Source organism: Devosia sp., assembly GCF_036563435.1.
Taxonomy (GTDB): domain Bacteria; phylum Pseudomonadota; class Alphaproteobacteria; order Rhizobiales; family Devosiaceae; genus Devosia.
On the sequence record NZ_DATCMJ010000014.1, the window covers coordinates 330,320 to 441,248 of the forward strand.

The following is a 110,929-nucleotide window of genomic DNA, read 5'->3' on the forward strand; positions in this document are numbered from 1 at the left end:
CCAGACCCAGATCGGGAAGGCAACAAACAGCGCCGGAACCACAAACAGGGGCGGCACGGCAAGGCCCGCAAGCGCACCGGCGGCCACCAGCAGGTGGAAGCGCCGCCAGCCATGGCTCAGCATGGCGGTTTCAGCCAGCCAGGTCACGTCAGCATTCGGGGCGAATCAAAACCATGCCGCAAGCTGGCGCCCGGGGCGGGGTGCGTCAAGGCAATGGGGCGCTTGTGATCCGCCCCGGACGAGGGTGCCGGGCACTCGACACCAGGCGGAGCGGGCGCTAGAGCGGAGGCATGACCATAACCCTTGCCATCGACACCGCTGCCCCACGCCTGCAACTCGGACTGTTGATGGCAAACGGCCAGGTCGATGTCTCCGTGGACGAAATCGCCACCGGTCATGCCGAACTGATCTTCGGGCGGATCGCCGCCCTGCTCTCCCGCAATGGCCTGGCCTATGCCGACCTGCAGCGCGTGGTCACCACAACCGGCCCTGGCTCCTTCACCGGCTTGCGCATTGGGCTCTCCGCCGCCCGCGGCATTGGCCTTGCGCGCAATATCCCCGTTGTCGGCCTCTCCAGCCTCGTCGCCCTCTCCCTATCCGCCCAGGGTCCGGCAACCGTGCTGCTCGATGCAAGGCGCGGCGAAGCCTACCTCCAGACCTTTTCAGGCCCGGGAGCGGCACTGGAGCCAGGCGCGCTTTTGCCGATGGAAACGGCACGCGCATCCATTCTGCCGGGCTCGACCCTGCTCGAGTCGCCCTTTGTCGATATCGCGCTGGTGACCCGGCATGGCGCCCGGCGCGATCCTGCAGACAATCCGCCTGAGCCCAACTATATCCGCGATGCCGACGCCAAGCCGCAAACTGCTGCGCGCATCGAAAGGCTCGGGTCATGATCAAGCTCTGGATGGCGCCGGCCGGCTTGCATATCGAGCCCGGCCGGGTGTTGGACGCCAAGGAACTGGCGCGCATCCATGCGCTTGGCTTCTACCGCGGCTGGCCCGCGAGCGAGTTTGAGACCTTTCTTGCCGATCGCGACACCCCCATCTACGTCGCCTGCGACGCCAAGCGGCGCATTGCCGGCTTCGCGCTGATCCGCGTCGTCGCCGACGAGGCCGAATTGCTGACCATTGCCGTTGACCCTAAATGGCGGGGCAAGGGATTGGGAACGGCGCTGCTCAAGGCCGTGTTCGAGGACTTGCTCGCCACCCCGGCGCGGCGCATGTTCCTCGAGGTCAGCGAGGACAACGCGGCTGCCATCAAGCTCTATGGGCGCGAGGGCTTTGAGACGATTTCGACCCGCAAGGGCTACTACGCCAAGCCCGACGGCTCTCAGGCCACGGCGCTTGTGATGGCGCGTGATCTTGATTAACTGGGTTTTTCCGCAGCGTCAGGAGTGGGGCAGGTGAGCAAGAACCATACGGACCCGACCCTGGAAGAGGCTTGCGTTGCCAAGGGCATGCGCATGACCGACCAGCGCCGCGTCATCGCCCAGGTCATCGAAGCGGCCAGTGACCATCCCGATGTCGAAGAACTCTATCGCCGCGCCTCGGCGGTCGATGAGCGCATTTCGTTATCAACCGTGTATCGCACGGTTAACCTTTTCGAAGAGGCTGGACTCGTCACCAAGCACGATTTCAAGGACGGCCGCGCCCGCTTTGAACTGATCCCGGACGAACACCACGACCACCTGATCGACATCCGCTCCGGCACGGTGATCGAATTCCGCAACGAGGAAATCGAGGCCATTCAGGAGGTTATTGCCAAGCGGCTCGGCTATCGCCTGGTGGATCACCGCCTCGAACTCTATGCCGTTCCGATCGAGGCCACCGACCGGTCCAAGAAATAGCCTAGGACAGCTTGTCGCCATCGAGCCGCGCCTTGAGGCGCGCAATGATATCGGCCGCTTTCAGCATCATGGCCATGTCGACATCGCCGTCGCTGGCATTGTTTTCGACATCCGCCCAAACAGGGATGGCAAGCTCATGCGTCTGCTGCTGCCCGCCCAGCGTTTCTGAAAGAACGGCACGGACGTGGCCCGTCATCCGCCCGGCAAGGCGCGGATGCGCCTGCTTGTCGCTGACGCTGATATCGATTAGCTGCAAACTCATTCTGGCCCCTATGGAGCCCCCGGCCAAAGGCTAGTCCGGCATGGTTGCCGAGGCGTTAACAAGCGCCCCGGGCACGGGTTCTCCACAAGCGCCAATGATTTGGCCGCAAGAGAGTTCCAGAAGAAGCTAAACTTTTACGCGGTGCTCCACCCGGCCGGCATCGCCGAAGATCGCCAGGTAGCGCGCGATTTCTTCCGGTGTCCCCGTGGCCTTGGCAGGGTTGTCGGAAAGCTTGACCGCCGGGCGCCCATCGGCCTCGCTGACCTTGGCGACGATGGAGATGGGGTCAAGACCCGGATTGGCGCCTTCGGGCGCACAGCCTTCGAAGTCATTGGTGAGGTTGGTGCCCCAGCCAAAGGCCATGCGCACCTTGCCGTCGAAATGGAGATAGGCCTCTTCGATCATGTCGACGTCGAGCCCGTCCGAAAAGATCAGGAGCTTTTCGCGCGGGTCGCGGCCGCGTTGCTTCCACCAGGCGATGATGCGCTCGCCGCCCTCGATGGCCGGCGCCGAGTCGGGACGAAAGCCGGTCCAGTCCGCCACCCAATCGGGTGCCGCCCGCAGGAAGCTGTCGGTGCCGAAGGCATCGGGCAGGACGATCTTGAGATTGCCGCCGTAATAGCTCTCCCAATCCTGCAGCACCTGGTAGGGCGCGGCGCGCAAGGCATCGTCGGTCTTGGCCAAGGCCGCCAGCACCATGGGCAATTCATGGGCATTGGTGCCCAGGGCCTCGAGGTCGTTGTCCATCGCCAGCTTGACATTGCTGGTGCCGGTAAAGGCTTCCCCGATGCCCTCCTTGAGCGCCTCGACGCACCAGCGCTGCCAGAGGAAACTGTGGCGCCGCCGCGTGCCGAAGTCGGAAATCTTGAGATCGGGCAGCTTCTGCAGCCGCTCCACCTTGTCCCACATCTTGGTCTTGGCGCGGGCATAGAGAACGTCGAGCGTGAAGGGGCCGTAATCCTTCATGGCAGCCCGGCTGCGCAACTCGTTGATGATGGCGAGGGCCGGAATTTCCCACATCGTGGTTTCGAGCCAGAGCCCGGGGAATTCCAGCACGAACTGTCCGTCGCGCTTTTCGAGGCGGTAGTCGGGCAGGTGGAAATCTTCCAGCCACTTGAGAAAGGCCGGTTCGAAGATCTGCTTGCTGCCGTAGAAGCTGTTACCGGCCAGCCAGATCATTTCCTTCTTGGTGAAGCGGAGCGTGCGCACATGGTCGAGCTGCGCCCGCAGCTCCTCGATGTCGATCTCCTCGGCCAGCTTGACCGACTTGGTGCGGTTGATCAGCGAGAAGGTCGCATTGACCCGGGGATAAAGGCCCCAGATCATCTGAAGCATCAAAAGCTTGTAGAAGTCGGTGTCCAGCAGGCTCCGCACGATCGGGTCGAGCTTCCAGGTGTGGTTATACACCCGCCGGGCAATATCGGTATAAGTCGCCATCGAGCTCCCCTCTTCGCGGCAAGCGTTCTACTCTTCGACAGCCGCGATGGAAAGGCGGCGCGGACCGATCTGGTTCGGTTGCCGTGTCTTACGCGCGCGCCAGCTGGAACTGCTCGAAGCGGCCAAGCGCCTCCTCGACGGCGATACTGCCCCTGGCGCCAGCCTCCTCCAATGCTGTCCACTGCTGGACCAGCAGCTTTCCCGCCTGCCGGTCGGTCTTGAGGTCGAGGACGGCAACGATCCGGTCGCCCATGAGAACGGGAAGGGCAAAGTAGCCGAAACGGCGCTTGGCCGCAGGGATATAAGCTTCGAACACATGCTCGTAGCCGAAGAACAGCTTGAGGCGCTTGCGCTGGATGATCAGCGGATCGAAGGGCGAAAGGATGTGGGCGAGCCCCGGTGCTTCGCCCCGCTCGGCCTTGAGGGTTTCGGGCTCGGCCCAATGCGGCACCGCTTCGGCGCCCTCGATGCTGACCGGCACCAGGCGCTTGCGCCGGACGCGGCTTTCGATCAGCGCCTTCACCTCCCCCTTGCTCGGCGCATCGAGGTGGCAGATGGAGTCGAGGCTGACCACGCCTTGGGCGCGCAATGCCCGGTCGAGCTTGTATTCAACGATCTGGCGGGGGGTGGCGGGCTTGGGCATGGCGCCGAAATGCCGGCCCATGAGATCATAGGTCTTGACCATGCCCTGCCGCGCACTGATCGTCACCAAACCTTGGTAGAACATCATCTCGAGCACACGTTTGCTCGGCTTGCGGCTGGCCCAAGGATGGTTCTTGTCCACCAGCTCGTCGTCGCCGATGTCGCGGATGGAAAGCGGCCCCTCGCTCTTGAGCCGCTTGAGCATCTTGCTCACTTCTTCCGGTGTCACCGAGCCGAACCAGCGGCTTGGCGTCTCCCGATACTGCTTCATGGCGGGGAGGAAAAACCGCAGGTCGGCACGCGCTACGTAGCTCAGCGCGTGCGTCCAATATTCGAAGATCGATTTGTCGGTGGCCTGCGCCTGGCTCAGGTCGGCGCGCCGATAGTCCGGTATGCGCGACCACAGAATATGATGGTGGCAGCGCTCGATGACGTTGATCGTATCGATCTGCACATAGCCAAGGTGCGCGATCGCCGCCACGGCCGCCGCTGCGCCGCTGCCGAATGGCGCAGGGCTATCCAGCCTCTGCGCCCGGATCCAGATGTGGCGGGCGTTTTGCTGGCTGATGCTGATGGGTGCTTTGGGCAAGGAAGGGTCCGAATCTGGAGCCGCGGCAGCATGGGCAGCACCTGCGGCAGCGTCAATCGGGCTTGGGCAGACGGAACCAGCCGCCCTCGATCAGGCTGCGGTCGCCATGGCGGGTCAACCGGCTTCGCAGCTGATCCAGTTCGGCCTCGCCAAGGTCGCCGCTGCCGGTGATCTGCACCCATGCGTCGAGGTAGTCCTGAGGTGCATAGACGTGGCCGAAACCGATGGGAGAGGTCTGCGCCAGGGCCATGTCCAGCGCCAGCTGGAGAAAAGTCACTACCGGATACCAGTCGAGCAAGGGCGATATGCCCTCGGCCCGTGATCCGTTCAGCCACGGTGGCTCCTGATAGAGTACGGAGGGCTCGAAGAACACGATGGGATCGGTCGGATATTGGAGAAAGAGGGTCCGCAGCGGCCCCCACGCTTTGCGGTTGGCCACCATGTCGCCATGGCCGTTGGAAAAACGGACCACCGTGCCATCGCCGATCTCGGGCCGCCACCAGGGCGAGGCCGGATCGCGGCTTTCGGTGACGCTCCGCCAGGTGGCGCTGGCAAAGGGCGTGCCCACGAACAGCGCCCCCTGGAACGGATCGGCCAGGATGTCATAGGGTGAGCTCGAAGCGGCCGAGCTATAGGCGCCCAGGCTTAGGCCATGAAGGTAGAGTTGCGGCCGCTGGTCATGCGGCATGCTGGTCCAGCGCTCATAGACCGTCTGGAACAGCGCCCGCCCCGTCTCCACCCCCACATTGGGCTCCGACACCAGCGACAGCCAGCTGGTCAGGTAAGAATACTGCACGGCAACGCTGGCCACGTCGCCGCCATGCAGGAACTCCAGCGTATCGATGGCGGCCGGCTCAACCCAGCCGGTGCCCACCGGCATGACCAGGACGAGGACGGAGCGCTCGAAGGCGCCGACGCGGTCCATCTCGGCCAAGGCCAAGGCAGCGCGGTCGGCGGCGGTCTCGGCGGAGCGGAGCCCGACATAGACCCGCAGCGGCTCCATTGCAGGCCGCCCGGTCATTTCGGCGATTTCGGCAGCAGTCGGGCCGGACTGCACATAGATGCGGGCATCGAGGCCGATCGTGTCCCAATCGATCAACGATGCCGCACTGCCCGAGCGCCAGGGATCGATCGGCGCCTCCTCGTAGCTGCCGGCCAGGCGATCCAGGTTGCCGTAGAAGCGGTCGGCGGCAAACAGCAGCCCGCGCGCCACCACGCCTTCGGCAATGGTGGAGGCCAGGATGCCCACCGCAAGAATGGCGCCCACGAAGGCCACGCGGCGCGGGATGATCCGCCGCAGCCAGGCCGAGACCACGAGGACGCCGCGGACGATCAGCGTGCCCAGGCCGATCAGGATGCTTGCCGGCAACACCGCAATGGCCGCAACAAACCAGGGCTGCCGCGCTTCCACGGGCGGGGCGCCCATGCCCACGCGAATGGAATTTTGCCATCCCGTCGAAAACCACAAAAAGGCCACGGCCATGACGAGGCAGGCCAGCACTGTGAGGCGACCGATCCATTTGGCAAGGTTCGGATTGGGCCAGGCAAGTTCGAGGTAATCCCATAGCCACTCGAGAAAGACGCCAATGCCATAGCCGGCCGCAAAGGCGCAGCCGCACAAGATGCCTTGCGTCGTGAAATGGCGTGGGATCAGCGACGGCGTCAGCGAAAGGGCAAAGAACAACAGGCCAAGGAGCCACCCGCCGGTCGACAGGCGATCGAGCTGGCGCCAGACCAGGGTGTGAAGCGGGGTGCGCGCGGTCATCGGAGCATGGAGCTTGCCAGCATCATCGCGGCCCAGATGGCCCCTCCCGCAATGGCCAGGCCGACAAGCGAAATAAGTGCCCCCAGAAGCACGCCCAAGCCGTCGTGATTGATGCGCGAGACGCAGATCACCGCAATGCCCGTATTGGGCACGGCATTGATGAAGGGGATGGGCAGCACCATGGGCAGGCTGACCAAAAGGATAAAGATTGCGGTCGGCAACTGCATATGCGGGCCGGCCAGCACCTGCAGGCGCGGCCGCGACACCTTGCCAATCAGCGACGCAAACCACTGCATCTGCCGCAGCATCCGATCAAGGAGCCGGCGGGACAGGACGCGCCGCCCGATCCAGCCGCCCAGGCGCAAGGGCCGGCCGATGAGCGTGGCGATGGTGACGCTGATTATGGTGAGCGCAATGGTTCCGCCATAGCCCGGTGGACCGGGGATCATGTTGAGCACGCTGAGGACCAGGATCACCAGCGGATAGGAGGCGGCACCCAAAAGGGCAACCAGTCCTCCTGCAGTCATGCCCTCGCTCTGGCGCACGGCGTGCCCGATCGCTTCTATGCTGGATTCAACGGGTGTCACTGGACCTTGGAACTGCGGCAAGTCGGTTCAGGGACCCTAGCGGCCTTTTGCCGGAACACAAGCGGCGTCCATGGTTTGGCTTGAGTTAACCCTGCAGGGTGAAGGGGAACGCTGGGCGAAGGCAGGGGTTGGTTCGGGGTAAAGGAGATCACTCATGACCAAGCATCTTCCTCCCATTCCGCCACAGAATCGCAGCACCAAGGGACCGGGCGATACGGCATCTCTCGACCCAAACGCGGCCAATACCGGCGCCGTCCATGGCGGCGAGCGCAACCTGGCGCAGCAGGGCCGTCAGGGCAATTCCAAGCAGAATACGACCCACCAGGGCTACCAGCAGGATAGGTGATCCATGTCGACCTCAGACAAGACCGAAGCGAGCAATCGCCATCATGGCGGTCCGGGAAGCAGCCACCAGCGGCCTGATCTTCCCGATCCCACGCAAGGGCGCGGTCCTGAACCCGGCCAACCGACCAATGGGCGGCAGTCCGATGTTTCGGGCGGCGGCGGGGTGCGCGACAGCCACCACACGCACAATGCGCGCGACAAGGGCGGCAACAGCTAGCACCGTGATAGCATGATGTGAGCATATCGGCGTCACCGGCGAGCCAAAGTGCTAATGCCGGGGCGCTCCGGAAGCTGCCAAGATCAACGACGCAGAAGAGGAATTGGTGGAGCCAAGCGGGATCGAACCGCTGACCTCTTGCATGCCATGCAAGCGCTCTCCCAGCTGAGCTATGGCCCCATTCCATTGGGTGGTTCGGCGGGCTACCCGTCCGAAGCGAGGCGGAACCTATTGGATGATTCCGCGTGGCGCAAGTGCCTAAATGACACTTTTTCGTCTGTCCGGCTGAATGCTTCAGCCGGACAGAAGTTCAAGCAAAATCAACGATCTTCGTCGCCGCCGACATCGAAGCCGAGCTCGTCGTCCTCGTCTTCGTCCTCTTCGAGGAACACATCTGCCTCGTCGTCGCCGAGGTCTTCATCGACTTCGACATCCTCGACATCTGGAATGTCTTCGTCGTCACCGGCCTCTTCGGCGTCGGCATCTTCGAGCGACACGATCTCGGGTGCCGCTGCATCCTCGACCTCGTCTTCGATCTCCTCTTCGTCATCCTCGGCATCCGCCTTGCGGGCCGTCGCCGGGGAAGGCTTACCGGCCAGCACCTGCTCGAAATAGGAGCGCGGATAGCTCTTGCCGGTATAGGGCGAGACGATGGGGTCCTGGTTCAGGTCGTAGAACTTCTTGCCCGTCTCTGGATCGGTACGTTTGGTGCCGCGTTCGGAACTGGCCATCGATGTTCCTCGTAAGGTTTTGTGGGGCTTTGCGCACCCCGGTTCGGTCAGTCGGGTTATGGACAAACCCGGCCCCTGTCAAACCGAAAATGTGGAGAGCCGCCTCCCGGTTGCCTGCCGCCATGGCATTGCGGCCGAAGGCCGTGCTACAGCGGCTCCCATGATGGAGCAGCCTGCGGCAGATACCCCTTCCGATCCCGTGCCATTGGCAAGCAGCGGCGCCGCGCCGCTCACGGGTCGCTTCCCCACGCCGGGGGACAAGGCCACGTCGCATCGTGCCCTTGCCATTGCTGCATTGACCGTTGGACAAACAACCATCGAAGGTCTGCTCGAAGCCGAGGATGTCGCGGCCACCATTGCAGCACTGCGCCAGCTCGGCGTACGCATCGAATCGGAAGGTGCGCGCTGTGAAGTCCACGGCCTGGGTGTGCTTGGCTTGTTGCCGCCCCAGGCGCCACTTCATCTCGGCAATTCCGGTACGGGCCTGCGCCTGTTGCTCGGCATGCTTGCCCCATACGACTTTCCTGTCACCTTCGATGGCGGACCAACCCTGGCGCGGCGCCCGCTCCGCCCCCTGATCGACGCCTTGGCGCCAATCGGCTTTGCCAGCGAGGAAACGCAGGACGGCCATTTACCGGTGACACGGTGCGGACCGGCCTTGCCCCGCCCGTTTCATCACGTCATGGCCGCGTCCTCCGACCAGATCAAGGGCGCGCTGCTGCTGGCAGCGGCCCAGATCGCCGGCACCAGCACCATTGTGGAGCCGGTTGCCACCAGCGATGCGACGGAACGTCTGCTGGCCGACTTCGGCGCTGCCATTTCGACAGTGCCAGACGAGCGGGGTGGCAGCACGATCACCATCTCCGGCCTGGCCGAATTGCGCCCACACCACGTTATTGTGCCTGGGGACCCGTCCTCTGCCGGCTATGCTATTGTCGGTGCGCTGACCGTTCCCGGCTCCGACCTTGTGGTCGAGAATGTGCTGATCAACCCCAGCCGCACCGGGCTCATCGATACGCTGCTGCACATGGGCGGCGATATCCAGTTTACCAACCAGCGCGAGATCGGCGGTGAACCGGTTGCGGACCTCAGGGTCCGCTCCTCCCGGCTCAAGGGCATCCACGTCGGTGCCGAACACGCGGCCGCCATGCTTGACGACATCCCGGTCCTGGCCATGGCCGCCGCCTACGCCCATGGCGCGACCGTGGTCGAGGGGTTGGCCGATCTGCGGTTGCAGGAATGCGATCGCCTGGCGGCAACGGCGGCAGGCCTGGCGGCAAACCGGGTTACGGTGGCCGAAGGTGACACGACGCTCACCATCGGTGGCGGCGAGGGACGGGTGGACGGCGGCGGCCTGGTGCAGAGCCGCTCGGACCACCGCATCGCCATGAGCTTCCTCGTGCTGGGGCTGGCCAGCAAACAGCGCGTGACGGTAGATGACACCCGCCCCATTGCTGCAAGCTTCCCCGGCTTTGTTGCGGGAATGACGGCGGCCGGTGCACGCTTTGAAACGGTAAAGGCAAAACGATTATGATCATCGCCGTGGACGGTCCGGCAGCTTCGGGCAAGGGAACGCTGGCATCAGGCCTGGCCCGTCACTACAACTTGCCCTATCTCGATACCGGGCTGCTTTATCGCGCTGTGGGTCGTGCCGTTGAGGCCTACGAGGATCATCCAGAATTCGAGCAGCGCGCCATTGCTGCCGCGCAGTTGCTCGACGAGAGTGATCTCGAGCCCGAATTCCTCCAGTCCGCTAAGATCGGCGGCCTTGCCAGCAAGGTAGCGGTGATCGGGCCGGTGCGCTCGGCCCTTTTCGACTACCAGCGGGAATTTGCCACCCAGGACGGGGGCGCCGTGCTCGACGGGCGCGACATCGGCACCAAGATTGCGCCCGAAGCAGATGTGAAGCTCTTCATCCAGGCCGACAGCAAAGCCCGCATGGAGCGCCGGGCGCGCCAGTTCGAGGCGCGGGGGCAGGTGGTTGACCGCTATGCACTTTATCACCAGATAGAAGAGCGGGATGCGCGCGATATGCTCAATCCCCATGGCGGCTTCTATAAAGCGGACGACGCGCACTTGCTCGACACCACGCTTCTCGATATAGAGGCCGCACTCCGCGCAGCCATCGCGATCGTCGATGGGACCATGGCAGGCAAGGCAGGGCTCTGAGAGCTCAAATCCAACCTTGACTGCCCCGGCCCCGGCGTTCAACGGCGAGGCCAGCGGCAAAATATCCAAATCAACGTTTCGATCGGGCGCTCGCGCGCCGGCATTTCCGTTTGGGAAGTGGCGGGTTTCCGGTCTTCAACCTCAAGCCCCCGGTGCAACGGAGAAGATATTTGGCACAGCAAACTGTGACGAAAGAAGACTTTGAATCGCTGTTGATGGACAGCTTCGTTGATAACGAGCCCTTGGAAGGCGCCGTCGTCAAGGGCACCGTCGTTGCGATCGAAAAGGATCTCGCGATCATCGACGTCGGTCTCAAGACCGAAGGCCGCATCGCGCTCAAGGAATTCGGCCAGGCCGGCCGTGACGGCACCATCCAGGTCGGCTCGATCGTTGAGGTCTATGTTGACCGCGTCGAAAACGCCGCTGGCGAAGCCGTTCTGTCGCGCGAGAAGGCTCGCCGCGAAGAGAGCTGGGTCAAGCTCGAAGAAATGTACAACAACAATGAGCGCGTTGAAGGCACCATCTTCAACCAGGTCAAGGGTGGTTTCACCGTCGACCTCGAAGGCGCCATTGCCTTCCTGCCGCGCTCGCAGGTGGACATCCGCCCGATCCGCGATATCGCACCGCTCATGAACGTGCTGCAGCCGTTCCAGATTCTCAAGATGGACAAGCGTCGCGGCAATATCGTCGTGTCGCGCCGTGCCATCCTCGAAGAGTCGCGTGCCGAACAGCGTTCGGAAATCGTCCAGCAGCTCGAAGAAGGCCAGGTTGTCGACGGCGTGGTCAAGAACATCACCGACTACGGTGCGTTCGTTGATCTCGGCGGCATCGACGGTCTGCTCCACGTCACCGACATTGCTTGGCGCCGCGTCAACCATCCGTCGGAAGTGCTCACGATCGGCGAGACCATCAAGGTCCAGATCGTTCGCATCAATCACGAGTCGCACCGCATCTCGCTCGGCATGAAGCAGCTGCAGGCCGATCCGTGGGATGGCATCGAAGCCAAGTACCCGATCGAAGCCAAGTTCACCGGCCGCGTCACCAACATCACCGACTACGGTGCATTCGTTGAGCTCGAGCCCGGCATCGAAGGCCTGATCCACGTCTCGGAAATGAGCTGGACCAAGAAGAACGTGCACCCCGGCAAGATCGTCTCGACCTCCCAGGAAGTCGAAGTGGTCGTGCTCGAAGTCGATCCCGACAAGCGCCGCATTTCGCTCGGTCTCAAGCAGACCCTGGCGAATCCGTGGGAATCGTTTGCCGAGAAGTTCCCGGTCGGCTCCACTATCGAAGGCGAAGTCAAGAACAAGACCGAATTCGGCCTGTTCATCGGCCTCGACGGCGATGTGGACGGCATGGTTCACCTCTCCGACCTCGACTGGCAGAAGTCGGGCGAAGTGGCCCTTGAAGACTACAACCGCGGTGACATGGTTACGGCCAAGGTCCTCGACGTTGACGTCGAAAAGGAACGCATCTCGCTGGGCATCAAGCAGCTGGCGACCGGCGAAACCACTTCGTCTGCTTCGGGCGACGCTGGCGATGCCGGCGGCATCCGCAAGGGTGGCGTCGTGACCGGCACGGTTATCGAAGTCAACGATGGGGGCATCGAAGTCCGCATCGCCGACACCGAGATGACGGCCTTCATCCGCCGCGCCGATCTGTCGCGTGACCGCAACGACCAGCGTCCCGAGCGCTTCAGCAAGGGCGAAAAGGTCGACGCACGTGTGACCCAGTACGATCGCAAGACCTCGCGCATCCAGCTCTCGATCAAGGCGCTGGAAATCGCCGAGGAAAAGGAAGCTGTTGCCAACTACGGTTCGTCCGACTCGGGCGCATCGCTGGGCGACATCCTGGGCGCAGCGCTCAAGGACCGCGAAACCAAGTAATAGGTGACGCCAAACTAGTCTGGCCCGCGCCTTGGTGGCGCGGGCCTTTTGCCGTCCAAGAACCACATGAGAAAAACCATGCACTGGCGGGCCATGACCACGCTTGACCTGCCGGCGGTCGAGACGATCGCTGCTGCCGTGCACCCGGCTTTTCCCGAAGATCTGGCGGTATTCGTCGAACGCCTTGCGCTCTACCCAGAGGGGGCACGGTTCCTCGAAATGAACGGCCAGCCGGCAGGTTACGCGGTCGCCCATCCATGGCGCGACGGCACATTGCCCAACCTCAATGCCCTCCTTGGTGCTCTGCCGGAGGCCGCAGACACGTTCTACCTCCACGACCTTGCCTTGGTGAACGGGGCGCGCGGCACCGGGGCGGCGGCCATGATCGTGGGCGAAATGCTGCGCCATGCACGACTTGCCGGTTTCGGCCAGATGAGTCTTGTGGCGGTGAACGGCTCGCTTCCCTTCTGGTACAAGCACGGCTTTCGGGCCGTCGTCGCACCGGCACTGGCCGACAAACTCGAAAGCTACGAGCCGGCCGCGAGGCTGATGTCGCGCAGCCTCGGTTAGGTACGAGATGCTTGACGGCTTCGGCCAGCGCTGGGGATAAGCAACGCGTCCCAGCGAGGCCGCCATGACCGACCAGAATGCCAATCCCGTTTCGCCGCATGACCGCATTGCTGCCGAGCGCTATCGCCGTTCGCGCGGGCTCTGGCGCGTGGCCGCCTTTGTCGCCCTGGCGCTGGCCATTGTTTTCGCGCTGGGTCGCTTTGCCCTGCCGGAAACTGTGGGAGACCATATCGCGCGTGTGGTGATCGATGGCACCATTGCCTCCGACCCGGACCGGCTGGAAATGCTGGCGGACCTCGCCGAAGACGAAACCGTCAAGGCCGTCATCATCGCCATCAATTCGCCCGGAGGCACGACGGCGGGCGGCGAGGAGCTCTACGAGGCGCTGGGCCAGCTGCGCGCCGCCAAGCCGACTGTGGCGGTGATCAAGGAAGTGGGGGCCTCTGCCGCCTATATGACGGCCATTGCAACCGACCACATCTTTGCCCGACGCCTCTCCATCGTGGGCTCCATCGGCGTGCTCTACCAGCATGTGAACGCCGGCAAGCTGTTGGACACGATCGGTGTCGATCTCGACAAGGTCGCGTCGGGCCCGCTCAAGGCCGAGCCTGACTTCGACGAGCCGCTCGAGGGTGCGCCGCGCGCCTCCATTGCCGCCCTGGTCGACGATAGTTTCCAGTGGTTCGTCGATGTCGTTGCCGAACGCCGGAGCCTCGATCGGCCGGCAGCCTTGGCCCTGGCCGACGGCCGCATTCTCAGCGGTCGCGTAGCACTGGAAGCAGGTCTGATCGACGCCATCGGCGGCGAGCGCGAGGCACTGGATTGGCTGGCACAGGAGCATGGGTTGGCGGCCGATCTCGAGGTAGCCACCGTCTGGCCCGAGCCCGAGCAGGGCTTCAGCCTCCTCGACGTGCTGCTGGGTGGCCAGGCGCGGGCCATGCTCGGCCTGCCCGAGGGCCCTATCACGCTTGACGGGCTGGTTTCGCTTTGGCAGGTTGGCGCCCACTCCTGATCGGGGGAGCTGGGTGTGCCGCAACTGGAGCCGGGGATGATCAAGTCGGAACTCGTCGAGAAACTCGCGGCGGAAAATCCGCATCTGTTCCAGCGTGATATCGAAAATATCGTCAACGCCATCCTCGACGAGATCGGGGAAGCCATGGCCCGCGGTGACCGTGTCGAACTGCGCGGTTTCGGCGCCTTTTCGGTCAAGAACCGCCCGGCGCGTGTCGGACGGAACCCGCGGACGGGCGAGCAGGTTGATGTCGGCGAGAAGTATGTGCCGCAGTTCAAGGCCGGCAAGGAAATTCGCGAGCGGCTCAACCGCTCGTAACGGAGCAAGGGCTCCATAGGCGCTGGACACATGATCAACAAAATCATCGGTTGGCTGGTGCTGGTGCCGCTGTGCCTGGGGCTGATCCTTTTCGCGCTGGCCAATCGGCATTTCGTCGCGGTCAACTTCAATCCCTTTACCGCATCCGACGCGGTGGCAACGCCGGGTTATGGCGTGCCGCTCTTTGTCGTGCTGTTCACCGTTTTGCTGATCGGGGTGCTTCTGGGCGGCATCGCCACCTGGTTCTCGCAGGCGCGGCATCGCCGCGGCGAAAAGCATTGGCGCCGCGAAGCCTTTCAGCTCAACAAGGAGCTGGAAGCCCTCCGCCGCAACCAGAGCCAGGTCGCCTCTGGTTCGCAAGGCGAAGTCGACGACCTGCTGGAGCTGCGCTGAGCCATCGAAATGGTTGAACCAGTCACGATCAAGATCTGCGGGATCAAGACCCTCGAGCTGCTCGATGTCGCCATTGACGCTGGCGCCGACATGGTGGGCTTTGTCCATTTCATGCGGTCGCCACGTCATGTCAGCATCGAAGATGTCGCGACGCTGATTTCCGCAGCGCGCGGCCGCGTCGAAACCTGCGTCCTGCTGGTTAATCCCGACAATAGCTGCGTTGCCGAAGTGGCGGCGCTGGGGCCGGACTTCATTCAGCTCCATGGACCGGAATCGCCGCATCGGGTGGAAACCATCCGTGCCGAGGCTGGTGTGGAAATCATCAAGGCTGTGCCCATCGGCTCGGCCGAGGATGTGGCGCATGTCCAGTCCTTTGCCGAAGTCGCCGACCGCATCCTGCTCGACGCCAAGCCGCCCAAGGGGGCCGATCGCCCCGGCGGTCTCGGCGATACCTTCGACTGGAACCTGCTCAAGGGACTCGATCCTTCCATTCCCTTCATGCTGTCGGGCGGGCTGACGCCGCAGACGGTGGCCGAAGCCATCCGGACGGTGCGGCCATTCGGCGTCGACGTCTCTTCGGGCGTGGAGACGGCACCGGGCGTCAAGGACAAGCGGCTGATCGAAGCCTTCATCCGCAATGCCAGGGTTGCCGGTTAGCAGTTGCCTTCGACCCTGCGCCCATCCTATTGAAACCTGACGCTGGAGCCGGGTGGACTTCGCCTGTCTCCTGCGGCCGATGAGGTCCTCCCCCTGGGCTTCGTGAGAGGACAAACCATGGATACCACCGGCATCAACTCCCTGCGCAATGGTCCCGACGAGGAGGGGCGCTTTGGCATCTATGGAGGCCGTTTCGTTGCCGAAACCCTGATGCCCCTGGTGCTCGATCTCGAGCGAGAATATCGCGCTGCTAAGCTTGATCCGGCCTATCTCGGTGAACTGAAGACGCTGGCGACCCACTATACCGGCCGCCCAAGTCCACTCTACTTTGCCGAACGGCTGACCCAGCACCTGGGTGGGGCCAAGGTATGGTTCAAGCGCGAAGAGCTCAACCATACCGGCTCGCACAAGATCAACAATTGCCTGGGGCAGATCCTCCTCGCCAAGCGCATGGGCAAGACGCGCGTGATCGCCGAGACCGGGGCGGGCCAGCACGGCGTCGCCACGGCGACCGTTTGCGCCAAGTTCGACCTGCCTTGCACCATCTTCATGGGCGCAACCGACGTGGAACGGCAAAAGCCGAACGTCCTTCGCATGAAGATGCTGGGGGCCGAAGTGCGGCCGGTCACCGCCGGGGCCGGCACGCTCAAGGATGCCATGAACGAGGCGCTGCGTGACTGGGTCACCAACGTGGATTCGACCTATTACCTGATCGGCACGGCCGCGGGTCCGCATCCCTATCCGGAAATGGTGCGCGACTTCCAATCGGTGATCGGCACCGAATTGCGCGAACAGTTTCTCCAAAGCGAGGGAAAGCTTCCGGACGCCGTGGTCGCCTGTGTGGGCGGCGGCTCCAACGCCATCGGCACCTTCCATGCCTTCCTCGATGACCCTGACGTGGCCATCTATGGTGCCGAGGCAGGTGGGCACGGTATCGACACCGAAAACGGCCACGCCGCGTCGATGACGGGCGGGCGGCCGGGCGTCTTGCACGGCAATCGCACCTATTTGCTGCAGGATCGCGATGGACAGATTCTCGAGGGTCACTCCATCTCTGCCGGCCTCGACTATCCCGGCGTCGGCCCTGAACACGCCTTTCTCCACGACAGCAAGCGCGTGACCTATGCGCCCATCACCGACCAGGAGGCGCTGGAGGCCTTCCAGCTCTGCACCCGCATGGAAGGCATCATCCCGGCCCTTGAATCCGCCCATGGCCTGGCGCAGCTGGTGAAGGTCGCGCCCACCATGGGCAAGGACCAGTCGATCGTGCTGTGCCTGTCCGGGCGCGGCGACAAGGACGTGGAAAGCGTCGGCAACTATCTGGGACTGCTCTAGACCATGTCGCGTATTGAAAAGCGTTTCGCCGAGCTCAAGGCTGCTGGTCGTCCGGCTCTCGTCACTTATGTCATGGCGGGCGATCCCGATCTCGCCACCAGCCAGGCGATCCTCGAGACCCTGCCGCAGGCGGGGTCCGACATCATCGAGTTCGGCATGCCTTTTTCCGATCCAATGGCCGACGGTGTCGCCATTCAGCTCGGAGCGCAGCGTGCACTCGCCGGGGGCATGACGCTGCGCGGCGTGCTCGGCATGGTGGAGGATTTCCGCCGCAAGGACGAGACCACTCCCATCGTGCTGATGGGCTACTACAATCCCATCTATATCTTCGGCGTGGACAAGTTCATCGCTGCCGCCAAGGATGCGGGTGTCGACGGGCTGATTGTCGTCGACCTGCCGCCCGAGGAAGATGATGAACTCTGCATTCCGGCGCTGGCCGCTGGCATCAACTTCATTCGCCTGACCACACCCACCACCGATGACCGGCGGCTGCCGGCCGTGCTCAAGAATACCTCCGGCTTCGTGTACTACGTCTCGATGACCGGCGTCACCGGCGCTGCCATCAAGTCGCGAGGGGCGGTGGGCGAGGCAGTCGAGCGCATCAAGTCCCACACCGACCTGCCGGTGGCGGTGGGCTTCGGCATCAAGACCGCCGAGGACGCTGCAGATATTGGCCGCCATGCGGATGGCATCGTGGTGGGAACCGTTTTGGTCGATGCCATCGCCAAGACGCTTGTCGACAACAAACCGACTGAGCGCACGGTTGCCGCCGTGCGCGAACTGGTGGCCGACCTTGCTGGTGGGGTACGACGCGCGCGGGCATAACTGCCCCGCGTCCCTTTGCCCAAGCGGTTGGGCCTGATAAGAATTGCCACAATTGACCACTAGGTGACGCTCAGTCCCCTCGCGAGGCTCGCTATGAACTGGATCGATAACTTCGTCCGCCCCAAAATTCGCTCGTTCCTCAACACGAAGCGCGAAACGCCCGAGAACCTTTGGGTCAAGGATCCGGAATCGGGCGAGATGGTGTTCTATCGCGATCTCGAAGCCAACCAGTGGGTGGTGCCCAATTCGGGCTACCACATGAAGATCAAGCCGGTCGACCGTTTGAAGTCCTTTCTGGACGAAGGCGAATATGAATTGGTGCCAGTGCCGCCGGTGGCCGTGGATCCGCTCAAGTTCCGTGACCAGAAGCGCTACCCCGACCGCCTGCGCGAAAACCGTGCCAAGACCGGCTTCGATGATTCCGTGATCGTTGCCACCGGCAAGCTCTATGCGCGCGACATCACCGTTGCCATTCAGGACTTCGACTTCATGGGCGGCTCGCTCGGCATGGCTGCAGGGCAGGGCATCATCACCGGCCTCGAGACGGCCGCCAACCGCAAGACGCCTTTCGTGCTGTTTGTCGCCTCGGGCGGCGCGCGCATGCAGGAGGGGGTCCTCAGCCTCATGCAGATGCCACGCACCACTGTCGCGGTGCTGCGCCTGCGGGAGGCCGGCCTGCCCTTCTTCGTCGTGCTGACCAATCCCACGACCGGCGGCGTCACGGCGTCCTACGCTATGCTGGGTGATGTGCATCTGGCAGAACCCGGTGCGCAGATCGGCTTTGCCGGCGCACGCGTCATCGAGCAGACCATCCGCGAGAAGCTTCCCAAGGGCTTCCAGCGCTCTGAATATCTCTATGAGCATGGAATGGTCGACATGGTCGTGCACCGCCACAACTTGCGCTCCACCATTGGCTCGCTTGCCACAATCCTGACCAAGGCCGAGCCTTCGGATGTGCTGACCAGCACCGCTCCGGCCATCGCCGCGCGGGCAAGCCTGCGGGATGCGGCGGTGGCGGCCGAAGGCGACGACTCCGACGATCTGGTTTCGCCGCCCGCCGCCGTGCATGCCGAGTAGCGTCTTTACGCGCATTTAAGGACAGCTCGCCTAAATTTGCGGCAGTTGCAGGTGGCCGGTGATTCCGGCTGCCCTGCTGTGTCGAGGTGAGCCCCATGTTCAAGTTTTCCATGCCGATCGCCCGCAAGCTGCCCCTGGCTTTGCTCGGTTCGGCCTTGCTGGTCAGTGTCGGTGTGGGGCTGGGAAGCTACTTCATCGGCAGCCAGGCGCTTCGTAGCGCCGCCGAAACCAACCTGATGACCATGGCCAGCGAACGGGCCGCCGCTGTCTCGACCTATCTCAAGGCAGTGGAGGACGACCTTGTCGCCACGTCCCGTTCCGAAGCCACCGTGCAGGCGTTGCGCGACTTCGGCGGCGCCTGGCTGAGCTTCAAGGTCGACCCCACGGCCGAAGTGCGTAAGCTCTATGTCGACGACAATCCCGACAAGACCGATCTTGCCGCGCTGGCGACGCTGGGCACGACTGGCACCTATGACGTGACACATACCCGCTTCCATCCGGGTTATCGCGCGCAGATCGGGGCGCGGGGCTATCGCGATCTCTACCTTTTCGACCTCAAGGGCTTCATGGTCTATTCGGTCAACAAGGCCGAGGACTTCGGCACGAGCTTTGCCGAAGGCGGGCCTCTAGCGACATCGAGCTTGGGTGAGGTTTTCCGGCAGGCCGTGGCCATCGAAAACCCTGACGATATTGTCTTTGCCGACTTCGCCGCATATGCCGGCGCAGGCGGATTGCCAGCGAGCTTCTTTGCCAAACCGGTTTTCAATGCACAGGGCCGCAAGGTCGGCGTCCTCGCCATCCAGCTGCCGTCCGAACGGCTCGATGCGGTGGTGGGCAACCGCACCGGCCTCGGCGAAACCGGCGAAGTGCTGGTTGTCGGGCCAGACGGGCTCCTGCGCACTGACTCGACCTTCACGGCGGACAATGATGCTCTCCTGACGAGCTTTGCCGGCCCCATGCTGGATGCTGCCCTGGCCGGCACGGCGGCCAAGGGGGAAACCACCCAATATCGCGCAACCGACATGCTGGTGGCGGCTGCGCCGATTACCACCCGCGGCCAGAATTGGGCGGCCGTGACGGTGATGAGCACCGACGAGATACTCGCGCCCGTCGTCAACATGCGCAACATGATGCTGGTGATCGGAACGGTGCTTCTGGGTGTCGTCGGCGCGCTGGGCCTGCTGATCTCGCGCTCCATCACCAAGCCAATCACGCGCCTCACCGGCACCATGGAGGCGCTGGCGCAGGGCGACCTTGATGTCGACGTGCGCGGCGCCGACCGCAGTGACGAAGTGGGCGCCATGGCCCGGGCCGTGGAAGTATTCCGCGAAAACGCCCAGCGCATTGCGCAGATGACCGAGGCCGAAGCGGCACAGGTTCTGGCCAACCAGGCGGAACGCAGCCGCATGATGGAATCGCTGCAGCGCGCCTTTGGCGACGTGGTTGATGCCGCTATCGCCGGCGACTTCAGCCGCCGCGTCGATGCCCACTTCCCTGACGCCGAGCTCAATGCGCTGGCCCATTCGGTCAACTCCCTAGTCGAGACGGTGGACCGCGGCCTCTCCGAAACTGGTTCGGTTCTGGCGGCGCTCGCCGATACCAACCTGACGCAGCGGGTGCGGGGCGAGTATGAAGGTGCTTTCGCCCGGCTCAAAGACGACACCAACGCCGTGGCTGAAAAGCTCAACGAGATCGTGGGGCAGCTCCGCTCGACCTCGGGTGCGCTCAAGACGGCGACCGGTGAGATCCTCTCGGGCGCCAATGACCTATCCGAACGCACCACGCGGCAGGCGGCAACCATCGAGGAGACCTCGGCGGTGATGGAGAAGTTGGCCAATACCGTGCTCGACAATGCCCGCAAGGCCGAGGTCGCCAGCGCCCAGGCCAAGTCGGTCTCGGTAGCTGCGGAACAAGGCGGCCAGGTCATGGCCGAGGCAACCGACGCCATGGACCGGATCACCGCGTCCTCGGGCAAGATTTCCAACATCATCGGCCTGATCGACGACATCGCTTTCCAGACCAATCTTCTTGCGCTCAACGCCTCGGTGGAAGCGGCGCGTGCTGGCGATGCCGGCAAGGGCTTTGCCGTGGTCGCGGTGGAAGTGCGGCGCCTGGCGCAATCGGCAGCCAGTGCATCGGCGGACGTCAAGGTGCTGATCGAGCAGTCGGCCAACGAGGTCAAGGGCGGCAGCAAGCTCGTAGCCGAAGCCGCGTCCAAGCTGACCGGCATGCTCGATGCCATCCGCGAGAACACCGCGGCTCTCGAAGCGATTTCGCGGGATAGCCGCGCCCAAGCCAGCGGCATCGACGAGGTCAATGTCGCCGTGCGGCAGATGGACGAGATGACCCAGCACAATGCCGCGCTGGTGGAAGAAACTAATGCCGCCATCGAACAGACCGAGGCGCAGGCCAGCGAACTCGACCGCATCGTGGAGATCTTCACCATCGACGCCGCGCCTACGAAAATCTCGGCCTCCAAGCCGGCGGCGGCGCCGGCGCAGGGTGTGCGCGGCATGCAGGACAAGCTAAAGTCCGTGGCCGTGACATATCTGCGGCGCGGCAACACGGCGGCGGCCGTGGACAAGGATTGGGAAGAGTTTTGACCGTTTCCACCACCGTCACCTCGGGCTTGACCCGAGGGCACTTCACTTCATTCGAGCCTCGGCAAGTATAGAGCCCTCGGGTCGAGCCCGAGGGTGACGGGCGGCGGATGGGTGGACCATTGAAGCCTGCGCCCTTCGGCGCTAACTCAGTGGCTTCTCCTGACCGGACCGAGCCATGTCGCGCACCGATGCCATTCTCGAGCGGCTGTCGCAGCTGCATCCCAAGCTGATCGATCTCAGTCTCGATCGCATGCTGCCGCTCCTTGATCAGCTGGGCAACCCGCACGATCATCTGCCGCCGGTGATCCATGTCGCCGGCACCAATGCCAAGGGTTCGACTATTGCCTATCTGCGCGCCTTTCTCGAGGCGGCGGGGAAGCGGGTGCATGTCTATAATTCCCCGCATCTGGTGCGCTTCAACGAGCGCATAAGGCTGGCCGGCAAGCTTGTGGGCACGCGGCGGCTGAACGCGGCCCTGGAGCGGGTCGAACAGGCCAATGCGGGCCGGCCGATCACCTTTTTCGAGATCACCACTGTCACTGCCTTCCTCCTGTTCGCTGAAACGGCAGCCGATTACCTCCTGCTCGAAACCGGGATGGGCGGCACCTATGACACCACCAATGTGGTCAAGCACCCGCTCGGTACCATCATCACCCCCATCGACCTCGACCATCAGGCCTTTCTCGGCAATACCGTGGCCGAGATTGCCGTCAGCAAGGCCGGCATCTTCAAGCGCGGCAGCAAGGCCGTGGTCGGCTTGCAGCGCGATAAAGCCCGCCCGGTGCTGGAGCGTGCTGCACGCAAGCTTGGTATAGCACCGCTGTGGCAGGGGGAGGATTTCCACGGCGCCAGCCAGGATGGGCGGCTGGTCTACCAGGACGAGAACGGCTTGCTTGACCTGCCGCCGCCGGCGCTCTTGGGCGTGCACCAGTTCGACAATGCAGCGCTTGCCATTGCGGCCGCGCGGCACTTCGGCCTGCCTGTAAATGAGGAGGCGATCGCACGCGGCCTGCGCCATGTCAGCTGGCCGGCGCGGATGACGCGGCTGCAGACCGGCCCGCTCCGCGACCTCCTGGAGCCGGGGGCTGAACTCTGGCTGGACGGCATCCACAATGCCCATGGGGCTGCCGCCGTGGCAGCGACCCTGCGGGAGCTCGACCGCGCGCGTCCGGCGCCGCTGGTGCTGATCCTGGGCATGATGAACACACGGGCGCCGGCCGATGTGCTGGCGCCCTTTTTCGGCATGGCGGAACAGGTGTTCACCGTCACCATTCCCGGCGAGAGCAATGCCCACAAGGCCGATTTCATTGCCGCCGAGGCGAGGAAGGTTGGTTTCAAGGCGCGACCGATGCGGTCGGTGGCGGCGGCGCTCAAGGCTGCGGCGGGAATCGTGGATGTGCGGGTGCTGATCTGTGGCTCGCTCTATCTGGCGGGGGATGTGCTGGCGCGGAACCGGACCTTGCCTGAGTGACGAAATCCCCACCTAACCTCCCCCTGGTAGGGGGAGGGACCGACCGGAGGGTGTGGGACGGTGGTGCCGCAAGCACGATCTGCTCCTCCCCCTTCAGGAGGAGGTTGGGTGGGGGCTAGTATCTCCCCTGTTCGCTCCCCACGAAGGGGTCGACCGGGCTGGTGCCTGAAAAGGGCTGGCGGCCCATGAGGCATTCGAGCACGGCGGCCTGCATGGCTTCGCTCGAGCCATAGGCGTTGACTAAGGCAGGGACGCGCGGGGCGTCGTGGAGGTAGTAGGGGTAGCCCAAGGAGAGCATCAGCACCGGCATGTCGTGCCAGAAGCGCTGCATGGCGCCAAAGACCGAGCCGGTAAGCTTGTGCCAGTCAAGGAAGATGCGGCTGCGCGTCAGCAGCGTTTCCTCGGCAAAAAGGTAGAGCACGAGGTCGAAGTCGCGCGGATTGATGTCCATGCCAGGAGCAAAGACCGTGACCTCGAAGCCTTCGCGCGCCAGGTGGTCCGGCAGGCTCAACGGCAGGGGATGCGGCACGAAGGGCAGGATGACGCCACCCGAATAGACGAGAACGCTCTTGGTCTTGTCTGGCGAAAGGGGCAGGATGTTACGCACGTCCTTGACCAGGGTGGGCACGCGGGCGCTGACCTGCCGCGCCACCAGTTCACTTTCCTGGCTGGCAACGAGCCGAGCTGCGGCGTCGAGGCTTGGCTCCGGCCGGTCCTTGTGGAGGCCGAGCGCTGCCTTGAGGGCCAGCACACGCGTCACGGCGTCGTCCACCCGCTGCTGCGACAGGCGTCCGTCGGCCACGGCCTTGACCAGGCGCATCAGGTCGCCATTGGGATCGTCGCTAAAGAGGATGACGTCGCAGCCGGATATGATGATCTCGGGCAGCACCTCGTCGCGCGTGCCCCAGTCGTTGAGCCCGGCCATGGGCGTGGCATCGGAAACGATGAGCCCATTGAAGCCCAGCTCGCGCCGCAGCAGATCCTGGTTGAGGATGCGGCTGATGGAGGCGGGGCGATAGGCCTCGGCGCCGGCATCAGGATCAAGCGCCAGCGCGAAGGCCGGCAGCGCGATATGGGCGGACATGACGCTGAGGACGCCGCTGGCAATGGCCTTGCGGTAGAGGCGGCCGAAGGTTGATTCCCACTCCGCCATGGAGAGGGGATTGACGGTGGTGACGAGGTGCTGGTCCCGGTCGTCATAGCCTTCGCCGGGCCAGTGCTTGACCGTGGCGGCGACGCCATTGTCCTGGAACGCGGCGATCTGCGCCATGGCATGGCGCTCCACCTTGTCGATGTCGCTGCCATAGGAACGGGTGCCCACGATGGCCGAGCGCCAGGCGATGTTGAGGTCGATGACGGGAGTGAAGCTCCAGTTGAGGCCCACGGCAGCCGCTTCGCGCGCCATGATGGTGGAGATGGCCGTGGTGGCCTCCACGTCATCGACGGCGGCGAGGCCGAGCGGATTGGGCACGCTGGTGCCAAAGGGCAGGCTCATGCGGCTGCCTTCAAGATCGGCACTGATCAGCAGCGGGATGGCACTGAGGGTCGCGATGTCGCGCACGAGGTTGATCTCGGTGAAGAGATCGTCGGAATAGACGCGGGTAATGCCGCCAGGGCGGAAGCTGCGCACCGTTTCCGCCGTCTCTTCCGGAGTGCCGCGCGCCAGGAGCACAAAAAGCTGCGCCAGCTTGTCGCGCGGGCTGAGGGCATCGCGGGTCTCCCCGACCCAGGCAATTGCCGCGTCATCGAGGTGGAAGGGGGCGGCGGAAAGGTCGATCTGTGCCAAAAGGCGTCCTCCGAAACGTTTCTTGTTTTGGCTCTTGTAGCAAAGCTGTGGCGCAATTGCAGCCAAGGGCGTGCCAAAGCGCCGGCGGCCGCGGCCACCGGTTGGAACAACGAAGCGGACCCCGAGGCTGCAACCGCCTCTGAGTTTGTTTGTAGTGAGACGGCAGCCGCCTCGGGGTCACCGATTTTACGTCGGATCACGGGACTCGCGCCGCCCCAACGCTCGCGGGGTCAGCGGCCCATGTCTCGGCGCGAGCAAGGCCACGATCTTGCCCCCCTCGTTCGGCGTCTCCCTGGCTGCTGGTCGCTGCACCACCGCTCGCATTCCGGGTCGATGGGGGGAGTATGCGCCGGGGTGGAGGGGGCGGGGATAAGTTTGTGACGAGGAACCCGCAACGCCTCAGTCGACACCCTCCCCCTTGCGGGGAGGGATCAAGGGTGGGGGAGGTTTAGCCACAATATGGGGGCTCTCAACACCGCCTCCCATCCTCCCCCGTCAAAGGGGAGGTGCCGCGCAATGGGTGAGGTGAGATAGTGCCCTAAACAAAACACCGCCGGAGCGTCCGGCGGTGTTGAATTCCTGAGCCTACTTGACGTCTAGGCGGCGTGGCCTTCAAGCCATTTGGTGAGGCCGGCCTTGGGAGTGCCTGCGCCGATCTTCATGTCGGCGGCTTCGCCGCCCTTGAACAGGATCATGGTCGGGATCGAGCGAACGCCATACTTGACCGTGGTCGAGGGGTTCTCGTCGATGTTGAGCTTGACGATCTTGACCTTGCCGGCCAGTTCGCTCGAGAGCTCGTCGAGCACAGGTGCGATCGCGCGGCATGGCCCGCACCACTCTGCCCAGAAGTCCACGAGGACTGGCTCTTTGGAGTTGAGGACTTCCTCGCCGAAGTTGGCGTCGGAAACGTGAGTCGTCATGTTTGATTGCCTTTGGGTTGAAAGCGGCGGTCTCTGTGCGCCTAAAGCTGGGGAGAGTCCAGCCCAGGGGCAAGTTCCCTCACCGCATGGTGAAGCCCCTTGTCGCTGCCGCCAGCAGGTCAGGCGGGAGAAACATCAATGATTCCAGTTGTGTCCATAAGATCGCCGCACGCACGGCCTGTCCCGGGAAAAGCTGACCTGCAACCAATGCATATAATCCCAGCTGGGTTAGATAGTTCCCGGCGACACCCCCCGGTTCGGCGGGCACTGCGGCGTCGGACTTGTAGTCGACCACCGTTACCCCTGCTTCGTCAACCACCATGCGATCCATGCGGCCGCTTAGCGTTATCGGCACGCCATCGCGTTCGGCCGGCAGGCGGAACAGCACTTCCGGGCGGCTGTTGGCGCCAAAAAAGGGCGATAGTTCCGGCCGTTCGAGAATGGAGATCGCTTTCTTGCCGAGCCGCTCGTACTGGTCCTCATGGCCGGGGAGGAGCGCTGCGAGGGCCTTGGGCACGACGGTGGGCCAGAGGCGCCGTTCCACCCGGCCCAGATGCTGCAGCAGGGCATGGAGCGCAATGCCCTCGCGCCGCGCCGCATCGGCTTCCCGCAGCTGCTCGGCCAGGCTGTCGAGCGCGAGCAGCGGCATGACGGGGCGGCTGGCATGGGAGGGCGACACCACCTCGCGGGTGAGGGGGCGCGGCGCCGGCGGGAGGGTCAGGGGGTTACGCAAAGCCGTGGCGTGCTCCCGGCCGTTCCGCATCACCGGCGCCGCCGGGACGCGCTCGCGCGGGTAGATCAGCGCCATTTCGCTGCCGTTGTCGTCGATCCGGCTTTCCGCCAGGGGGCGGAGCGTGGTCTCGATCGCCTCGTACCAGCTGCCGGCCAGCTGCGTGCTGCGGTCGGTGCCCGGGGTGAGGGCGCCAGTGACATAGAGCTCGTCCTCGGCGCGGGTCATGCCGACATAAAGCCGCCGCCAGTATTCGGCGCTGAGATTGCCGTCGATCTCCTGCTTGTGCGGCAGGGTCTCGCCGACATGCCACTTGGTGCCCGGCGCATGCATCAGGAGCGGACCGGGATGCTCGGTGAGGACATAGACCGGCTTGCCGATCTGCTGGGCGATCGGTTTCTTGCTGGCATCGGCCAGGATGACGATGGGCGCTTCGAGCCCCTTGGCGCCGTGGACGGTCATGACCCGCACGCCGGACCCCGATTCGGCGAGCTCCCGCTTGACCGATACCGAGCGCTGCCGCAGCTCGACCACGAAGCCCTGGAGCGACGGCTGCGGCCGCTGTTCGTGATCGAGCGCCAGCGACAGCAATTCGGCAAAAACATCGTCGACCTCTTCGCCAAGGCGCGCATGGAAGCGCCGGAGCCCGCCCTCGGCATAGAGCACCTGCGCGAGGAATTCGAACGGCCGCTCGAAATCCAGCGCTCCATGCCAGCGGGTCAGCCGGTCGGCCGCCTCGCGGCAGGAGGGCGTGACGCAGCCAAGGAGCGCCTGCCACAGCGTTTCGCCCGGGGCGCGCGGCTGCGCCAGGGTGAACAGGTCGTCTTCGCTGATGTCAAACAGCGGCGAGCGCAGGAGTGCGGCCAACTGGAGGTCGTCGGCGGTGTTGAGGAGGACATCGCAGAGGGCGAGGAGGTCCATCACTGCGATATGGCCGGTGACGTCGAGCCGGTCGGCGCCGGGCGTGGGCAGGTTGTGGAGGCGGAGGGCACGGATGATTTCGCTGAACAGCGGCCCGCGTGTCTGCACCAGGATCAGGACGTCGTCGGCCGTGACGGCGCGGCCGCGGCCGGTCAGCGGCCGAGCCTGGTCGACCCAGGAGCGGATTTCGCCGGCAATGCGCATGGCCACCTGGCGCTGGGCGGTCTGCTCGGTTTCGAGCGCGGTGGTGGGCCAATCGCCGCCGGGCGGCACGCCCGCCGCCTGCTGCACCGGCGGCCACAGCGTCACGCTGCCGCCCGTCATGGTGCGGGCGGTGTTGTGAAGGACCTTGTCCTCTTCCATCAGCGCCGCGCGGATATGCTCGGCATCGCTGACGAGGTCCACCGCGGCAAGGATTTCGGGCAGGGTGCGGAAGCTGGTGTGGAGCGGCAGGCGGGTGAAGGGCTTGCCGACATTGGCCGCCAGCCGCTGGTAGTCGCGGCCGGTTTCCCCGAAGAGGCGCGGCTCGGCGCCCTGGAAGGAATAGATCGACTGCTTCTGGTCGCCCACGGCAAAGAGCGAACGCGGCCGTTCCACCGCACCCGCACCGCTGAAGAATTCCTCGGTGATGGCGCGGACCACCCGCCACTGCTCGCCGTTGGTGTCCTGCGATTCATCGACCAGGATGTGGTCGATGCCCGCGTCGAGCTTGTAGCGCACCCAGTCGGCACTTTCGGCCTCGAACAGCGTCGCCAGGCGCGACACAAGGTCGTCGAAATCAAGGAGCGAGCGCCGGCGCTTGCTGGTTTCGTAGCGCCCGGCAATGGCCGCGACGATGTCGAGCACCGCCTCGCTGCGCGCCACCATCTGGGCGGCGCGGCGCTCGGCGGCGAGGCCTGCAAGGCGCTCCGCTTCGGCGAGGAGCTGCTCGGCCAGCGCCGGATCGGCGCTGGTGATGGCCTTGACCGGAAACCTGAAGGGGACCGTGTCATCGGCCGTGAGGAAGGCGCGCATCCAGCCCTGCGGCGCGGGTGCGGCAGGATCGAGGGCCGACAGCTTGTCCTCAAGGCTCCGGTTGCCGCCCCTGGGCGGGCAGATGGCGAAGAGGCGCGTGAGCTCGGCGGGACCGACGAGGCGTTCGGCAAGGATGGCGTCGTCGAGTTCGGCCAGCGACCGCGTCACGCCCAGGAGGCGGCGGAGGTTTCGCTTGCTCGCCGCCTGGTCGGCGAGGACGGCCTTGAGCTTGCGCCCATCGCCCAGAGCCGCCTCGATGGCGTCGCGGATCTGGCTGTCGCTCAGCGTCTCGAACAGGGTTTCGACCGCGCCCTCGACGCCGAGGCCCTCGGCCAGCACCGCTTCGCGGGCGGTCAGCAGCATCTGGAGCTGCTCCTCGTCCTCGATTACCGAAAAATCGAAGGGCACCCGCGCCTCGAGCGGGAATCGATGCAGCACCGATTCGCAAAAGGCGTGGATGGTGACGATCTTGAGCCCGCCGGGGGTCTCGAGGGCACGGGCGAAAAGCGTGCGGGCGCGCTCGTGCATTTCAGGAGCAAGGTGGCCGCCTTCGAGCTCGCGCAGCACCTCGTCTAGCTTCTCGGCCTCCATCACCGCCCACTTGGCCAGGGCATCGGCGACGCGGCGGCGCATTTCGGCGGCAGCGGCCTTGGTATAGGTCAGGCAGAGGATGGATTCCGGCCGCACCCCCGCCAGGAGGAGCCGCAGCACCCTTCGGGTGAGCACATAGGTCTTGCCCGAGCCGGCATTGGCCGAAACCCAGATCGACCAGCCCGGATGGGCGGCGCGCGCCTGGTTGTCGGCCGTGTCGAAGGGGACCTGGAGCTTGCCGCGTTCGCCGCTCATGGCTCGCCCTCTTCGCCATCGGACACCGTCCATTCCGCCACCCGCGCCAGGTGGTCATAGGCGCCGGCAAAGCGCTGGCCCTTGAGCGGCAGGAGCCGCGACGGCATGGCCACGGCGCCGTTGAACAGGAAGTGAACCACATGCCCCTGCATGCGGCGCGACAGCTCGTCGGCCGCCGCCATCAGGTCGAAGCCGTCGGCGGGGACGAAGTCCTTGGGCACGAAGGCGTCCGGACCCAGGCCGATCTTGATATAGGTCAGCCGCGACGTGTCGGCGGGAGCGATGCCCTGGAGCGCCCCGGCCCGGCCCATCTGCGCTTCGAGCAGCAGCTGCGGCACCTCGAAGGCCTGCATGGCGCCCTTGCTCGGCACCGTGCCGGTCTTGAAATCGATCATTTCGAGCGTCCCGTCGGCCATTTCGTCGACGCGGTCGGCACGGCCGGTGAGGATGAAGTCTTCGGCGAGCTTGAGGGTCCAGCGCCCGCTGATCTCGGCATGGCGCTTCCGGACGAGCGGATTGCGCCCGCGCTCATAGAGGAGGAACTGTTCCGCCGCGGTGGTGAAGCGGCGCAGCCAGATGTCGCGCCGGTCGGCGATACCGGCGAGGCCGGCAAATTTCCCGGTGGCGATGGCCTGCAATTGCGCCAAGGCATCGGGCGCCATGAAGTCGTGGTTGTCGATCACGAATTGGGCAAAGATGTCGTGCGTGATGGTGCCGCGTTCACGGGCATCGGGGGCGAGGCCCAGCGGGTCGAGCGGGCGCAGGCCCAGGACGTGGCGGGCATAAAGGTCGTAGGGCGACCGCATCAGCGTTTCGATCTCGGTGATCGAGAGGCGCCGCGGACGGAGCGCGGCCGGAGGCGAAGGCAGCGGTCGCGTCGCGGGCGTGACTGCCGTCACGGCATCGATGCGGCGGGCCTGATCCAGCCACGCCCGTCCCTTGTCCCGCCAGCGCCGGGCTGCTTCGCCGCCGGCAAAAGCGTCCAGCCGCTGCACCAGCCGCGAGGCAATGGCCGGACTGGCGCCGACGCGGTCGGCATAACTGACGATCACGTCCCCATTGCCCATAGCCTGGGCAAAGTCATGCGCTGCCTGCCCCTGCCGCCGTTCGGGCGGCTCCAGCCCGGCCGCCAACCGCATGCCCCGGCTGAGCCAGGGGCCCGGGTCGGCGGCCTCGGGCCACTTGTCTTCGTTGAGCCCGGCCAGGATCAGGAGGTCAGGATTTTGCAGCCGCGCCTCCAGCTGACCCCAGATGGCGATATCGTCGCGCCGCAGGCCATGGGTGCGCACCTGAACGCCCAGCATCAAGGCCGCCAGCACGCCCTCGAGCTGCTGCGGCGCAAAGGGCTGGCCGCCATCCCCCTGCTCCGCCACCTCTGCAGCCCAGGCCTCCATCTCCGGCCGCCCTGGCAACTCGGCGCCGTCGGCAAAGGCGATGAAGGCCGTATGAAGCGCAGCCACGAAGGTATGCGCCTCGATCTCGGGCTTTTTTAGGAGATCCAGCAGCGGCGCCAGCGCTCTATCAACTTGGTCGAGCAAGCCCGAAATGGCCGTGCCATCGGCTTGCGTCAGCTGCCGCGCCGGATGGAGCAGGCGTTTTTCCAGGCTGGCCGCAAGCATGCTGCGCAAGCTGTCGAGCCCCGGTCCGGGACGCTGCCCGCGCAGGAGGCCCAGTTCCAGCGCGTCGGTGAGGGCTGTCACCGTAGGCCGCTCAAGCCCGAAGCGGACGGCGCGATTGCGCAATATGGAGACAAGGTCCACCGCGCTGCACTGGTTGACGGCGAGCGCCAGGATCTGGCGCAGCAGCCGTCCTGCGGGCGACTGGAACAGGGGCGCGCCCGCCGAGTCGTCGACCAGGACGTCAAAGCGGCGGAGCTCGGCGGCGATGCGCCGGGCGAGGTTCCGGTCCGGCGTAACGACGCCGACGCTGCGGCCGTCTTCAAGGGCCTGCCGGGCGGCGAGGGCAATGGCGCGAGCTTCCTCGTCCTCGTTGCGAGCCTGGATCACGGCAAGCCCGTCGCTTGCCGAATCGAGATCGGCTGCCGACATGCGCAGCTCGGCCCAGCGCGCCGTGTCCTTAGTTAGGGCCAAGGCCCGGCTGACCATGGTGGTCCGCGGCGACTCGGCGGGCACCAGTTCGATGACGTCGCCCACGCCGGCGTCGAGCCGCCGCAAGAGCTTGGCAAGCCCATATTGCGGATGCCCATGCGGGTTGTGGCTGTCGTCGAGCAGCGCCGCGTGATCGGCACTGGTCATGCGGCAGTCGAAGCCGGGCAGCACCAGGCTGCCGCGCGGCAATCCCTGGATGGCCTTGAGCAGGCGGGCGGTTGCCGCAATCGAGCCGGTGGAGCCGGCGGCAATCACCGGCCGGTCGCCGTAGACCAGCGGAGCGGCCATAGCCTGGCGATCGAGCCGCTGGCCCCGCAGCGCGGCGGCGTCGGCACGATGGCGACTGGCCAGGTGCGCCGGCCAGTACTGGAGAGCGATATCGAGGAAACGCAAAGTCTGCTGCCAATAGGCACCAAGGTTGCTGTCGAGTTCGGGGATGATGGCGCGAATATCGGCGGCGCTGCGCTCCTCGATCAGGAGGTCATCGATCAGGCTACCCAGCGACTCGGCCATGCCGAGGATTTCCCCGGCCGTGGGCGGAGTGGAAAAGGCCTCGCGTCCTGCCGGACTATGGGCCCAGGCATGGACCAGCCGCGACAGCACGAGCCGGCGCTCGAGCGGGGTTGCCGCCGGCAGGGGCGTCGGCGCATCGAAGGGCGGCAGGAACGGCTCCTCGTCCTCGGCTTCGCCGCCAAAGGTGCGAATATCTGGGAGCATCAGCTGGCCCAGCCGCCCGAATTCATCGGCCAGCGCCACCCGCGCCCTGCGGGTCGGCACAATGATGGTGACATCGCTGAGCCAGAAGGGCTGCGAACGGTCCCAGTCACCCAGGAGGGTGCCATCGACCACCTTTTCCGCCAGCACCTGGAGGAAGCGCGCATGCGGCGCAATGGAATAAAGCGTCATGCGACGAGCCGCTGCTCGGCCAGGGCGAGCGACGCCTGGTCGCGGACGGCAAACCAGGGTGCATCCAGCACCACGCCATGGAGACGCTCGGCCTCCAGCACCGTGTCGAATAGTGCATCAAGGCCAAAGGCGCCTTCGGGCGCGGCACGGAAGCGCGCTTTGCCGAGGAGTGCCGCGCCGGCATAAAGGACCGGGGCACCATAATCGCGCGTGATCATACCATCCGGGGCCAGGCAAAAATCATGACTGCGGCGCACACCCACCGCCTGATGGGAATGCACGCAGAGGAGAACGATAGCATCATCGGCCACAGGCGTGGACAACATGCGTCTGAGCGGCCTGTCCTTGCCCGCTTGCCAGACACTTGTGGTCTCGAGGACAAAGAACGGATCGGAATGGAGCATGGGCAGGGCCTGGCGTACCCCGCCGCCGCTGCCCAGCGGCTGCTCCTCGCGGCTGACTTTGACCAGGCCGCCGAAATGGGCCAGGACCGCATGCTCGCCTGCCATGCCATTGGCCACGAAATGGATGGCGCCTTCCGCCCGGGCATTGGCCATGACGCGCTCGACCAGCGGCAGCCCCGCGACCGGCTCCAGCGCCAATGTATTGCCGGCGGTCAGCAGCATCACATCGGGGAACCGCGTCGCGCTCATGGGCGGTCGATGTGACCGAGGTCACGCTCGGGGTCGATGCGGTCGCGCACCAGCTGCTTAAGCTGCTTGACGTCGGGGAAGCCGCCGTCGCGCTTGCGCTCCCACACTATCTCGCCATCGAGGGTGATCTCGAAGACGCCACCCGTTGAGGGGACCAGCGTCACCGCGCCCATTTCGAGGCTAAAGGTGGAGAGCACTTCCTGCGCCATCCAGGCGGACCGCAGGAGCCAGTTGCACTGCGTACAATAGGTGATGGCGAGCACCGGCTTGGTCAAGGATGGCCCCGTTGGCAAAGAACGACCGCGAGTCTAGCGCGCATGCGGGGCAAAGCAAAGCCGCCCGGCGCGAACCGGGCGGCGTGTAAGTTGCGGTGGGCTTACTGGACCCAGATCACCGTGCGGGTATCGGCATCGACCAGGGCCGGGCGCTCGCCGTAATAGACATAGCCATAGCGCGAATCGGGGATGGTCGAGATCGTGGTGCCGTCGGGGAGGACCTGGCCGACCACGATGTCGCCGGTGGCATCGATCGGGTCGACTGGATTGGCCAGCACATAGTCGGCGCTGGCCTGCGGCACCAGGTAACCGGGCGACTGCACCAGGGCGCGGGTCTCGAGATCCACGATCCAGACGCGGTCATTGGCATAGACATAGCCATAGGCCTCGTCACCCTGGATCGGGTAGACATTGACCTCGGCCGGCAGGACATAGCCGACATCGGTCGCGCCCTGGATATAGATCGGCTCCACCGGATTAGCGGTGGCATATTCGACCGATGCAGCCTCGATGCCGGCCGTGGCGCCCAGCGTCGCGCCGGCAAAACCGCCGACCACGGCGCCGATCGGGCCGCCCAGGAGCCCACCCACCACGGCACCGGTGGCACCGCCACCCGAAGCACCGACCACGGCACCGGCCGCCTCGCTGCTGCTGTTGGATTCTACGCCGACTACGGTGTCCTGGGCATAAGCCGGAACGGCAGCGGCGAGCGAAAGCGCGGCCACGGAGGCCATAAGGATCTTCTTCATTGGTTTTATTCCTTGTTTGAGCAGGCGCTGTGGCCTGCCTTGCGGAAGCGCGCCGGGAGACGCGCAGTGAACCGCCCCGTGCCCCAACAACGGGGGCCCTGGAGGATCGTTCCGCCCGGCCAAGGATGCCGGATGGGCAGTGTTGCCCTTTTGCCGCTTAGCTGGCGGCGACGCGCAGGTCGGTCTCGCTGACGATGCGCTGGTGCGTTTCGGTGGCGGACTGGACGCGATACTGCACCGCATGCCCCTCGAAGGGGAGGAGCGACACAATGGTGCATTCGCCCGCCTTGCGGCTCGAAACGCCGCGATTGGGCAGGAGATCGAGCTTCTGGCCGATTTTGTATTTATGCATGGAAACTCCGCTTTTGGGGAGGACGTGCCCCAGTTGCGGTTCTCTAGCACGTTCCGCCCACAAGCGGGGCGGGAATCGTCCGGCCCCGTCAGCCGACCAGCTGGCCCCATTCCTGGCGCCAGTCGCCATCCTCGACGATCACGGCGATGCGCTTGAGCCCGGCCTCGAGGCGGAGCTGTTCGGCAGCCTTGAGCGCCTGCGGCACGGGGAGCGGAAAATCGGCAATCACTTCCACAGCCGCCACATCGGCCACGGTGCGGCCCAGCGCCTTGCGGACCGTAACAATCACTGCATCGCGCGGCTGCCGCTCATCCGCCCGCAGACGTTCCAACTGAGTACCGATCATCGATCCCCCCAAGAATCATGGTCAACAAAGGGTTAGCGCAGCGTCTTGGTTCCATCACAAATGTCGGGCGCGCAGCCGGAAAGCCCGGTAAACCCTGAGGTTTCCGGTTGAGAGAAGGTGGACCCCGAGACGGCTTTCGCCTCTGGTGAATTTGATAGTGAGACGATCGCCGCCTCGGGGCGTCCGGTTTTATGCCGGACACGGGACTCGCGTGGTCTCCAACGCTCGCGGAGACCACGGCCCATGCCTCGACCCGCCCTGGCTGACGTTGCCATGCGCCCGGCCCATTCACCACCACTGTCGTCTGCAGGCCACCGTGTGGGATGGATGGGAGGAGTTTACGTGAGATTGCGCAGCCGGGGATAAGTTTCTCCCGCCATCGGATTGCTGCCCGGTTCGGCCGGAGGCCTGCCCTGCCGCGCCGCGCGGCCGGCGGCAAAGCCCTGCTCATACTGCCCGCCATAAAGCTGCTCCATGCGCTTGAACACGCGCTGCCGCATCTCGTCGGTGACTTTCGTGCCCATCTCCGCCCCGACCGGCTGCGGATGAAGGCGCATCACCGGCAGGCGCGACTTCTCGAGCCGCCAGCACCGGCATTTCTGCGCCGGGTCCCAAAGGGTAAAGCGCGTCTCGAAATGCTCGAGCCAGGCCAGCGCCTGCCCCAGCTGCACCAGGAGCCCGGCCAGCTCGGGCGCCGCGACCGGCAAACGATTGCCGCCACCAAACGGCGCGCAATCGCTGAGCAGTGCCTCGGCGGTGATGCGGATCGGCTCCGACACCGGGGCAGTGGGGCGCCTGGCGGCCAGCGCCGCAACGTCCTTGTGAAGCGCCGAAAGCTTCAGCCACAGCGCCTCGTGGCGCTCGGCAAGGGCTTGGGAAAGGGTGGCGGGCATGATGGCTCCTGTGCGGCATGTGCGGACAGGAGAGGATAAGCGCGGGTGGTGGGGGCGGGGATTAGTTTTGATAACTGCAAACAATAGTGACCGGCAGGCGGCTCAGTGCTTTTTCTTCTTGCTGCGCTAACGAAAAACCCGAAAATTCAGCAAAAGAAGTGAGGATGTGATTCTTGAGCGTCTACGATAGTAAGCCGGAAAGGTTTCTCGAGTTGCTTGGGTCAGGAAGTGCGTCAGAATTCCTTTCACAATACTACTGCGCAGGTTTCGACGCAGGCGCTTGGCGGTGTGATGAGTTCGCTTTTCACCTTGCTGAGTGGCTCCCCGACTACGCTCTTAGAGAAGATGAGCTAGCAGTACATCACGGCAACGCGCTACTTAAGCACAATCAGGCTGCTGTACGCGTTTACACCAGTGAAAAATATGAAAACCGCGGTGAAGTGGGTGAGATCGCACTTCACGCCATATGTCGTGATTTTTTCGAGACAGTGCCAATCAGTCCGCGGGTTTTCTACAAATCCGCTTCCAACGACGTCATCAAAGCATTCGATATGGTCCACGCGCGCTTTCCGTCGCATGGTAAAATCGAGATTTGGTTAGGGGAGTCGAAGCTTTACAAAGATCCAAAAAAGGCGATTTCCGACGCGATCAATTCTGTCTCTAAGCATGTTGATGCCGGTTTCTTGAAAAACGAGAAGATACTGCTCGGTCCACAAATACCAAAAAGCACTCCGCATTCCGATGAGGTGTCAAAGCTGTTCAGTAAGAACGGCAAAATCGATGACTTTCTGTCGGCCGCGGTATTCCCGATCGGTGTTTTCTGCGAGAGCAAGGCTGCCGCGACCGCTGCTGCGGCCGATGCGGCCTATGTAACTAGTGCCAGAGCGGAGTTGGACGCTATGTCGAACGCTGTCATGCACTCCGAACTTGCTGACAAGATCCGGCTAGCCGTCATCTATATTCCGATTCCTAAAAAGGCTGACATCGTCAAAGCTTTCGACAAAAGGTTGAAGGGATTGCAATGAGCATCGCCAATATAGATTGGCCCGCGGTACGCCGGCTGCGTGGGATAGAGCTGAAGGGTGAGGTCTTCAGCATCATCTCAGAAGCATCTAGGGCAGTGCAAACTCTGCAAGCAGACGATCCTGACCTTCTAGCGGTTGTGCCGCGTCTAGCTGAGCTAATTGATGAACGACCAGAATTGCAGGGGTACCGCGAGATCCATAGCAGTTTAGCGCGTGCTGTTGGCCTTTGGAACTACATAGATCAGGAGATTGCTGACAAACGTGACCGGTTCATCGCGGCTTCGTCAAATGTTGAGAGACTAGGCCTCTCGCTTCACCGGGAGCAGGTGGCAGCGCTAAATTCGTTACTGAGCGGTAGGAACCTTATTCTGAGTGCGCCAACGAGTTTTGGAAAAAGTATCTTAGTTGATGCTTTGATATTGAGTGGAAAATTCAATCGCGTAGCGATTGTACTGCCTACTATTGCGCTTTTAGACGAGTTTCGGCGTAGAATAACGAAACGCTTTGGCGACGAATACGACGTCCTCATGCATCATTCCGAGAAAGCTACGCGTCAGAAGGTGGTATATCTAGGCACTCAAGAGAGGCTTATCAATCGTACAGACCTTGGATCCCTCGACATCGTGGTTGTAGATGAATTTTATAAACTTGATCCGTCCAGAAGAGATGACAGAAGTATAACACTAAACGCTGCAGTTTATCGCCTCTTAAGCCATGCACGTCAGTTCTTCTTCTTAGGGCCTAACATCGATAATGTCACGCTGGCTAGCGACACCAGATGGCGCTTTGAGTTTTTGCGAACTAGGTTCTCGACCGTAGCGGTGGACACAATAAACCTGGGCTCCGTTCCTGATAAAGATCAGCGACTTAAGAAAGAAGCGTTCGAGCCTAAGAATTGGCCAGCTCTGATCTTCGTGTCTGCTCCCGACCGTGCAAATGCCTTGGCGGCTGAGTTGACTCCCGCAGATAGTGACTTGGACGGTGGCCGTGATCTAGCCTCATGGATGGGCGAGAACTTCGGCACAAGATGGCCCTTAATAAAGGCGGTGGCTGCGGGAATCGGGGTCCATCATGGACGGATACCAAAAGCGTTGGCGTCCAAATTCATCAGGCTGTTCAACGACGGAGATCTTCCAGTTCTTCTTTGTACGTCAACCTTGATTGAAGGCGTGAACACGGCGGCTAAATCCGTGATGATCTATGATAAGAAGATAGATGGTCGACCCTACGACTTTTTTACTTTCTCTAATATCCGGGGGAGAGCAGGCAGACTTGGTCAGCACCATGTTGGCCAAGTGTACCTCTTCCACAAGCCACCGGAGGAGGCTGACGTTGACGTCGATGCTCCATTGTTCGGAGATTGGGAGGAGGCTCCAGACGATTATGTCATACATATCGAAGAACAGGATAGTAGCCCTGCTATCGATAGCAGAGTCGAAGAGCTCTCTAGCCGATCTGGCCTGAGCATAGACAGCCTTAGGCGGTTCTCCAGTATCGGAGTGGATGTTCTTATCGAGTTGCGAGGTATGGTCGCCGCCCGGTTGAGGCGCGGCGTCCCGCTTTCGTGGCAGAATTGGCCGGAATACAAAGACGTTGAAGCAGTTTGCGAGGTAATTTCCCACTTCAAAAAGCCCCAAGACATGGGACGTGGGAGTTACAAACAAGTCGCGAAGTACCTTGCTGAACTCCGTTCAGCTCCCACGCTGAAGGCATTTTTCCATTGGCACTTTCAAAATTACAAGGGGGACGAAGAGAGAGTTGACGGGGTATTCAAGTTCCTTAGAGCTGTAGAGTATAGTCTTCCCGAGTTTTTCGCCGCTGTAGAGGCGATGACAAATGTGGCAGGGGGTTCAGCAAACTACGGCTTGTACCTCGCACAGATGCCACGATGGTTTAGAGCTGACGCTTTAAAGATGCTTGAGGAGCAAGGGGTACCGATGCAAATCTCGGAGCGCTTCTTAGCTAAAGACGATACAGTAAAGTCGTTAGGTGAACGACTCACTAGGCTTGCCGCGGCTCAAAGTGCAAGCCTGACTTCATTCGAGCGCGAGTGGATACTCCAAGCTCTGCCCTAGCATGCCCTACCGCCGTACCATTACCGAAATCTCAGCCAAGCTCGTCTGCTCCAGTCCTAGCTCGAACGGCACCGTATCTCGCCCCTCCAGCCGCAGCACCTCGCCCTTGGCGCGTTCGGTGATGGGGGCGGAAGTAGAATTCGACCGAGGCGCATTCCCAGCCGTCGCCCTCAGAACCCGTGACCGGGTTGTAGGTGTAAGGGCCGTAGTTGAAGCACGTCTTGCCGTCTTCCACCTTCCAGCTATTAGGCCGGGTAATCGGTTACCAGTTGATGGAGCTGGTCCTCTCACCCGGGGCCGCGCGCCGAGCCCCGGATCAAGCCTGAGGGCTGACTTTCCTGGATCAACGAGGTGAAGGAGGCATACTCGCGCCGCAACCACAGGGTCATTCCGGCGGAGGCCGGAATCCAGGCGGTGAGGTGGCCGAGGGCGCGACGGTCGGGGAGGGATGCGGATATGGATCCCGGCCTGCGCCGGGATGACATCGCGGTGGGGGCGCTGGTGGGTGGGCTCGTTTGCGGCGATGGCTTGGGCGAAGTGTAGAGCCCTCGGGTCAGGCCCGAGGGTGACGGGCGGTGGGTAATGTGGATGGGCATCCGGCCTGCGGCGGGATGACATCGCGGTGTGGGGGCGCTTGTGGGTGGGGCTCCACCCCTTCCCGGCCTCCTCACCTAAATCGCTCCACAGGAGCGGTCTTCCCTGCGGGACGGCTCGGAGCCCCCACCCCGCCTCCCCCTGGTAAGGGGGAGGAGTTCGGTCGGTGGGTGGGCGAGATGGTGCCACGGGCAGGATCGGCTCCTCCCCCGTCATGGGGAGGGTGGGTGGGGGTGTGTGGAGAAGGCCGCCTCATCCGGCGCTGCGCGCCGACCTCTCCCCCGAAGGGAGAGGTGAAGAGGGGATTGTGCCTGGGGCGCGTTCACCGGGTGCCCGCTGCCTGCGGCAGCGACCCGGCGACTAAACTACCGTCGCGCCACTGGCGCGCCGGTTTGGCGCTTGCGCCAATCGCTTAGTCGTCCCCCATCTTCAGCGCCTTGATGAACGCCTCTTGCGGGATCTCGACGCTGCCGAACTGGCGCATGCGCTTCTTGCCGGCTTTCTGCTTTTCCAGGAGCTTGCGTTTGCGCGTCGCGTCGCCGCCATAGCACTTGGCGGTCACGTCCTTGCGCATGGCGCGGACGGTCTCGCGGGCGATGATCTTGCCGCCGATGGCGGCCTGGATCGGGATCACGAAGAGATGGGGCGGGATCAGCTCCTTGAGCTTTTCGCACATGACGCGGCCGCGCGATTCCGCCACCGTGCGGTGCACCAGCATGGAGAGGGCGTCGACGGGTTCGGCATTGACCAGGATCGAGAGCTTGACCAGGTCGCCGGCGCGGTGCTCGTCGAGATGGTAGTCGAAGCTCGCGTAACCCTTGGAAATGGACTTCAGCCGGTCATAGAAATCGAACACGACCTCGTTGAGCGGCAGGTCATATTCCACCATGGCGCGCTGGCCGACATAGCTCAGATTCCGCTGGATGCCGCGGCGGTCTTGGCAGAGCTTGAGGATCGCGCCCAGATATTCGTCGGGCGTGAGGATGGTCGCCTTGATCCAGGGCTCGCGGATTTCCTCGATCTTCATCACGTCCGGCAGGTCGGCCGGATTGTGGAGGTGGATGGTCTCGCCATTGGTGAGCAGCACCTCGTAGACCACCGAAGGGGCTGTGGCGATGAGGTCCAGGTCGAACTCGCGCGACAGGCGCTCCTGGATGATTTCGAGATGGAGCAAGCCCAGAAAGCCGCAGCGGAAGCCGAAGCCCAATGCAGCGCTGGTTTCCATTTCGAAGGAGAACGAGGCGTCGTTGAGGCGGAGTTTGCCCATGGCGGCGCGCAGTTCGTCGAAATCGGAGGCGTCCACGGGGAAGAGGCCGCAGAACACCACCGGCTGGGCCGGGCGGAAGCCGGGCAGGGCGGCGGCGGTGGGCTTTTTGTCCTCGGTGATGGTGTCGCCGACATTGGTATCGGCCACTTCCTTGATCGAGGCGGTAAAGACGCCGAGCTCGCCGGGGGTGAGTTCCTTGACTTCGACGAGCTTGGGCGTCTGCACGGCGACGCGGTCGAGCTCGTAGACGGCGCCCGAGGCCATCATGCGGATCTTCTGGCCCTTTTTCATCACGCCATCGATGATGCGGACGAGGACCACGACGCCGAGATAAGTGTCGTACCAGGAATCGACGAGCAGGGCCTTGAGCGGCGCGTCGATCTCGCCCTTGGGGGCGGGCAGGCGGTGGACGATTGCCTCCAGCACGCCCTCGATATTGAGGCCGGTCTTGGCCGAGATTTCCACCGCTTCCGAGGCGTCGATGCCGATCACGTCCTCGATCTGGGTTTTGACGCGCGGAATGTCGGCAGCGGGGAGGTCGACCTTGTTGAGGACGGGGACGATCTCGTGATTGGCGTCGAGCGCGTGGTAGACATTGGCCAGCGTCTGCGCTTCGACGCCCTGCGAGGCGTCGACCACAAGGAGCGAACCTTCGACGGCCGCCATGCTCCGGGAGACTTCATAGGCGAAGTCGACATGGCCAGGCGTGTCGATGAGGTTAAGGACGTAGGTCTCCCCGTCCTGCGCCTTGTAGTTGAGGCGCACGGTCTGCGCCTTAATGGTGATGCCGCGTTCGCGCTCGATATCCATCGAATCGAGCACCTGCTCCTTCATCTCGCGCAGGTCGAGCCCGCCCGTGGTCTGGATCAGCCGATCGGCCAGGGTGGACTTGCCATGGTCGATGTGGGCCACGATGGAAAAGTTGCGGATGTGGGAAAGCGGCGTTGTCATGCGGCGCTGATATCAGATGCGGTGGGGGTGAGAAAGATGGTTTCCGACGGGTTAAGGGCGCGCAGGGTGGGGTCTTTTGCCGTGTTCGGGCATTGTAGCGGCATGCGCACGCTCTTGACCTCGATCGCCCTCCTCCCCCTGCTGCTGGCCGGCCCGGCGCAGGCGCAGGATTTGCTGAAGCCGCTCGATGACCTGGTGGACCAGTTCACGGCCCCGCCGGACGAGGAGGAGGCGGCGCCGGTGCCGCGACCGCGGCCGCCCGACGTGCCGGTGGTGCCCGGCGTTGCGGCGCCCGCGGAGGAGAAGGAGGTGGCGGTGGAGGATGGCGACCGCGTCTACCAGGCGGCGTGCCCGGCGGTGGTGATGGGGCTGGTGGAAGCCGAAATGGCGCCGCCGCTGAGCGATGGTGTGTGCGGCGAACGCTCGCCGCTAGTGGTGACGGCGGTGCTGAGCCATGGCCGCATGGTGCCGCTATCGGCGCCGGTGACCACCAATTGCCAGCTGGCGACGCAACTGCCCGAATGGCTGGAGACTGTGGACGGCTATGCCGAGGCGGCGCTGGGCAGCCGGTTGGCGACGGTCGAGACCGGCACCAGCTATATGTGCCGCGCGACGCGGGGCGGTGCGGCGGACCGGCTGTCGGAGCACAGTTTCGCCAATGCCGTGGATGTGGTGGGCTTTACCCTCGAGGACGGGCAGCGGGTGGCGGTCGAGAGTGGCTGGCCCGATGCCGGGGCGCCGGCGGGACGGCTGCTGCGGCTGGCCCATGATGCGGCCTGTTCGGGCTTCATGACCGTGCTCGGGCCGGAGGCGAATGCGGAGCACGCCGATCACCTTCATCTCGACATGGGGTGCCATGGCGAGAGCTGCGCGGCGCGGATTTGTGAGTAGGGGAGGAGTTTTAAGTCGACTCCGTCCCCCTTGCGGGGAGGGATCAAGGTTGGGGGAGGTTTAGCCCGGTACATTGGGGCTCTCGCCCCCCACCCTGCTCGATGACGGACTTAGCGAAGAGCTAAGTCCTATCTCGCTTCCCTCCCCGCAAGGGGGAGGGAAGTCGACTGCGAGTACAGTGAACTTTATTGTGCCGCGGGCGCTGCGGCGGCGGCAGGCGCAGCGGCGGCAGGTGCTGCAGCCGCTGGTGCTGTGGCCTGGGCCTTGTAGATGGCGGTGACGGCGTCGACGCCGATGCGGTCGGGGCTGCCTTCGGCGCAGTCGGGGGAGGTGGTTTCGACGTCGGCCTTGACGCGGTCAAAGGCAGAGCTGGCGGTGGCGGCGTCCATGCCCAGCGCGGTTTCGAGGCGCTGGCGGTCGGCGGCCATGCCGTCGCGGACACCTTGTTCCAGTTCGACGGCGCAGATCTCGATAACGGCCTGCGTGGCATAGAAGCCGGTCAGCATGTCGGTCTGCTTGGGATTGACGGGGCGGGTTGCGGCCGGGTCGACGACGATATCGGCCGAGGCGGCGGGCGCGGCCGGCGCCGCTTCCTGGGCCACGGCGACACTGGAAAGCAGGGCAAAGGCGGCCAGCGCGGCGAGGGATCGGGTCATCGGGTGCTCCTTGAAGGGCAGTTTTCTTGCGTTCTCCCTCTTCAAAGGCCCGATTGTGGCTTCAGCACGGCGCGTGGTCTGAAACCGGATGGTGTGCTGGCAGGTCCGCCCAGTCGCGCAGGCTCATGTCCTCGGGGGCAAGCGTGGGACGCTCGCTGCGGAAGAGCTGGGCGACAAGGCGGGAGATGATGCCGATGAGACTAGACATTTTGTGACCCTCCTTTCGGGGTGTGATTGCGGTACACCTCATCTATGCGCCTGCCTGCAAGGTGCCACAATGGACAAGGTCGCAGCGCCATTGTAGAAAATCTATATGGCCTCACCCTTTCCCATTCCGCTCAATGCCCTGCGCGCCATAGAGATCGTGGCACGCCGGGGTGCCCTGGCGCCCGCAGCCGAGGAGCTCGGCGTCACCGTCGGGGCGGTCAGCCAGCATCTGCGCCGGGCCGAGGAGCGGCTGGGGATCGAACTGTTCGAGCGAACGCCCTCCGGTTTGCGACCGCTGCCGGCGCTCAAGGCCGTGCTGCCGCAACTGACCGCCGGCTTCAGTGCCCTCCAGGATGGGCTGGCGGGCCTCAGGGGCACCGACGAGGGCACGCTGAACCTGACGGTGGGCAGCGTGTTCGCCTCGCGCTGGCTGATCTGGCGCATCAACAAGTTCACGGCGCTCCACCCCGATATCGAGGTGCGGCTCAACGTGACCGGGACCATGCTGGACCTGACGCGGCCCGACCTCGATTGCGGCATACGCTATGGCAGGGGCGAGTGGCCCGGGCTCAATGCCGAGCTGATCGGCGGCCGGGCTTACCAGCCGGTTTGCGCGCCACCGGTGGCCAAGCTCCTCCGCAGGCCGGAAGACCTCGCCCGCGTGCCGGTGATCCAGGACGAAACCACGATGCTAAGCTGGGATGCCTGGCGTGCCGAGGTGGGTCTCGATGCCGCCATCAGGCTCACGGGCCCCACCTATTCGGATGCCTCGCTGGCGGTGGATGCGGCGATTTCGGAGCAGGGCGTGCTGATGGCCGCCGACATGATGAGCGCCGATGCGGTGAGCGACGGGCGACTGGTGCGGCCCTTCAACCATCCGGTGGAGGGGCCGCAGGGTTATTTTCTGGTGACGGCGCAGGGGCGGCGCGAAACGCGCAAGCTGCGCCTGTTTCGCGAATGGCTGCGGGCCGAGGTCCCTGCCAGCGCCGAGGGTTATGTCCACCAGAGCCGCGCCAAATAACAATGGCCCGGCACATTGCCGGGCCACCTTCGATATTTGCCGCTGAAGCGCGAGGCGTCAGCTGACGGTTGGAGCCACGAACAGCGTCAGCGTACCACCCTGGATGGTGGCACCGATCACCTCGTCCACTGGGATGGCTGCATCCTCCAGAACGCCCGAGATGGCATTGTTGTTTTCAATGGCCGACTGGATGGTGGATGCTTGCGGATCGATGAGGTTGCGTTCGCAGCCATCGATGCGCACCAGTTCCAGGCTGCTGGCCTGGGCAATGGAAGCAGGGGTCACCGTTTCGCCATTGGCCAGGGCCAGGATGCCGATATCGCAGTCGAGCTCGGCGATGATGAGGCCGGTTCCGGCCTGACCAGAAGCCGCGGCGCCGGCTGCAGCACCCGCCGTGCCATCGGTGTTAACGGCCACGTCCGAGCCGCCGCTACCGGAGCCGCTAGTGCCGCCAGCGCCGTCAGTGCCGCCGCCGGTGTTGGTTCCGGTGCCGCTACCACCGGTTCCACCGGTGCCTGAGCCGCCTGTTCCGCTGCCGCCGGTATCACCACCCGTACCGCCGGTGCCGCCGGTCCCACCGCCTGTGCCGCCTGTGCCGCCAGTCCCGCCGGTGCCACCGGTTCCAGTGCCGCCGTCCGTGCCACCGGTGCCATCACCGGCACCAAGACCGATATTGACGTCTGCCAGGTCGGCAACGCTGACATCGGCCAGCGTGCCGTCGTCGGCAAGGAGGCGAACTTCGATGGCAGTGGCAAGTTCGTCAGGCAACAGGTCGACGTCAATCTCGGCGAGCTCGTCCCGGCTCAGGAGATCGAGATCGATATTGGCCAGGTCGTCGACGCTGACATCGGCGAGGTTGCCGTCGTCGGCCAGGAGCCGCAGGGTGGCGCGCGTCTGCTGTGCAGGCGGGAGGAGATCGAGGTCGAGCTCGGCAAGCTCCTCGTTGCTCAGCACATCGAGGTCCACATCAGCCAGTTCGCCGATTTCGGCATCGGCGAGGTTGCCGTTGTCGCCGCCGAGGCGGATCTGCACCTCTTGCCTGAGGTCTTCCGGCAGGAGGTCGAGATTGATTTCGGCCAGCTGCTCGTCGCTCAAGGCTTCGATGTCGAGATCGGCCAGGTCACCAAGGCCGGCAACCAGCGCTGGATCGTCGCTGCCCAGGAGGCGCAGCTGTGCGTCGGTGCGCAGGGCCTCGGGCAAAAGGTCGAGGTTGATCTCGGCCAATTCCTCGTCGCTGAGGAGGTCGATGTCGAGGGTCGCCAAATCCTCGGCGGTGAGATCGGCCAAGTTGCCGTTGTCACCGAGCAGGGCCAGCCGCACCGTGTCCTCAAGAACCAGCACCTCGGTGGCGCCGTTCTCGGCGATCTGCAGGGCGATCACGTCCTCAAGGGCGATGCCCTCATTGCCGAGGATCGCGTTCAGAATGCTGCTGTCGCCCAGGGCGTCGAGCAGCTCGGTGCGGCCTTCGCCGCCCAGCTCCAGCTCGGCTTGGAGCGTGGCGAGTTCCTCGGTGCCGAGAAGATCGGCAACGCTGCTGATCGAGACGCTGCGGTCATCGATCGTAGCGTCGAGGTCAATATCGGCCAGATGGGGATTGTTGACCAGGTCCAGCAGCGCGGTCAGGCGCGGTTCGCCACCCGGCAGGGCGGCAATGCGCACATTGCCGGTGATCAGCTGCGAGCCGGAAGAGGAGGAGGGGGCCGGAGCGGTTGAACCGACATTGACGTCGACCAGATTGCCGCCGGCTGAGCCGGTATTGGTGTTGTTGAGCACGTCAAGGTCGATCAGGCTGCCGCCATTGGGGCCGATGGCGCCCGTGGTGCCCACATCGACGTCAAGGAGGCTGCCATTGCTGGAGTCGGTCGAGCCGCCGACATCGACATCCACCAGGTTGCTCGAAGAGCCGGAACTGCCTGCACCGACGCCGACATCGACCAGGGAGCCGTCGCTGCTGCCCACGCCGGCATCGACATTGATGCCGTCGTCGCCGCCGACATGGACGCCGGCATCCACGAGGCCGCCTTCGCCGCCAACGTTCACGTCGACGCCGATGCCGCTGTCGCCGCCCAGATTGACGTCAAGTCCAAGACCCTGCGCGTGGCTGAGCTGGGTGCCCGAGAGAAGCGCGGCGGCCAGAGCTGCTGCAGAAATGTAAGAAGTCTTATGCATTGTCCACTCCTTGAACCAAGTGGAGGGCCAACGCATAAGCAACAAGTTCGTGCCCGACAGAAGACCCGATGGTTAACGTATTTTTACCATCGGGAGATCAGTTTTTTGTTATATAAGTGGAACTACGTAGACAGGCGAATACTGCTCTAGCGCAGCCAGCCACTGGGACGTGGATGCAGATCCATTTGCCCCTCAGCAGTCGCCGCGTCAATGGCGGCAATCTCTTCTGCGGAAAGCTCGAGGTTATTGAGGACGCCCAGATTGTCATTGAGCTGATCGAGATTGCGAACCCCGATCAGCGCCGAGGTCATTTCCGGCCGCCGCAGCACCCAGCTCAGTGCCAGCTGCACCATGGACTGGCCGCGGGCGCGGGCGATCTCGCCCACTTTCTCGACTGCCGCGAGGACGCGTGGCTCGATATGGCTGGCGCGCAACGTGCCGTTCGGATTGCCGCCGCGCGTCCCCTCCGTGCCGCCGGCATTATACTTGCCGGAAAGGACGCCCTGCGCCAGCGGCGAGAAGGCGATCATGCCGATCCCCAGTTCGCCGCAGGCGTCGATCGTCCCGTCATTTTCGATCCAGCGGTTGATCATGGAATAGCTGGGCTGATGGATGGTGGTGGCGACGCCCATTTCCGTAAGGATCCGGTAGGCCTCGCGGGTTTCCTTTTCCGGATAGGAAGAGATGCCAACATAGAGCGCCTTGCCCGAGCGGACGGCATGGGCGAGCGCCCCCATGGTTTCCTCGAGCGGCGTTTCGGGATCGAAGCGGTGGGAATAAAAGATGTCGACATAGTCGAGCCCCATGCGTTGGAGCGACTGGTCGAGGCTGGCCAGCAGATACTTACGCGATCCGAAATCGCCATAGGGGCCGGGCCACATCGTGTAGCCCGCCTTGGTGGAAATGATCAGCTCGTCGCGATAGGGGCGGAAGTCGCGCGCCATGACCTGGCCGAACAGCTCTTCGGAGGCGCCGGCGGGCGGGCCGTAATTGTTGGCGAGGTCGAAGTGGGTGATGCCCTGGTCAAAGGCATAGCCCAGGATTTCCATGGCCGAGGGATAGTCGCGCGTGCCGCCGAAATTCTGCCAGAGGCCGAGGCTGACCACCGGGAGCTTGAGGCCGGAGCGGCCCGAGCGGCGGTATTGCATCGTGTCGTAGCGCGACGTATCGGCCCGATAGGTCATGGTTGTCTCCCAAAGATTTGCGATTTGGCGGCGCGTGACGCTCGGCGCCGCGAATGGTATGAGCGGGCCGATGAGCCCGCAAGAATCCGCTATGACCCGCAATCTGCCCCAGAGCCAGCTGCCATACAAGGTGATGGCGATCTATAAATTCGCCGACTTGCCCGATGCCGAAGCGATCCAGCCGGAGCTAGCAAAATTCTGCTGTGCACGCGACATCCGGGGCACGCTGATCCTGGCGCCAGAAGGCATCAACGGCACGGTGGCGGGCACCGGGGAGGCGATCGACGCACTGGCCGAGTTCTTGTTCAAAGGCGCGCTGTTCGGCGGGCGCCTGGCCGGCGCCGAGGTCAAGTATTCGACGGCCAGCGACATGCCGTTCCTCCGCATGAAGGTGCGGCTCAAGTCCGAGATTGTGACCCTGCGCGCGCCCGAGGCAAATCCGGCGAGGCAGGTCGGCACCTATGTCGAGCCCGAGGATTGGAACGCCTTGATCGAGCGCAACGACGTGGTGCTGGTCGATACGCGCAACGATTATGAAGTTGGACTGGGGACGTTCCAGCGCGCGCTGGACCCGGCGACCAAGAGCTTCACCGAGTTCAAGGATTATGTGGCCGAGCATCTCGATCCCAAGCGGGACAAGAAGGTGGCCATGTTCTGCACCGGCGGCATCCGCTGCGAAAAGGCCTCGAGCTATCTGCTGAGCCAGGGCTTCGAGGAGGTGTTTCACTTGAAAGGTGGCATTCTCAAATATCTCGAAGTGGTGCCCGAGGCGGAGAGCCGCTTTGCCGGCGAGTGCTTCGTGTTCGACGAGCGGGTGTCGGTGGGCCATGGGCTGGTCGAGGGCGACGCCACGCTCTGCCGCGCCTGCCGCCATCCGCTGACGGCAGGGGATCGCCTTTCGCCCGACTACCACGAGGGGGTATCGTGCCCCCATTGCGTGGGCGAAAGCGACAAGCACCAGGCGGCGGCTGAACGGCAGCGGCAGATGGACCTGGCGCGGCAGCGGGGTCTGGCGCATCTGGGCGATGACGCGGCGCGGCTGGCCGCGGAACGCAAGGCCGAAAAGCGCCGGCTGGCCGAAGCATCGCGCGAGCGCAACAAGGCTTGATCCCTTGATGGGCGCTGCGGGGAGGCAGCGGAGACATGGCAGACTACGACTTCATCATTGCCGGCGGCGGCTCGGCGGCAACGGTTGCCGCCATGCGCCTGGTGCGCGACTTCGGCTTCTCGGTGCTCCTCCTGGAGCGCGGCCCGGCGCAGACCAACCGGATCATGCGCATGCCGGCCGGCTACATGAAATACCTGGCGCGCGACACTTTCCTTGAAATGCACCAGACGGTGCCGCAGCCACAGCTGGGCGGCCGCGCCCCGATCGTGCCGGTGGGCAAGGTGCTGGGCGGCGGCAGCGCGGTCAACGCCATGGTCTATATGCGCGGCCAGCGCGAGGATTATGACGGCTGGGCGGCGGGGCTGGGGAATGGGGGTGAGTGGTCCTACGCGGACATGCTGCCCCATTTTACCGCGATGGAAAGCAATGCGCGGTTCAATAACGAATACCACGGCATGGGTGGCGCGCTGCGCGTGTCGGAACCGGCGCATGTCTCGCCCGCGACGGAGGATTTCCTCCTGGCAGCCCAAGGGCTGGGGCACCCGTTCAATCCCGATTTCAACGGTGCGCGCCAGAACGGCGTCGGCATCATGCAGCACACCTATGGGCAGTGGGGGCGCTACCGGGAGCGCTCTGACGGGAAGACCGCGTTTCTCGATCCGCTGGCGGGGGATCGGCGGCTGACGGTGATCACCGATGCGCGGGTCGACCAGATTGTGGTGGAGGCGGGCCGCGCCGTTGGCGTTCGTTACAGCAAGGATGGCACAACCCATGAAGTGCGCGCCGGGCGGGAAGTGCTGGTGGCGGCGGGCACCTATAACAGCGCCAAGCTGATGATGCTGAGCGGCATCGGACCGGCGGCGCATCTGCGCGAGCACGGCATCGACGTCGTCGCCGACATAGCCGGCGTGGGGCAGAACCTCCAGGACCACCACGAAGTGCCGGTGATCGCCACCACCAGGGGTCCGTCGGGCTATTTCGGCCAGGACCGGGGCTGGAACATGCTGCGCAATGGGCTCCAGTATCTGCTGTTCAACTCGGGGCCGGTGACCACGACCGGCATCGAGGCCTGCCTGTTCTTCGATCCCGATGGCGGTGAGCGGCCGACCATCCAGCTCTATTGCGCGCCCATCGTTTATCTCGACCGCGATGTCAGCGCCGCCAAGCCGACCTGGGGCGTGACCTTTACCTCATGCCTGCTTCGCCCCAGGGCGCGTGGCTCGGTCAAACTCCGCTCCGCCGATCCGGCAGCGCAGCCGCTGGTCGACTGCAATTTCTTCGGCGATCCCGATGACCTGCGGCTGACGGTCAAGGCGCTGGCAACGGCGCGCAAACTGCTCGAAACCGAACCGTTCCGGGGCAAGATCGCCGAGGAACTCCTGCCCGGCGCGCAGGTGATGAACGACCCGCAAGCGCTGGAGCGCTATTGCGGGCAGACGGTTAAGACCAACTACCACCCGGTGGGCACGTTGCGCATGGGCGCGGGCGGCGACCCCTCCGCCGTGGTTGACCCGGAACTGCGCGTGCGCGGCGTCGATGGTCTCAGGGTCATCGACTGCTCGATCATGCCGGCCATCGTCTCGGGCAACACCAATGCCCCGGCCATGGCTATCGGCTCCAAGGCCGCAACGCTGATCGGGGCGGCTTACAGTTAAGCGCTGCCGATGAGGATACCGGCGGCGAAGACGAGGGAGCCGCCGAGGACGACCTGGAGGACGGCGCGCCAGAACGGGGTCTGCATGTAGCGGTTCTGGATAAAGGCGATGGCCCAGAGTTCGAGGAGGACGACGACCACGGCCACGGTGGTGGCGAGGGTGAAGTCGGCGATAAGGTAGGGCAGGGCATGGCCGAGGCCACCCAGGGCCGTCATGATGCCCGCGGCCAGGCCCCGCTTCAGGGGTGAGCCGCGGCCGGTAAGCTTGCCATCGTCGGAGGCCGCCTCGGTGAAACCCATGGAAATGCCGGCGCCGATGGCGGCGGCAAGGCCCACCAGAAAGGTCTGGTGCGTGTCACCAGTGGCAAAGGCGGCGGCAAAGACCGGAGCCAGGGTCGAAACCGAGCCATCCATCAGCCCTGCAAGGCCCGGCTGCACATAGGTGAGGACGAACTGGCGATGCGAGGCGGCCTTTTCGGTGTCGCGGCCCTCGGCACCCAGCTGGAGGGCGTCGATGCCGTCGGCGGCGTCGGCATGCTTGCGCTCCTGCGCGGCAAGGTCGCCCAGAAGCTTGCGGATGGGGGCGTCGGTCACCTGCTTGGCCGCTTCCATATAGAAGCGATAGGCGCCCTCCTCCATTTCCCAAACCTGCTGGCGCACGGTTTCAAGCGACAGCGTCTTAAGGAGCCAGACCGGCTTGCGGGTGAGAAAGCCCTTCACATGCTCGCGCCGGATGGGGACGAGCCGGGTGCCGAAACGGGCGACATAGAGGTCGAGGAGGCGGCGCCGGTGCTCGTCTTCTTCGGCGGCCATGCCTTCAAAGAGGGCGGCCGAGCCGGGATAGGTTTCGGCCAGCGCGGTGGCGAAGGCGGAATAGATGCGGCCATCCTCTTCTTCCGCCGCGATGGCGAGCGACAGAATCTCCCGCTCGGACAGACTGGAAAAGGCGCGACGGCTGTCGGGGAGAAAGGAGAGCATGGCTGTACCTTGGAATGGTTCTAAGCTGAAGATTAGAATGGTTCTAAGGTTCAGGCAAGGGCGGGTGCGGCGGTTGGCGGACAGGGTTGGAGGTGAGGTGGAACGGGAGTGGAGCGAAGGCTCCCCTCCCCCTTGAGGGGAGGGGTTGGGGGTGGGGGTTCTGGACGATCCCCAATTCCGAATCTCGTGGTGACGCCGGAACCCCCACCCTCGTTCCCTCCCCTCAAGGGGGAGGGAGGCGCAGGAGCCGATGGTTTCTCGGCCTTCAGCGAGATGCCCTCAAGCCAGCAGGGATCGCTGGGCGTTGATGTCGGCGATGGCATGGGTCGATGGTTCGATGGAACGGGAGTGGAGCGACGGCTCCCCTCCCCCTTGAGGGGAGGGGTGGGGGGTGGGGGTTCTGGACGGCCCTCAATTCCGAATCTCGTTGTGACGCCGGGACCCCCACCCTCGGTCCCTCCCCCTCGAGGGGGAGGGAGGCGCACGAGTTGAGGGTCCTGGGCCTTCAGGCAGGTGGCCTCAAGCCAGCATGGATTGCTGGGCGTTGATGCCGGCCATGGCGCCGGTATAGGCGGCGATGGTGAGGGAGGCCATAGGGGAGGCGAGGTCGCCGGCGGCGAAGATGCCGTCGACCGAGGTCTTGTGCTTTTCGTCGACCTTGAGGGCTATGCCGAAGGGCGTTTCCACCGTTTCGAGGCCGAGTTGCTCATGGAGATTCGACGACGGCTTGATCTGCGGATGGGCAAAGAGCGCGTCGAGCGGAGTGACCCTGCCGTCTTCGGTAGTGACCGAAGAGAGCTGCCCGTCCTGGTGCTGGATCGAGGCGACCTTGCCTTCCACGACCTTTATCCCGCGCTTGTCGAGCTTGCCGCGCTCGATCTCGGGTACGTCATGGCCATCGGTGAAGAGGGTGATCTGGTCGGTCCAGTCGCCATAGAGCAGGGTAGCGTGGAGCGACATGGGCGTGGAATAGACGAGGCCCCAGCTTTTGCCGGCATATTCATAGCCGTGGCAATAGGGGCAGTGGATCACCGACTTGCCCCAGCTTTCGGCAAAGCCCGGAATGGGCGGGAACTGGTCGGCAATGCCATAGCTCAGGAGCAGCCGGCGCGCCTTGCGCCTTTCCCCGTCATCGGTTTCGACGGTGAAATCGTCCTGTGCCCCGGAGAGCTTGAGGGCGCGCGCCTGGACGAAGCGCACCGTGTCATAGGGTTCGAGCTGTTGGCGCGCATCAGCGAGGATTTCGCTGGGCGGCTTGCCATCATGGCCGAGAAGGCCGTGGGCGTTGCTGGCATAGCGGTTGCGGGGGCTGCCGGTATCGAGAATGGTGACCTTGCGGCGCGCGCGCCCGAGATTGAGCGCGGCGGCGAGACCGGCAAAGCTGCCGCCGATGATGATGACGTCATCCATGGTGATGTGTTCCAGAAGGGGCGTGAAGAGGATTGGGCTTGGCCTGGTCGGCGATGTCCTCGAGGGAGACACGCGCCAGCCGGGCGGCCAGAAGGGCTTCGGCATCGGCGAGAAAATCGCCCATGACCGAATTGACGGTGCGGACGATGCCGCAGGCGATGTCGCCAGGGTCGCTTTCGGTGCGGATCAGGAGGCTCTCCCCCATTGCCGCATAGACCTGCTGCAGGGTGATGTCGCGTGCCGGGCGAAGGAGGCGCCAGCCGCCGTCATGCCCTTTGGAGGAGCCAACGATGCCGGCCTCCCGCAGTTCCCCCAGCACCCGGCGCACAACCACGGGGTTGGTCATGAGGCAGGTGGCAAGGGTCGTGGAGGTAATGGCTTCGTCCGGCTGCTTGTGGAGATGGACAAGGGCATGCAGGGCAAGGGAGAGGCGGCTTGAGCGTTTCATGTAACTATATTTGTTACATATGTTGCGCGTGTCAACCCTGATCCGCCTTCTTGCTTTCGTCACGACGAGGCGGTGCTATGCTGCGCCGGACCGGAGGGATGACGATGAAGACGCTGCTTGCCGCATTGCTTGTGACCCTGGCCTCCGCTTCGGCGGCCCTGGCCTTCGACAGCAGAACTGAAGACCTCGTTGGTCGCTACAAGGCGGGCAAGCTGGTCAGAATCGCCGATGTGCAGCAGTTGATGGAGGGCAGTGCCCGCTGGTGCTACTTCCGCGACAGCGACAGCTGCGCCTGGACCGACATTTATCTCGAGGTTGGTGCCGACGAAGCCGTATTCGAAATCGGCAATGCCTGGGATGAGCGGACCGACATCGCCTATGTCGATCAGGGTATTTTCGAAGGTGACATGATCTGCCAGCGCGGCTTCGACTGGATTCCTTCGGTGCGCGCGACGCGGCGGGGCGACGGCAGCGTCATCGGCGGGCGGGAGTTGCATAACCTCAAGGCGGTGATCCGCGACGGGCAGGGTGATATCGAGGAGAAGGACGATTGCTTCGACTATCTCTTCGTGGGCGCAGACGAGGAGAATGCGACGATAACCGTGCTGCAGCGGCAATATATCGGCGGAGAGTATGATCCGCCCAGCGACGTCGAAGTGACTGTCCTCTTTGACCAGGACGATGCCGACGCGCTGACCTTGCGCTGGTAGCGGCGCCTGCCCCCGAGCACTCCCGAGGGCAGTGTGCGCCGGGGGCTAGAGCGCGCGGCCGAGCGGTTCCGGCCGCTCGACCGGCGTAACGATGTCTACCGTGCGACCCTCGCGCGACGCGACTTCAAAGGCTTCCATGACCTCGAGCACATGGAGCGCCAGATCGCCATTGGCGCGGTGTGGCCGGTTGTCGAGGATGGCCTGGGCCATGTCGGCAACGCCCAGCGAACGGTAATTGCCATCGGCGTAGGGCTGGGTGACCGGAACCGGGGTCCAGCTCTGGTCGCGGCCGCGCTGGCGGAGCTCGACCTCGCCACCAAAGAAGTTCGGGTCAGGGACGATCAGCGTCGCGTCGGTGCCATAGAGTTCGAGCGGCACGTGGCGTTGCGCCGCGACGTCGAAGCTGAGGCCGACCTGGACGATGGCGCCATTGGCAAAACCCAGCGCGCCGGTGACATGGGTATCGACCCGGACCGGCATGATCTCGCCCTTCTTGGGCTCGGAGGTGACGGGGCGCTCAGTGCGCAGGCGCGAGGCCATGGCCGAGACGCGTGCCACCGGGCCCAGGAGATTGACCAGATCGGTAATGTAATAGGGTCCCATATCGAGCACCGGCCCGCCGCCAATGTCGTAATAGAAGGCGGGGTCGGGGTGCCAGGATTCGTGGCCCGGGCACTGGAAAAAGGCGGTGCCGCCCACGATCTGCCCGAGCTGGCCGCTATCGACCACCCGGCGCGCCTCCTGGTGCGAACCGCCCAGGAACGTGTCGGGCGCCGAACCGATACGGAGGCCTGCGGCCCTGGCGGCATCGAGGAGCTTGCGCCCCTCGGCGAAATTGATGCCGAGGGGCTTTTCCGAATAGACGTGCTTGCCGGCTGCCAGCGCGCGCAGGCCCACCTCCACATGGGCGCGCGGGATGGTGAGGTTGACCACGAGCGCGATCTCGGGATCGGCCAGCATATTGTCGATGCTGGTGGCGCGGAGGCCGAACTCGGCGGCCCGCGCTTCGGCCGCTTCCGGCCGCATGTCGGCCAGCGCCTTGACGTCAAGCACGGGGAAACCGGGCAAGCCATCGCGCCCGAGCATGGCCCGCAGATAGGCCGAAGAAATATTGCCGGTGCCGATAATGCCGACACCGAGACGCTGGGTGGTCATGCGCGTCCATCCTCCCTGAGTTACGTAGCGCAGACTAACCGCAGCGGAGGTCGCAGCGCCAGACCGTGGGGGGAAATGTTTGCGTTAGCCGAGCGTCGCCAGAAAAGCCGGGTCGGGTTCGATGGGCGTGATGATGTCGAGGAGAATGCCGTTGGGATCGGCGGCAATGAAGTGGCGCTGGCCGAAGATCTCGTCACGCAGCGGCTGGGCCATCGTAACGCCGCGTAACTGCAAACGCTCGTATTCGGCAGCGGCATCTTCGACGTAAAAGCTCAGGATGACGTTGCAACTGGGGCCGCGGCCGGCGGCGGGAATGGTGTCGTGATCCTGCTCGATCAGCGCTATCTCGAAGGGGTGGTCGCCCTGGGCGCGCAACTGCACATACCAGTCGCTGTTGAAGATGCGGGTGAAACCCAGGACATCTTCATAGAAGCGGGCGGTGCTCTCGACCTCATGGACCTGGATGAGGGGGTATAGGCTCGTCGTGCGCATGGGAACTCCTTGCAGCTTCTGGCCTCAGGATACATACTGCATGTATCATGATTTACATCTAACATACAGGCAGAATGTATGCAAGTAACATCAGTGCGACGGAGTCAAGGTGAGCGGCGGGAGCAGACGCAGCGGCAATTGCTGTCAGCGGCACGAACGCTGTTTGCGGCCAAGGGCTATGCCGCGACGGGCACGCCGGAAATCGTTGCGGCGGCGGGCGTTACCCGTGGCGCGCTCTACCACCATTTCCGCGACAAGCTGGCCCTCTTCACCGCGGTGGTGGAAGAGGAGCATGCGCTGATCGCGCTCCGCATCAACGGGGCAGCCGAGAGCGTCGACGAACCGGGGCCGATCAAGGCGCTGATGGCGGGTTGCGACGCCTTTCTCGACAGCATGCAGGACCCGGGCCGGCGGCGCATCCTCCTGGTGGATGCGCCTGCCGTGCTTGGACGCGACGTACTCGACGCCATCGACGGGCGGCATGGCAAGAACACGCTGATCTGCGGGCTGCGCGATGCCATGGAGGCGGGCGCCATCAAGCGCCTGCCGGTGGAGGTTCTCGCCAATCTTTTCGGCGCCCTGTTTGACCGGGCCGCACTGGCGGCGCCCGAGGAGCTGGCCGACTACCGCAAGAGCATCAAGATGCTGATCCGCGGGCTCAAGGCTTGAGGTTTTTCGCTTCCAGCGTCCGGACACGCGTGGCCAGCTCCTGGATGGCCGCAATCATGGGCGCGATGAAGCTCTCGTAGCGCAAGCCCTGCCCGCTTGCCGCATCGGCAGGATCGGCCAGCACATGCCCGCCGAACGAGCGGCCGCCGAGGGCACGCTGCACCTGCTGGGCAACGAGGCCGTACTGGGTTTCGGCACTGCCCTCGCGCCAGCGGAAGCGTACGGGCTCCAGTGCGAGGATAAAGTCGAGGCCGAGATCGGCTGGCGCGATGTCGCATTTCTCCCGCGCGTCGGAGGTCGAGATCGTGCCGGTGGCGGACCAGATGGCGCTCCAGCGGGCGCCGGGTCCGCCTAGAGGGACAGTGTTGTCGGTGCTGGGGCGCAAGCCTGTGACGGTTGTGGCGCCCGTGGCCGGGTCGACGCTCAGGGCTGCCAGCCAGTTGGAACCGTCGGGGCTGACCTTGAGCCGCCACTGGTCGTCACCGGCGAGGCCCATTTCGGCGCGCCCCGACCAGTTGCTCTGGAACAGGAGGCTCGCCGTTTCGCCGGTACCAGCCTTGTTGATCTTGAGCTGGTGGCCGTGCCCGTCATGGGTGAAGAGGCTGGCGGCCGAGGCGACGGTGAGGCGGTTGGTGGTGTCGGCGCTGGCATGGATGCCCAGCTGATCGAGGCCCGAGCCAAGCGACGCCAAGGGCCGCCAGGCGCTGTCGTCGAACACATGGAGCGTGCGGTCGGCGCGGCAGAAGACCTGCCAGCCCGGCGCCGGATCGTGGAACTGCCAGGCGCCGGACTGATAAGTGGCGATCTCGTCGGCGTGCCCGGCCCAGACGCCTGTGGCGCCGGCGGGGACCAGCCAGGCCTCGCCCTCGAGCGGCAGGGCGGGCGGCGTGGTGATCGCACGGCTTTCCACCACCGGCTGCACCAGCGCGTCGAGCGCCTGGATGGCCTCGTTATGCGTGACATGCTTTTGCGCCTGGCTGGGCATGATGAAGGGGAGGGAAAGGCGGGGCGTGTGGTCCATGGGGTTCTCCTTGTGGGGAGGAGTATCCCGCCGGACAGAGGGGGTGGGGATAAGTGGGGTGGAGCTTAGCCCCTCCCCCTTGAGGGGAGGGGTTGGGGTGGGGGTTCAGGAGCCATGCTGAACTCGATGGTATTGGCGCGCTCAGAACCCCCACCCTTGATCCCTCCCCTCAAGGGGAGGGAGCCGACTGAGGCGTCGGCGCTAAGTTACAACCACGGTCGGCCGCCGCAGCGTCGTCGCCACGAAGGTCACGACAAAAGTCGCGCTCATCAGGAGGACGATGGTGGGGGCGGGGGCGGAGTCGACGAAGAAGCTGAGATAGATGCCGCCCAGCGAGCAGAGCACTGACACGGCGACGGCGATGGCCATCATCGGCGCGAAGCGCTTGCTCCAGAGATAGGCGATGGCGCCGGGGGCAACGAGAAGGGCGATGACGAGGACGATGCCGACGGCGGTCAGCGCGGCGACGATGGTGAGCGACAGGAGGGCAAGCAAGCCATAGTGCAGCCAGCGTACCGGCAGGCCGATGGCCCCGGCCTGCTGCGGATCGAAGGTGAAAAGGAGGAGGTCCCGCCATTTGGCGAGGACGATCAAGCTGACGGCGAGGGCGATGAGGCCCGTCTGCCAGAGATCGGCGGCCGAAACGCCCAGGATATCGCCAAAGAGGATGTGGTCGAGATGCACATCGGTCTGGATCGAGGTGTAGAGGACGATACCGAGGCCGAAGAGGCCCGAAAACACCACGCCCATCACCGTATCTTCCTTGATGCGCGAGTTTTCGCGCAGGAAGCCCACCGAGAGGGCGCAGCCCATGCCGGCGGCAAAGGCGCCGATGCCGAGCGGCAGGCCGATGATATAGGCCAGCACCACGCCAGGCAGCACAGCATGGGAAATGGCGTCGCCCATCAGCGACCAGCCCTTGAGCACAAGGAAGCAGGAGAGGAGCGCCGTCGGCACCGCGACCATGACGGCGATCAGCATGGCCTGCGTCATGAAGGGGAAGCTGAAGGGCCAGAAGGCGTAGGTAAAGAACTCGCTCATGCGGCGATCTCCGCCCGGGCCTTGCGCCGTGCCGCCAGCATACCGTGCTTGGGGGCAAAGAAGAAGGCGAGGAGGAAGACGATCGTCTGCAGCACCACGATCACCCCGCCGGTGGCCCCATCGAGAAAGAAGCTGAGATAGGCGCCAACGAGCGAGGACAACGTTCCCACGGCAATGGCGATCAGGATCAGGCGCGGAAAACGGTCGGACAGGAGATAGGCGGTGGCGCCGGGCGTCACCACCATGGCGATGACGAGAAAGGCGCCCACCGTCTGCATGGCGGCAACGGTGCAGGCGGCAAGGAGGGTGAAGAACACGGCGCGCAGGAGCGGCGGGTTGAGCCCGATAGAGCGGGCATGGGATTCATCGAAGAAGGTGACCATCAGGTCCTTCCAGATGAACAGCATGACAAGGAGCGTTACCGCGGCAATGATCACCAGCTGCAGCGTGTCCTCCGGCGTGACCGCGAGGATATTGCCCATAACGATAGTCTGGATGTTGACCGAGGTGGGCGAGAGCGAAATCATGAACAGGCCCAGGCCGAAAAAGGCGGTAAAGATCAGCCCGATCACCGCATCTTCCTTGAGCTTGGTGCGCTGGGTCAGAAACAGCATGGCCACGGCCGCCAGACCGCCGGAAAAGAAGGCGCCCACCGAAAAGGGCAGGCCCAGCATATAGGCGCCGGCGACACCGGGAACGATGGAATGGGAGAGGGCGTCGCCGATCAGCGACCAGCCCTTGAGCATGAGATAGGCGGAAAGAAAGGCGCAGACGCCGCCCACCAGGGCGGAAACCCAGATGGCGTTGATCATGTAGCCATAGGAAAAGGGCAGCAGCAGCGTTTCCATCATGGCAGGATCACTCGTCCACGCGGTCGGACTGCTTGTGGCTCATCTTGCCCTTCTCGCCATACATGACCAGCGGGCGCTCGTCGTCGGTGAGGACTGAAAGGTGGCGCGGATCGTCGTCGTCATGGAGGCCCGCGCCGGCAAGGACGAAGTGGCGCAGGGCGCCGCCAAAGGTCTGTTCCAGCCATTCGCGGGTGAAGATTTCTTCCGTCGGCCCTGAGGCGAGCACTGTCCCCTTGACCAGAACGGTGCGGTCGCAGAATTCGGGCACGGAACCGAGATTGTGAGTCGAGACCAGCATGACCTTGCCCTCGCTGCGCAGCGCGCGCAGCAGGTCGACAATGGCATCCTCGGTCTTGACGTCGACGCCGGTAAAGGGCTCGTCGAGCAGGATGACCTGCCCCTCCTGCGCCAGTGCGCGGGCGAGGAAGACGCGCTTCTTCTGGCCGCCCGACAGCTCGCCGATCTGCCGCTTGCGGAACGGGAGCATGTTGACCCGCTCGAGCGCCGAGGTGACCATGTCGTGGTCGACCCGGCGCGGGCGGCGCAGCATGCCCATATGGCCATAGCGCCCCATCATCACCACGTCTTCGACAAGGACGGGAAAGTTCCAGTCGACGTCTTCCGATTGCGGCACATAGGCGACGAGATTGCGCTTGAGCGCCTGCTTGCCCTGGACGCCCAGGATTTCAACCGAGCCACCGGAGAGCGGCACGAAGCCCATGATGGCCTTGAACAGGGTCGACTTGCCCGAGCCGTTCACCCCCACCAGCGCGGTGATGGAGCCGCGCGGAATGGAAAAGCTGGCATGCTTGATGGCGGTGGTGCCGTTGCGATAGGCAACGGTGATATCGCGGACCTCAAGGCCCGGCGCGTCGCCGGAGGCACGCTGTATACCGGCTGCGCCAAGGGAAAAGCCGGTATTGTTCATGGCATCAGCCCTTCCACCAGCGTCGACGTCGTCACCCGCAGGAGATCGAGATAGGTTGGCACCGGCCCGTCGGCTTCGCTGAGGGAGTCGACATAAAGCACGCCGCCATAGCGGATGCCGGTTTCGCGCGCCACCTGCTCGGCGGGCTTGGGGGAAATGGTGGATTCCGAAAAGATCGCCGGCACGGCATTGGCGCGCACCTGGTCGATCACCTGCCGCACCTGCTGCGGCGTCCCTTGCTGGTCGGCATTGATCGGCCAGAGGTAGAGCTCTTTGAGCCCGAAATCGCGCGCTAGGTAACTGAACGCGCCTTCCGAACTGGCAAGCCAGCGCCGCTCGGCCGGAATGGCATCAAGCGCAGCGCGGGTCGGCGCGACAGTGGCCGTGATGGCCGCGGCATAGGCCTCGGCATTGCTCGTGTAGGTCGCCTCATTGGCCGGATCGGCCGCTACCAACGCCTTGCGGATGTTTTCGACATAGATCAGCGCATCGCTGGGCGACATCCAGGCATGGGGATTGGGCTTGCCCTCATAGGGTCCGGCGCCGATGCCGATGGGCTCGATGCCATCGGTAACGACCACCGAGGGCACATCGCCCAGATTGGCGAGGAACTGCTCGAACCATTGCTCGAGATTGAGCCCGTTCCAAAGGATCAGGTCGGCATCTTGGGCCGCGATCAGGTCGCCCGGCGTCGGCTGGTAGTTGTGGATCTCGGCGCCCGGCTTGGTGATCGACACCACCTCGGCCGCATCGCCGGCGAGGTTGCGGGCCATGTCGGCAATGATGGTGAAGGTGGTCACCACCTTGAGCCGCTCCTGCGCGGCGGCAGGCAGTAAGGATACAAGAGCGAACAGCAGGAGAGCGGGCAGAAGACGACGATGCATCGAGAACTCCAGGCAGACCCAGCAACAGCTAATGCAGTTGCAAATCGTTCGCAATAGCAAACACAGCTGCCCTGGAATGGTTCTGGAAGGCAAAGGTTGCAGTTGTGCAGAGAGGATTTGGCCGCTGCCTGGCTCCCAGCAGGCACATTGAACCGCTCAGACCTGGAAAGCAGCCCTTCCGATGCGGGCGAAGATGTGCCGCCCAATGGCGGCACGAAGATCATGCAGTTGCGTAGCGCGGGGCCGGGGAGCCATTCTGCGTGCCGGCAAAAAGCCTCTGGCGCGCTGCGTCATAGTCCGCCCAGAGGTTCAGGTCGTGTACCGAAGGAAGGGTCACGTCTTCGCCCCGGTCGAGGCCGGAAAGTGCTGCGTCTACCAGCTGCTCGGCACTCATGAACACGCGCGGGTCGAAGTCGTCGATGGAGAGGCCGGCAGACTCATAGAATTCGGTGATTGTCCCGGCCGGCAAGACCGCCTGAACAAGGACACCGTCCGCCTTCACCTCCTGCTGGACGCCACGGCTGAAGGTGAGCACGAAGGCCTTGGTGGCGCTGTAGAGCGATGTCAAAGGCAGGGCATGGAAGGCAAGGACCGAGGCGACATTGACGATCGCACCCAACTTGCGGGCCCGCATGCCGGGAAGGGCGGCGCGGGTGAGGCGCATCAAGGCGGCGACGTTGAGCGTCAGGGTCGCCGCCGCGTCCGCGTCGGACATGTCGCTGGTCGAGGCGCTGGGCCCCATGCCGGCATTGTTGACAAGGAGGTCAATCGATTCCTGACGCAGCACATGCTCGATCTGCGCAATATCCGCCTCAGCCGTGAGGTCGGCGGCGATGGTGCGCACTGAGGCGGACCGGGCCTGCCCCAGCTTTTCGGCGAGGCTGGCCAGGCGGTCGGCGCGGCGGGCGACGAGAACCAGATTATAGCCGCGGGCAGCCAGGCGCTCGGCATAAACAGCGCCGATGCCGGAGGAGGCGCCGGTGATGAGGGCAGTCTTGGAAGAGGACATGATCAGCTCCTTTAGTTGAGTGCTCAACTAATTGGAGAAGGGGCGCGGCCTTGTCAATGGTGATGTACTCAACTATTTTGCGGGAGGAGGTCAAGATGGCAGTCGATCCGACGGTCGCAGCAGACAGCGTGGAACCCTATGATCAGCTCAACTGCACGCATACGGCACTGCGCCAGGCGTCGCGGCAGCTGACGCAGATCTATGACGATGCCATTGCGCCCAGTGGCCTGACCTCGGCGCAGGCCATGGTGGTGTCCCGGATCGATGAACTCGGCGGCGCGCCCAGTGGCAAGGGGCCGTCCTTGCAGACCCTCGCGAGGCGCCTGTCGATCCAGATCTCGGCCTTGACCCATGCGCTCAAGCCCTTGGTGCGCGATGGGGTGGTGGAAATTCATGCCGATGCAGACGACCGGCGCACCAAACGTGCGGTGCTGACGCCACAGGGCATGAAGCAGACGCAGCAGATGTATACGTTGTGGACCACTGTGAATGCCCGCATGGATGCGGCGCTCGGAGAAGGTACCGCACAAGAGCTTCGGGCCCTCTCGCGCCGCGTCGCCTCGCCGGAGTTCCTCGCAGCCATGACCTCTTCGAACGAAGACCGGCCGGGGAGCTGATAGCCGCTGCAGACCATGGCACACCGCAAGGTCACGCGGGCGCGGGCGCAACCGAATAGGTCAGGCTGACGCTCAGCAGCTGCTTTCCCAGATGATCTCTGATGTTGATGGAGAGGATGGGCGCAGGTGTCGAGACACGCAGGATATCGCGGGCCAGGTCCCCGAGTGCCTGCCGTGCTTCTGACTCGGCCGCAGGGAGGTCCGGTAATTCGGACCCCTCGTCGTCCTCGACGATCATCCTGCCGTCGTCCACATCGAAGTAAAAGCGGGGCATAAGCAATCCTTTTGAGGAGAATACTCCGGCAGGCGGGAATGTGCCTGCTCCTAATCTATGTTGTGGCTTATCGATGTTGATGGGTTTAACGTAGGTCATCGTTCGCAAGGCTTTGCCAGGGCGCGAACGGCTGAGAGAAGCGCGATTGCTCTTGCCCCAACGGGAGGAGCATCATGACTTCCAACACGGTTCGACCCCTTATCGCCAAGCTTGAAAACTATGGTCCCCTCTCTGCCGAGGAGCGGCAGGTACTGGACGCTGCAGTGTCCGGGGTGCGCGAGATTGCGACCGGCGCCGACATGGTATCGGAGGGGTCCTCGCCCGATCACAGCACGCTGCTGCTCGGCGGCTTTGCCGGCCGGTACAACATCACCCGCGAAGGGGCCCGGCAGATCACGTCGCTGCATGTGCCCGGCGACTTTGTCGACCTCCATTGCTACCTGATGAAGCCCATGGACCACAGCATCGTGGCGCTGACCACCTGCAAGGTCGCCATGGTTCCCCACGACGTGCTGGGCGTGATCTTCGATACGCAACCGAGATTGTCCCGCCTGTTCTGGCTCAACACCTTGATCGACGGGGCGACCCACCGTCGCTGGTCCATCGGGCTGGGCAGCCTTCTGGCGCATCAGCACCTCGCCCATCTCATCTGCGAGCTCTACCGTCGCATGGAGCAGATCGGCCGCACTGAAGACGGCAGTTTCCACATGCCGCTGACCCAGCTGCTGCTGAGCGAATGCCTGGCCCTCTCTCCCGTGCATACGAACCGGGTGGTGAAGATGCTGCGGGGCGAACAGGTCATCCGCTGGGAGCGCGACCTGATCACCATCACCGACTGGGACCGGTTGGCCGATATCGGCGAATTCGAAGCAACCTATCTCCGGATTCCACCCGCCGAGGTGGCAGCACCATAGGCGCCCGCTGTTTCGGTGCGGACTGAAATATTCAGCAGCAGTTTTTGCGATCTTAACCTTTGCAAATGCCGGGGCCCCGGTTTCCTGCCAGACCAGACTCAGATCTGGAGGCTACCATGATTGAAGTCACGCCCGGGCTTGCTCGCACCATCGATGACGCGATCGCCGAAAACTTGCAGGCAACCAGCAGTCCGCACGCCGTTGTTTCCGTTCACGGCGTCGCACAAGCGGTAATGTATGCATCGGGTGCTTCGGCAGACGACCTGCCGGCGATCCTGCACCTGGTTTGCCAGCGCAGCATCTATCGTGGACATGTTCTGGCATTTGCCGGCCACTCGTCCAGCGAACCGCATTGACCTTCTTCGCCTGCGGTGAGGAGTTCACTGCCGCCTGGAGCAATGAGCTCTGAGCATGGAAGCTGCTGACAAGGGCTGTCATTCTGCCGGGCTAGCAGCCTGCCTGCTTGATCGTCGGAATTCCAGATGTCGCGTGACCCACACCTGAGCCCTGGCGCGGACCGAAAGGGACAGGACCCAGACAGGATCGAATCCGTCCGCAACCTGGGTCCGGCCACTGCGCGTATGCTGGCCGAAATCGGCATCGAGACAGCCGCCGAACTGCGCCGGGTCGGTTCGGTCGCGGCCTACTGGCGCTTGAAGTTCCGCTTCGGGCGCGCCGTCACCGCCATTGCCCTTTACGCCATGGAAGCGGGCTTGCGCGGCCTCGACTGGCGCGCGCTCGACGCCGAAAGCAGAAGGGCACTCCTCGCAGCGGCGCATGGCAATGGGGAGCCCTGAGACCTCGCTTTTGGCTTGCCACCGATGCCCATGCCCGTCATGAGCGAAAGGGAGGCACGAGGTGTGGAGCCAGATGGTGATCAATCAGGCGGTGAGAACCGATATCGACAATGCCGTCCTCTGCTGGCTGGCCAGCGTCGACGCCGATGGCATGCCCAATGTTTCGCCCAAGGAAATCTTCGCGCCGCTCGGGGATGAAAGGCTGGTCATCGCCGACATCGCCTCGCCGCGCAGTGTCGCCAATCTGCGCGCGCATCCAAAGGTCTGCGTGAGTTTCGTGGATGTGTTCCGCCAGCGCGGCTTCAAGCTCTATGGCACCGCCCGCATCGGCCTGCCCGACGCGCCGGACTTCCAGGAAGGCGCCGCGCGGCTGGCTTCAATCGCGGGGCCCGACTTTCCCATCCGCCATGTGATCGAAGTGACGGTCAGCAAGATCAACCGCATCTGGGCGCCGAGCTACGGCCTATTTCCCGATCGCAGCGAGGACGAACGCATGCAGACCGCCTATGCGGCCTATGGCGTCCACCCGCGCGACGAGGACCTTGAGCGCTAAGGCTTTGGAACGTCCTTTATATCTGGACCAAAGATAAAATATTTAAACGCCCAAGAATACTGCTCCACAGAACGCAAATAAGTTGCAGTTAAAACCCTTTGTTTACCATGATGCTTCACTTCTAGGCACACGCTTCGCTTGAATGCTTCTGGGGGTTTTCGTGAAATTTCAACTTGTCGCGCTGCTGACCGCAGCACTCTTGTCCCCTGCTGCATTGCAGGCCCAGGAAACAACCTTCCAAAATGCCGACAAGTCGGTGACGCTCAGTGGCGGCCTCGGCGTTCTGGCGATCGAAAGCCGAGAATATGTCTTCTCCAGCAGCGGCGGGTCCGACTACCTCAGCCTGTTGATCTGGCAATCTGCGGCACCGCTGCTGAGCGCATCCCTCGACGTCGAGTTGCCTGAGGATTGGTCGATCATTGCCGATGCTGCAGTCGCCGTGTCGGGCGACAGCTACATGGAAGACTATGACTGGTTTCCAGCTTACCTGGTCGGCCCGCCAAACATGAACAACTGGACGCACCAGTCCAAGCACCCCAACACCAACCTCGACTGGTACTTCAACGGCTCCCTGCATGCCGCCTACAAGGTGAAGCTGGAAAGTGGCACGACGATCCAGTTGCGCGGCGGCTTGGAATATACGGACGTGCAGTGGACAGCCAGCGGCGGCTCGGCCATCTATAGCGTTGGCGGCTTCCGCAATGTCTCGGGCAACTTCCCTCCAGGCCGGGCGATCACCTACCGCCAGCAATTTCCGGCCTTGGTCACCGGCGTGAATGCCATTTTCGACCGGGGCGACTGGGTGTTCGATTTTGGTGCCAAAGTCGGCGTCACTTTCAGTGCCAAGGCCACCGACGATCACTGGCTGCGTGACCTGCGCTTTGCCGAAGACGTCTATATGGCACCGCTGGTGGGACTGTCTGGAAGCGCAACGCGCAAGATTTCCGACAACCTCGATGTGGTGCTGAGCGCAAAGATGGATCGGATCTTTCTGGGGCGCTCCAACACCAACTATTTCAGCATCCCGACCGGTGCCCCGCTGGGTAGCTCGGTCAACGCATCGGGTGCCGACCTTCTGAGCGGCGCTCTCAAGGTGAGCCTGAAGGGCTCGTTCTAGTTCTCTGATGCAACGCGGATGGGCTGGCCTTCACGTGGCCAGCCTCTTCGCATCCGGCTACGCCTTCACCTATCCAAACCGGTAGTGCAGCCGGACGCAGCCGCGGTCCATCGCCTTGGCCGAAATCAAGGTCGGTGAGGCGCGGAAGCCGGTTGGGGGGAAGAGGGGCGTGCCGCCGCCCAGGAGTTCGGGCATGAGGTAGATCTCGATTTCGTCGAGGGCGCCGCGTTCCATGAAGGTCATCTGGAGGCGCGCGCCGCCGAGCATCCAGACGGGGCCGCCCGGGTCCTCGCGCAGTTGCCGGATTAGCGCGTCGACATTGCCGGTGGTGGTCAACGGCCCGAGTGGCGCCTCGATGGGCGAGGAGGTGACGACAAAGACACGCTTGTCCCCATAGGCCCAGGGCGCGCCGTTCTCGACTAGCCAGCCATAGGTGGCGCGGCCCATGACCACCGTGTCGACCGTCTCGATGAAGCGGTCATAGTGGTGCTCGCCGAAATCCATGTCGTTGTAGCGGAACAGCCAGTCGAGTTTGTCGTCGCGGTCTGCGATAAAGAGGTCGAGGCTGGCGGCGATATAGCCGACGATCTTTGCCATGGGCGGTCTCCTTGGAATGGAGCGCGCTCTTCGGCGGCCTGCATGTCAGGATGTGTCAGCAGCGTCGCAACCCACTTCCGGGTCAAGCACAGAATAGGCTGGCGCGGCGGCAGGTAATCTGGAAATGTGTTTTAACCGCGTGGGTTAACCTCTGGGAGGGGGCATGAAGGCGCCGGGGCTGTCGCTGAGCCAGAGGCTGCTGCTGCTGACGGCGGTGGCCTTGTTGCCGTCGCTGGCCATTCTGGGCTTCAACGAACTATCGCTGCGCCGCACCCGGATCGCCGAAATCCACGACTACGCCTTGCGCATGAGCGAACTGGCGTCGCTGGAAATGGAGCGCCTGCTGACCGGCGCGGGCGCGCTGATGGTGGCCGTGGCCAGCGCGCCGGTCGAGCTCGGACCGGGCAGCGAATGCGCGACCTATCTCAACCACCTGACCAGCGCTCTTCCGCAACTGACCCTGATCGATATCACCGACATTGACGGTCGCTCGCTCTGTGCCAACCGGGCCGCACCCGGGGACCTTGCTCCCGAGCTGAGCGCCAGTGTGCGCGCGGCACTGGCGGAGAGGTTTTTCGCTGTCGGAGAATATTCCGAACTTAGTGCTGGTCCCGCCCTGCTCATGGGCACGCGAAGAACCGATGACTCGGGGATGATCACTGGTTACGTCATTGCGGCCGTTGGCCTCGATTATCTCGGGGGCATGCTCAAGGAACGCTCCTTCCCGCAGGGCAGTGCCCTGACCATTGCCGACCGCAATGGCGTGATCCTGGCGCGCGAGCCGTTTCCAGAGGATTTGGTCGGCACCCGCGTGCCCGAAGCCTTCTTGCCGCGCGTCCAGGGCACCGAGTCGGGCACCATGCAGGTCGTGAGCCAGGACGGCACGGAGCGGGTTCTCGGCTATCAACCGGCAAGCAAGCCGCTCGGCCTTTACGTCAGTGCCGGCACGGGCGTGGCCGACGCCATGGCGACGGTCAACGAATCCTCCATCCGCAGCCTTCTGCTGGCGGGCGTAGGCGGCTTGCTCGCGCTGCTGCTGGCCTTGAGCTTCGGGCGGCGCTTCATCCGGCTGCCGGTGCTGCGGCTGCTCCAGACCATCAAGGCGTGGCGGCAGGGTGACCAGACGGCGCGCACCGGCATGCAGCCCGGCCCCGCCGAGTTCCACCAGGTGGGACATGCCATCGACGAGCTCCTCGACGAACTCGAACAAAGGCAGGCAGCGCAGCAGGAGGCCGAGCAGCACCGTGACCTCCTGGCGCGCGAACTCGATCACCGCATCAAGAACCTGCTTGCCACCGTCCAAGCGGTGGCGCGGCAGAGCTTTCGCAATGCCAACCTGCCCAGGGATGCGCTCGATGCCTTCTATGGGCGCCTGTCGGTTATGGCCGATGCGCATAAGCTCCTGACGGCGCAAAAGAGCGAGAGCGCTTCGGTCGAGGCGGTGGTGCGCACGGCGGTTACGCCCTTTTATGGCGTCGAGCAGCAGCGCTTCTCCCTGGCGGGGCCGGAGGTGGAGCTGCATGCCAAGGCGGCGCTGTCGCTGGCCATGGCGCTGCACGAGCTCTGCACCAATGCCAGCAAATATGGCGCGCTGACCAGCGAGGGCGGCCGTGTCGATATCGGCTGGGCGCTGACCGAAGGGCACAAGCTGATCCTGACCTGGCGCGAAAGTGGCGGGCCCGCCGTGACCCCGCCATCGGAAAAGGGCTTCGGCTCGCGCATGATCGAGCGGGCGCTGGCGGCCGACCTGGGCGCCACGGTCAGCTTCGACTTCGCGCCCACGGGGCTGACCTGCACCATCATTGCGGCGGAAACGGCCCTGCTGGGCCGCCAGGTGACCGGCGCAGGGCCGTTCCAGCCGGTGCCGGCAGTGCTGGATCGCAGCTGAGGTTAGTTGTCGTTGACGCGCCGGCGATATTCGCTGGCGGCATAAAGCACTACCAGCGCGAAGACCACGCCGATCGCCACCTGCGGCCAGTCGATGACGCTGGCGAGGTCGGCGGCATAGGCAAGGCCCGAGGACACGTCGACCTGGAGCGGATTGCCGGCAATCCAGCTGTCCACCAGCCGCGATTCCGGCATCTGCGCGCGATAGGTCAGGTAATCCCAGGTGCGGGTGGCAAAGGGATGAAGGCCCCCCAGCGTCACCCATTCCAGCGTCGAGGCGAGGGCCGGCAGGAGCAGCGAACCCGGAATGGCCCAGCGGCCGACCACCGTCGCCATGGCGCCCACGAGCGCCATGAAGGGCAGGTACCAGAGGAGCCCCGCCACCAGCTGCACCAGCTCGATCAGGGCGACGTTCCAGAACACTTCCCAAAGCCCGGCTAAGCCGAAGCCGGTCGGGATGCCGCTGACCAGCATGGTGACCTGTGCGGTGGCCAGCATCAGAACGGTGCTGAGCAGCACAACGGCAAAGACGGCGCCGGGCAAGACCGTGACCGCAGCGGCGAGCTTGGACAGCAGCACCTTGAAGTCGCTGACCGGCATCGATTTCCAGAACAGCATGGCATTGTTGCGCTTGTCGGCGGCGAAGCCGTCGGCGCAGTAGAAAAAGAGCACGGCCAGGAGATAGAGCCCCCAGGAGACGCCAAGGAACAACGAACCCCAGAAGGGAATGGCCAGCGGAAGGACATTGAGCATGTCCCCGGTGATACGCGTATCCACCCGGCCCACGGTGAAGGCGAGGATGGTGACGCCCAGGATTATGGCGACGAGGATCAGCGGGCCGAAGAGGAACGCGCCCTTGTGTTCGATGAGCTCGCGATGAACGAGCGCGAAGAAGGCCTTCATCGCGTGGTCTCCGCATTGGCGGTGGGTCGCTGCATCAGCGCGACGAAGAGGTCGCTGAGCGTGGGGGTGGAAAGCCGGCCATAGGGCTCGAGCAGGGCACGGTCGACGCCGTCAAAGATCATCACCGTCTGTCCGAAGCGGGTTTCCTCGTAGACCGGGTTGTGCCGGCGCGCCTCGGCCTGCAGTTCGGGCTCGTTGACCACCAGCTGGGTGAACTTGTCGTTCACCGTCTCCATCTGCATGTGGAGGATCAGCTCGCCGTCGCGGATGAACATGATGTCGGACAGCATGAACTCGATCTCGTCCACCTGGTGGGTGGTGATCAGCAGCGTCCGCTCCTCGGTCATGTAGTCTTCCAGCAGCCGCCGGTAGAAGCGCTTGCGATAGGTGATGTCGAGGCCAAGCGTCGGCTCGTCGAGCACGAGGAGCTTGGCATCGATGGCCATGACCACCGCCAGGTGCAGCTGGGCGATCATGCCCTTGCTCAGGTGCTTGACCTTCATCTCGGGCTTGATGTCGGTGCCCTCGAGGAAGGCGCGGGCCTTGTCCTGCGAGAAGTTGGGATGGATGTTGCTCAGCAGCGCGAAGAGCTCGCGGACCCGCAGAAAGCGCGGCAGGCTCGCCACGTCGGAGATGAAGGCAACGTTTTCCATGAGCTTGGCGCGCTTGGCGAAGGGATCCTCGCCCAGGACGCGGATCGTGCCCTCGCAAGAGGTCAGGCCCAGCATGGCGTTGAGCGTCGTGGTCTTGCCGGCGCCATTGTGGCCGATCAGCCCATAGATGCGGCCCGGCGGGATGTCGAAGTCGAGCCCGTGGAGGATTTCCTTGCGGCCGAACTTCTTGCGCAGGCCGCGTGCCGAAACGATGGGCGCCAGGGCGGAGGTGTCGGAGGCGGAAAGGTCAGTCATGGCTCGGCTCCTGGCCGTTCGAAGGAGGGGAAAGCAGCGTCTTGAGGTCGAGCTCGAGCGCCCGGATCTGGGCGGCGATGCGCGGCCAGTCCTCGCGCAGGAACTTGTCGCGCTCATGCGCCAGCAATTGCGTGCGCGCCCCGGTTTTCACAAACATGCCCAGCCCCCTTCGTTTTTCGATGACGCCGACATCGACCAGGGCCTCGAAGGCCTTGGTGACGGTCAGCGGATTGACCGATAGTTCGGCCGCGATCTGGCGGACCGACGGCAGAGCCTCGCCTTCGCCCACCGCTCCCCGCAGGATCATTTCGGTGAGCCTCTGCCGGATCTGTACAAAGATCGGCTGGCTGGAGTGGAAGTCATCCATGTCTCATGCCTTAGTAGTGTAGTAGTGATGTAGCACACTATAGGATTGCGTCAAGCGGGATTTACGAGCGCTTTCCTTGCGCAGGGCAGAAGGCTAGAAGGCGGCATGGCCCGCTCCTTTCTTTTCGCGCAAGATTCCGGCGACGCCGCCACCACGCGGCTGATCGCAACGGCGGCCCGGGTCACCGGCTTCATGAAGGGCGAGCCCGGCAGCGCTCGGCAGGAGGATTATCGGCCCGGCGGCGACAATGGCGCCTTCCTTGCCGAATTGCATGGGGCACTGCGCACGACCTGCTCAAAGGCGGGAGCCGCCTTCTATGCCGTGCGACTCTGGACCAACCTCATCTGGCAACCAGCCTACCTGGCCGTGATCTCCGTTCATTTTGAAGGGGCGGTGCCTGACCTAACGCAGCTGAGCCAGAAGCGGCGCGGCATCTATGTGGATGGCTATCGCCTAGCGGCGGGCAAGCCGATTACGGGCGAGACCGAGGCGTTGATCGAAGAGGCAAGCCAGCAGATCAAGGCCATGACCGCGACCATGCTTGAAGAGGTCAATCGCGAGCTGCGGCTCAAACCCCTACCGGCGCGGCGCCTGCTTGCCGATCGCATGCTGAGCCTGATGGTCTGGCTCAGCCAGCACCGGCGCGACCTTTCCAGCGAAACCATCGAGCGCTATGCGGCGCTATGGCTGGCGGCGCTGGAGCTCACGGGGCAGGGCATGCTGGAGCCTGTCGCCGGCCCGGCCGGCGAGCGGCTGCTGATCGTCAAGCGCAAGGGCTGCTGCCTCGACTACCGCATCGACCCCGACCGCCTCTGCGCCAGCTGCCCCAAGCAGGACAACGAGGTGCGCGTGGCGCGGCAGACCGCCAATGCCTGGGCGGAGTTGGGGTAGGGATCGACTAGCCACCGCGTCATTCCCGCGAAGGCGGGAATCTCCCTTTTGCAGTGGCCGTCAAAGGAAGGGGGATCCCCGCCTTCGCGGGGATGACGCTGTGGGTGGCATGAATTGCTGCCACGGCCGCGTGGTTCGATGGTCGCTACGCGCCCGCCTCACCATGACACGGGCACGCCCGCCCTAGTCGAACACCTCGTCCGGATACACGCCCCAGAGTTCGTCCTGGTGCAGGTAGCCCGAATAGGTGTTGCGCTGGCCCGGGCCGCTGGCGCTGACTTCGCACCAGGTGCCGTCGCATTGCTTGACGGTGACCTTGAGGCCCGGCCCCAGGCGGGCGCGCACTGCCGCGCCCTCGGACTGGTCGGCCAGCAGGGGCACTTCGCCATTGGCGATGATGGGCGTCACATAGGCGGCGCGCGTGCCGGTCAGCAGGTTCTGGTGGATCCAGCCCTCCTCGCCATCGGCGTCGCGAATCTTGCGCCAGGTATCGAACTCCTGGAAGATTTCGACCGGTATGCCCGATTTGAGATAGGTCCAGGCGATGTCATAGCGCTCGCCCGGGCCCACGCGCACGTTGATCGGCTCCGAGCGGGTCGAGGCAAAGCGCGGCAGCGGCAGGCCGCTCGGATTGTTGGCCTGGGCAAGGGCGGGCGGCACCAGCGCCGCCACGAGCAGCGCGAGGAGAGTAAGCAGGCCGAAGCAATGGCGGAGGAGTCTAGGCGTCACAGTCTCGTCAAACTTGACTTTGCAGGGAAATGGAATTGCCCTATCACTAGTCAATGATCATTAATGGGCGCTGAAGGATGGCGTTTTCCCCAAGCCCCGCGCCGCTCTGTTCCGGAACATATGCCCAGCCAGAAACCCCAAATCCTCGTGACCAGGCGCCTGCCTGAGACCATCGAGACGCGCATGGCGACGCTGTTCGATACCCATGTGAACGAGGGCGACATCACGCTGACAGGCGAGGACATTCTCGAGGGGTTGGGGGGCAAGGATGTGCTGGTCTCGTCCATCACCGACCGCATCGATGCCGAGCTGATTGCGCGCCTGCCGAAGAGCGTGCGGCTGATCGCCCAGTTCGGCAATGGTGTGGACAATATCGACGTCGAGGCGGCCTGGGCCGCGGGATTGACGGTGACCAATACGCCCTCGGTCCTGACCGAGGATACGGCCGACATGGCCATGGCCCTGATGCTGGCCTTGCCGCGCCGGCTGGTCGAGGGCACGCAGATGCTGGTGCGCGATGGCGCCTGGGCCGGCTGGTCCCCGACCTCGATGCTCGGCCATCGCCTGCGCGGCAAGGCCCTCGGCATTGTCGGCATGGGGCGTATCGGCACCGCCGTCGCGCACCGCGCCAAGGCCTTCGGGCTTCAGATTCATTATTTTTCCCGCAACCAGCGGCCGCTGGCGGTCGAGATGCCGCTCGAGGCCACCTATTGGGCCGATCTCGACCAGATGATCGAGGCGGTGGATATCGTCTCGCTCCATACGCCACATACGCGCGAAACCTTCCACATTCTTTCGGCCGATCGGCTGCGCCGCATGAAGGCGGGGAGCTTCGTGGTCAATGTCAGCCGTCCCGAGCTTCTGGACGAGACGGCGCTGCTGGACCAGATCGAGTGCGGCCACCTGAGCGGCGCCGCGCTGGACGTGTTCGAGAACCGCAACGGCATCGATGCGCGCCTCCTGGCGCTGGCGGAAAGCAACCGCATCGTCCTCACCGCCCACATGGCTTCGGCGACGCTGGAGGCGCGCGTCGAGATGGGGGAGACGGTGATCGTCAATATCCGCGCCTTCATGGACGGGCACCAGCCGCCGCACCGGGTGCTGCCCGAGAGCCTCCATGGCGGGCGCAGCAGTCCCCGCCCCTGATCCCGGCCGATTGACGGCGCGGCAGGGACGGCCTATTTGCCTCCAATGAGCAAAGACAACAAACCGACCGGCCCTTCGCAGCGCATGTTGCGCGTCGGCGAACTGGTGCGCCATGCGCTTGCCGCCATGTTTGCCCGTGGCGATGTCGAGGACGACGCGCTGCGCGGCTCGGTGATCACCGTGCCCGAAGTGCGCATGACGCCCGATCTCAAGATCGCCAATGCCTATGTGATGCCCCTGGGCGGCCTCCATGCCGAGGAAGTCGTGGCGGCGCTCAACCGCCACCGCAAGTTCATCCGCGGCCGCGTGGCGCCGCAGATCAACATGAAATACGCCCCCGAAATCCGCTTCTATGTCGACGACACCTTCGAGGAAGCCAGCCGCATCGACGCGCTGCTGCGTTCCGAAAAGGTGCAGCGCGACCTTGATGACGAGGACGGCGACGACGCGTGAACCAGCCCAAGCGACTGAAGCGCGCCATTGCCGGCTGGGTGGTGCTCAACAAGCCCTATGAGATGACCTCCACCCAGGCCGTGGGCAAGGTGCGCTGGCTGTTTGGCGCCGCCAAAGCGGGCCATGCCGGCACGCTCGACCCGCTGGCCACCGGCATCCTCCCCATTGCCCTGGGCGAAGCCACCAAGGCGGTGCCGCAGGTGCAGGACGGGGAAAAGCGCTATCGCTTTGCCATCAGCTGGGGCAGCGCCACCACCACCGATGACCGCGAGGGCGAGGTGATCGCCCGCTCCGATGTGCGGCCCGAGCGCGAAGCCCTGGAGGCTGTGCTGCCGCAGTTCATTGGCACGATCCTGCAGCGACCGCCGATCTTTTCCGCCCTCAAGATCGATGGCGAACGCGCCTATGACCTCGCCCGTGCCGGGGAAGCGGTGGACCTGCCCCCGCGCGAGATCGACGTGGACGATATCGTCCTGCTCGAACACGGCGCCGAGCAGTCGGTGCTCGAAGTCACCTGCGGCAAGGGCACCTATGTGCGCTCGCTGGCCCGCGACATTGCCGAGGCGCTCGGCACACGCGGCCATGTGGCGACCCTCCATCGCGCCGCCGTCGGGCCCTTCCATGACGGGGATGCCGTGACCATCGACCAGCTCGAAGCGCTGGCGCTGGAGGCGCGCGACGCTTTGCTCAAGCCGGTGGCTGCCGGCTTTGCCGACCTGCCCGAAATCCGCCTCGACCCGCAGCAGGCCACGGCCGTCCGCCATGGCAATGCCGTTCTCCTCACCGGAGCCGGTGCGCCCATTTCGCTCGACGAATGCTGGGCCAGCTTCCGCGGCGAGGTCGTCGCCACCGGCTGGGTGGAATTCGGCCAGTTCCGCTGCCGGCGGGTATTCAACTAGATCGCGTTGCCTTCCGCGTCGAACAGATGCAGCCGCGCCGGGTCGGCATAGGCGGTGACCATGGAGCCCAACTCCACGTGGCGCTGGCCTTCGAGGACGATGTTGAGCGCCTGCCCGTCGCTGGTGGTCGCATAAACCACAGTCTGGCCGCCGAGGTTTTCCACCAGGTCCACCCGTACCTCGGCCAGCTTGATGCCGGTGCCTTCCTGCAGCGTGATGTGTTCGGGCCGCACGCCCAGCGTCCTGGCGCCAGCGATGGTGCGGCTGAGCGGCAGGGTGAGACCGGCCACGGCAAGGCCGCCTGGCTGTTCGCCCGCCTGGAGGAAGTTCATCTTGGGCGAGCCGATGAAGCCGGCCACGAAGAGGTTGCGCGGATTGTTGTAGAGCTCGAGCGGCGCGCCAGCCTGCTCGATCACGCCTAAGCGCAGCACCACGATCTTGTCGGCCATGGTCATGGCTTCCACCTGATCGTGCGTTACATAGATCATGGTATTGCCGAGGTCGTTGTGGAGCTTGGCGATCTCGACGCGCATCTGCACGCGCAGCTCGGCATCGAGGTTGGACAAGGGCTCGTCGAAGAGGAAGATCTTGGGCTCGCGCACGATGGCGCGGCCGATGGCGACGCGCTGCCTTTGCCCGCCGGAAAGCTGCTTGGGCTTGCGCTGCAGCAGCGGCACGATCTGGAGGATTTCGGCGGCGCGTTGCACCCGCCGCTTGATCTCTTCCTTGGGCGCCTTGGCCGTTTCAAGCCCGAAGGCCAGGTTCTGGTAGACCGACATATGCGGGTAGAGCGCATAGGACTGGAACACCATGGCGATGCCGCGCCGCGCGGCGGGCACATCGTTCATGCGCTGCCCGTCGATCAGCAGGTCGCCACCCGTGATGGGTTCCAGCCCGGCAATCATGCGCAGCAGGGTGGACTTGCCGCAGCCCGAGGGGCCGACAAAGACGGTGAACTCACCCGGATCGATATCGAGATCGATGCTGTGGATGACCTCGACATCGCCATAGGCTTTGATGAGCTTGCGGAGCTGGATGTTGGTCGCCATGAAGAACTCCTATGCCGTCTGAAACTGCGGCGGCACCCAGCTCTGGTAGCGCGGGTGGTCGGTTTGAATGGGCAGGGCCACGTCCTGGTGCGTGGTCGACGAATGGTAGAAGGCCGTGACGATCTCGAGCGCGCGGCGCGAATCCGCGCTGGTAACCGGCAATGGCGCCTTGCCCACCAGCGCATCGTGGAAGCGCGCCATCTGGGTCTGGAAGCGCGACGGGATATGCTCCCAGTTTTCCAGTAGCGCATCGATCTTTTGTTGCGTTTCAGTATTGCGCGCCGTGATGGTCCACGGCTTGTCGCCGGGATTATAGGCGGCGTGGTCGCTCTCGAAGCTCACATTTTCGAAGGCGAAGCGCAGTCGCGTCATGTTGCCTGCCGATCCTAGGGTGGCGGTAAAGCTCCCCAGGGCGCCATTCTCGAGTTCAAGGCTGGCGGTGACGCAGTCCTCCACTTCGATGGCGTTGACGCGGGTGGCGACGCGGCCGAACAGGCGCTTAACGTCACCCATAAGGTAGGTGAAAAGGTCGTGCTGGTGGATGGCGTGGGTCATCAACACGCCGCCCAGCTCCGTGGCCCATTTGCCGCGCCACGGCACGGCGTAGTAGTCAGGGCCGCGCTCCCACAGCGTTTCAACCGTGCCGATATAGGGCTTGCCGGCGATGCCGGCATCGATGATCGCCTTGGCCTGCGCGATGCCGTCGCCGAAGCGATACTGGAACACCGGCATCAGCATGCCGCGGCTCCGCTTTTCTTCGGCCATCACCTCGTCGACTTGCGACAGCGAGCCGACCAGCGGCTTCTCGCAAATCACATGCTTGCCCGCCTTGAGCGCGGCCATCACCATGGGATGGTGCAGCATGGGGGGCGTGCAGATGTCGATGATGTCGATGTCGTCCATGCGGAGGACGTCGTCGAAATCGGTGACCTGCCGCTCGACATCGAATTCCTCGGCAATCGGCGCCATGCGCTCGCGGTTGAGGTCGCAGAGCGCCTTGACCTTGAACCCGTCGCTGTTGGGCAGATAGCCCTCGACGATGTGGGAGCGGCCGATGCCGACTCCGATCACGGCAACGTTGAAGACCTTTTTCATTGCGCCCACTCCGTTCCCTGTTCGGCCAGCTGCTGTGCGGTCAGCGCCAGCTTCATGGCGTTGAAGCACCGCTCCTGCGGCATGGCCGTTTCGGTGCGGTTGCGCACGTCGTCGAGGAACTGCCGGCCGAAGGGCCGGTCCACTGCAGAGCAGTCGATATGGCGCGGGCCGTCCTTGTTGACGATGAACAGGTGATCGGTGCCCGGCCGCCCGGCAATGTCGATATATTTGCGCAGCTCGATATAGCCCTCGGTGCCCAGGATCGTCAGCCGCCCGTCGCCCCAGGTGGGCAAGCCTTCGGGCGTGAACCAGTCGACACGAATATAGCCCGAGGTTTCGGCGGTACGGAGGTGGACATCGCCCACATCCTGCAGGCCCGGCCGGTCGGGATTGCCGCGGTTGGCGACGGTGGCGGATACCACCTCGGCATCCATCGCATCGGAAAAGAACAGGAACTGCTCGAACTGGTGCGAGGCGATATCGCAAAGGATGCCGCCATAGCGCTGGCGATCAAAGAACCAGTCCGGGCGCTGGTTGTTGCGGATGGCATGGGGGCCAAGACCCACCGTATTGATGACCTTGCCGATGGCCCCCTGCGCGATAAGGTTGCCCGCCTCCACCGTGGCGCGCACCTCGAAATGCTCGGAATAGAGCACCGAATAGATGCGTCCGGTTTCCCGCTGCACGCGCTTGAGCTCATCGAGCTGGGCAAAGGTCGTCATGCCGGGTTTGTCGGTCAGTACGTCCTTACCGTGCTGCATGGCGGCAATGGAAATGGCGGCGCGATCGGCGGGAATGGCCGACGTCAGGATGACAGCGATGGCGGGGTCTTCAAGGATCGCGCGCGGATCGTTGACGCGCCTGGCCTGCGGATACTTGGCGCCGAAGGCTGAAGCCAGGTCATCCTCGACGGCGTAAAAGGCGGTGAACTGCGCCTCGGCATCAAGCAGGCAATCGACCTGGCCGTAGATATGACTGTGATTGATGCCGATGGCGGCGAAGTGGATGGTCATGGTCGTCCCTGCGGGAAACTGGATGTTCGGCTCCCCTCCCCCTTGCGGGGAGGGGTTGGGGGTGGGGGTCGATGGGTTTGGCCTTGAACGCCCCCCACCCCAGCTCTGCTACGGCCCTGCGGGCCTAGCGTCGCTACCCTCCCCGCAAGGGGGAGGGAGAGCAGACTGGATGACCGGTGGATCACCGCTTCATCCCCGTCGTCGCGATGCCTTCGATAAGCAGCCGCTGGAAGAACAGGAAGAACAGGAAGATCGGCACAAGGCTAAGGACGCTCATGGCAAAGAGGGCGCCATAGTCGCTTTCGCCGGTGGAGTCGGTGAAGGTGCGCAGGCCCAGCATCACCGTGTAGCTCTTCATTTCGCTGAGATAGATCAGCGGGCCGAAGAAATCGTCCCAGGTCCAGATGAAGGTAAAGATCGCAGCCGTCGCCAGCACGGGCATGGAGAGCGGCATGATGATCTTCCAGTAGATGCGCCAGGGCGAGCAGCCGTCCATCTGCGCGGCCTCGTCGAGCTCGCGCGGCAGGCCGCGGAAGAACTGCACCATCAGGAAGATGAAGAAGCCGTCGGCGGCGAGGAACTTGGGCACGACCAGCGGCAGGAAGGTATTGACCCAGCCGAGCTTGAGGAACAGCACATATTGGGGGATCAGCGTCACCTGGTAGGGCAGCATGAGCGTCATCAGCATCATGGCAAACCAGAAGTTCTTGCCTCGAAAGTTCAGGCGGGCAAAGGCGAAGGCCGCCATGGAACAGGCCAGCACATTGCCGCAAACACTCAGGATCGAGATGATGAACGAGTTGGTGAAGAAGACGCCAAAGCTCGTCCGCAAGCCGTTCCAGCCGCGCACATAGGCGTCAAGGCTCCATTCCGACGGCCAGATGCTGGCCGAGGTGAAGATCTCGTTTTCCGGACGGACGGAGGCGGCCAGCATCCAGAGGAGCGGATAAAGCATCAGCACCGACACCGCGAGCAGGGCGGCATGGGCCAGAACCGAGAGGAGGCGCCGCTGCGTGGGCGACAGGCGGCGTTCGCCGACGACGGTCAGCTTGGCGGGAGCATCAGTCATCGTAGTGCACCCAGTATTTCGACGTGAGGAAGGAGAAGGCCGTGAAGAGGCCCACCAGGGCCAGCAACACCCAGGCCAGCGCCGAGGCATAGCCCATGCGAAAGAAGCCGAAGGCCTCCTGGTAGAGGTAGAGCGTATAGAACAGCGTCGAGTTGATCGGATTGCCGGTACCGCCCGAGATGATGAAGGCGGGCGTGAAGCTCTTGAAGGCCTCGATGGTCTGGATGATGGCGTTGAAGAAGACCACCGGCGTCAGCAGCGGCAGCGTGATCTTGCGGAACTGGCGCCAGCGGCCGGCGCCGTCGAGCGAGGCTGCCTCATACATGTCCTGCGGGATCTGGCGGAGCCCGGCGAGGAAAATGATCATTGGCGAGCCGAACTGCCAGACGGCGAGGATGATGATTGTCCAGAGTGAATATTGCGGGGTCGAGATCCAGCTCGGTCCAACGATGCCGAAGATGGCCAGGAAGTCGTTGACCAGCCCGTCACGGGCAAAGATCTGCTGCCAGAGGATGGCGATGGCGACCGAGGCGCCCAGCAGCGACGGCAGGTAGAACAGCGCGCGATAAAGCGGCAGGCCGCGCATGCCGCGGTTAAGCAGGAGCGCCACCCCGAGGGCAAAGGCAAGCTTGAGCGGCACCGAGAAGATGACGAACATCATGGTCACGCGCATGGACGCCCAGAATTTGGGGTCATTGGTGAACATGCGGATGTAGTTGTTGGCCCCAACCCATTCCGGGCTGGTCAGGAGGTCGAAGTCGGTGAAGCTAAGATAGAAGGACGAGATGATCGGGCCGATGGTCAGGCCGAAGAAGCCGATCAGCCAGGGCAGGAGGAAGAGGTAGCCCGGCGCGTCGTTCTGCCAGAGGCGGGACCAGAAGGAAGGTCGCGTGGACGCGTCGTGTTCGGACGCCCCCAATGTCGTGGTGCTCATGGCCATGGTCGGGCGGTACTCCTAGTGGGGCGGGAGGTGGCGCATGGCCACCTCCCGGGGAGTGCAGAAGGCTTGCCGATCAGGCGGCGCGTTCGAGGATTGCCTTGGCTTCAGCCACGAAATAGGCCGCGCCGTCTTCGGCCGAGCGTGCGCCGAAACCGACTTCCTGGCCCACGGTGCGAAGCAGAGACAGGTCGATTTCACCGGCAGCGGCCGGCGGCGGCGGCGGGAGCGGCCCAAGCAGGTCGCCCAGGTTGGACACGAAGTTGAGCGCGATCTGGTTCTGCTCGTTGAGCAGCGGCGCCACAACGTCGCGCATGGCCGGAAGGCAAGGAATGCCGCGTTCCACGTCGAGGACCTTGGCTGCTTCCGGGTCCGAGATGAAGAAGTTGATGAATTCGGCCGCCGCTTCCTTGTTGGCGGACGAGCCGGCAACCGAGAAGAACATCGACGGCTTGCGGAAGTGACCGCCGCCCTGGCCTGCCGCGATGCGCGGATAGCCGACCATGTCGATCTTGTCCTGCATCAGGGCCTGGAAGGCCACCAGCTGGTTAGAATTGGCCGGGATCATCGCGGCCTTGCCCGAAACGATCATGGTCGATTCCAGAGGACCCGTATCGAGCGCCTGTTCGTCCGCCGACACGCAGATGCCGGCTTCGCGCAGGCCGTTCCAGAGCTGGAACCACTCGGTCATGTCGGCTTCGTCGAGGCCGAGCTGGCCGTCGGCGGTATAGAGTTCCTTGCCCTTCTGGCGGATCCAGTTGTTGAGCATCGGCTCGGAATAGGAGCCGTCGGCGATCAGCTTCATGCCGCCGCGGATGTTGGCGGCCTTGAAGGCTTCGCCCATGGTGCGAAGGTCGTCAAAGGTCCAGTCGTTGGTCGGCGGGGTGACGCCGGCTTCCTCGAAGGCCGTGGTGTTGACCAGCATGGCCACCGAATTGGCGCCGAGCGAAATGCCGTAGAGCTTGCCGTTGACCTTGCCGCCTTCGAGCTGGTCCTGGTCGAAATCGGCGAGCTGGAGCTGGGTGCCGACATAGTCGTCCAGCGGCGCGATGGCGTTGCGGTTGGCGTATTCAACGATATAGCGGTAGTCCATCTGGATGACGTCGGGCGCATTGCCGCCGGCGGTCTGCGTCGCAAGCTTGGCCCAGTAATCGTTCCAGGCGAGGAATTCGCCCTGGACATCGGTGCCCTTGGCTTCCTTGTAGAGGTCGGTGACGGCATAGGTGCGGTCGGCGCGCGGCTGGCCACCCCAGAAGATCAGGCGGAGACTGCTGGCCTGCGCCCAGGCCGCGTTGATGCCGGCGGCGCCGGCAGCAAGCAGCGCCGTGCTGCCCAAAAGAAACGAACGGCGGTCGATACGGAACGTCATGATTGTCCTCCCATGGATACGATTTGCCGGTCTGCGCGGCAGGGTCTCCAGCAGCCTCCCCGCCGCTAAATAACCAACTGGTTACAAGAGTGTGTCAGACGGCGGCCTCTGTCAAGCGACCTCTGCACGTCTTGTATGGAAGGAGCCTCGCAAGGGGCGTGCACGGTGTCAACACAGTGACAGCAGTTTGTGCGCAGATGGATAGCTAAAGCGGCTTGGTGCGGAGGTAGTCGAGCACCATCTGCACGGCCTGTCCCTCCCGCTCCTGCACCATGTCGATGCGGCTGAGGTCGCGGGCAAAGATCACCGACAGGGTCGCCATGTTGGACACATAGAAAAAGCCCAGCGCCGCGATGGAAATATAGAGCTGCACCGGGTCCACGTCGCGCCGGAAGATGCCGGCGTCGGCGCCGCGGTCGACAATGGTCTTGATCTGCCCCACAAGCGGGGAGTGGAGCGCCTGTATATCGGGCAAAGTCTTGAGAAAACGCGCGTTTTCGATGTTCTCGGTGCCAAGGAGACGCGGAAACCAGGGATTGGCGAGGAAGTGGCGGAAGGTGAAGCGCACCAGCCGGTCCATCGCATCGACAGGTCCGAACTGGTCGAGGCTGAGCGCGCGCTCGCCCCGCCGGATTTCCTGGTAGGCATCCAGCAACACGGCCCGGTAGAGGTCCTCCTTGTTGCCGAAATAGTGATAGAGCAGCCTTTTATTGGCACCCGCCAAGGCCGCGATGGCATCCACCCGCGCGCCCTCGAAGCCGCGCTCGGCAAACTCTGCCCGCCCCGCCACGAGAATGGCGGCCTTGGTCTTTTCCGAATTGCGCGTCCGCTTGGGCGGCGCCTCAGCCTTGGGCTGGCGCGCCGGTGCCGTTGCGGTGGAAGAGGGATCTGACACGCCTGGATACTGCCGGAATGGAAAGGAGAATGGTGAGAAGAACGATCAGGCAGATAACAGCGCTGATCGGACGGGTAAAGAACGGGCTCGGATCGCCATTGGTCAGCTGCAAGCCGCGGCGGAGATTGAGATCGAGGAGATCGCCGAGAACAATGCCGAGCACCAGCGGCGCCATCGGATACTTCATTTCGCGCAGGATGAAGCCGACGACGCCAAAGATCAGCATCACATAGACGTCGAACATGCGCTGGGTGATGGCAAAGGAGCCCACCACGCAAAGCACGTAGATCACCGCCATCAGCCGTTCGCGCGGCACCGACAGCACCTTAATGAAGAGCTTGGTCAGCGACAGGCCGAAGATGAGGTTGGCCAGCGTCGCCAGCACCAGCATGGCCACGACCTGGTAGAGAAAGACAGGATTCTCCACCATCAGCATGGGGCCCGGCCGGATGCCGTGGATATACATGGCCGCGATCAGGACCGCTGCGGCCGCCGAACCCGGCAAAGCCAGCGTCAGCGTCGGGATCATGGCGGCCGAGACAACGGCATTGTCGCCGGTTTCCGCGGCGATCAGCCCTTCCTGCGAACCCTTGCCGAACTCTTCGGGATGCTTGCTGGCCCGCTTGGCTGCAGCATAGGACGTCCAGGAGCCCACATCCTCGCCCACGCCGGGAATGATGCCGACAAAGGTGCCGATGATCCCCGAGCGGATAATGGTGCGCCAGTATTGAAAGATCTCGCGGAAGGTCGGCACCACGCGGTCGTTGACCTCCGCGATCTGCGTCACCGCCTTGCGCTTCATGGCGGAGAGAATTTCCGCCAGGCCGAAGGCGCCGACCATGGCCGGGATCAGGTCCACTCCGCCACCCAGCGCCGGCATGCCGAAGGTGAAGCGCTGGTGGGCATGGAGCGTTTCCATGCCGATCATGGCAACGAGAAGCCCCAGAATGCCAGCGATATAGCCCTTGAGCGGGGTATCGCTGCCGCTCATCTGCCCGGAAATCACCACGCCGAACAGAGCCAGCCAGAAGAATTCATAGGAGCCGAATTTCAATGCGGCTTCGGAGAGAACCGGCGCAATGATGGCCAGGAAGAAGATGCCGACCATGGTGCCCAGGGTCGACGAGGTGGTCGCCAGCCCCATGGCGAGCCCGGCCCTGCCTTGTTGCGCCAAAGGATGCCCATCCAGCGTTGCCGCGGCATTGGCCGGGGTCCCCGGGATGTTGAGCAGGATCGCCGTGCGCGACCCGCCATAGATCGAGCCTAGATAGACGCACATCAACGTCAGGATCGCCTGATCGGGCGTCATCTTGTAGGTCAGCGTCACAAGGAGCGCCACGCCCATCGTGGCCGTCAACCCGGGCAGAATGCCGACGACGAGGCCAAGCAGGGTCGCCCACACCACGTTGAACAGCGAAGCGGGGGTGAGGAAATGCCCTATGCCCTGGCCGAGCAACACGAGACCGTCAAACATGGATTGCTCCTAGAGCGCTTTGGGCAAAAGTGGCCGCCACTTTTGCGGTGCGAAAGCGCGACCAACAAAGATTCACGGCAGGCGAACCAGAAAGATGCGTTCGAACACGAAATAGATGCCGCCTCCGCCCACGATGGCGATGATGGCAGCCCAGACCAGCGAGCTCAGCGGCGTCACCGGCTGCCCGTCGATCAGCCAAAGTTCGAAGACGACGATGAAGCTGAAGATGAACAGCATGGCCGCCGCCCAGAACGGCAGCCAGCCGACCAGCACCAGCGTATGGAGCAGCGCCAGCGCCAGTACCGCACCGACGCGCCGTGCCGCCTTGCCGGTCACGGCCTTGCCGAGCGCCGACCAGCCGCCCTTGGCTGGAAGGCGCCAGGACCGCCAGGCGAGCAGCCCGCCACAGAGCGTCAGCGCTGCGCTCAAGGCGATGGGCACGAGGCCCGGAATGGTGGAGGGGTGGATCCGGCGCGCCTCGAGCCGCGGCATGGTCCAGGACAGGTAGAACAGCACGAGGCCCAGCGCCACCAGCAGCAGGGCCGTCAGCAGATCCGCCCGCGCGCGCGTGGCGGTTTCGTCGGCGTGTTCTTGCATGGAGGCTCCTTCAAGTTGCGGAAATCCGGGCTTCCGGACCCCCACCTAACCTCCCCCAGGAGGGGGGCCGCGCGGTGGGTGAGGCACGATCGTGCCCCAGGCCCGATCTGCTCCTCCCCCTTCAGGGGGAGGGTGGGTGGGGGTTCTGTCTCGAACACAGAACCCCCTGTTGGATCACTGCGCCCCGATTTCCGTCCGCGTTTCGCAGTCGATGCCGATGGTGGAGGGATCGGTGACCGCCTCGCCGCGCTCCACGGCATCGCAGGCTTCGAGGATCACCACCGGCATGGCCAGTGCCCGGGCCTCGGCACCGAAGGAGGGTGCGAACACCGCGCCGAAGGTTTCGGCATAGGTCTTGATCTCGGGCGAGGTCGCGATCTTTTCGGCCCAGATCTTGTCGAGCGTCGCCAGCACCTCCTCGGGCACGCCGACCGGCACGAAAATGCCGAAATAGTCGGGAGCCAGTTCCATGTCCGGCAGCCATTCGGTGATCGGTGGGATGGGGTCGACGCCATCGAGCACCAGCGGCTTGTCCGACAGCACGGCCAGTGCGCGCAGCCGGCCGCCGCGGATCAGCTCGGTCTGCTCCACCGCCAGCTGGGTCGTCACCATGGCTTCGCCGGACGCGGCGGCAATGGCTGCCGGCCCGCCGCCGTCATAGGTAACCATGTTGAAGGGGAAGTTCTCGGCTGCGCCGCTTAAGGCGCCGATCGCCGTCCCGCCAGAGGAGGTGATGCCGGCCGTGGCGACACTGATCTCGTTGCCGCGCGTCTTGAACGCTTCCAGCAACTGGCCGAAGTCCTGGAACTCGCTGTCGGCCGGTACGCTGACCACGGGCACATTGGCCACCGACAGGTAGATGTGCCAGTCGTCGATGTCGGTGCCTTCGAGGAGGCCGGTCACTGCGTATGTGGCGTTGTTGGCGATGGCATTGGCCGTCCAGGTATAGCCATCGCGCGGGGCGTTGAGCACTTCCTGCGTGCCGATGGCGCCGGAAGCGCCCGGCTGGTTGACCACGACCACGTCGACACCCAGCGCCTCGGCCAGGATCGGAGCGGTAACGCGAGCAATCTGGTCGGTCGAACCGCCGGCGCCCCAAGGCACGATCAGGTTGATCGGCCGGTCGGGCTGCCAGTCCTGCGCCATGGCCAAGGATGTTCCCAGCAGCAGCGCCGATGCGCCGCCGGCCAGGATAAACAGGTTTCGTCTGTCCATCGACTTCCTCCCTTATGTGGGCGGTCCGGATATTTCCGTGACCACTGTGGGACAGACTGCGGGCGCCTGCCGGCGCTGTCAACCATGAAGTAACTACGTGGTTCTGCTTCGAAGGAGGTCGCAAGGAGCAGGTGGGCCTGCTTTTGTTGAAGTCTTGCACCGGCAGACCGTGCCAGCGTTGTCCCGGCTTGACGTCATCACAAAGCTGCGCTAGCTAAGTAACCAATCAGTTACACGCACAAAGCGGCTTGGGAGGGGAAACGAATGGCAGATCAACGGCTTGGCCTCATCATGCACGGGGTCACCGGGCGCATGGGTTACAACCAGCATCTGGTGCGCTCCATCCTGGCGATTCGCGATCAGGGCGGGGTGGTGCTGAGCAATGGCGACCGGCTAGTGGTCGACCCAATCATTGTGGGTCGCGACGCCGAAAAGATCGAGCGGCTGGCCAAAAAGCACGACATCAAGCGCTGGAGCAGCGACCTCGATGCCGCCCTGAGCAATCCCGAGGACACGGTGTTCTTCGATGCCGGCACGACGCTGATGCGGGCCTCGCTGCTGGAAAAGGCACTGGCAGCGGGCAAGCATGTCTATTGCGAGAAGCCGACCTCGGACTCGCTGGAGGTGGCGCTCAACCTCGCCAAGACCGCCCGCGCCTCGGGCCTCAAGCATGGCGTGGTGCAGGACAAGCTCTTCCTGCCCGGCCTGCTCAAGCTCAAGATGCTGCGGGACTCGGGGTTTTTCGGCAAGATCCTCTCGGTGCGAGGCGAGTTCGGCTACTGGGTGTTCGAGGGCGACTGGCAGCCGGCGCAGCGCCCCTCCTGGAATTACCGCAAGGGTGACGGTGGCGGCATCATCCTCGATATGCTCTGCCACTGGCGCTATGTGCTCGATAACCTCTTCGGCGAGGTGCAGGCCGTATCGTGCCTGGGCGCCACCCATATTCCCGAGCGCGTCGACGAGAAGGGGCACCGCTTCCAGGCCGATACCGATGACGCAGCCTATGCCACCTTCGAATTGGAAGGTGGCGTCGTGGCGCAGATCAATTCGAGCTGGACCACCCGCGTCCGCCGTGATGACCTCGTGACCTTCCATGTCGACGGTACGCATGGCTCGGCCGTGGCGGGCCTGCACAAATGCTGGACCCAGCATCGGGTGAACACGCCCAAACCGGTCTGGAACCCCGACCAGCCGCAAACCATGAACTTCTTTGCCGATTGGGAAGAAGTGCCCGACAATTGGCCGGCGCAGAACGGCTTCAAGGCGCAGTGGGAAATGTTCCTCCGGCACGTGGCCGAAGACGCACCGTGGCCCTATGGTCTGGAAGCCGGCGCCAAGGGCGTGCAACTGGCCGAACTCGGACTCAAGAGCTGGGCCGAACGCCGCTGGCTCGATGTGCCCAAGCTCGAGTTCTGACACGCGTCGTGTGTGTCACTTTCTAACCCACCCACGGCGTTACCCGGCCTTGAGCCGTGGCCCATCTTGAGATGCATCGCTTCCTTCCACCGCGTCATTCCCGCGAAAGCGGGAATCTCACTGCACCGCTAGGGGGATCCCCGCTTTCGCGGGGATGACGCTGAGTTCTTGAAGGCCTTCGGAGGCAAGACAATGCCCACCATCAACCTGCCCAACCCTGACCGGTCGATCACGCCCTACACCTTGACCGGCGATCCCATTCCGCTGGTCCGCTTCAAGGCCTCGGATTTTCCGCGCATCGCCTATGCCGCCGCGCATGTGGTTGCCGACCCTCTGGCCAGCAACGATCCCTGGCTGACACCGGCCATAGACTGGGACACGACGCTCGCCTTCCGGCATCGCCTCTGGGACCTTGGCCTGGGCGTGGCCGAAGCCATGGACACGGCGCAGCGCGGCATGGGCCTTGGCTGGGCGGAGGCGCAGGACCTGATCCGCCGGTCGCAGGCCGAGGCCAGAACGCGTGACGATGCGCTGATCGCCTATGGCGCGGGCACCGATCATCTCGCGCCCGGGCCCGACGTCACCATCGACCAGATCATCAAGGCCTATGAGGAGCAGGTGGGCTTTATGGAAGGGGAAGGCGGCCGCGTCATCCTGATGGCCTCGCGCGCCCTGGCCCACGCAGCCAGGTCGCCCGACGACTATGCCCGCGTCTATGGCCATATACTCGGCCAGGTGAAGCAGCCGGTGATCATGCACTGGCTGGGTGAAATGTTCGATCCGGCGCTCCAGGGCTATTGGGGCAGTATCGATCATGACGCGGCCATGGATACCTGCCTCGACGTCATCGCCGCCCATTCGGACAAGGTCGACGGCATCAAGATTTCCCTCCTTTCGGCGGAAAAAGAAATTGCCATGCGGCGCCGGCTGCCGCCCTCGGTCAAGATGTATACCGGCGACGACTTCAACTATGCCGAACTGATCGCGGGCGATGCGCAGGGCTATTCCCACGCTCTCCTGGGCATCTTTGACGCTATTGCGCCTGCCGCCTCCGCGGGCCTTGCGGCACTGGGCAAGGGCGACGAGGCCGGGTTCTTCGCACTGCTCGAACCAACCGTTCCGCTCAGCCGGCACATCTTTGCCGCGCCCACCCGCTTCTACAAGACGGGCGTCGTGTTCCTCGCCTATCTCAACGGGCTGCAGGACCATTTCCAGATGATTGGCGGCCAGCAGTCGACCCGCTCGCTGCAGCACCTCAGCGAACTGTTCCGCCTCGCCGACAAGGCGCGCGTGCTCAGTGACCCCGACTATGCCGTCAATCGCATGGAAGCCGTGCTCAACGTGAACGGAGTGCTGGGATGACCGAACGCGCCATCTCCCTCAATCTCGCGACCACCCGCCAGCAATGGGGCTTCGCTGAAGCCGTGGACGGCTGCTTGCGGCACGGCATCACCGCCATCTCGCCCTGGCGCGACCAGATCGCGGCCATTGGGCTCGACGAGGCGGCGCGCATTGTCAAAGCCAACAAGCTTCAGGTCACCGGCGTGTGCCGCGGGGGCATGTTTCCGGCGGAAACGGCCGAGGGGCGGCAGCGCAACATCGACGACAACCTCCGCGCCATCGATGAAGCGGCAGCGCTCAACGCCGATTGCCTGGTCCTGGTGGTCGGCGGACTGCCGGGGTCATCCAAGGATCTGCCCGGAGCGCGGCAGATGGTGACCGACGGCATCGCCGCCATGCTGCCCCACGCCAAGGCGTCCAGGGTCAAGATTGCCATCGAGCCGCTGCACCCCATGTATGCAGCGGATCGGGCCTGCGTGAACACGATCGACGAGGCGCTCGACATCTGCGAGCAGCTGGGAGAAACGGTGGGCGTCGCTATCGACGTCTACCATGTCTGGTGGGACCCAAGGCTCGCGCAGGCCATTGCCCGCGCCGGACGCATGAAGCGCATCTTTGCCCACCATATCTGCGATTGGCTGGTGCCGACCAGGGACATGCTGCTCGATCGCGGCATGATGGGCGACGGCGTCATCGACCTGCCCGCGATCCGCCGCATGATCGAGGAGGCGGGTTTCTTCGGGCCGCAGGAAGTCGAGATCTTTTCGCAGGATAATTGGTGGAAACGTGCGGGCGATGAAGTTCTCAAGGTGATCAAGGAGCGGGTGGCGACGGTCTGCTGAGCTTTCTGGCCATCAGCCAGGTCAGAACCAGGAGCGGCAGGAGCATGGCGAAGGCCATGCGGATCCCTAGGCCCTGCGCCACGGCACCGATCAGCACCGGTGCGCCCAGATTGACGAACTGGAAGATCAGCGTCGTCGCCGCGACGTTCTGCGATGCCGGCCGGTCGCCTAGGCGTGCCGCCGCCGACAGCATCAGCGGGTAGAGCACGCAGATGCCAAAGCCCACGAGGGCAAAGCCGACAAGGGCAAAGCCCGCATTGGGCGAGAGCACCAGCAGCATCAGCCCGCCCATGGCAATGGACGCAAGGACGCGGGCGACCCGCACCGGTCCGAAGCGGTCGATCCACCGATCGGCAACCAGTCGCCCCAGCGCCATGGTGACAAGCAGCGCCGGCAGCGCTAGCGATTCGATCCAGGCAGCCACTTCGAAACTGTCGCGCAGGAAGATGATCGACCAGGCGCGCGCCGCCCCTTCGGTCAAACCAGCCCCGAGGCCGAAGGCCACAAGCCCCATCGTCGCCAGCGTCGGCCAGGCAAGGCGCTTGCCCGTGTTCTCCCCGGCATGCGGACGCGGCGGGGTGACGGGCATGGGCAGGACCACGGCGAACAGCAGCGCAATGACGACCGGGGCCAATGCCCAGAGGTGGATGGCCGGCGACACATGAAGGCCGCGCAGGGCCACGCCCAGGAGCGAGGTGGCGAGAAAACCCACGCTCCAGGCGCCGTGGCAGGTATTCATCACTCGCATGCCGGTGGCCGCCTCGATGCGGTCGGCTTCCACATTGATGGCGATATTGGTGAGCGAGAAGCCCACGCCGTTGAGCGCCATCAGGGCAAACATGGCAAGGGCGCTGGGGACGACGGTGATCAGCGCCGCAGTGATGCAGACCAGCGGCAAGAGCACGAGCAGCACGGCCCTTGTGCCGAAGCGTTCGATGATGCGGCTGGAAAAGAGAAACATGCCCAGGCCGCCGAGCGGCTGTCCGATCAGCACAAGCCCGAGCTGCGCCTCGCTGAGGCCGAGGGCGAGCTGGATATCGGGCACGCGGGTATGGATGGCGCCGAGTGCCAGGGCATGAACGAAGAACAGCGCGATGACGCGCCAGCGCAGCCAGGTGTCGTTGGTCACCTTGGGCCGGGATCCATCAGAACATGGATGCGGTCGGCCCCCAGGCGCGCCAGCTTGAGCATCAGCGCCTTGCGCCGCGCGCCCACCAGTGGGGTGAGGGGGCTGTCGCGCAGGATGGCGCCGTCATGGCCGTCGGCAACGATCAGCCCCTCGCTTTCGGGGAAGATGCCGGCGTCCAGCTCGGGCGGCTTGGCGAAAAAGAAGCGGTCGGAAAAGTCGCGATATTCGTGCCACTTACGGTCGACTTGGAAGTCGATCAGGCTCGACTTGATCTCGACGATCCAGATCTCGCCCTTGGGCCCGACGCCGAGCACATCGGCGCGGCGGCCGCTCTGGAGCGTCACTTCGGCAAAGCAGGCCATGTCATAGGTCTCGCGCAAGAGCCGCATCACGCCCCGCTGCACGCGGAGCGCGGTCGGCGACTGCCGAAGATCGACAATGGGGCCGAGATCGGACATGGCTCAGCCCTTGAGCGAAACCGCTTCCGGAGTCAGCGCAGGCTCCTCAATCTTGCGGCGGCCCAAGGCGAAGCTCGACGCCCAAAGGCCAGCCAGCAACAGGGGCAGGCAGATGAGGTAGGAATTGCGGATGCCCAGATATTCCGCGACGAAGCCGAGGAGCGGTGGCGCCATGAAGAAGACCACAAAGCTCACCTGGCCAAGCGCCGCAACATTGACGGCAGCCGGACGGTCAGTGCGCTGGGCCGCGGCCGACACCGCAAGCGGATAAACCGCCGAGCATCCGATGCCCATGAGGGCAAAGCCCGCCAGCGCTACGGCGGGCGCGGGCGCATAGCCGACCAGCAGGACGCCGATGCTGGCAAGGCTCAGCAGCACCATTGCCACATTACGCGGGCCGAAGCGTGCCACGACCGGATCGGCGCCGAGGCGCATCGCGGCCATGAAGAAGGCAAAGAGCGTCAGGCCCATGCCGCCGACAAAGGGCTCAACGGCAAAGACGTCGCGCATATAGATGGCCGACCAGTCGATGCCGGCACCTTCGACGAGGAAGGCCGCAAAGCCGATGAGGCAGAGGGGCAAGAGGCCAAGATGGGGAAAGGCAATCCGATGGGTGGTCTCGCTCGCCGTGCGCTGGGGCGCCGGTGCCGGCCTGATCCCGGAGATCATATAGCCGCCGACGGCAACGACGATCGCGGCAATCAGTGCTAGGTGGGCCTCGACCGAAAGCCCCGATTGCCGGATGCCGGCGCCGGCCAGAGCCGTCACGAAGAAGCCCACGCTCCAAAAGCCGTGGGCCCGGTTCATGAACCGGCCGCCCGTGTGCATTTCCAGCCGATCGATCTCGACATTGAGGTTGATCTCGAGCGCGCCGGATAGCAAACCGGTCACGAACAGGACGCAGAATACGGCAGGCGCTACGCCAAGCCAGGGGATTGTGGCGAAGAGGAGGGCCGGTCCAAGCACCGTGACGAAGGCGGTGGTGCGTACGCCGATCTTTTCGATCACCGAGGCGCCAAAGGTCAGCGAGATCAGCGAGCCGATCGACATGCCGATCATGGTGAGGCCAAGCTGGCTTTCGCTGACACCCAGATGGGTCTGGATATCGGGCAAACGTGCCATCAGTGCGCCGGTGGTCAGCGCGAAGAGGAAGAAACAGGCATAGAGCCGGTGTTGCGGCGCAATTTTCATGGCGTGACCAATCGGGTGGCGCGGCGGGGCGCCAGAACGTGGGCAGTAGCAAAACCGAGCAGCACCAGGGGGAAGCCCAAGCCAAAGGTCCAGCGGATGCCGAAATGCTCGGCCACAAAGCCAAGAAGCGGTGGCCCGAGCAGGAAGGCAGTGAAAGAGATCTGCGCCAGTGCCGCGACATTGAGCGCGGCGGGGCGGTCGGTCAGCTGCGCGGCGGCCGACATGGCCAGGGGGAAGAGCGCGCTCGAGCCGATGCCGATCAGCACGAAGCCGAGATAGGCGAAGGCGGCAGTGGGCGCAAAGAAGGTGAGGAGCGACCCGCAGGCAAGGATGGCAAGGAGCGCGCGGGCGACGGTCACCGGGCTATGGCGATCCACAAAGCCATCGGCAAAGAAACGCGTCACGGCCATGGAACCGGCCACCGTCGCCACGGCAATGCCGGACCAGAACGGTTCGGCGGCAAAGATGTCGCGCATATAGATGGCCGACCAATCGATGCCAGCGCCTTCGAGCACCATGGCGGCAAGGCAAACGCTCACCAGCGACAGGATGGGCAGGGTGGGGCGGGCAAAGCGCGGCGCCTCGTCGGCTGTCGCCGGGATGCGGTGCTCGGCCGGCTGGAAGCGCCCCAGAACAAAGAGTGTTGCCACAAGGATGACTGGGATCATCAGCATCAAGTGCCAATGCGGATCGAGGCCGGTCTGGGCGATGGCGGAACCCAGGAGGCCCGCGGCGAAGAAGCCAAGGCTCCAAAAGCCATGGGCCCGGTTCATGATGCGCTTGCCGATAGCATGCTCGACCCGGTCGGCCTCGATATTAATGATGATCTCGATGGCGCCGATCATCAGCCCAACCGGTGCCAGCAGGAGGAAAAAGGCCAGCGGCGACTGCGCCCAGGCGGCGATGGCATAAAAGACCGACAGGAGTGGAATGGCGCAAAGCAGCGTGCGGCGATAGCCGATGGCTTCGATGATGCGGCCTGAAAAGGTGAGCGAGACGAGCGTACCGCAGGCCGAACCTATAAGCGCCAGGCCGAGGGCTCCTTCGCCGACGCCCATGGCCTCCTGGATGGCGGGCAGGCGCGGAAAGAGGCTCCCCATGCAGAAGGAATAGATGAAGAAGGCCCCAAACACCCGGAAGTGGGGGGGCATCTCGATGCCGAATCTCATGCTGCGTCTCGCGAACTTTGTGCGGCGAAACTATGCGAGATTACCCAGCGGGCAAAGGGCAGGTGCAAACGTTTTCGAACAATTCTTGCAACGTTGCATTTGGGCCGCTGCCCTAGTGATGGGGCTGCTCGCCGCGAAACAGCGCGGACCACTGCGCCATAAGGCTGACGATACGGTCGCCCACTAGCCGCACCGCCGGATCGTGCCGCTCCTCGTGGTGGCTCACCAGCCACTGATCGGTTTCGAGTTCCCTGATCACCGGCGCGACCCGCACGAGGCGCGGATCGCTATCGCCGACAAAGCAGGGAAAGACCGACATGCCGGCGCCGTTGACGACCAGTTCGCGCACGCTCATGGCGTCATGGCCGCGCACCGCGATGCGATCGGCATGGCGCGCCTCGAGCCAGCGCGCGGAATGAGTGTGCCCGCCTTCGCCGGCAACGCCTACGAAATATCCCGCCTTGACCCCGTTGACGAGGTTCACACCTGAATAGAGGCCATAAGCCACCTTGCCGATCAGCCGTCCAGCAAGCCACTGCTCGGTAGGCCTTTGGTTGCGGATGCCGAGATCGGCATTGCGCCGTCCGATGTCTACACGCTGGTTGGCGGTAACCAGTTCGAGGCCGAACCGGTCCTCCACCGTCCAGATCTCGCCGATATGGCCGGCAACGAAGGCCGAGGTCCAGGAGCCGGCCGACAGGCGCACCACCCGCGTGCCAATGGCGCCCTCCTTCCAGCGGCGCAACGATAGCATGGCCGCCTCGACGTCCTCGGCGCGGGCCAGCAGGTCCTCGCCCGATTGAGTGAGGCGGTAGCCGGTCTGGCTGCGATGAAACAGCGGCTCGCCCACCTGCTTTTCGAGCGCGTTGATGCGGCGGCCGAGTGTGGCAGCACTCAACCCACTCTTGCCAGTTGCGGCACTGAGCCCCCCAAGCCTTGCCACATCGAGAAACAGCCGCAGGTCATCCCAACTGAAGTCCATTTTTCATTTCTGCAAAGATCATTGCAATCACGACTATAGAGAACTCGCTCAAAAGGCTGCAACTATCAGCGTGCCGCGGCGAAGAAGGTGCGGCGCAAGACAGATCAACCACCAGAAATGAAATGAAGCCGCTTCGGCGGCGAGAGCGGAGTTTTGCTTCGCGAAAGGAGCAGCCATGTTTAAGACATTGATCCCAGCCGTTCTAGCGTGGTGGCGGCGCGATATGGCCGTCCAGCGGCTCTCTGCGCTGGACGATCGCCTGCTGCAGGACATGGGCGTTGTGCGCGAGGAGATCTCGCAGCGTGTTGCAGGCCTGGAGCGGGCGGAACAAGCTGATGCCGGCACCACAGTAGCGGAGAGCCGCTCTGCACCAGCTTCAAAGGCGCAGGCCTTCGAGGGCGCCGTCTGCTGAGATCGGAACCGGTCACACTTTCGTTGCAACCGCTGCATAGCCTTTGGGCCAAGGCAGAGGAGGTGTGCCATGCGTCGGCAGCTTTTCGCAGCAGCAGTTGTGCTTGTGGCGCTTTCGGGTGCCGCAGGCGCCAAGGAGCAGGAACTCAACGGTGTCGTCATCGACGTGCCGCGCGGCTGGAAGGTGGAGCGCGGCGAGGCCGGTTCGCTGCTCTTGCAGCAGGAATTCCCCGAGACCGACGATGAAGAACGTGGTGCCGCCCTGATCCAGCTCGTGGCACCACGTGCCGTCGAGGGCACTTTGCTCCAGGGCGTTGCCACCATGGTTGGCGCCATTCCCGAACTGGCGGAGGAGGATACGACCACCGAAGGCGAAGGGGTGACCAGCAACGGCTATGACATGGTGGTGCAATATCGTTGCTGTGGCCGCGTGCAGGACATCCAGGCGAGCCTCACGACTGTGGCGGTTGGCGACAGCGGCAAGCAGGCCTTTCTCCAGCTCCTGACCATGAACCTCCACGACGAGCGTGAGGACGAGGTGGACGCCGAGTTTGCCAAGATGGTGCGCACTATGCGTCTCAAGGAGGAGGACGCGCCCTTTGCGGTTGCGTCGCGCGAGGGCGATGGCGGGCTTGAAGGCGCCTATACGTTTCTGCGCACCGGTCTCATGCCCAACGTCTTTGGCGGCATGGACTTTACCGCCGACAGCGAAGTGGTCGTATTCGACCCCTCGGGCCTCTTCAGCGACACCATACCTGCCGGCGACATGAGCGACTTCTGTGCGGAACATCCGGAGGATTGCGGCACCTATCGCGTGAGCGGCGGTGGCTTCTGGGGCGGACAGCGGCAGATCGAGCTGCGGCGAGTGGCCGACGCGTTCGGCCGCTTTGAAGTCGAAACCATGCCGCTCGAGATCGGCAAGGATAGCCTCACCATCGGCGAGGACGTTCATGCCAAAGTGCCGCCCTTTCCCGCCGATACCAAGTTCGATGGCGAATGGCGTTACTTCTTTGCCTCCTCCGGCATGTCGGCCAGCGGCTCGGGCAGTATAGCGGTGGAGCGGTTTCTGCGGTTGCGCCCCGATGGCACCTACCAGCGCGACGGTTTCGTTGGAGCCAGCAGCAGCATGGATACCGGCGGCGGCACCAACGGTGTCACGACCAGCAACCAGAGACCATCAACTGCGGGGCGTTATCGCGTCGAGGGGTACAAGCTTATACTGGCGGGAGACGACGGGTCCGAGGAGGTGATGAGCATCTTCGCCCCGGATAAGGGCTCCGACGAGCTGCTGGTGATCGACGGCAGCAACTATCTCAAGCAGGATTAGCCAGAACAAAGAAAAGGCCACCCTGAGGTGGCCTTTTCAGCGGGGGAGAAGAGGGGGCTCAGCTCTGCGCCAGGCAGACGGAGGTCGTCCCGCGGTTGCGAAAGCCCAGCGCTGTAGCTGCGGCTTTGCTGAGGTCAATGATGCGCTTGCCGTGGAAGGGGCCCCGATCATTGATGGTCACCTGCACCTCTTTACCGGTGTTTTGATCCACAACGGTGACCTTGGTGCCAAAGGGTAGTGAACGATGCGCCGCCGTCATGGCGTTCTCGTTGAAGATTTCTCCCGATGCGGCCCGCTTGCCATTAAAGCCAGGGCCATACCAGGAAGCGCCGCCGCATTGAGCATAGGCTGCAGTGGAAAAGGAAAGAAGGGCTGCAGCAACTGCGACGACGGAAACGGCTTTCTTGATCAAACTTCCAACTCACTTCAGTTAAGGTGAGAGGATGATTAAGGGGCATGACCGGCCACAATGTGCCCGCGTCGGGCAAGACTGGGATCAACAGGGGCTCTGTTGCACGATTGCCTCAGGTTTTCTCCTGTTGCTTGCGGAAGCCAAACCCAAAGATCAACCGCACTACTGGAATGTTGGCCTAAAGGACCGGGCAGCAACAACCGATAGAAGCCGTCATCGCCGGCCTTGTTAGAATGATATTGCGTCAAAGAATGCCTGGAACGGGTTCCATTTATTTCACCCACAAATCCGTGATCGTGAAGGGTTCCGGCGGAAATTGGGATCCCTTTATGGGACAGCAGCGGTCAAGATGGCGCGAATGTGGCAGGTTTCGCCTTCGCGTCAGGGTGTTCCTCAAGCCATCCAGATTTGAATACCCCGCCTCCGACTTTGGTGGCTTGGGGTGATGCCTAGCGTTCGCTAGGCTCCTGGCAATTCTTAAAAGGAGCAGATCATGAAAGCGCTGGCCGCACCTCATTCTCAAAACTCTCTCGCCGACGTCGTACTGCTGCAGCGGCTTGAGGGCCTGGTGGCCCTGGCGGGCGCGGTTGCCGCCTATGGCTGGCTCGGCCAGTCCTGGATCGTCTTCGCCCTGCTGTTTATGGCGCCTGACCTGTTCATGCTTGGCTATCTGGGCGGCAAGAGCACGGGCGCACTGGTCTACAACCTTGGCCACACCTATGCCGTGCCGGCCGTGCTGGTGCTGATCGGCCTCGCGGGTGGTGGCACATGGCTCTTCGGTCTGGCTACCATCTGGATCGCCCATATCGGCTTCGACCGCATGCTGGGCTACGGCCTCAAGCTCGGCGACTTCAAGCAAACCCATCTCAGCCGCTCCTGATCAGGATTTCGGACGCGGCGTTAAACCAAAGAGAAAAAGCTGTTCAAGGTACCGCGCGGCATCCTCGAACCGCCCCTCGCCGCCACGGCCCGGTCCCAGCACGGCCCGCACCTGCACGTCGAAATCGGCATAGTGCTGGGTGGTCGCCCAGATCGAAAAGATCAGGTGATAGGGGTCGGTGCGGGCGAGCTTGCCCTGGTCCATCCAGGTCAGCAGCACCTTGGCCTTTTCATCCACCAATGCCTTGAGATCCACCTCGATCATCTCGCGAATGCGCGGCGCGCCCTGCAGCATCTCATTGGCAAAAAGGCGCGACTCGCGCGGGAAGTCCCGCGCCATTTCGAGCTTGCGCCGAATATAGGAGCGGATCTCGGGGAAGGGGTCGCCGTTCTCGTCCATTTCTCGCAAGGGGGCCAGCCAGGTGACCAGCAGCTCGCTCATCAGGCGGCGGTGGATGTCTTCCTTGCGCGGGAAGTAATAAAGGAGGTTGGGCTTGCTCATGCCCGCCTGGGCGGCGATCTGGTCGATCGTGGCGCCGCGAAAGCCGTGGAGCGAGAACACCTCCAGCGCCGCTTCCAGGATGATGTCCTGCTTCTCGCGCTGGATCCGCGTCAGAGGACGGTTCTCGTCCTTTTGCCTCGCGCCAGAGGCTTCGGTGGCTTCGGCGGCATTGAGTTTTGGGAACGGCATTTTCGCCTTGCGGGAAAGTTTGGGAGTGCTAACATTTTTCCAACTGGTCAAAATTTTGGGGACCTGGACGGCCTGCCGTCAAGAGCCAAAACAGTGGCCGGCACAGAAACAAGGGGAGCGCAGGTTTCGTGTCCAATTCCAATGCCGTGGTGCCGAACGACCTGAGCGCCTTCTGGATGCCCTTTACGGCCAACCGGCAGTTCAAGAAGTCGCCGCGCATGTTCGTGGCCGCCAAGGACATGCACTATACGACGTCTGACGGGCGCCAGGTGCTGGATGGAACGGCTGGTCTTTGGTGCGTCAATGCGGGCCATGCCCGCCCCAAGATCGTCGAAGCCATCGCCAGCCAGGCGGCGGAGCTCGACTATGCACCCGCCTTCCAAATGGGTCACCCGAAGGCCTTCGAACTCGCCAACCGCATCGTCGACATCGCGCCCAAGGGCCTCGATCATGTGCTGTTCACCAATTCGGGTTCGGAATCGGTCGAGACCGCGCTCAAGGTCGCCCTCGCCTATCACCGGGTGAAGGGCGAGGGCAGCCGTACCCGGTTGATCGGCCGCGAGCGCGCCTATCATGGCGTCAACTTCGGCGGCATCTCGGTGGGCGGCATCGTCACCAACCGCAAGATGTTCGGTACGCTGCTGAGCGGCGTCGACCACATGCCGCATACCCACAATCTCAAGCAGAACGCCTTCAGCAAGGGCCTGCCCCAGCATGGCGTCGACCTGGCCGACGAGCTGGAGCGCATCGTTACGCTCCATGACGCCTCGACCATTGCGGCCGTGATCGTCGAGCCGGTGGCCGGTTCAACCGGCGTGCTGATCCCGCCGGCGGGCTATCTGCAGCGCCTGCGCGACATCACCAAGAAGCACGGCATCCTCCTGATCTTCGACGAAGTCATCACCGGATTTGGTCGCCTGGGCACGCCGTTCGGCGCCGATTACTTCGGCGTGACGCCCGACATCATGGTCACCGCCAAGGGGCTGACCAATGGCGTCATTCCCATGGGCGCGGTTTTGGTCTCCGCCGAAATCCACGATGCCTTCATGGGTGGGCCCGAGCACGTCATCGAGTTCTTCCACGGCTATACCTATTCGGGCAATCCGATCGCCTCGGCCGCGGGCCTGGCAACGCTCGAAACCTACAAGGACGAGGGCCTGCTGACGCGCGGCGCTGAACTGGCGCCCTATTTCGAGGAGGCGCTCCACTCCCTGAAGGGCCTGCCCCACGTCATCGACATCCGCAATATCGGCCTCGTGGGCGCCATCGAGCTCGAGCCCGTGGCGGGCCAGCCCGCTAAGCGGGCCTTCTCCGCCTTCCTCAAGGCGTTCGAATCCGGCCTCCTGATCCGCACCACCGGCGACATCATCGCGCTGTCCCCACCACTGATCGTGGAAAAGACCCATATCGACCAGATCGTCGGCACGCTGGGCGACATCCTCAAGACGCTTGATTAGAATGGAACAAAAATTCTATATCTTTGCAGATAGAATGATTGTTCCCGTAAGGAGGTCTTGATGCAGGTCATCGAAAACGCCGTTGCCGGCAAGCGCTACGTCTCCAGCGGAAGGCGCGTTCCCGTGTTCAACCCGGCAACGGGTGAGCAGTCGGCGGAACTGCCGCTGTCGACGCTGAGCGAACTCAACGATGCGGTCGCATCCGCCAAGAAGGCGCAGGTTGCCTGGGGCAATACGCCGCCAATGAAGCGCGCCCGCATCATGTTCCGCTTCAAGGCGCTGCTCGATCAGTATGCCGATGACCTGGCGCGCGAGATCTCCAAGGAACACGGCAAGGTGCATGACGATGCGCTGGGCGAAGTCGCCCGTGGCATCGACTGCGTCGACTTTGCCTGCGGCATTCCGCAACTGCTCAAGGGCGAGTTCTCGCGCAATGTCGGTCCCTCGATCGATACCTATTCCGACCGCCAGCCGCTGGGTGTCGTCGCCGGCATCACGCCGTTCAACTTCCCGGCCATGGTGCCGATGTGGATGTATCCGGCCGCCATCGCCTGCGGCAACAGCTTCATCCTCAAGCCGTCCGAGCGTGATCCGTCTGCCTCCATGCTGGCCTGGAACCTCTTCATGGAGGCCGGCCTGCCCGAGGGCGTGCTCAACATCGTCCATGGCGACAAGGAAATGGTCGACGGCATTCTCGACCATCCCGACATCAAGGCGGTGAGCTTTGTCGGTTCGACCCCGATCGCCGAATATGTCTATGGCCGTGGCACGGCCGCAGGCAAGCGCGTGCAGGCCCTGGGCGGCGCCAAGAACCACATGGTGGTGCTTCCCGATGCCGATCTCGATCAAGTGGCCGATGCGTTAATGGGCGCCGGTTACGGTTCTGCCGGCGAGCGCTGCATGGCCATCTCGGTGGCCGTACCGGTCGGCAGGGAGACCGGCGACAGGCTGGTCGCCAAGCTCAAGCCACGGGTGGAATCGCTCAAGATCGGCCCCGCCACCGACAAGGATGCCGAAATGGGTCCGGTCGTCACCAAGATGCACCGCGACAAGATCGTGGGCTATATCGATTCTGGCGTGGAGCAGGGCGCCGAGCTCGTGGTCGATGGCCGCGGCTTCACCCTCCAGGGCTATGAAAACGGCTACTATGTCGGCGGAACCTTGTTCGACAACGTCACGCCCGACATGACCATCTACAAGGAAGAGATCTTCGGTCCCGTCCTTTCGGTGGTGCGCGCCGATGACTACGCCTCGGCCGTCAAGCTCATCAACGACCACGAATACGGCAACGGCACCGCCATCTTCACCCGCGACGGCGACGCCGCCCGCGAATTTGCCGACAAGATCGAAGTGGGCATGGTGGGCATCAACGTGCCGATCCCCGTGCCGGTGGCCTACCACTCCTTCGGTGGCTGGAAGCGATCGCTGTTTGGCGATCACGCCATCTACGGGCCCGAAGGCGTGCACTTCTATACCCGCCTCAAGACCGTCACCACCCGCTGGCCCGCCGGCATCAAGGGTGGCGCGGAATTCTCGTTCCCGACCAACAAATAGGACGATAGCCCACATGCCTGCCCCAGGAGAAAACCTTCGCGTCAATGGTGATCGGCTCTGGGACAGCTTGATGGAGATGGCACAGATTGGCCCCGGCATTGCCGGGGGCAACAACCGCCAGACGCTGACCGATGCCGATAAGGAAGGGCGCGAACTCTTCCAGCGCTGGTGCGAAGAGGCCGGGCTTTCCATGGGCGTCGACCGCATGGGCACCATGTTCATGACCCGGCAAGGCACCGATCCCGACGCGCTGCCGGTCTATATCGGCTCCCATCTCGACACGCAGCCCACCGGCGGCAAGTATGACGGCGTGCTGGGTGTGCTCGCGGGCCTGGAAGTCGTCCGCTCCCTGAACGACCTAGGCATCAAGACCCGCCACCCCATTGTCGTCACCAACTGGACCAACGAGGAGGGCGCCCGTTTTGCGCCCGCCATGCTGGCCTCGGGCGTCTTTGCCGGCGTGATCCCGCTCGAACACGCCTATGCGCGCACCGATCTTGAAGGAAAGCGCTTTGGTGACGAGCTCGAGCGCATCGGCTGGGTGGGTGAAGAAGAGGTTGGCGCGCGCAAGATGCACGCCTATTTCGAGTACCATATCGAGCAGGGCCCGATCCTCGAGGCCGAAGACAGGCAGATCGGCGTGGTCACCCACTGCCAGGGCCTGTGGTGGCTCGAATTCACCCTTTCCGGCAGGGAGGCCCATACCGGTTCGACGCCCATGACCATGCGCGTCAATGCCGGCCTTGCCATGGCCCGCATCATGGAAATGGTGCAGGCGGTGGCAATGGAGGCCCAGCCCGGCGCCGTGGGCGGCGTCGGCCAGGTCAAGTTCGCCCCCAATTCCCGCAACGTACTCCCGGGCACCGTCATCTTCACCGTCGACATTCGCTCGCCAGATCAGGCCAAGCTCGATGGCATGCGCGCCACCATCGAGAAGCGGGCGGCCGATATCTGCGCCGACCTCGGCGTCGGCTGCGCCGTCGATGCCGTCGGGCATTTCGACCCGGTGACATTCGACCCAACCCTCGTGGGGCGCGTTCGCGCCGCTGCCGAAAAGCTCGGCTACTCGCACATGAACATTATATCCGGCGCCGGCCACGACGCCTGCTGGGCCGCCAAGGTCGCGCCAAGTACGATGATCATGTGCCCCTGTGTGGGTGGGCTGAGCCACAATGAGGCGGAAGAGATTTCGCGAGAATGGGCCAGTGCAGGGGCGGACGTCTTGTTCCACGCGGTGGTTGAGACGGCGGAGATTGTGGAGTGACGGAGAACACCGACGCCGTTCTTACCTCGCCCCTCCGGGGAGAGGTCGCCGCGCAGCGGCGGGTGAGGGGCTCGAAGGCGTCCGAGACCGCTGTCGCTCGTGCACGAGCACTTCGTCGCAACGAGACCGACGCAGAGCACGTGCTTTGGCAGATGCTGCGCAATCGCCAGATCGGCGGGAAAAAGTTCGTCCGGCAGTATCCCATCGAGCCATTTTTCGTAGACTTCGCCTGCCGAGAAGTGATGCTCGTCATCGAAGTGGACGGTGGTCAGCACGCAGAGAGTAGATCTGATGCGGTCCGGACCAAGCATCTTAACGCCAGAGGCTACTCTGTCCTCCGCTTCTGGAACAGCGATGTGCTGAGCAATCGCGAGGGGTGCTGGCACGCGATCCATTCGACGCTTCAAGGCAACCCCTCACCCGACCTCCGCTTCGCTCCGGCCACCCTCTCCCCGGAGGGGCGAGGGAAGGAAGCACCCCGCGACAAAGGGAAAACACCATGACCAAAGTCATCAAGAACGGCACCGTCGTCACGGCCGATCTCACCTACAGGGCCGATGTCCTGATCGATGGCGACACCATCGTCGAGATCGGGCAGAACCTTTCCGGTGACGAGGTCCTCGACGCCACCGGTTGCTACGTCATGCCCGGTGGCATCGATCCCCATACCCACCTTGAAATGCCCTTCATGGGCACCTATTCGGCCGACGATTTCGAAAGCGGCACCCGCGCCGGTCTCGCCGGCGGCACCACCATGGTGGTCGATTTCTGCCTGCCCAATCCCGGCCAGTCACTCCTCGAAGCCCTCCAGATGTGGGACAACAAGACGGGCAAGGCGTCGGCCGATTATAGCTTCCACATGGCCATCACCTGGTGGGACGAACAGGTCTGGCGCGAAATGGCCGAGGTGGTCGATCGCGGCATCACCTCGTTCAAGCACTTCATGGCCTATAAGGGCTCGCTGATGGTCAATGACGACGAGATGTTCTCCTCGTTCCAGCGCTGCGCCGATCTCGGCGCGCTGCCGCTGGTCCATGCCGAGAATGGCGACATCGTCGCCGCCATGACGCAAAAGCTCCTGGCCGAAGGCAATAATGGTCCGGAGGGTCATGCCTATTCGCGACCGCCGGAGGTCGAAGGGGAGGCCACCAACCGCGCCATCATGATTGCCGACATGGCCGGCGTTCCCCTTTATGTGGTGCATGTCTCGGCCGAGCAATCGCACGAAGCCATCCGCCGGGCCCGCGCCAAGGGCATGCGGGTCTATGGCGAGCCGCTGATCCAGCACCTGACGCTGGACGAAAGCGAATATTTCAACCAGGACTGGGACCACGCCGCGCGCCGCGTGATGTCGCCCCCCTTCCGCAACAAGCAGCACCAAGATTCGCTTTGGGCGGGTCTGCAGTCCGGATCGCTTTCGGCGGTGGCCACCGACCATTGTGCCTTCACCACCGAGCAGAAGCGCACCGGAAGGGGCAATTTCAGCAAGATCCCCAATGGTACGGGTGGCCTCGAGGATCGCCTGTCCGTGCTCTGGACCGCCGGGGTGAACACCGGGCGCCTCACCATGAACGAGTTCGTGGCGGTAACCTCGACCAACATCGCCAAGATCCTCAACATGTATCCCAAAAAGGGTGCCGTGCTGGTGGGTGCCGATGCCGACCTCATCGTCTGGGACCCCCAGCGCAAGAAGACCATTTCGGCGCAGGGCCAGCAGTCGGTCATCGACTACAATGTCTTCGAAGGCTTCGAGGTGACGGGCCTGCCGCGCTTTGTCCTCAGCCGCGGCAAGGTTTCGATCGTGGAGAACGAGGTCAAGGCCGAGCCCGGCCATGGCAAGTTCGTCGCGCGCGAAGCGAAAAATCCGGTGAACCGCGCCCTGTCGCAGTGGAAAGAACTGGTGGCACCGCGCAGAATCGAACGCTCCGGCATTCCGGCCACTGGCGTATAGCATCGGCAGTGTGATCAAAACGGAGGCAGGTGCCGCGAGGAGGCAGGCTGATCGGGCGTTGAACCGGCAGGTCTGAGAGACGGCACGATGCTTGCATTTGCAAGGAGAGACGGTGGGAAGGGGCACGCTCCCTCCCCGCCGCGGTTGAAAGAGGGGGCACCAGCCTTTGTCCGTGACGTCGCCAAGCCAAGCTGCCGCCGCCAACCAGGGCGCGCATGCGGTGGTTTCCGCCCAGCATCTGGGCCTCACTTTCCCAACCAATGACGGCGATGTCGTCGCGCTGAGCGATGTCAATCTGACCATCGAGCGGGGCGAGTTCGTTTCCTTTATCGGCCCCTCGGGCTGCGGCAAGACCACTTTCCTCCGCGCCATCGCCGATCTGGAGCAGCCCACCTCGGGTACCCTGACCATCAATGGGCAGACACCGTCTGAGGCGCGCAAGGACCGGGCCTATGGCTATGTGTTCCAGGCGCCGGCGCTCTATCCCTGGCGCACCATCGAGAAGAACATCGCGCTGCCGCTCGAGATCATGGGCTATTCGGCCAGCCAGCAGGCCGAGCGGATTGCGCGCACCATGGGCCTGGTCAACCTTTCCGGCTTCGAGAAGAAGTACCCCTGGCAGCTCTCGGGCGGCATGCAGCAGCGTGCCTCCATCGCCCGCGCCCTAGCCTTCGACGCCGACCTTCTCCTCATGGACGAACCCTTCGGCGCGCTGGATGAAATCGTGCGCGACCATCTCAATTCCGAACTGCTCAAGCTCTGGGCCCGCACGCAAAAGACCATCTGCTTTGTGACGCACTCCATTCCCGAGGCGGTCTACCTCTCGACCAAAATCGTCGTGATGTCGCCGCGGCCAGGCCGGGTCACCGATGTGATCGAAAGCAACCTGCCGCGCGAACGGCCGCTGGACATTCGCGAGACGCCAGAATTCCTCGCCATCGCCGCGCGCGTGCGGGATGGGCTGAGGGCTGGGCATAGCTATGAGGAGCATATGTGATGCGGCTGGATCTGACGGCTCCAGCGCATCCCTCCCCCTTGAGGGGAGGGACCGAGGGTGGGGGTTCTGGCCCCTTCCTACGTTCTAATTTTAGGGAGGTTTTAGAACCCCCACCCCAACCCCTCCCCTCAAGGGGGAGGGGCTCGGCACCTGTGCACGGGGCGGCGTCATGACCCGCATCCTTCCCATCCTCGCCGTCCTTCTTGCCCTTATCATCTTCTGGTACGCCGCGGCGATCTGGATGAACGCGCCCTGGCAGAACCAGCTCAATACCCGCGCCGAGCTCAGCGTGCCCTTGACCGACTTCGCCCTCCAAACCTGGGCGCAGGACCGGCCGGTGCTGCCGGCGCCGCATCAGGTGGTGGGCGAAATCTGGAATGCGACGGTGGCGCTGGAACTCACCTCCAAGCGCTCGCTGGCCTATCATGGCTGGATCACGCTCTCCTCGACCCTGCTCGGCTTTGTGCTCGGCACGGCGCTGGGCATCCTCCTTGCCGTGGTTATCGTCCACAACGAGGCGGCCAATCGGTCGCTGATGCCCTGGATCATCGCCTCGCAGACCATCCCGATCCTGGCCATTGCGCCCATGGTGGTGGTGGGACTGGGCTCGGTGGGCATCACCGGCACGGTGCCGCGGGCGCTGATCTCGATGTATCTGAGCTTCTTTCCGGTCGTGGTTGGCATGGTCAAGGGCCTCCGATCACCCGAGGCCATCCAACTCGACCTGATGCGCACCTATGACGCGACGCCGTGGCAGACCTTCTGGAAGCTGCGCTGGCCGGCGGCGATGCCGATCCTTTTTGCCTCCATGAAGGTGGGCATTGCCATTTCCCTGATCGGGGCCGTGGTCAGCGAGCTGAGCAATGCCGCCGGCGGTGGGCTGGGCGTGCGGCTCCTGACCGGCTCCTATAACGGCCAGACGATCCAGATCTGGGCGGCGCTCTTTATCGCGGCAGCGCTTGCGGCCGTGCTGGTGATGCTTGTCGGGGCGGCAGAGCGCTTGGTCAACAGGCGCATGGGGGTACGGCCGGCATGACGCAGCTGCAACATTACCTGGCTCTGGTTGCCGGCGGACTAGCCGCCGCAGCGCTTGCCTTTTCGCTGGTCACGCCGTTGGACCAGGCGCTGCTGCTCAAGGCCTTCCTGCTGCTCGGCGCCTTGTCACTGATCCGCTTTGTCATCCCCCTTGGCCTCTGGGTCGATGGTGCCCTCGCCCTCTTGGGTGCGGTGGCGCTGCTGACCAGCGTCGACATTTTCGCACCAGCGCCACCCTTTTTCTGGATGGCGCTGGTCGTGGCCTGGCTCTTTGCTTGGCTGTTCGTGGAGCGGCTGAGCCGGGCCCTCGCGCCCCGCCTGGGCGACAATGCCGGCTTGGGGCTGCTGATCCCCCTCACCTTTGGCCTCGCCCTGCTGGTGATCTGGGAAGTGGTGACACGCGGCGCCGATGTGCCGCCGGTCCTCCTGCCCGCGCCTTCGGCTATTGGCGCGCAGCTGACCAATTCGGCGCCGATCCTTTGGGCCGATTTCGTCCAGACCTTTATCAAGTCGGTGCTGCCCGGCTTTGCCATCGGTTGCCTGTCGGGGCTCGTGGTGGCGATCCTGGTCGACCGCTCGCCCTTTCTCAAGGCGGGGCTCCTGCCGATCGGCAATTTCATGTCGGCGCTGCCGATCATCGGCATCGCCCCGATCATGGTCATGTGGTTCGGCTTCGACTGGCAATCCAAGGCTGCCGTCGTCGTCGCCATGACCTTCTTTCCCATGCTGGTCAACACGGTGGCGGGGCTCAATGCCGCCTCCGCCATCGATCGCGACCTCATGCGCACCTATGCTGCCGATTACTGGCAGACACTCTTGAAGCTCAGGCTCCCCGCTGCGGGCCCCTTCATCTTCAACGCCCTCAAGATCAACTCGACTTTGGCCCTGATCGGCGCAATCGTAGCGGAATTCTTCGGGACACCCATTGTGGGCATGGGGTTCCGGATATCGACCGGGGTGGGGCGTCTTGCCATCGACCTGGTCTGGGCGGAGATCGCTGTTGCTGCGATCGCGGGGTCCGCCTTCTACGGGGTGATCGCCCTCATCGAAAGGGGAGTCACCTTCTGGCATCCGTCCGTCCGTGGTGGACGGGCGTAACAGGGAAAAGGGAACGAGAAATGAACAAGTATCTTGGAGGTTTGCTGGTCAGCGCCCTGGCGCTGTCGGCCGCTCCCGCCATGGCGCAGGACGCGCTGACCTTGCAGCTCAAATGGGTGACGCAGGCGCAGTTCGCCGGCTACCTCGTGGCCGAGAGCAAGGGCTTCTATGACGAGGAGAACCTCGACATCACCATCCTGCCGGGCGGGCCGAACATTGCCCCCGAGCAGGTGATTGCCGGCGGCGGCGCCGATATCATCGTCACCTGGATGGCGGCCGGGCTTGCCGCGCGCGACAGCGGCGTGCCGCTGGTCAACATTGCCCAGCCCTTCAAGCGCTCGGGCCTGATGATGATCTGCCCGTCCGAAAAGGAGATCAAGACCGTCGCCGACTTCCCCGGCCATACGCTGGGCGTCTGGTTCTTCGGCAACGAATATCCGTTCTTTGCCTGGATGAACAAGGAAGGCATCCCCACCGACGGCTCGGAAAGCGGCGTCACCGTCCTGCAGCAGAGCTTCGACATCCAGCCCATGATCCAGGGCCAGGCCGATTGCATCTCCGTCATGACCTACAACGAATACGGCCAGGCGCTCGATGCCGGCTATGGCCCGGAAAACCTGACCATCTTCAACTATACCGAGATGGGCAATGACCTCCTCGAAGACGGCCTCTATGTCATGGAGGAAACGCTCGAGGATCCGGCCAAGGTGGACGCCTATACCCGCTTTGTCCGAGCATCGATGAAGGGCTGGGAATATGCAGCGGCCAATCCCGAAGAAGCGGCCCAGATCGTGGTCGACATGGACGATACGGGTGCGGCAACGCTCGAGCACCAGCTCTACATGACCGGTGAAGTGGCCAAGCTTGTCGACCCTGCCGATCCGGCGCTCGACATGGCCACCTACGAGCGCACGGTCAAGGCGCTGCTGGACCAGAAGATCATCAAGGCAGAGCCGGAAGGCGCCTATACAACTGTGGTTACCGACGGCCTCTAAGGCCTGAGGGAGATCGTCAGAGGCGGGGCTCGGCCCCGCCTTTTTCGTTGGCGGGAGCTGTTCACCACAGTTTGCGCATAATTGATGCAACCCCGGAACGATTCAGCTTGCCCCTTTGTTGATTGAGCATTGCGTCAACCAAGAAGAAGGCACATTCCAATGAACTCCATCATCTATATCGTCGGCCTCATCGTTATCGTCATGGCGATCCTGTCGTTCATCGGTCTCGCCTAACGGTTTCCCTGGCAAGAGCAACAGCAACACTTCAGGAGCCGCAAACATGACTATTGATGCGCCCGTGGGCGTCGTCGTCACCGACCCGTCTGCCAACAATCGCGACCAGTCCTCCTACGTCGATTGGCCGGCCATCATCGCCGGCATCATCCTTGCTTCGGCCATCAGCGTCGTGCTGATCAGCTTCGGCTCGGCCGTTGGCCTCAACTTCCTCGAATTCGGCTATGGCGATGGTCCCAATCCGATCTTTGTTGGCATTGCTGCCGCAACCTGGTTCCTTTGGGTCCAGATTTCGAGCTTCATGGCCGGTGGCTACCTGACGGGCCGGCTGCGCCGCCGTTATTTCGACGCCACCGAAGATGAAAGCGACCTGCGCGATGGCGCTCATGGCCTTCTGGTCTGGGCCGGCTCGGTGATCCTCGGCACGGTGATTGCCGTCAGCGGCCTGGGTGCTGCAGCCAACACGGTCGGCTCCATTGCTTCCACCGCGACCACCGCCGCGTCCAACGCTACCGAAGGTGCGGCCGACGCCGTCGATCCGAACGCCTACTTCATCGACACCATGTTCCGCTCCAACCAGCCTGCCGCAAACTCGGAAGATGCCCGTGGCGAAGCCAGCCGCATCTTTGCCCAGGCTGCGCTCAGCGATGGCACCGTTGCCGATGCCGACCGCACCTATCTGGCCAGCGTCGTGGCCGCCAATACCGGCCTGACGCCCGAAGAGTCCCAAGCGCGCGTCGACCAGACCATCCAGAGCGTGCAGGAAGCCCGCGACCAGGCTGCCGAAGCCGCCCGCATTGCCCGCAACACGGCGATCATCGGCGCCTTCCTCCTTGCTGCCTCGCTGCTGGCCTCGGCCATCGGTGCCTTCTGGGCAGCCCAGAAGGGCGGCAATCATCGCGACAAGAACACGGTCTTTGCCGGCGCCTTCCGCCGCTTCTAACCGCTTGAAAGGAAACTTACCATGCTACGTGGTCTTGGACTCTGGCTCCTCGGCGTGCCGATCTGGCTGATCATCATCATCGTGCTCTTCCTCCGCTAGAAGAGCCAAGGGCGGGACCCCGGTCCCGCCCTTTTTGTTGATCGAGTGTGGGACCGCGGTCTCGCCCTTATAGTTGGACATGTCGAAACGGCTCCCCTCGCTTCGTCTGGGATGGGTAGAACAGGAGAGCGCCATGCCCATCACTTTATCGAGCGACGGAACGCCCATCGGTTATGAAAGCCGGGGCACCGGCCCTGCCATCATCTTTATTGCAGGTGCAACGCAATATCGGCTCGTAGACCAAACGTCTGGCACAATGGCCGACGACCTGGCCGACCGATTTACGGTAATCCAGTATGACCGCCGTGGCCGCGGCGAATCCGGGAATGCTTCGCCCTATACCGTGCAGCGCGAGGTCGAGGACCTCGAGGCGCTGATCGAGGTGGCCGGAGGCCGTGCGGGACTGTTCGGCATGTCTTCCGGAGCGCTCCTGGCGCTGGAAGCGGGCGCGTCCCTCAGGGACAAGGTGAGCGCAATCGTGCTCTATGAGCCGCCGGTCGATCCTCAGCAAAGCTCGGAAGCCTGCTGGGCACAATGTGACCAGATGGCGACCCTCGCCGCGTCGGGACGAGGGGAAGAGATGATGGTCAACTTCATGTCTGGGGTCGGCATGCCGGCTGAAGCGCTTGCGGCCTTCCGGCAAAGTCCGCAATGGCCCGCCTATGCGGCAGTGGGCCCGACCTTGGCGCACGATTTCCGCATCATGGCCGAAGCAACCGACGGCAACCGACAACCGTCGCGGTGGATGGACATCACCATGCCGGTACTTGTGGTCAACGGCGACAACAGCTTTCCCTTCATCGACGCGGGCGCTGCCTGGGTCGCAGCCGGTCTGCCCAATGCTTCCCGGCAGGTGCTGTCAGGACAGGATCATCGCTTTGATCCCCATGTCCTGGCGCCGATCCTGGCCAAGTTCTTCGCACAAACGAACTAGTCTGCCGGAGCAGGAGTCCGGCAGGCTAGAGGGAAAATACATCAGCTCGGCTGCAGTCAGTCTTCCAGCTCGTCGGAGACATCGGTGTCCGGGCGGTCGCCGCCCGATGCTAGTTCCTCGTGCCACTCACCCTTGCTGTCCTGGTACTGGATGGCTTCGCTTTCCCCGCCCAGCTGCTGGCGCTGTGCCGCAGCGACGGCAGCGTCGTGAGCCGCCTGGTGGGTGGGATAGGTCTCGGAGAAGACGTCTCCGACCTTGTAGGCAAAGCCGCCGTCATGTTCGACGACATCATAGGTAACGTGGGCCATGTGCTGTTCTCCTTCCTCCTGAAAACCCCGGCGGGCGCGAGAGGTTGCCGGCGTTGCGCGGGAGACCTAGATCAGGGGCGCAACAGCCGGGGGCAAGCGTGACAGATCAGGACCAGGGTACGCGCGTCGCCCTCAAGCTCGACATCGTGGTTATCGGCGCAGGACAAGCGGGGCTGAGCGCTGCCTATCATCTCAAGCAGCTTGGCCTGGTGCCGCGACGCGATTTCCTGGTGCTCGACCGGGCGCCCGAGCCGGGTGGCGCCTGGCAATATCGCTGGCCTTCGCTGACGCTCTCCACCGTCAACCGCGTGCATGACCTGCCCGGCATGAGCTTTGCCGCAATTGCTGGAGGTGACGACACAGTTCGTGCCTCGGTCGCCGTGCCGCAATACTTTGCCGCCTATGAGGCTCAT

General features: G+C 64.0%; 112 protein-coding genes and 1 tRNA gene (2 of these 113 cut by a window edge). 55 read left to right on the plus strand and 58 right to left on the minus strand.

Features of this window, described 5'->3' with window-relative positions; genetic code table 11:
* Positions 1–147 carry the 5' portion of an apolipoprotein N-acyltransferase gene (gene lnt / locus VIL88_RS09885; protein WP_331988272.1) on the minus strand. The gene continues 1,470 nt to the left of window position 1, outside the view, so only the first 147 of its 1,617 coding nucleotides appear in the window; it begins with the start codon at positions 145–147; its stop codon lies beyond the left edge, outside the window.
* A 143-nt stretch (positions 148–290) separates the two neighbouring features.
* On the opposite strand from lnt, the gene tsaB reads away from it, so the two are divergent.
* From tsaB to VIL88_RS09900, 3 genes are all read left to right on the plus strand, one after another.
* On the plus strand, positions 291–893 hold the full coding sequence (gene tsaB / locus VIL88_RS09890; protein ID WP_331988274.1) for a tRNA (adenosine(37)-N6)-threonylcarbamoyltransferase complex dimerization subunit type 1 TsaB: 603 nt from the start codon (positions 291–293) through the stop codon (positions 891–893).
* Entirely contained in the window at positions 890–1,369 is a 480-nt protein-coding gene (rimI, locus tag VIL88_RS09895; RefSeq protein WP_331988276.1) for a ribosomal protein S18-alanine N-acetyltransferase, read from the plus strand. Before tsaB ends, rimI begins: the two co-directional genes overlap by 4 nt.
* Positions 1,370–1,456: 87 nt before the next feature.
* Complete coding sequence (locus tag VIL88_RS09900) at positions 1,457–1,846, plus strand: Fur family transcriptional regulator (RefSeq protein WP_331988664.1); 390 nt, start codon at positions 1,457–1,459, stop codon at positions 1,844–1,846.
* A gap of 1 nt (position 1,847) precedes the next feature.
* Here the strand turns inward: VIL88_RS09900 and VIL88_RS09905 are convergent, their stop codons facing one another.
* The 5 genes from VIL88_RS09905 to VIL88_RS09925 all read right to left on the minus strand — a co-directional run bounded on the left by VIL88_RS09905 (position 1,848) and on the right by VIL88_RS09925 (position 7,128).
* Positions 1,848–2,108, minus strand: a complete 261-nt coding sequence (locus VIL88_RS09905) for a hypothetical protein (protein WP_331988278.1) — start codon at positions 2,106–2,108, stop codon at positions 1,848–1,850.
* Between the two features lie 126 nt (positions 2,109–2,234).
* Positions 2,235–3,545, minus strand: coding sequence for a nicotinate phosphoribosyltransferase (pncB, locus tag VIL88_RS09910; RefSeq protein ID WP_331988280.1), 1,311 nt, complete (start codon positions 3,543–3,545; stop codon positions 2,235–2,237).
* A gap of 88 nt (positions 3,546–3,633) precedes the next feature.
* The gene (locus tag VIL88_RS09915; protein ID WP_331988282.1) at positions 3,634–4,776 is read right to left on the minus strand and encodes a winged helix DNA-binding domain-containing protein; all 1,143 of its coding nucleotides are present in this window, start codon (positions 4,774–4,776) and stop codon (positions 3,634–3,636) included.
* Between the two features lie 52 nt (positions 4,777–4,828).
* The gene (locus tag VIL88_RS09920) at positions 4,829–6,541 is read right to left on the minus strand and encodes an alpha/beta hydrolase (RefSeq protein WP_331988284.1); all 1,713 of its coding nucleotides are present in this window, start codon (positions 6,539–6,541) and stop codon (positions 4,829–4,831) included.
* A complete protein-coding gene (locus tag VIL88_RS09925) occupies positions 6,538–7,128 on the minus strand; it encodes an exopolysaccharide biosynthesis protein (RefSeq protein WP_414650124.1) in 591 nt (196 codons plus the stop codon). The genes VIL88_RS09920 and VIL88_RS09925 overlap by 4 nt, the downstream gene beginning before the upstream one ends.
* 154 nt (positions 7,129–7,282) lie before the next feature.
* Here VIL88_RS09925 and VIL88_RS09930 point away from each other — a divergent pair, with 154 nt between their 5' ends.
* Positions 7,283–7,474 (plus strand): hypothetical protein, encoded by a 192-nt coding sequence (locus tag VIL88_RS09930; protein ID WP_331988288.1) that lies wholly within the window; start codon positions 7,283–7,285, stop codon positions 7,472–7,474.
* 3 nt (positions 7,475–7,477) lie between these two features.
* Positions 7,478–7,690: a hypothetical protein gene (locus tag VIL88_RS09935; protein WP_331988290.1), complete on the plus strand. Its 213-nt coding sequence runs from the start codon at positions 7,478–7,480 to the stop codon at positions 7,688–7,690.
* Positions 7,691–7,794: 104 nt separating this feature from the next.
* Here VIL88_RS09935 and VIL88_RS09940 read toward each other — a convergent pair.
* Together VIL88_RS09940 and VIL88_RS09945 are read right to left on the minus strand one after the other, a co-directional pair.
* A tRNA-Ala gene (locus VIL88_RS09940) sits at positions 7,795–7,870 on the minus strand.
* Positions 7,871–8,010: 140 nt separating this feature from the next.
* Positions 8,011–8,421 carry a TIGR02300 family protein gene (locus VIL88_RS09945; protein ID WP_331988292.1) on the minus strand — a complete coding sequence of 137 codons (411 nt, stop codon included), beginning with the start codon at positions 8,419–8,421 and terminating at the stop codon, positions 8,011–8,013.
* Between the two features lie 160 nt (positions 8,422–8,581).
* On the opposite strand from VIL88_RS09945, the gene aroA reads away from it, so the two are divergent.
* From aroA to VIL88_RS10010, 13 genes are all read left to right on the plus strand, one after another.
* Positions 8,582–9,955 (plus strand): 3-phosphoshikimate 1-carboxyvinyltransferase, encoded by a 1,374-nt coding sequence (aroA, locus tag VIL88_RS09950; protein WP_331988294.1) that lies wholly within the window; start codon positions 8,582–8,584, stop codon positions 9,953–9,955.
* Complete coding sequence (locus tag VIL88_RS09955; RefSeq protein ID WP_331988296.1) at positions 9,952–10,590, plus strand: (d)CMP kinase; 639 nt, start codon at positions 9,952–9,954, stop codon at positions 10,588–10,590. The genes aroA and VIL88_RS09955 overlap by 4 nt, the downstream gene beginning before the upstream one ends.
* Before the next feature lie 170 nt (positions 10,591–10,760).
* Complete coding sequence (rpsA, locus tag VIL88_RS09960) at positions 10,761–12,476, plus strand: 30S ribosomal protein S1 (RefSeq protein WP_331988298.1); 1,716 nt, start codon at positions 10,761–10,763, stop codon at positions 12,474–12,476.
* Positions 12,477–12,554: 78 nt separating this feature from the next.
* Positions 12,555–13,046: a GNAT family N-acetyltransferase gene (locus VIL88_RS09965; RefSeq protein ID WP_331988300.1), complete on the plus strand. Its 492-nt coding sequence runs from the start codon at positions 12,555–12,557 to the stop codon at positions 13,044–13,046.
* 64 nt (positions 13,047–13,110) lie between these two features.
* On the plus strand, positions 13,111–14,058 hold the full coding sequence (gene sppA / locus VIL88_RS09970) for a signal peptide peptidase SppA (RefSeq protein ID WP_331988302.1): 948 nt from the start codon (positions 13,111–13,113) through the stop codon (positions 14,056–14,058).
* A 36-nt stretch (positions 14,059–14,094) separates the two neighbouring features.
* Positions 14,095–14,376 (plus strand): integration host factor subunit beta, encoded by a 282-nt coding sequence (locus VIL88_RS09975; RefSeq protein WP_331988304.1) that lies wholly within the window; start codon positions 14,095–14,097, stop codon positions 14,374–14,376.
* A gap of 30 nt (positions 14,377–14,406) precedes the next feature.
* Positions 14,407–14,769, plus strand: coding sequence for a LapA family protein (locus tag VIL88_RS09980; protein WP_331988306.1), 363 nt, complete (start codon positions 14,407–14,409; stop codon positions 14,767–14,769).
* Positions 14,770–14,778: 9 nt separating this feature from the next.
* Complete coding sequence (locus tag VIL88_RS09985) at positions 14,779–15,426, plus strand: phosphoribosylanthranilate isomerase (RefSeq protein WP_331988308.1); 648 nt, start codon at positions 14,779–14,781, stop codon at positions 15,424–15,426.
* Positions 15,427–15,543: 117 nt separating this feature from the next.
* The gene (gene trpB, locus VIL88_RS09990) at positions 15,544–16,761 is read left to right on the plus strand and encodes a tryptophan synthase subunit beta (RefSeq protein ID WP_331988310.1); all 1,218 of its coding nucleotides are present in this window, start codon (positions 15,544–15,546) and stop codon (positions 16,759–16,761) included.
* A gap of 3 nt (positions 16,762–16,764) precedes the next feature.
* The gene (gene trpA, locus VIL88_RS09995; RefSeq protein WP_331988312.1) at positions 16,765–17,586 is read left to right on the plus strand and encodes a tryptophan synthase subunit alpha; all 822 of its coding nucleotides are present in this window, start codon (positions 16,765–16,767) and stop codon (positions 17,584–17,586) included.
* Between the two features lie 93 nt (positions 17,587–17,679).
* The gene (gene accD / locus VIL88_RS10000; RefSeq protein ID WP_331988314.1) at positions 17,680–18,663 is read left to right on the plus strand and encodes an acetyl-CoA carboxylase, carboxyltransferase subunit beta; all 984 of its coding nucleotides are present in this window, start codon (positions 17,680–17,682) and stop codon (positions 18,661–18,663) included.
* 95 nt (positions 18,664–18,758) lie between these two features.
* Positions 18,759–21,266: a methyl-accepting chemotaxis protein gene (locus VIL88_RS10005; protein WP_331988315.1), complete on the plus strand. Its 2,508-nt coding sequence runs from the start codon at positions 18,759–18,761 to the stop codon at positions 21,264–21,266.
* A 175-nt stretch (positions 21,267–21,441) separates the two neighbouring features.
* The gene (locus VIL88_RS10010; protein WP_331988316.1) at positions 21,442–22,737 is read left to right on the plus strand and encodes a folylpolyglutamate synthase/dihydrofolate synthase family protein; all 1,296 of its coding nucleotides are present in this window, start codon (positions 21,442–21,444) and stop codon (positions 22,735–22,737) included.
* Positions 22,738–22,852: 115 nt separating this feature from the next.
* On the opposite strand, the gene VIL88_RS10015 is transcribed toward VIL88_RS10010, so the two are convergent.
* The 10 genes from VIL88_RS10015 to VIL88_RS10060 all read right to left on the minus strand — a co-directional run bounded on the left by VIL88_RS10015 (position 22,853) and on the right by VIL88_RS10060 (position 35,236).
* Positions 22,853–24,523 (minus strand): glycoside hydrolase family 3 protein, encoded by a 1,671-nt coding sequence (locus VIL88_RS10015; RefSeq protein WP_331988317.1) that lies wholly within the window; start codon positions 24,521–24,523, stop codon positions 22,853–22,855.
* Positions 24,524–25,119: 596 nt separating this feature from the next.
* Complete coding sequence (gene trxA, locus VIL88_RS10020; RefSeq protein WP_035099248.1) at positions 25,120–25,443, minus strand: thioredoxin; 324 nt, start codon at positions 25,441–25,443, stop codon at positions 25,120–25,122.
* Between the two features lie 79 nt (positions 25,444–25,522).
* Positions 25,523–28,954, minus strand: a complete 3,432-nt coding sequence (gene addA / locus VIL88_RS10025; RefSeq protein ID WP_331988321.1) for a double-strand break repair helicase AddA — start codon at positions 28,952–28,954, stop codon at positions 25,523–25,525.
* A complete protein-coding gene (gene addB / locus VIL88_RS10030) occupies positions 28,951–31,968 on the minus strand; it encodes a double-strand break repair protein AddB (RefSeq protein WP_331988322.1) in 3,018 nt (1,005 codons plus the stop codon). Before addB ends, addA begins: the two co-directional genes overlap by 4 nt.
* The gene (locus VIL88_RS10035; protein ID WP_331988323.1) at positions 31,965–32,621 is read right to left on the minus strand and encodes a hypothetical protein; all 657 of its coding nucleotides are present in this window, start codon (positions 32,619–32,621) and stop codon (positions 31,965–31,967) included. The genes addB and VIL88_RS10035 overlap by 4 nt, the downstream gene beginning before the upstream one ends.
* A complete protein-coding gene (locus VIL88_RS10040; RefSeq protein WP_331988325.1) occupies positions 32,618–32,896 on the minus strand; it encodes a SelT/SelW/SelH family protein in 279 nt (92 codons plus the stop codon). Before VIL88_RS10040 ends, VIL88_RS10035 begins: the two co-directional genes overlap by 4 nt.
* Before the next feature lie 101 nt (positions 32,897–32,997).
* On the minus strand, positions 32,998–33,645 hold the full coding sequence (locus tag VIL88_RS10045) for a DUF1236 domain-containing protein (protein ID WP_331988327.1): 648 nt from the start codon (positions 33,643–33,645) through the stop codon (positions 32,998–33,000).
* 157 nt (positions 33,646–33,802) lie between these two features.
* Positions 33,803–33,997 carry a hypothetical protein gene (locus VIL88_RS10050; protein WP_331988329.1) on the minus strand — a complete coding sequence of 65 codons (195 nt, stop codon included), beginning with the start codon at positions 33,995–33,997 and terminating at the stop codon, positions 33,803–33,805.
* Positions 33,998–34,085: 88 nt separating this feature from the next.
* Complete coding sequence (locus tag VIL88_RS10055; RefSeq protein WP_331988331.1) at positions 34,086–34,343, minus strand: hypothetical protein; 258 nt, start codon at positions 34,341–34,343, stop codon at positions 34,086–34,088.
* Positions 34,344–34,681: 338 nt separating this feature from the next.
* Positions 34,682–35,236: a hypothetical protein gene (locus tag VIL88_RS10060; RefSeq protein WP_331988333.1), complete on the minus strand. Its 555-nt coding sequence runs from the start codon at positions 35,234–35,236 to the stop codon at positions 34,682–34,684.
* A gap of 173 nt (positions 35,237–35,409) precedes the next feature.
* Between VIL88_RS10060 and VIL88_RS10065 the strand changes: the two genes are divergently transcribed.
* Positions 35,410–36,261 (plus strand): DUF1837 domain-containing protein, encoded by an 852-nt coding sequence (locus tag VIL88_RS10065; RefSeq protein WP_331988335.1) that lies wholly within the window; start codon positions 35,410–35,412, stop codon positions 36,259–36,261.
* Positions 36,258–38,336 carry a DEAD/DEAH box helicase gene (locus VIL88_RS10070; RefSeq protein WP_331988337.1) on the plus strand — a complete coding sequence of 693 codons (2,079 nt, stop codon included), beginning with the start codon at positions 36,258–36,260 and terminating at the stop codon, positions 38,334–38,336. The genes VIL88_RS10065 and VIL88_RS10070 overlap by 4 nt, the downstream gene beginning before the upstream one ends.
* A 1,006-nt stretch (positions 38,337–39,342) precedes the next feature.
* On the opposite strand, the gene lepA is transcribed toward VIL88_RS10070, so the two are convergent.
* Entirely contained in the window at positions 39,343–41,148 is a 1,806-nt protein-coding gene (gene lepA / locus VIL88_RS10075; protein WP_331988339.1) for a translation elongation factor 4, read from the minus strand.
* A gap of 81 nt (positions 41,149–41,229) precedes the next feature.
* Between lepA and VIL88_RS10080 the strand changes: the two genes are divergently transcribed.
* Positions 41,230–42,039 carry an extensin family protein gene (locus VIL88_RS10080; RefSeq protein ID WP_331988341.1) on the plus strand — a complete coding sequence of 270 codons (810 nt, stop codon included), beginning with the start codon at positions 41,230–41,232 and terminating at the stop codon, positions 42,037–42,039.
* A 185-nt stretch (positions 42,040–42,224) separates the two neighbouring features.
* On the opposite strand, the gene VIL88_RS10085 is transcribed toward VIL88_RS10080, so the two are convergent.
* Positions 42,225–42,695: a hypothetical protein gene (locus VIL88_RS10085; protein ID WP_331988343.1), complete on the minus strand. Its 471-nt coding sequence runs from the start codon at positions 42,693–42,695 to the stop codon at positions 42,225–42,227.
* Between the two features lie 61 nt (positions 42,696–42,756).
* Complete coding sequence (locus VIL88_RS10090; protein WP_331988345.1) at positions 42,757–42,903, minus strand: hypothetical protein; 147 nt, start codon at positions 42,901–42,903, stop codon at positions 42,757–42,759.
* 105 nt (positions 42,904–43,008) lie between these two features.
* Here VIL88_RS10090 and VIL88_RS10095 point away from each other — a divergent pair, with 105 nt between their 5' ends.
* The gene (locus VIL88_RS10095; RefSeq protein ID WP_331988347.1) at positions 43,009–43,923 is read left to right on the plus strand and encodes a LysR substrate-binding domain-containing protein; all 915 of its coding nucleotides are present in this window, start codon (positions 43,009–43,011) and stop codon (positions 43,921–43,923) included.
* Between the two features lie 57 nt (positions 43,924–43,980).
* Here the strand turns inward: VIL88_RS10095 and VIL88_RS10100 are convergent, their stop codons facing one another.
* Together VIL88_RS10100 and VIL88_RS10105 are read right to left on the minus strand one after the other, a co-directional pair.
* Entirely contained in the window at positions 43,981–46,092 is a 2,112-nt protein-coding gene (locus tag VIL88_RS10100; protein WP_331988349.1) for a hypothetical protein, read from the minus strand.
* Positions 46,093–46,238: 146 nt separating this feature from the next.
* Positions 46,239–47,276 carry an aldo/keto reductase gene (locus tag VIL88_RS10105; protein ID WP_331988351.1) on the minus strand — a complete coding sequence of 346 codons (1,038 nt, stop codon included), beginning with the start codon at positions 47,274–47,276 and terminating at the stop codon, positions 46,239–46,241.
* A gap of 91 nt (positions 47,277–47,367) precedes the next feature.
* Here VIL88_RS10105 and VIL88_RS10110 point away from each other — a divergent pair, with 91 nt between their 5' ends.
* On the plus strand, positions 47,368–48,384 hold the full coding sequence (locus VIL88_RS10110) for a rhodanese-related sulfurtransferase (RefSeq protein ID WP_331988353.1): 1,017 nt from the start codon (positions 47,368–47,370) through the stop codon (positions 48,382–48,384).
* Between the two features lie 35 nt (positions 48,385–48,419).
* A complete protein-coding gene (locus VIL88_RS10115) occupies positions 48,420–50,039 on the plus strand; it encodes a GMC family oxidoreductase (protein WP_331988355.1) in 1,620 nt (539 codons plus the stop codon).
* Here VIL88_RS10115 and mbfA read toward each other — a convergent pair.
* The 3 genes from mbfA to VIL88_RS10130 form a co-directional block, all read right to left on the minus strand.
* Entirely contained in the window at positions 50,036–51,016 is a 981-nt protein-coding gene (gene mbfA / locus VIL88_RS10120; RefSeq protein ID WP_331988357.1) for an iron exporter MbfA, read from the minus strand. The genes VIL88_RS10115 and mbfA overlap by 4 nt on opposite strands.
* Before the next feature lie 519 nt (positions 51,017–51,535).
* Positions 51,536–52,426 (minus strand): NAD(P)/FAD-dependent oxidoreductase, encoded by an 891-nt coding sequence (locus tag VIL88_RS10125; protein ID WP_331988359.1) that lies wholly within the window; start codon positions 52,424–52,426, stop codon positions 51,536–51,538.
* Entirely contained in the window at positions 52,419–52,874 is a 456-nt protein-coding gene (locus tag VIL88_RS10130; RefSeq protein ID WP_331988361.1) for an Rrf2 family transcriptional regulator, read from the minus strand. The genes VIL88_RS10125 and VIL88_RS10130 overlap by 8 nt, the downstream gene beginning before the upstream one ends.
* Before the next feature lie 104 nt (positions 52,875–52,978).
* Here VIL88_RS10130 and VIL88_RS10135 point away from each other — a divergent pair, with 104 nt between their 5' ends.
* Positions 52,979–53,584 (plus strand): hypothetical protein, encoded by a 606-nt coding sequence (locus VIL88_RS10135; protein WP_331988363.1) that lies wholly within the window; start codon positions 52,979–52,981, stop codon positions 53,582–53,584.
* A gap of 45 nt (positions 53,585–53,629) precedes the next feature.
* Here the strand turns inward: VIL88_RS10135 and VIL88_RS10140 are convergent, their stop codons facing one another.
* Together VIL88_RS10140 and VIL88_RS10145 are read right to left on the minus strand one after the other, a co-directional pair.
* Positions 53,630–54,739, minus strand: a complete 1,110-nt coding sequence (locus VIL88_RS10140) for a Gfo/Idh/MocA family oxidoreductase (RefSeq protein WP_331988365.1) — start codon at positions 54,737–54,739, stop codon at positions 53,630–53,632.
* 84 nt (positions 54,740–54,823) lie between these two features.
* Positions 54,824–55,231, minus strand: a complete 408-nt coding sequence (locus VIL88_RS10145; RefSeq protein ID WP_331988367.1) for a VOC family protein — start codon at positions 55,229–55,231, stop codon at positions 54,824–54,826.
* A 78-nt stretch (positions 55,232–55,309) separates the two neighbouring features.
* On the opposite strand from VIL88_RS10145, the gene VIL88_RS10150 reads away from it, so the two are divergent.
* Positions 55,310–55,900 carry a TetR/AcrR family transcriptional regulator gene (locus VIL88_RS10150; RefSeq protein ID WP_414650125.1) on the plus strand — a complete coding sequence of 197 codons (591 nt, stop codon included), beginning with the start codon at positions 55,310–55,312 and terminating at the stop codon, positions 55,898–55,900.
* On the opposite strand, the gene VIL88_RS10155 is transcribed toward VIL88_RS10150, so the two are convergent.
* The 6 genes from VIL88_RS10155 to VIL88_RS10180 form a co-directional block, all read right to left on the minus strand.
* Positions 55,890–56,921 (minus strand): DUF2793 domain-containing protein, encoded by a 1,032-nt coding sequence (locus VIL88_RS10155; protein ID WP_331988371.1) that lies wholly within the window; start codon positions 56,919–56,921, stop codon positions 55,890–55,892. The genes VIL88_RS10150 and VIL88_RS10155 overlap by 11 nt on opposite strands.
* Positions 56,922–57,122: 201 nt before the next feature.
* Positions 57,123–57,962 (minus strand): metal ABC transporter permease, encoded by an 840-nt coding sequence (locus tag VIL88_RS10160; RefSeq protein ID WP_331988373.1) that lies wholly within the window; start codon positions 57,960–57,962, stop codon positions 57,123–57,125.
* Positions 57,959–58,813: a metal ABC transporter permease gene (locus VIL88_RS10165; RefSeq protein ID WP_331988375.1), complete on the minus strand. Its 855-nt coding sequence runs from the start codon at positions 58,811–58,813 to the stop codon at positions 57,959–57,961. Before VIL88_RS10165 ends, VIL88_RS10160 begins: the two co-directional genes overlap by 4 nt.
* 7 nt (positions 58,814–58,820) lie before the next feature.
* Complete coding sequence (locus VIL88_RS10170) at positions 58,821–59,741, minus strand: manganese/iron ABC transporter ATP-binding protein (protein ID WP_331988377.1); 921 nt, start codon at positions 59,739–59,741, stop codon at positions 58,821–58,823.
* A complete protein-coding gene (locus VIL88_RS10175; protein WP_331988379.1) occupies positions 59,738–60,625 on the minus strand; it encodes a metal ABC transporter substrate-binding protein in 888 nt (295 codons plus the stop codon). Before VIL88_RS10175 ends, VIL88_RS10170 begins: the two co-directional genes overlap by 4 nt.
* 220 nt (positions 60,626–60,845) lie before the next feature.
* Complete coding sequence (locus tag VIL88_RS10180; RefSeq protein WP_331988381.1) at positions 60,846–61,634, minus strand: SDR family oxidoreductase; 789 nt, start codon at positions 61,632–61,634, stop codon at positions 60,846–60,848.
* Between the two features lie 95 nt (positions 61,635–61,729).
* Here VIL88_RS10180 and VIL88_RS10185 point away from each other — a divergent pair, with 95 nt between their 5' ends.
* A complete protein-coding gene (locus tag VIL88_RS10185) occupies positions 61,730–62,251 on the plus strand; it encodes a MarR family winged helix-turn-helix transcriptional regulator (protein ID WP_331988383.1) in 522 nt (173 codons plus the stop codon).
* A 31-nt stretch (positions 62,252–62,282) separates the two neighbouring features.
* Here VIL88_RS10185 and VIL88_RS10190 read toward each other — a convergent pair whose 3' ends face one another.
* Positions 62,283–62,525, minus strand: coding sequence for a DUF6894 family protein (locus tag VIL88_RS10190; RefSeq protein WP_331988385.1), 243 nt, complete (start codon positions 62,523–62,525; stop codon positions 62,283–62,285).
* A gap of 173 nt (positions 62,526–62,698) precedes the next feature.
* Here VIL88_RS10190 and VIL88_RS10195 point away from each other — a divergent pair, with 173 nt between their 5' ends.
* The 5 genes from VIL88_RS10195 to VIL88_RS10215 all read left to right on the plus strand — a co-directional run bounded on the left by VIL88_RS10195 (position 62,699) and on the right by VIL88_RS10215 (position 65,906).
* Complete coding sequence (locus tag VIL88_RS10195) at positions 62,699–63,439, plus strand: Crp/Fnr family transcriptional regulator (RefSeq protein ID WP_331988387.1); 741 nt, start codon at positions 62,699–62,701, stop codon at positions 63,437–63,439.
* A 116-nt stretch (positions 63,440–63,555) separates the two neighbouring features.
* Positions 63,556–63,795 (plus strand): hypothetical protein, encoded by a 240-nt coding sequence (locus VIL88_RS10200; RefSeq protein ID WP_331988389.1) that lies wholly within the window; start codon positions 63,556–63,558, stop codon positions 63,793–63,795.
* 126 nt (positions 63,796–63,921) lie between these two features.
* Positions 63,922–64,236 (plus strand): TfoX/Sxy family DNA transformation protein, encoded by a 315-nt coding sequence (locus VIL88_RS10205; protein ID WP_331988391.1) that lies wholly within the window; start codon positions 63,922–63,924, stop codon positions 64,234–64,236.
* Between the two features lie 61 nt (positions 64,237–64,297).
* Positions 64,298–64,789: a pyridoxamine 5'-phosphate oxidase family protein gene (locus VIL88_RS10210; protein ID WP_331988393.1), complete on the plus strand. Its 492-nt coding sequence runs from the start codon at positions 64,298–64,300 to the stop codon at positions 64,787–64,789.
* A gap of 160 nt (positions 64,790–64,949) precedes the next feature.
* Entirely contained in the window at positions 64,950–65,906 is a 957-nt protein-coding gene (locus tag VIL88_RS10215; protein ID WP_331988395.1) for an omptin family outer membrane protease, read from the plus strand.
* Between the two features lie 69 nt (positions 65,907–65,975).
* Here VIL88_RS10215 and VIL88_RS10220 read toward each other — a convergent pair whose 3' ends face one another.
* Positions 65,976–66,503 carry a dihydrofolate reductase family protein gene (locus tag VIL88_RS10220; protein ID WP_331988397.1) on the minus strand — a complete coding sequence of 176 codons (528 nt, stop codon included), beginning with the start codon at positions 66,501–66,503 and terminating at the stop codon, positions 65,976–65,978.
* A 163-nt stretch (positions 66,504–66,666) separates the two neighbouring features.
* Here VIL88_RS10220 and VIL88_RS10225 point away from each other — a divergent pair, with 163 nt between their 5' ends.
* Positions 66,667–68,391, plus strand: coding sequence for a sensor histidine kinase (locus VIL88_RS10225; protein ID WP_331988399.1), 1,725 nt, complete (start codon positions 66,667–66,669; stop codon positions 68,389–68,391).
* Between the two features lie 2 nt (positions 68,392–68,393).
* Here the strand turns inward: VIL88_RS10225 and VIL88_RS10230 are convergent, their stop codons facing one another.
* The 3 genes from VIL88_RS10230 to VIL88_RS10240 are packed head-to-tail and all read right to left on the minus strand — an operon-like array spanning position 68,394 to position 70,568.
* Complete coding sequence (locus VIL88_RS10230) at positions 68,394–69,293, minus strand: hypothetical protein (RefSeq protein WP_331988401.1); 900 nt, start codon at positions 69,291–69,293, stop codon at positions 68,394–68,396.
* Positions 69,290–70,201: an ABC transporter ATP-binding protein gene (locus VIL88_RS10235; protein ID WP_331988403.1), complete on the minus strand. Its 912-nt coding sequence runs from the start codon at positions 70,199–70,201 to the stop codon at positions 69,290–69,292. The genes VIL88_RS10230 and VIL88_RS10235 overlap by 4 nt, the downstream gene beginning before the upstream one ends.
* Positions 70,194–70,568: a GntR family transcriptional regulator gene (locus VIL88_RS10240; RefSeq protein WP_331988405.1), complete on the minus strand. Its 375-nt coding sequence runs from the start codon at positions 70,566–70,568 to the stop codon at positions 70,194–70,196. Before VIL88_RS10240 ends, VIL88_RS10235 begins: the two co-directional genes overlap by 8 nt.
* Positions 70,569–70,673: 105 nt before the next feature.
* On the opposite strand from VIL88_RS10240, the gene VIL88_RS10245 reads away from it, so the two are divergent.
* Positions 70,674–71,459, plus strand: a complete 786-nt coding sequence (locus VIL88_RS10245) for a siderophore ferric iron reductase (protein WP_331988407.1) — start codon at positions 70,674–70,676, stop codon at positions 71,457–71,459.
* A gap of 183 nt (positions 71,460–71,642) precedes the next feature.
* Here the strand turns inward: VIL88_RS10245 and VIL88_RS10250 are convergent, their stop codons facing one another.
* The gene (locus VIL88_RS10250) at positions 71,643–72,188 is read right to left on the minus strand and encodes an SH3 domain-containing protein (protein WP_331988409.1); all 546 of its coding nucleotides are present in this window, start codon (positions 72,186–72,188) and stop codon (positions 71,643–71,645) included.
* Between the two features lie 120 nt (positions 72,189–72,308).
* Here VIL88_RS10250 and VIL88_RS10255 point away from each other — a divergent pair, with 120 nt between their 5' ends.
* From VIL88_RS10255 to truB, 3 genes are read left to right on the plus strand one after another with little or no spacing between them, the layout of a single operon-like run.
* The gene (locus tag VIL88_RS10255) at positions 72,309–73,334 is read left to right on the plus strand and encodes a D-glycerate dehydrogenase (RefSeq protein WP_331988412.1); all 1,026 of its coding nucleotides are present in this window, start codon (positions 72,309–72,311) and stop codon (positions 73,332–73,334) included.
* Positions 73,335–73,379: 45 nt separating this feature from the next.
* Positions 73,380–73,787 carry a 30S ribosome-binding factor RbfA gene (gene rbfA / locus VIL88_RS10260; RefSeq protein WP_331988414.1) on the plus strand — a complete coding sequence of 136 codons (408 nt, stop codon included), beginning with the start codon at positions 73,380–73,382 and terminating at the stop codon, positions 73,785–73,787.
* Positions 73,784–74,686: a tRNA pseudouridine(55) synthase TruB gene (truB, locus tag VIL88_RS10265; RefSeq protein ID WP_331988416.1), complete on the plus strand. Its 903-nt coding sequence runs from the start codon at positions 73,784–73,786 to the stop codon at positions 74,684–74,686. The genes rbfA and truB overlap by 4 nt, the downstream gene beginning before the upstream one ends.
* Here truB and VIL88_RS10270 read toward each other — a convergent pair.
* The 10 genes from VIL88_RS10270 to VIL88_RS10315 all read right to left on the minus strand — a co-directional run bounded on the left by VIL88_RS10270 (position 74,683) and on the right by VIL88_RS10315 (position 85,399).
* Positions 74,683–75,735 carry a sn-glycerol-3-phosphate ABC transporter ATP-binding protein UgpC gene (locus VIL88_RS10270; protein ID WP_331988418.1) on the minus strand — a complete coding sequence of 351 codons (1,053 nt, stop codon included), beginning with the start codon at positions 75,733–75,735 and terminating at the stop codon, positions 74,683–74,685. The genes truB and VIL88_RS10270 overlap by 4 nt on opposite strands.
* A gap of 9 nt (positions 75,736–75,744) precedes the next feature.
* Positions 75,745–76,830 carry a Gfo/Idh/MocA family oxidoreductase gene (locus tag VIL88_RS10275; RefSeq protein WP_331988420.1) on the minus strand — a complete coding sequence of 362 codons (1,086 nt, stop codon included), beginning with the start codon at positions 76,828–76,830 and terminating at the stop codon, positions 75,745–75,747.
* Positions 76,827–77,843 (minus strand): Gfo/Idh/MocA family oxidoreductase, encoded by a 1,017-nt coding sequence (locus VIL88_RS10280; RefSeq protein WP_331988422.1) that lies wholly within the window; start codon positions 77,841–77,843, stop codon positions 76,827–76,829. Before VIL88_RS10280 ends, VIL88_RS10275 begins: the two co-directional genes overlap by 4 nt.
* A 181-nt stretch (positions 77,844–78,024) precedes the next feature.
* Entirely contained in the window at positions 78,025–78,912 is an 888-nt protein-coding gene (locus tag VIL88_RS10285; protein WP_331988424.1) for a carbohydrate ABC transporter permease, read from the minus strand.
* The gene (locus VIL88_RS10290; RefSeq protein WP_331988666.1) at positions 78,905–79,846 is read right to left on the minus strand and encodes a sugar ABC transporter permease; all 942 of its coding nucleotides are present in this window, start codon (positions 79,844–79,846) and stop codon (positions 78,905–78,907) included. The genes VIL88_RS10285 and VIL88_RS10290 overlap by 8 nt, the downstream gene beginning before the upstream one ends.
* 79 nt (positions 79,847–79,925) lie before the next feature.
* Positions 79,926–81,218, minus strand: coding sequence for an ABC transporter substrate-binding protein (locus VIL88_RS10295; protein ID WP_331988426.1), 1,293 nt, complete (start codon positions 81,216–81,218; stop codon positions 79,926–79,928).
* Positions 81,219–81,423: 205 nt separating this feature from the next.
* On the minus strand, positions 81,424–82,113 hold the full coding sequence (locus tag VIL88_RS10300; protein WP_331988428.1) for a TetR/AcrR family transcriptional regulator: 690 nt from the start codon (positions 82,111–82,113) through the stop codon (positions 81,424–81,426).
* Positions 82,061–83,587 carry a tripartite tricarboxylate transporter permease gene (locus VIL88_RS10305; protein WP_331988430.1) on the minus strand — a complete coding sequence of 509 codons (1,527 nt, stop codon included), beginning with the start codon at positions 83,585–83,587 and terminating at the stop codon, positions 82,061–82,063. Before VIL88_RS10305 ends, VIL88_RS10300 begins: the two co-directional genes overlap by 53 nt.
* A gap of 72 nt (positions 83,588–83,659) precedes the next feature.
* Positions 83,660–84,184 carry a tripartite tricarboxylate transporter TctB family protein gene (locus VIL88_RS10310; RefSeq protein WP_331988432.1) on the minus strand — a complete coding sequence of 175 codons (525 nt, stop codon included), beginning with the start codon at positions 84,182–84,184 and terminating at the stop codon, positions 83,660–83,662.
* A gap of 174 nt (positions 84,185–84,358) precedes the next feature.
* On the minus strand, positions 84,359–85,399 hold the full coding sequence (locus VIL88_RS10315; protein ID WP_331988434.1) for a tripartite tricarboxylate transporter substrate binding protein: 1,041 nt from the start codon (positions 85,397–85,399) through the stop codon (positions 84,359–84,361).
* 264 nt (positions 85,400–85,663) lie between these two features.
* On the opposite strand from VIL88_RS10315, the gene VIL88_RS10320 reads away from it, so the two are divergent.
* The 3 genes from VIL88_RS10320 (at position 85,664) to VIL88_RS10330 (ending at position 88,998) form a co-directional block, all read left to right on the plus strand.
* Positions 85,664–86,815 (plus strand): Gfo/Idh/MocA family oxidoreductase, encoded by a 1,152-nt coding sequence (locus VIL88_RS10320; RefSeq protein WP_331988436.1) that lies wholly within the window; start codon positions 85,664–85,666, stop codon positions 86,813–86,815.
* Between the two features lie 192 nt (positions 86,816–87,007).
* Positions 87,008–88,177, plus strand: coding sequence for a dihydrodipicolinate synthase family protein (locus VIL88_RS10325; RefSeq protein WP_331988438.1), 1,170 nt, complete (start codon positions 87,008–87,010; stop codon positions 88,175–88,177).
* Positions 88,174–88,998 carry a sugar phosphate isomerase/epimerase family protein gene (locus VIL88_RS10330; RefSeq protein ID WP_331988440.1) on the plus strand — a complete coding sequence of 275 codons (825 nt, stop codon included), beginning with the start codon at positions 88,174–88,176 and terminating at the stop codon, positions 88,996–88,998. The genes VIL88_RS10325 and VIL88_RS10330 overlap by 4 nt, the downstream gene beginning before the upstream one ends.
* On the opposite strand, the gene VIL88_RS10335 is transcribed toward VIL88_RS10330, so the two are convergent.
* From VIL88_RS10335 to VIL88_RS10355, 5 genes are all read right to left on the minus strand, one after another.
* The gene (locus VIL88_RS10335) at positions 88,970–90,127 is read right to left on the minus strand and encodes an MFS transporter (protein ID WP_331988442.1); all 1,158 of its coding nucleotides are present in this window, start codon (positions 90,125–90,127) and stop codon (positions 88,970–88,972) included. The two genes, VIL88_RS10330 and VIL88_RS10335, sit on opposite strands and share 29 nt — an antisense overlap.
* The gene (locus VIL88_RS10340) at positions 90,124–90,585 is read right to left on the minus strand and encodes an MmcB family DNA repair protein (RefSeq protein ID WP_331988444.1); all 462 of its coding nucleotides are present in this window, start codon (positions 90,583–90,585) and stop codon (positions 90,124–90,126) included. The genes VIL88_RS10335 and VIL88_RS10340 overlap by 4 nt, the downstream gene beginning before the upstream one ends.
* A gap of 3 nt (positions 90,586–90,588) precedes the next feature.
* Positions 90,589–91,776, minus strand: a complete 1,188-nt coding sequence (locus VIL88_RS10345) for an MFS transporter (protein WP_331988446.1) — start codon at positions 91,774–91,776, stop codon at positions 90,589–90,591.
* The gene (locus VIL88_RS10350; protein WP_331988448.1) at positions 91,773–92,945 is read right to left on the minus strand and encodes an MFS transporter; all 1,173 of its coding nucleotides are present in this window, start codon (positions 92,943–92,945) and stop codon (positions 91,773–91,775) included. Before VIL88_RS10350 ends, VIL88_RS10345 begins: the two co-directional genes overlap by 4 nt.
* Before the next feature lie 112 nt (positions 92,946–93,057).
* Complete coding sequence (locus VIL88_RS10355; protein WP_331988450.1) at positions 93,058–93,927, minus strand: LysR family transcriptional regulator; 870 nt, start codon at positions 93,925–93,927, stop codon at positions 93,058–93,060.
* 175 nt (positions 93,928–94,102) lie between these two features.
* Between VIL88_RS10355 and VIL88_RS10360 the strand changes: the two genes are divergently transcribed.
* Complete coding sequence (locus VIL88_RS10360) at positions 94,103–94,339, plus strand: DUF1127 domain-containing protein (RefSeq protein WP_331988452.1); 237 nt, start codon at positions 94,103–94,105, stop codon at positions 94,337–94,339.
* 69 nt (positions 94,340–94,408) lie between these two features.
* Positions 94,409–95,665, plus strand: coding sequence for a hypothetical protein (locus tag VIL88_RS10365; RefSeq protein WP_331988454.1), 1,257 nt, complete (start codon positions 94,409–94,411; stop codon positions 95,663–95,665).
* A 58-nt stretch (positions 95,666–95,723) separates the two neighbouring features.
* Here VIL88_RS10365 and VIL88_RS10370 read toward each other — a convergent pair whose 3' ends face one another.
* Entirely contained in the window at positions 95,724–96,077 is a 354-nt protein-coding gene (locus VIL88_RS10370) for a septal ring lytic transglycosylase RlpA family protein (protein WP_331988456.1), read from the minus strand.
* Positions 96,078–96,570: 493 nt separating this feature from the next.
* On the opposite strand from VIL88_RS10370, the gene VIL88_RS10375 reads away from it, so the two are divergent.
* Complete coding sequence (locus VIL88_RS10375; RefSeq protein WP_331988458.1) at positions 96,571–96,957, plus strand: DUF4260 domain-containing protein; 387 nt, start codon at positions 96,571–96,573, stop codon at positions 96,955–96,957.
* Here VIL88_RS10375 and VIL88_RS10380 read toward each other — a convergent pair whose 3' ends face one another.
* Positions 96,958–97,647, minus strand: a complete 690-nt coding sequence (locus VIL88_RS10380; protein ID WP_331988460.1) for a TetR family transcriptional regulator C-terminal domain-containing protein — start codon at positions 97,645–97,647, stop codon at positions 96,958–96,960.
* A gap of 128 nt (positions 97,648–97,775) precedes the next feature.
* Here VIL88_RS10380 and VIL88_RS10385 point away from each other — a divergent pair, with 128 nt between their 5' ends.
* The 11 genes from VIL88_RS10385 (at position 97,776) to VIL88_RS10435 (ending at position 110,208) form a co-directional block, all read left to right on the plus strand.
* Positions 97,776–99,104 carry an aspartate aminotransferase family protein gene (locus tag VIL88_RS10385; protein WP_414650126.1) on the plus strand — a complete coding sequence of 443 codons (1,329 nt, stop codon included), beginning with the start codon at positions 97,776–97,778 and terminating at the stop codon, positions 99,102–99,104.
* 60 nt (positions 99,105–99,164) lie between these two features.
* Entirely contained in the window at positions 99,165–100,658 is a 1,494-nt protein-coding gene (locus VIL88_RS10390; protein ID WP_331988462.1) for a CoA-acylating methylmalonate-semialdehyde dehydrogenase, read from the plus strand.
* A 13-nt stretch (positions 100,659–100,671) separates the two neighbouring features.
* Positions 100,672–101,922 (plus strand): Zn-dependent hydrolase, encoded by a 1,251-nt coding sequence (locus tag VIL88_RS10395; RefSeq protein ID WP_331988464.1) that lies wholly within the window; start codon positions 100,672–100,674, stop codon positions 101,920–101,922.
* A complete protein-coding gene (locus VIL88_RS10400; protein ID WP_331988466.1) occupies positions 101,919–102,425 on the plus strand; it encodes an endonuclease domain-containing protein in 507 nt (168 codons plus the stop codon). The genes VIL88_RS10395 and VIL88_RS10400 overlap by 4 nt, the downstream gene beginning before the upstream one ends.
* Positions 102,422–103,873: a dihydropyrimidinase gene (gene hydA / locus VIL88_RS10405; protein ID WP_331988468.1), complete on the plus strand. Its 1,452-nt coding sequence runs from the start codon at positions 102,422–102,424 to the stop codon at positions 103,871–103,873. The genes VIL88_RS10400 and hydA overlap by 4 nt, the downstream gene beginning before the upstream one ends.
* Positions 103,874–104,045: 172 nt before the next feature.
* Entirely contained in the window at positions 104,046–104,870 is an 825-nt protein-coding gene (locus tag VIL88_RS10410; RefSeq protein ID WP_331988469.1) for an ABC transporter ATP-binding protein, read from the plus strand.
* 169 nt (positions 104,871–105,039) lie between these two features.
* Entirely contained in the window at positions 105,040–105,906 is an 867-nt protein-coding gene (locus VIL88_RS10415; RefSeq protein ID WP_331988470.1) for an ABC transporter permease, read from the plus strand.
* Positions 105,907–106,151: 245 nt separating this feature from the next.
* The gene (locus VIL88_RS10420) at positions 106,152–107,003 is read left to right on the plus strand and encodes an ABC transporter permease (RefSeq protein ID WP_331988670.1); all 852 of its coding nucleotides are present in this window, start codon (positions 106,152–106,154) and stop codon (positions 107,001–107,003) included.
* A 20-nt stretch (positions 107,004–107,023) separates the two neighbouring features.
* Positions 107,024–107,998 (plus strand): ABC transporter substrate-binding protein, encoded by a 975-nt coding sequence (locus VIL88_RS10425; protein WP_331988472.1) that lies wholly within the window; start codon positions 107,024–107,026, stop codon positions 107,996–107,998.
* A 280-nt stretch (positions 107,999–108,278) separates the two neighbouring features.
* Positions 108,279–109,175, plus strand: a complete 897-nt coding sequence (locus VIL88_RS10430) for a hypothetical protein (protein ID WP_331988474.1) — start codon at positions 108,279–108,281, stop codon at positions 109,173–109,175.
* A gap of 232 nt (positions 109,176–109,407) precedes the next feature.
* Positions 109,408–110,208 (plus strand): alpha/beta hydrolase, encoded by an 801-nt coding sequence (locus VIL88_RS10435; protein WP_331988476.1) that lies wholly within the window; start codon positions 109,408–109,410, stop codon positions 110,206–110,208.
* A gap of 56 nt (positions 110,209–110,264) precedes the next feature.
* Here VIL88_RS10435 and VIL88_RS10440 read toward each other — a convergent pair whose 3' ends face one another.
* The gene (locus VIL88_RS10440; RefSeq protein ID WP_331988478.1) at positions 110,265–110,516 is read right to left on the minus strand and encodes a DUF2188 domain-containing protein; all 252 of its coding nucleotides are present in this window, start codon (positions 110,514–110,516) and stop codon (positions 110,265–110,267) included.
* Positions 110,517–110,614: 98 nt separating this feature from the next.
* Between VIL88_RS10440 and VIL88_RS10445 the strand changes: the two genes are divergently transcribed.
* On the plus strand, positions 110,615–110,929 hold the start of the coding sequence (locus tag VIL88_RS10445; protein ID WP_331988480.1) for an NAD(P)-binding domain-containing protein. It continues 783 nt past the right edge of the window; the window shows 315 of its 1,098 coding nt (coding positions 1–315); the start codon lies at positions 110,615–110,617; the stop codon falls past the right edge of the window.

Bases quoted from the DNA above. Each gene is read 5' to 3' on its own strand.
- tsaB (WP_331988274.1), top strand. From the start codon at position 291: ATGACCATAACCCTTGCCATCGACACCGCTGCCCCACGCCTGCAACTC.
- rimI (WP_331988276.1), top strand. From the start codon at position 890: ATGATCAAGCTCTGGATGGCGCCGGCCGGCTTGCATATCGAGCCCGGC.
- VIL88_RS09900 (WP_331988664.1), top strand. From the start codon at position 1,457: ATGCGCATGACCGACCAGCGCCGCGTCATCGCCCAGGTCATCGAAGCG.
- VIL88_RS09905 (WP_331988278.1), bottom strand. From the start codon at position 2,108: ATGAGTTTGCAGCTAATCGATATCAGCGTCAGCGACAAGCAGGCGCAT.
- pncB (WP_331988280.1), bottom strand. From the start codon at position 3,545: ATGGCGACTTATACCGATATTGCCCGGCGGGTGTATAACCACACCTGG.
- VIL88_RS09920 (WP_331988284.1), bottom strand. From the start codon at position 6,541: ATGACCGCGCGCACCCCGCTTCACACCCTGGTCTGGCGCCAGCTCGAT.
- VIL88_RS09930 (WP_331988288.1), top strand. From the start codon at position 7,283: ATGACCAAGCATCTTCCTCCCATTCCGCCACAGAATCGCAGCACCAAG.
- VIL88_RS09935 (WP_331988290.1), top strand. From the start codon at position 7,478: ATGTCGACCTCAGACAAGACCGAAGCGAGCAATCGCCATCATGGCGGT.
- VIL88_RS09945 (WP_331988292.1), bottom strand. From the start codon at position 8,421: ATGGCCAGTTCCGAACGCGGCACCAAACGTACCGATCCAGAGACGGGC.
- aroA (WP_331988294.1), top strand. From the start codon at position 8,582: ATGATGGAGCAGCCTGCGGCAGATACCCCTTCCGATCCCGTGCCATTG.
- VIL88_RS09955 (WP_331988296.1), top strand. From the start codon at position 9,952: ATGATCATCGCCGTGGACGGTCCGGCAGCTTCGGGCAAGGGAACGCTG.
- VIL88_RS09965 (WP_331988300.1), top strand. From the start codon at position 12,555: ATGCACTGGCGGGCCATGACCACGCTTGACCTGCCGGCGGTCGAGACG.
- sppA (WP_331988302.1), top strand. From the start codon at position 13,111: ATGACCGACCAGAATGCCAATCCCGTTTCGCCGCATGACCGCATTGCT.
- VIL88_RS09975 (WP_331988304.1), top strand. From the start codon at position 14,095: ATGATCAAGTCGGAACTCGTCGAGAAACTCGCGGCGGAAAATCCGCAT.
- VIL88_RS09980 (WP_331988306.1), top strand. From the start codon at position 14,407: ATGATCAACAAAATCATCGGTTGGCTGGTGCTGGTGCCGCTGTGCCTG.
- VIL88_RS09985 (WP_331988308.1), top strand. From the start codon at position 14,779: ATGGTTGAACCAGTCACGATCAAGATCTGCGGGATCAAGACCCTCGAG.
- trpB (WP_331988310.1), top strand. From the start codon at position 15,544: ATGGATACCACCGGCATCAACTCCCTGCGCAATGGTCCCGACGAGGAG.
- trpA (WP_331988312.1), top strand. From the start codon at position 16,765: ATGTCGCGTATTGAAAAGCGTTTCGCCGAGCTCAAGGCTGCTGGTCGT.
- accD (WP_331988314.1), top strand. From the start codon at position 17,680: ATGAACTGGATCGATAACTTCGTCCGCCCCAAAATTCGCTCGTTCCTC.
- VIL88_RS10005 (WP_331988315.1), top strand. From the start codon at position 18,759: ATGTTCAAGTTTTCCATGCCGATCGCCCGCAAGCTGCCCCTGGCTTTG.
- VIL88_RS10010 (WP_331988316.1), top strand. From the start codon at position 21,442: ATGTCGCGCACCGATGCCATTCTCGAGCGGCTGTCGCAGCTGCATCCC.
- trxA (WP_035099248.1), bottom strand. From the start codon at position 25,443: ATGACGACTCACGTTTCCGACGCCAACTTCGGCGAGGAAGTCCTCAAC.
- addA (WP_331988321.1), bottom strand. From the start codon at position 28,954: ATGAGCGGCGAACGCGGCAAGCTCCAGGTCCCCTTCGACACGGCCGAC.
- addB (WP_331988322.1), bottom strand. From the start codon at position 31,968: ATGACGCTTTATTCCATTGCGCCGCATGCGCGCTTCCTCCAGGTGCTG.
- VIL88_RS10035 (WP_331988323.1), bottom strand. From the start codon at position 32,621: ATGAGCGCGACGCGGTTCCCCGATGTGATGCTGCTGACCGCCGGCAAT.
- VIL88_RS10045 (WP_331988327.1), bottom strand. From the start codon at position 33,645: ATGAAGAAGATCCTTATGGCCTCCGTGGCCGCGCTTTCGCTCGCCGCT.
- VIL88_RS10050 (WP_331988329.1), bottom strand. From the start codon at position 33,997: ATGCATAAATACAAAATCGGCCAGAAGCTCGATCTCCTGCCCAATCGC.
- VIL88_RS10055 (WP_331988331.1), bottom strand. From the start codon at position 34,343: ATGATCGGTACTCAGTTGGAACGTCTGCGGGCGGATGAGCGGCAGCCG.
- VIL88_RS10060 (WP_331988333.1), bottom strand. From the start codon at position 35,236: ATGCCCGCCACCCTTTCCCAAGCCCTTGCCGAGCGCCACGAGGCGCTG.
- VIL88_RS10070 (WP_331988337.1), top strand. From the start codon at position 36,258: ATGAGCATCGCCAATATAGATTGGCCCGCGGTACGCCGGCTGCGTGGG.
- lepA (WP_331988339.1), bottom strand. From the start codon at position 41,148: ATGACAACGCCGCTTTCCCACATCCGCAACTTTTCCATCGTGGCCCAC.
- VIL88_RS10085 (WP_331988343.1), bottom strand. From the start codon at position 42,695: ATGACCCGATCCCTCGCCGCGCTGGCCGCCTTTGCCCTGCTTTCCAGT.
- VIL88_RS10090 (WP_331988345.1), bottom strand. From the start codon at position 42,903: ATGTCTAGTCTCATCGGCATCATCTCCCGCCTTGTCGCCCAGCTCTTC.
- VIL88_RS10095 (WP_331988347.1), top strand. From the start codon at position 43,009: ATGGCCTCACCCTTTCCCATTCCGCTCAATGCCCTGCGCGCCATAGAG.
- VIL88_RS10100 (WP_331988349.1), bottom strand. From the start codon at position 46,092: ATGCATAAGACTTCTTACATTTCTGCAGCAGCTCTGGCCGCCGCGCTT.
- VIL88_RS10105 (WP_331988351.1), bottom strand. From the start codon at position 47,276: ATGACCTATCGGGCCGATACGTCGCGCTACGACACGATGCAATACCGC.
- VIL88_RS10110 (WP_331988353.1), top strand. From the start codon at position 47,368: ATGACCCGCAATCTGCCCCAGAGCCAGCTGCCATACAAGGTGATGGCG.
- VIL88_RS10115 (WP_331988355.1), top strand. From the start codon at position 48,420: ATGGCAGACTACGACTTCATCATTGCCGGCGGCGGCTCGGCGGCAACG.
- mbfA (WP_331988357.1), bottom strand. From the start codon at position 51,016: ATGCTCTCCTTTCTCCCCGACAGCCGTCGCGCCTTTTCCAGTCTGTCC.
- VIL88_RS10125 (WP_331988359.1), bottom strand. From the start codon at position 52,426: ATGGATGACGTCATCATCATCGGCGGCAGCTTTGCCGGTCTCGCCGCC.
- VIL88_RS10130 (WP_331988361.1), bottom strand. From the start codon at position 52,874: ATGAAACGCTCAAGCCGCCTCTCCCTTGCCCTGCATGCCCTTGTCCAT.
- VIL88_RS10135 (WP_331988363.1), top strand. From the start codon at position 52,979: ATGAAGACGCTGCTTGCCGCATTGCTTGTGACCCTGGCCTCCGCTTCG.
- VIL88_RS10140 (WP_331988365.1), bottom strand. From the start codon at position 54,739: ATGACCACCCAGCGTCTCGGTGTCGGCATTATCGGCACCGGCAATATT.
- VIL88_RS10145 (WP_331988367.1), bottom strand. From the start codon at position 55,231: ATGCGCACGACGAGCCTATACCCCCTCATCCAGGTCCATGAGGTCGAG.
- VIL88_RS10150 (WP_414650125.1), top strand. From the start codon at position 55,310: ATGCAAGTAACATCAGTGCGACGGAGTCAAGGTGAGCGGCGGGAGCAG.
- VIL88_RS10155 (WP_331988371.1), bottom strand. From the start codon at position 56,921: ATGGACCACACGCCCCGCCTTTCCCTCCCCTTCATCATGCCCAGCCAG.
- VIL88_RS10160 (WP_331988373.1), bottom strand. From the start codon at position 57,962: ATGAGCGAGTTCTTTACCTACGCCTTCTGGCCCTTCAGCTTCCCCTTC.
- VIL88_RS10165 (WP_331988375.1), bottom strand. From the start codon at position 58,813: ATGATGGAAACGCTGCTGCTGCCCTTTTCCTATGGCTACATGATCAAC.
- VIL88_RS10170 (WP_331988377.1), bottom strand. From the start codon at position 59,741: ATGAACAATACCGGCTTTTCCCTTGGCGCAGCCGGTATACAGCGTGCC.
- VIL88_RS10175 (WP_331988379.1), bottom strand. From the start codon at position 60,625: ATGCATCGTCGTCTTCTGCCCGCTCTCCTGCTGTTCGCTCTTGTATCC.
- VIL88_RS10180 (WP_331988381.1), bottom strand. From the start codon at position 61,634: ATGTCCTCTTCCAAGACTGCCCTCATCACCGGCGCCTCCTCCGGCATC.
- VIL88_RS10185 (WP_331988383.1), top strand. From the start codon at position 61,730: ATGGCAGTCGATCCGACGGTCGCAGCAGACAGCGTGGAACCCTATGAT.
- VIL88_RS10190 (WP_331988385.1), bottom strand. From the start codon at position 62,525: ATGCCCCGCTTTTACTTCGATGTGGACGACGGCAGGATGATCGTCGAG.
- VIL88_RS10195 (WP_331988387.1), top strand. From the start codon at position 62,699: ATGACTTCCAACACGGTTCGACCCCTTATCGCCAAGCTTGAAAACTAT.
- VIL88_RS10200 (WP_331988389.1), top strand. From the start codon at position 63,556: ATGATTGAAGTCACGCCCGGGCTTGCTCGCACCATCGATGACGCGATC.
- VIL88_RS10205 (WP_331988391.1), top strand. From the start codon at position 63,922: ATGTCGCGTGACCCACACCTGAGCCCTGGCGCGGACCGAAAGGGACAG.
- VIL88_RS10220 (WP_331988397.1), bottom strand. From the start codon at position 66,503: ATGGCAAAGATCGTCGGCTATATCGCCGCCAGCCTCGACCTCTTTATC.
- VIL88_RS10225 (WP_331988399.1), top strand. From the start codon at position 66,667: ATGAAGGCGCCGGGGCTGTCGCTGAGCCAGAGGCTGCTGCTGCTGACG.
- VIL88_RS10230 (WP_331988401.1), bottom strand. From the start codon at position 69,293: ATGAAGGCCTTCTTCGCGCTCGTTCATCGCGAGCTCATCGAACACAAG.
- VIL88_RS10235 (WP_331988403.1), bottom strand. From the start codon at position 70,201: ATGACTGACCTTTCCGCCTCCGACACCTCCGCCCTGGCGCCCATCGTT.
- VIL88_RS10240 (WP_331988405.1), bottom strand. From the start codon at position 70,568: ATGGATGACTTCCACTCCAGCCAGCCGATCTTTGTACAGATCCGGCAG.
- VIL88_RS10245 (WP_331988407.1), top strand. From the start codon at position 70,674: ATGGCCCGCTCCTTTCTTTTCGCGCAAGATTCCGGCGACGCCGCCACC.
- VIL88_RS10255 (WP_331988412.1), top strand. From the start codon at position 72,309: ATGCCCAGCCAGAAACCCCAAATCCTCGTGACCAGGCGCCTGCCTGAG.
- rbfA (WP_331988414.1), top strand. From the start codon at position 73,380: ATGAGCAAAGACAACAAACCGACCGGCCCTTCGCAGCGCATGTTGCGC.
- VIL88_RS10270 (WP_331988418.1), bottom strand. From the start codon at position 75,735: ATGGCGACCAACATCCAGCTCCGCAAGCTCATCAAAGCCTATGGCGAT.
- VIL88_RS10275 (WP_331988420.1), bottom strand. From the start codon at position 76,830: ATGAAAAAGGTCTTCAACGTTGCCGTGATCGGAGTCGGCATCGGCCGC.
- VIL88_RS10280 (WP_331988422.1), bottom strand. From the start codon at position 77,843: ATGACCATCCACTTCGCCGCCATCGGCATCAATCACAGTCATATCTAC.
- VIL88_RS10285 (WP_331988424.1), bottom strand. From the start codon at position 78,912: ATGACTGATGCTCCCGCCAAGCTGACCGTCGTCGGCGAACGCCGCCTG.
- VIL88_RS10290 (WP_331988666.1), bottom strand. From the start codon at position 79,846: ATGAGCACCACGACATTGGGGGCGTCCGAACACGACGCGTCCACGCGA.
- VIL88_RS10295 (WP_331988426.1), bottom strand. From the start codon at position 81,218: ATGACGTTCCGTATCGACCGCCGTTCGTTTCTTTTGGGCAGCACGGCG.
- VIL88_RS10305 (WP_331988430.1), bottom strand. From the start codon at position 83,587: ATGTTTGACGGTCTCGTGTTGCTCGGCCAGGGCATAGGGCATTTCCTC.
- VIL88_RS10310 (WP_331988432.1), bottom strand. From the start codon at position 84,184: ATGCAAGAACACGCCGACGAAACCGCCACGCGCGCGCGGGCGGATCTG.
- VIL88_RS10315 (WP_331988434.1), bottom strand. From the start codon at position 85,399: ATGGACAGACGAAACCTGTTTATCCTGGCCGGCGGCGCATCGGCGCTG.
- VIL88_RS10320 (WP_331988436.1), top strand. From the start codon at position 85,664: ATGGCAGATCAACGGCTTGGCCTCATCATGCACGGGGTCACCGGGCGC.
- VIL88_RS10325 (WP_331988438.1), top strand. From the start codon at position 87,008: ATGCCCACCATCAACCTGCCCAACCCTGACCGGTCGATCACGCCCTAC.
- VIL88_RS10330 (WP_331988440.1), top strand. From the start codon at position 88,174: ATGACCGAACGCGCCATCTCCCTCAATCTCGCGACCACCCGCCAGCAA.
- VIL88_RS10340 (WP_331988444.1), bottom strand. From the start codon at position 90,585: ATGTCCGATCTCGGCCCCATTGTCGATCTTCGGCAGTCGCCGACCGCG.
- VIL88_RS10345 (WP_331988446.1), bottom strand. From the start codon at position 91,776: ATGAAAATTGCGCCGCAACACCGGCTCTATGCCTGTTTCTTCCTCTTC.
- VIL88_RS10350 (WP_331988448.1), bottom strand. From the start codon at position 92,945: ATGAGATTCGGCATCGAGATGCCCCCCCACTTCCGGGTGTTTGGGGCC.
- VIL88_RS10355 (WP_331988450.1), bottom strand. From the start codon at position 93,927: ATGGACTTCAGTTGGGATGACCTGCGGCTGTTTCTCGATGTGGCAAGG.
- VIL88_RS10360 (WP_331988452.1), top strand. From the start codon at position 94,103: ATGTTTAAGACATTGATCCCAGCCGTTCTAGCGTGGTGGCGGCGCGAT.
- VIL88_RS10365 (WP_331988454.1), top strand. From the start codon at position 94,409: ATGCGTCGGCAGCTTTTCGCAGCAGCAGTTGTGCTTGTGGCGCTTTCG.
- VIL88_RS10375 (WP_331988458.1), top strand. From the start codon at position 96,571: ATGAAAGCGCTGGCCGCACCTCATTCTCAAAACTCTCTCGCCGACGTC.
- VIL88_RS10380 (WP_331988460.1), bottom strand. From the start codon at position 97,647: ATGCCGTTCCCAAAACTCAATGCCGCCGAAGCCACCGAAGCCTCTGGC.
- VIL88_RS10390 (WP_331988462.1), top strand. From the start codon at position 99,165: ATGCAGGTCATCGAAAACGCCGTTGCCGGCAAGCGCTACGTCTCCAGC.
- VIL88_RS10395 (WP_331988464.1), top strand. From the start codon at position 100,672: ATGCCTGCCCCAGGAGAAAACCTTCGCGTCAATGGTGATCGGCTCTGG.
- hydA (WP_331988468.1), top strand. From the start codon at position 102,422: ATGACCAAAGTCATCAAGAACGGCACCGTCGTCACGGCCGATCTCACC.
- VIL88_RS10415 (WP_331988470.1), top strand. From the start codon at position 105,040: ATGACCCGCATCCTTCCCATCCTCGCCGTCCTTCTTGCCCTTATCATC.
- VIL88_RS10420 (WP_331988670.1), top strand. From the start codon at position 106,152: ATGGCGCTGGTCGTGGCCTGGCTCTTTGCTTGGCTGTTCGTGGAGCGG.
- VIL88_RS10425 (WP_331988472.1), top strand. From the start codon at position 107,024: ATGAACAAGTATCTTGGAGGTTTGCTGGTCAGCGCCCTGGCGCTGTCG.
- VIL88_RS10430 (WP_331988474.1), top strand. From the start codon at position 108,279: ATGACTATTGATGCGCCCGTGGGCGTCGTCGTCACCGACCCGTCTGCC.
- VIL88_RS10435 (WP_331988476.1), top strand. From the start codon at position 109,408: ATGCCCATCACTTTATCGAGCGACGGAACGCCCATCGGTTATGAAAGC.
- VIL88_RS10440 (WP_331988478.1), bottom strand. From the start codon at position 110,516: ATGGCCCACGTTACCTATGATGTCGTCGAACATGACGGCGGCTTTGCC.